102 protein-coding genes and 1 pseudogene (1 of these 103 cut by a window edge) are annotated in these 113,333 nt (G+C 68.9%); 58 read left to right on the top strand and 45 right to left on the bottom strand.

Going from position 1 to position 113,333, the window contains the following annotated elements:
* The first annotated feature begins 317 nt into the window (after window positions 1-317).
* The gene (gene hemB, locus BMZ45_RS14865; RefSeq protein ID WP_091637336.1) at window positions 318-1,310 is read left to right on the top strand and encodes a porphobilinogen synthase; all 993 of its coding nucleotides are present in this window, start codon (window positions 318-320) and stop codon (window positions 1,308-1,310) included.
* 87 nt (window positions 1,311-1,397) lie between these two features.
* On the opposite strand, the gene BMZ45_RS14870 is transcribed toward hemB, so the two are convergent.
* From BMZ45_RS14870 to BMZ45_RS14875, 3 genes are all read right to left on the bottom strand, one after another.
* A complete protein-coding gene (locus tag BMZ45_RS14870) occupies window positions 1,398-1,688 on the bottom strand; it encodes a hypothetical protein (protein ID WP_091637337.1) in 291 nt (96 codons plus the stop codon).
* 457 nt (window positions 1,689-2,145) lie between these two features.
* Entirely contained in the window at window positions 2,146-2,979 is an 834-nt protein-coding gene (locus tag BMZ45_RS21305) for a hypothetical protein (RefSeq protein ID WP_139215528.1), read from the bottom strand.
* Window positions 2,980-3,000: 21 nt separating this feature from the next.
* Window positions 3,001-3,915, bottom strand: coding sequence for a TolB family protein (locus BMZ45_RS14875; protein WP_217643212.1), 915 nt, complete (start codon window positions 3,913-3,915; stop codon window positions 3,001-3,003).
* Window positions 3,916-3,965: 50 nt separating this feature from the next.
* Between BMZ45_RS14875 and aroE the strand changes: the two genes are divergently transcribed.
* The 4 genes from aroE to BMZ45_RS14895 all read left to right on the top strand — a co-directional run bounded on the left by aroE (window position 3,966) and on the right by BMZ45_RS14895 (window position 5,897).
* On the top strand, window positions 3,966-4,811 hold the full coding sequence (gene aroE / locus BMZ45_RS14880) for a shikimate dehydrogenase (protein WP_091637338.1): 846 nt from the start codon (window positions 3,966-3,968) through the stop codon (window positions 4,809-4,811).
* Window positions 4,812-4,878: 67 nt separating this feature from the next.
* On the top strand, window positions 4,879-5,226 hold the full coding sequence (locus tag BMZ45_RS14885) for a hypothetical protein (protein WP_091637339.1): 348 nt from the start codon (window positions 4,879-4,881) through the stop codon (window positions 5,224-5,226).
* 33 nt (window positions 5,227-5,259) lie between these two features.
* Window positions 5,260-5,604, top strand: coding sequence for a DUF952 domain-containing protein (locus tag BMZ45_RS14890; protein WP_091637340.1), 345 nt, complete (start codon window positions 5,260-5,262; stop codon window positions 5,602-5,604).
* A gap of 5 nt (window positions 5,605-5,609) precedes the next feature.
* Window positions 5,610-5,897 carry a YkgJ family cysteine cluster protein gene (locus tag BMZ45_RS14895; RefSeq protein ID WP_175489133.1) on the top strand — a complete coding sequence of 96 codons (288 nt, stop codon included), beginning with the start codon at window positions 5,610-5,612 and terminating at the stop codon, window positions 5,895-5,897.
* A gap of 130 nt (window positions 5,898-6,027) precedes the next feature.
* Here BMZ45_RS14895 and BMZ45_RS14900 read toward each other — a convergent pair whose 3' ends face one another.
* The 7 genes from BMZ45_RS14900 to BMZ45_RS14930 form a co-directional block, all read right to left on the bottom strand.
* Window positions 6,028-7,377 (bottom strand): DUF58 domain-containing protein, encoded by a 1,350-nt coding sequence (locus BMZ45_RS14900; RefSeq protein ID WP_091637342.1) that lies wholly within the window; start codon window positions 7,375-7,377, stop codon window positions 6,028-6,030.
* Window positions 7,374-8,363, bottom strand: a complete 990-nt coding sequence (locus BMZ45_RS14905; RefSeq protein ID WP_091637343.1) for an AAA family ATPase — start codon at window positions 8,361-8,363, stop codon at window positions 7,374-7,376. The genes BMZ45_RS14900 and BMZ45_RS14905 overlap by 4 nt, the downstream gene beginning before the upstream one ends.
* Window positions 8,360-9,508 (bottom strand): DUF4350 domain-containing protein, encoded by a 1,149-nt coding sequence (locus BMZ45_RS14910; RefSeq protein ID WP_091637746.1) that lies wholly within the window; start codon window positions 9,506-9,508, stop codon window positions 8,360-8,362. Before BMZ45_RS14910 ends, BMZ45_RS14905 begins: the two co-directional genes overlap by 4 nt.
* Entirely contained in the window at window positions 9,505-11,226 is a 1,722-nt protein-coding gene (locus BMZ45_RS14915; RefSeq protein WP_091637344.1) for a hypothetical protein, read from the bottom strand. Before BMZ45_RS14915 ends, BMZ45_RS14910 begins: the two co-directional genes overlap by 4 nt.
* Window positions 11,223-12,260, bottom strand: a complete 1,038-nt coding sequence (locus tag BMZ45_RS14920; protein ID WP_091637345.1) for a stage II sporulation protein M — start codon at window positions 12,258-12,260, stop codon at window positions 11,223-11,225. Before BMZ45_RS14920 ends, BMZ45_RS14915 begins: the two co-directional genes overlap by 4 nt.
* Window positions 12,257-12,937, bottom strand: coding sequence for an RDD family protein (locus tag BMZ45_RS14925; RefSeq protein ID WP_091637346.1), 681 nt, complete (start codon window positions 12,935-12,937; stop codon window positions 12,257-12,259). Before BMZ45_RS14925 ends, BMZ45_RS14920 begins: the two co-directional genes overlap by 4 nt.
* Before the next feature lie 130 nt (window positions 12,938-13,067).
* Window positions 13,068-13,613: a gamma carbonic anhydrase family protein gene (locus BMZ45_RS14930; RefSeq protein WP_091637747.1), complete on the bottom strand. Its 546-nt coding sequence runs from the start codon at window positions 13,611-13,613 to the stop codon at window positions 13,068-13,070.
* 319 nt (window positions 13,614-13,932) lie between these two features.
* Between BMZ45_RS14930 and BMZ45_RS14935 the strand changes: the two genes are divergently transcribed.
* Together BMZ45_RS14935 and xth are read left to right on the top strand one after the other, a co-directional pair.
* A complete protein-coding gene (locus BMZ45_RS14935) occupies window positions 13,933-15,354 on the top strand; it encodes a coniferyl aldehyde dehydrogenase (protein ID WP_091637347.1) in 1,422 nt (473 codons plus the stop codon).
* A 64-nt stretch (window positions 15,355-15,418) separates the two neighbouring features.
* On the top strand, window positions 15,419-16,186 hold the full coding sequence (xth, locus tag BMZ45_RS14940) for an exodeoxyribonuclease III (RefSeq protein WP_091637348.1): 768 nt from the start codon (window positions 15,419-15,421) through the stop codon (window positions 16,184-16,186).
* A gap of 836 nt (window positions 16,187-17,022) precedes the next feature.
* Here xth and BMZ45_RS14945 read toward each other — a convergent pair.
* Together BMZ45_RS14945 and BMZ45_RS14950 are read right to left on the bottom strand one after the other, a co-directional pair.
* Window positions 17,023-17,295: a GlsB/YeaQ/YmgE family stress response membrane protein gene (locus BMZ45_RS14945; RefSeq protein ID WP_091637748.1), complete on the bottom strand. Its 273-nt coding sequence runs from the start codon at window positions 17,293-17,295 to the stop codon at window positions 17,023-17,025.
* 193 nt (window positions 17,296-17,488) lie between these two features.
* Complete coding sequence (locus tag BMZ45_RS14950) at window positions 17,489-18,850, bottom strand: AMP-binding protein (protein ID WP_091637349.1); 1,362 nt, start codon at window positions 18,848-18,850, stop codon at window positions 17,489-17,491.
* A 185-nt stretch (window positions 18,851-19,035) separates the two neighbouring features.
* Between BMZ45_RS14950 and BMZ45_RS14955 the strand changes: the two genes are divergently transcribed.
* The 9 genes from BMZ45_RS14955 (at window position 19,036) to BMZ45_RS14995 (ending at window position 25,846) form a co-directional block, all read left to right on the top strand.
* Window positions 19,036-19,644: a 4'-phosphopantetheinyl transferase family protein gene (locus BMZ45_RS14955; RefSeq protein WP_254776661.1), complete on the top strand. Its 609-nt coding sequence runs from the start codon at window positions 19,036-19,038 to the stop codon at window positions 19,642-19,644.
* Window positions 19,645-19,675: 31 nt separating this feature from the next.
* Complete coding sequence (gene rsmG / locus BMZ45_RS14960; RefSeq protein ID WP_091637350.1) at window positions 19,676-20,371, top strand: 16S rRNA (guanine(527)-N(7))-methyltransferase RsmG; 696 nt, start codon at window positions 19,676-19,678, stop codon at window positions 20,369-20,371.
* 102 nt (window positions 20,372-20,473) lie between these two features.
* On the top strand, window positions 20,474-21,289 hold the full coding sequence (locus BMZ45_RS14965) for a ParA family protein (RefSeq protein WP_091637351.1): 816 nt from the start codon (window positions 20,474-20,476) through the stop codon (window positions 21,287-21,289).
* Window positions 21,286-22,185 carry a ParB/RepB/Spo0J family partition protein gene (locus BMZ45_RS14970; RefSeq protein ID WP_091637352.1) on the top strand — a complete coding sequence of 300 codons (900 nt, stop codon included), beginning with the start codon at window positions 21,286-21,288 and terminating at the stop codon, window positions 22,183-22,185. Before BMZ45_RS14965 ends, BMZ45_RS14970 begins: the two co-directional genes overlap by 4 nt.
* Window positions 22,186-22,242: 57 nt before the next feature.
* Entirely contained in the window at window positions 22,243-22,965 is a 723-nt protein-coding gene (locus tag BMZ45_RS14975; RefSeq protein ID WP_091637353.1) for a suppressor of fused domain protein, read from the top strand.
* 82 nt (window positions 22,966-23,047) lie between these two features.
* Window positions 23,048-23,476, top strand: coding sequence for a hypothetical protein (locus tag BMZ45_RS14980; protein ID WP_091637354.1), 429 nt, complete (start codon window positions 23,048-23,050; stop codon window positions 23,474-23,476).
* A 206-nt stretch (window positions 23,477-23,682) separates the two neighbouring features.
* Window positions 23,683-24,648 (top strand): NAD-dependent epimerase/dehydratase family protein, encoded by a 966-nt coding sequence (locus tag BMZ45_RS14985; RefSeq protein WP_091637355.1) that lies wholly within the window; start codon window positions 23,683-23,685, stop codon window positions 24,646-24,648.
* Window positions 24,649-24,773: 125 nt separating this feature from the next.
* The gene (locus BMZ45_RS14990) at window positions 24,774-25,505 is read left to right on the top strand and encodes a glycosyltransferase family 2 protein (RefSeq protein WP_091637356.1); all 732 of its coding nucleotides are present in this window, start codon (window positions 24,774-24,776) and stop codon (window positions 25,503-25,505) included.
* Window positions 25,506-25,510: 5 nt separating this feature from the next.
* Window positions 25,511-25,846: a lipid-A-disaccharide synthase N-terminal domain-containing protein gene (locus BMZ45_RS14995; protein WP_057164393.1), complete on the top strand. Its 336-nt coding sequence runs from the start codon at window positions 25,511-25,513 to the stop codon at window positions 25,844-25,846.
* Between the two features lie 58 nt (window positions 25,847-25,904).
* On the opposite strand, the gene BMZ45_RS15000 is transcribed toward BMZ45_RS14995, so the two are convergent.
* Window positions 25,905-26,300, bottom strand: coding sequence for a GFA family protein (locus tag BMZ45_RS15000; RefSeq protein WP_091637357.1), 396 nt, complete (start codon window positions 26,298-26,300; stop codon window positions 25,905-25,907).
* A gap of 300 nt (window positions 26,301-26,600) precedes the next feature.
* Between BMZ45_RS15000 and rpmB the strand changes: the two genes are divergently transcribed.
* The 4 genes from rpmB (at window position 26,601) to BMZ45_RS15020 (ending at window position 31,368) form a co-directional block, all read left to right on the top strand.
* Entirely contained in the window at window positions 26,601-26,837 is a 237-nt protein-coding gene (gene rpmB / locus BMZ45_RS15005) for a 50S ribosomal protein L28 (RefSeq protein WP_056177711.1), read from the top strand.
* A gap of 11 nt (window positions 26,838-26,848) precedes the next feature.
* Window positions 26,849-27,013, top strand: a complete 165-nt coding sequence (rpmG, locus tag BMZ45_RS15010) for a 50S ribosomal protein L33 (protein WP_036168663.1) — start codon at window positions 26,849-26,851, stop codon at window positions 27,011-27,013.
* Between the two features lie 405 nt (window positions 27,014-27,418).
* The gene (locus tag BMZ45_RS15015; protein WP_091637358.1) at window positions 27,419-30,862 is read left to right on the top strand and encodes a hybrid sensor histidine kinase/response regulator; all 3,444 of its coding nucleotides are present in this window, start codon (window positions 27,419-27,421) and stop codon (window positions 30,860-30,862) included.
* A 26-nt stretch (window positions 30,863-30,888) separates the two neighbouring features.
* Window positions 30,889-31,368, top strand: a complete 480-nt coding sequence (locus BMZ45_RS15020) for a hypothetical protein (RefSeq protein ID WP_091637359.1) — start codon at window positions 30,889-30,891, stop codon at window positions 31,366-31,368.
* Between the two features lie 31 nt (window positions 31,369-31,399).
* Here BMZ45_RS15020 and BMZ45_RS15025 read toward each other — a convergent pair whose 3' ends face one another.
* The 3 genes from BMZ45_RS15025 to BMZ45_RS15030 are packed head-to-tail and all read right to left on the bottom strand — an operon-like array spanning window position 31,400 to window position 33,100.
* Window positions 31,400-31,873 (bottom strand): SRPBCC family protein, encoded by a 474-nt coding sequence (locus BMZ45_RS15025; RefSeq protein WP_175489088.1) that lies wholly within the window; start codon window positions 31,871-31,873, stop codon window positions 31,400-31,402.
* Between the two features lie 28 nt (window positions 31,874-31,901).
* Window positions 31,902-32,408 carry a hypothetical protein gene (locus tag BMZ45_RS21710; protein ID WP_175489089.1) on the bottom strand — a complete coding sequence of 169 codons (507 nt, stop codon included), beginning with the start codon at window positions 32,406-32,408 and terminating at the stop codon, window positions 31,902-31,904.
* Between the two features lie 23 nt (window positions 32,409-32,431).
* Window positions 32,432-33,100 (bottom strand): response regulator transcription factor, encoded by a 669-nt coding sequence (locus BMZ45_RS15030; RefSeq protein WP_091637361.1) that lies wholly within the window; start codon window positions 33,098-33,100, stop codon window positions 32,432-32,434.
* 89 nt (window positions 33,101-33,189) lie between these two features.
* On the opposite strand from BMZ45_RS15030, the gene BMZ45_RS15035 reads away from it, so the two are divergent.
* Window positions 33,190-33,552 carry an endonuclease domain-containing protein gene (locus BMZ45_RS15035; RefSeq protein WP_091637362.1) on the top strand — a complete coding sequence of 121 codons (363 nt, stop codon included), beginning with the start codon at window positions 33,190-33,192 and terminating at the stop codon, window positions 33,550-33,552.
* A gap of 164 nt (window positions 33,553-33,716) precedes the next feature.
* Here BMZ45_RS15035 and acs read toward each other — a convergent pair whose 3' ends face one another.
* Entirely contained in the window at window positions 33,717-35,669 is a 1,953-nt protein-coding gene (acs, locus tag BMZ45_RS15040) for an acetate--CoA ligase (RefSeq protein WP_091637363.1), read from the bottom strand.
* A 257-nt stretch (window positions 35,670-35,926) separates the two neighbouring features.
* Here acs and BMZ45_RS15045 point away from each other — a divergent pair, with 257 nt between their 5' ends.
* The 4 genes from BMZ45_RS15045 to BMZ45_RS15060 all read left to right on the top strand — a co-directional run bounded on the left by BMZ45_RS15045 (window position 35,927) and on the right by BMZ45_RS15060 (window position 39,947).
* On the top strand, window positions 35,927-37,327 hold the full coding sequence (locus tag BMZ45_RS15045) for a DcaP family trimeric outer membrane transporter (protein WP_091637364.1): 1,401 nt from the start codon (window positions 35,927-35,929) through the stop codon (window positions 37,325-37,327).
* A gap of 18 nt (window positions 37,328-37,345) precedes the next feature.
* The gene (locus BMZ45_RS15050) at window positions 37,346-39,010 is read left to right on the top strand and encodes an MFS transporter (protein ID WP_091637365.1); all 1,665 of its coding nucleotides are present in this window, start codon (window positions 37,346-37,348) and stop codon (window positions 39,008-39,010) included.
* Between the two features lie 198 nt (window positions 39,011-39,208).
* Window positions 39,209-39,547: a DUF2695 domain-containing protein gene (locus BMZ45_RS15055; RefSeq protein ID WP_091637366.1), complete on the top strand. Its 339-nt coding sequence runs from the start codon at window positions 39,209-39,211 to the stop codon at window positions 39,545-39,547.
* Window position 39,548: 1 nt separating this feature from the next.
* Entirely contained in the window at window positions 39,549-39,947 is a 399-nt protein-coding gene (locus BMZ45_RS15060) for a cupin domain-containing protein (protein ID WP_057160082.1), read from the top strand.
* Here the strand turns inward: BMZ45_RS15060 and BMZ45_RS15065 are convergent.
* Complete coding sequence (locus BMZ45_RS15065; protein ID WP_217643213.1) at window positions 39,944-41,044, bottom strand: arginase family protein; 1,101 nt, start codon at window positions 41,042-41,044, stop codon at window positions 39,944-39,946. The two genes, BMZ45_RS15060 and BMZ45_RS15065, sit on opposite strands and share 4 nt — an antisense overlap.
* A 79-nt stretch (window positions 41,045-41,123) precedes the next feature.
* Here BMZ45_RS15065 and BMZ45_RS15070 point away from each other — a divergent pair, with 79 nt between their 5' ends.
* Complete coding sequence (locus tag BMZ45_RS15070) at window positions 41,124-41,747, top strand: CGNR zinc finger domain-containing protein (RefSeq protein WP_091637367.1); 624 nt, start codon at window positions 41,124-41,126, stop codon at window positions 41,745-41,747.
* A 79-nt stretch (window positions 41,748-41,826) separates the two neighbouring features.
* On the top strand, window positions 41,827-42,342 hold the full coding sequence (locus tag BMZ45_RS15075) for a hypothetical protein (RefSeq protein WP_091637368.1): 516 nt from the start codon (window positions 41,827-41,829) through the stop codon (window positions 42,340-42,342).
* Window positions 42,343-42,360: 18 nt separating this feature from the next.
* On the opposite strand, the gene BMZ45_RS15080 is transcribed toward BMZ45_RS15075, so the two are convergent.
* From BMZ45_RS15080 to BMZ45_RS15095, 5 genes are all read right to left on the bottom strand, one after another.
* Window positions 42,361-42,708: an EF-hand domain-containing protein gene (locus BMZ45_RS15080; protein ID WP_091637369.1), complete on the bottom strand. Its 348-nt coding sequence runs from the start codon at window positions 42,706-42,708 to the stop codon at window positions 42,361-42,363.
* Window positions 42,709-42,898: 190 nt separating this feature from the next.
* Entirely contained in the window at window positions 42,899-43,072 is a 174-nt protein-coding gene (locus BMZ45_RS21715; RefSeq protein WP_175489090.1) for a hypothetical protein, read from the bottom strand.
* Window positions 43,069-43,662 (bottom strand): redoxin family protein, encoded by a 594-nt coding sequence (locus tag BMZ45_RS15085; RefSeq protein ID WP_175489091.1) that lies wholly within the window; start codon window positions 43,660-43,662, stop codon window positions 43,069-43,071. Before BMZ45_RS15085 ends, BMZ45_RS21715 begins: the two co-directional genes overlap by 4 nt.
* Before the next feature lie 209 nt (window positions 43,663-43,871).
* Window positions 43,872-45,077, bottom strand: a complete 1,206-nt coding sequence (locus tag BMZ45_RS15090) for a DesA family fatty acid desaturase (RefSeq protein ID WP_091637371.1) — start codon at window positions 45,075-45,077, stop codon at window positions 43,872-43,874.
* Between the two features lie 300 nt (window positions 45,078-45,377).
* Window positions 45,378-46,289: a CHAD domain-containing protein gene (locus BMZ45_RS15095; RefSeq protein ID WP_175489092.1), complete on the bottom strand. Its 912-nt coding sequence runs from the start codon at window positions 46,287-46,289 to the stop codon at window positions 45,378-45,380.
* A 60-nt stretch (window positions 46,290-46,349) separates the two neighbouring features.
* On the opposite strand from BMZ45_RS15095, the gene mutM reads away from it, so the two are divergent.
* From mutM to BMZ45_RS15110, 3 genes are all read left to right on the top strand, one after another.
* Entirely contained in the window at window positions 46,350-47,162 is an 813-nt protein-coding gene (gene mutM, locus BMZ45_RS15100; RefSeq protein WP_091637372.1) for a bifunctional DNA-formamidopyrimidine glycosylase/DNA-(apurinic or apyrimidinic site) lyase, read from the top strand.
* Between the two features lie 95 nt (window positions 47,163-47,257).
* Complete coding sequence (locus tag BMZ45_RS15105) at window positions 47,258-47,821, top strand: ECF-type sigma factor (RefSeq protein WP_091637373.1); 564 nt, start codon at window positions 47,258-47,260, stop codon at window positions 47,819-47,821.
* Between the two features lie 12 nt (window positions 47,822-47,833).
* Window positions 47,834-50,656, top strand: coding sequence for a serine/threonine-protein kinase (locus tag BMZ45_RS15110; protein ID WP_091637374.1), 2,823 nt, complete (start codon window positions 47,834-47,836; stop codon window positions 50,654-50,656).
* Window positions 50,657-51,150: 494 nt separating this feature from the next.
* On the opposite strand, the gene BMZ45_RS22025 is transcribed toward BMZ45_RS15110, so the two are convergent.
* The 4 genes from BMZ45_RS22025 to BMZ45_RS15130 form a co-directional block, all read right to left on the bottom strand.
* Window positions 51,151-56,148 (bottom strand): RHS repeat domain-containing protein, encoded by a 4,998-nt coding sequence (locus tag BMZ45_RS22025; RefSeq protein ID WP_254776663.1) that lies wholly within the window; start codon window positions 56,146-56,148, stop codon window positions 51,151-51,153.
* A 320-nt stretch (window positions 56,149-56,468) separates the two neighbouring features.
* A complete protein-coding gene (locus tag BMZ45_RS15120; protein ID WP_091637375.1) occupies window positions 56,469-57,089 on the bottom strand; it encodes a thymidine kinase in 621 nt (206 codons plus the stop codon).
* Window positions 57,090-57,339: 250 nt separating this feature from the next.
* On the bottom strand, window positions 57,340-58,101 hold the full coding sequence (locus BMZ45_RS15125) for a sel1 repeat family protein (protein ID WP_091637376.1): 762 nt from the start codon (window positions 58,099-58,101) through the stop codon (window positions 57,340-57,342).
* Window positions 58,102-58,425: 324 nt separating this feature from the next.
* Window positions 58,426-59,229, bottom strand: a complete 804-nt coding sequence (locus BMZ45_RS15130) for a sel1 repeat family protein (RefSeq protein WP_139215529.1) — start codon at window positions 59,227-59,229, stop codon at window positions 58,426-58,428.
* 131 nt (window positions 59,230-59,360) lie between these two features.
* Between BMZ45_RS15130 and BMZ45_RS15135 the strand changes: the two genes are divergently transcribed.
* From BMZ45_RS15135 to BMZ45_RS15155, 5 genes are all read left to right on the top strand, one after another.
* Entirely contained in the window at window positions 59,361-61,340 is a 1,980-nt protein-coding gene (locus tag BMZ45_RS15135; protein WP_091637378.1) for a UvrD-helicase domain-containing protein, read from the top strand.
* An 18-nt stretch (window positions 61,341-61,358) separates the two neighbouring features.
* Entirely contained in the window at window positions 61,359-61,871 is a 513-nt protein-coding gene (locus BMZ45_RS15140) for a GNAT family N-acetyltransferase (protein ID WP_091637379.1), read from the top strand.
* 71 nt (window positions 61,872-61,942) lie between these two features.
* Entirely contained in the window at window positions 61,943-62,407 is a 465-nt protein-coding gene (locus BMZ45_RS15145) for a RidA family protein (protein WP_091637380.1), read from the top strand.
* 97 nt (window positions 62,408-62,504) lie between these two features.
* Window positions 62,505-62,633, top strand: a complete 129-nt coding sequence (locus BMZ45_RS22135; protein ID WP_256374559.1) for a hypothetical protein — start codon at window positions 62,505-62,507, stop codon at window positions 62,631-62,633.
* Window positions 62,634-63,252: 619 nt separating this feature from the next.
* Window positions 63,253-64,194 carry a 5'-nucleotidase, lipoprotein e(P4) family gene (locus BMZ45_RS15155; protein ID WP_091637381.1) on the top strand — a complete coding sequence of 314 codons (942 nt, stop codon included), beginning with the start codon at window positions 63,253-63,255 and terminating at the stop codon, window positions 64,192-64,194.
* A 262-nt stretch (window positions 64,195-64,456) separates the two neighbouring features.
* Here BMZ45_RS15155 and BMZ45_RS15160 read toward each other — a convergent pair whose 3' ends face one another.
* From BMZ45_RS15160 to BMZ45_RS15175, 4 genes are read right to left on the bottom strand one after another with little or no spacing between them, the layout of a single operon-like run.
* Entirely contained in the window at window positions 64,457-65,470 is a 1,014-nt protein-coding gene (locus BMZ45_RS15160) for a Csu type fimbrial protein (protein ID WP_254776664.1), read from the bottom strand.
* Window positions 65,467-67,821: a fimbria/pilus outer membrane usher protein gene (locus tag BMZ45_RS15165; RefSeq protein WP_091637382.1), complete on the bottom strand. Its 2,355-nt coding sequence runs from the start codon at window positions 67,819-67,821 to the stop codon at window positions 65,467-65,469. The genes BMZ45_RS15160 and BMZ45_RS15165 overlap by 4 nt, the downstream gene beginning before the upstream one ends.
* A 4-nt stretch (window positions 67,822-67,825) precedes the next feature.
* On the bottom strand, window positions 67,826-68,578 hold the full coding sequence (locus BMZ45_RS15170) for a fimbrial biogenesis chaperone (protein WP_175489093.1): 753 nt from the start codon (window positions 68,576-68,578) through the stop codon (window positions 67,826-67,828).
* Window positions 68,579-68,591: 13 nt separating this feature from the next.
* Window positions 68,592-69,092 (bottom strand): Csu type fimbrial protein, encoded by a 501-nt coding sequence (locus BMZ45_RS15175; protein WP_091637383.1) that lies wholly within the window; start codon window positions 69,090-69,092, stop codon window positions 68,592-68,594.
* Window positions 69,093-69,415: 323 nt separating this feature from the next.
* Here BMZ45_RS15175 and BMZ45_RS15180 point away from each other — a divergent pair, with 323 nt between their 5' ends.
* Window positions 69,416-70,324: a hypothetical protein gene (locus BMZ45_RS15180; protein ID WP_091637384.1), complete on the top strand. Its 909-nt coding sequence runs from the start codon at window positions 69,416-69,418 to the stop codon at window positions 70,322-70,324.
* A 97-nt stretch (window positions 70,325-70,421) separates the two neighbouring features.
* Window positions 70,422-73,361, top strand: coding sequence for a glycerol-3-phosphate 1-O-acyltransferase PlsB (plsB, locus tag BMZ45_RS15185; RefSeq protein WP_254776666.1), 2,940 nt, complete (start codon window positions 70,422-70,424; stop codon window positions 73,359-73,361).
* 61 nt (window positions 73,362-73,422) lie between these two features.
* On the opposite strand, the gene BMZ45_RS15190 is transcribed toward plsB, so the two are convergent.
* Window positions 73,423-74,247 carry a DUF4198 domain-containing protein gene (locus BMZ45_RS15190; RefSeq protein ID WP_091637385.1) on the bottom strand — a complete coding sequence of 275 codons (825 nt, stop codon included), beginning with the start codon at window positions 74,245-74,247 and terminating at the stop codon, window positions 73,423-73,425.
* 107 nt (window positions 74,248-74,354) lie between these two features.
* On the opposite strand from BMZ45_RS15190, the gene BMZ45_RS15195 reads away from it, so the two are divergent.
* Complete coding sequence (locus BMZ45_RS15195) at window positions 74,355-75,614, top strand: hypothetical protein (RefSeq protein ID WP_091637386.1); 1,260 nt, start codon at window positions 74,355-74,357, stop codon at window positions 75,612-75,614.
* Window positions 75,615-75,645: 31 nt separating this feature from the next.
* Here BMZ45_RS15195 and BMZ45_RS15200 read toward each other — a convergent pair whose 3' ends face one another.
* The 4 genes from BMZ45_RS15200 to BMZ45_RS15215 form a co-directional block, all read right to left on the bottom strand.
* Window positions 75,646-76,260 (bottom strand): hypothetical protein, encoded by a 615-nt coding sequence (locus BMZ45_RS15200; RefSeq protein WP_091637387.1) that lies wholly within the window; start codon window positions 76,258-76,260, stop codon window positions 75,646-75,648.
* Complete coding sequence (locus tag BMZ45_RS15205) at window positions 76,257-76,889, bottom strand: hypothetical protein (protein ID WP_091637388.1); 633 nt, start codon at window positions 76,887-76,889, stop codon at window positions 76,257-76,259. Before BMZ45_RS15205 ends, BMZ45_RS15200 begins: the two co-directional genes overlap by 4 nt.
* Window positions 76,886-77,500 carry a hypothetical protein gene (locus tag BMZ45_RS15210; protein WP_091637389.1) on the bottom strand — a complete coding sequence of 205 codons (615 nt, stop codon included), beginning with the start codon at window positions 77,498-77,500 and terminating at the stop codon, window positions 76,886-76,888. Before BMZ45_RS15210 ends, BMZ45_RS15205 begins: the two co-directional genes overlap by 4 nt.
* A gap of 108 nt (window positions 77,501-77,608) precedes the next feature.
* Entirely contained in the window at window positions 77,609-77,815 is a 207-nt protein-coding gene (locus BMZ45_RS15215) for a YdcH family protein (RefSeq protein ID WP_056179808.1), read from the bottom strand.
* 238 nt (window positions 77,816-78,053) lie between these two features.
* On the opposite strand from BMZ45_RS15215, the gene BMZ45_RS15220 reads away from it, so the two are divergent.
* The 4 genes from BMZ45_RS15220 to BMZ45_RS15235 all read left to right on the top strand — a co-directional run bounded on the left by BMZ45_RS15220 (window position 78,054) and on the right by BMZ45_RS15235 (window position 81,791).
* The gene (locus BMZ45_RS15220; RefSeq protein WP_091637390.1) at window positions 78,054-78,386 is read left to right on the top strand and encodes a hypothetical protein; all 333 of its coding nucleotides are present in this window, start codon (window positions 78,054-78,056) and stop codon (window positions 78,384-78,386) included.
* A gap of 156 nt (window positions 78,387-78,542) precedes the next feature.
* Window positions 78,543-79,472 carry a tRNA 2-thiocytidine(32) synthetase TtcA gene (gene ttcA, locus BMZ45_RS15225; RefSeq protein WP_091637391.1) on the top strand — a complete coding sequence of 310 codons (930 nt, stop codon included), beginning with the start codon at window positions 78,543-78,545 and terminating at the stop codon, window positions 79,470-79,472.
* Between the two features lie 51 nt (window positions 79,473-79,523).
* Complete coding sequence (locus BMZ45_RS15230; RefSeq protein ID WP_056177633.1) at window positions 79,524-80,429, top strand: recombination-associated protein RdgC; 906 nt, start codon at window positions 79,524-79,526, stop codon at window positions 80,427-80,429.
* A 567-nt stretch (window positions 80,430-80,996) separates the two neighbouring features.
* Window positions 80,997-81,791, top strand: a complete 795-nt coding sequence (locus BMZ45_RS15235; protein ID WP_091637392.1) for a M48 family metallopeptidase — start codon at window positions 80,997-80,999, stop codon at window positions 81,789-81,791.
* Window positions 81,792-82,006: 215 nt separating this feature from the next.
* Here BMZ45_RS15235 and BMZ45_RS15240 read toward each other — a convergent pair whose 3' ends face one another.
* Together BMZ45_RS15240 and hemH are read right to left on the bottom strand one after the other, a co-directional pair.
* The gene (locus tag BMZ45_RS15240; RefSeq protein WP_091637756.1) at window positions 82,007-82,882 is read right to left on the bottom strand and encodes an alpha/beta fold hydrolase; all 876 of its coding nucleotides are present in this window, start codon (window positions 82,880-82,882) and stop codon (window positions 82,007-82,009) included.
* Window positions 82,883-82,911: 29 nt separating this feature from the next.
* A complete protein-coding gene (gene hemH / locus BMZ45_RS15245; RefSeq protein ID WP_091637393.1) occupies window positions 82,912-83,937 on the bottom strand; it encodes a ferrochelatase in 1,026 nt (341 codons plus the stop codon).
* A gap of 174 nt (window positions 83,938-84,111) precedes the next feature.
* Here hemH and BMZ45_RS15250 point away from each other — a divergent pair.
* The 5 genes and pseudogenes from BMZ45_RS15250 to BMZ45_RS15270 all read left to right on the top strand — a co-directional run.
* Window positions 84,112-84,807 (top strand): annotated as a pseudogene (locus tag BMZ45_RS15250) (lipid-binding SYLF domain-containing protein); the annotation flags it as partial.
* A gap of 246 nt (window positions 84,808-85,053) precedes the next feature.
* Complete coding sequence (gene tatA, locus BMZ45_RS15255; protein ID WP_056177630.1) at window positions 85,054-85,278, top strand: Sec-independent protein translocase subunit TatA; 225 nt, start codon at window positions 85,054-85,056, stop codon at window positions 85,276-85,278.
* Between the two features lie 52 nt (window positions 85,279-85,330).
* A complete protein-coding gene (gene tatB / locus BMZ45_RS15260) occupies window positions 85,331-85,723 on the top strand; it encodes a Sec-independent protein translocase protein TatB (protein ID WP_091637395.1) in 393 nt (130 codons plus the stop codon).
* Window positions 85,710-86,486, top strand: a complete 777-nt coding sequence (tatC, locus tag BMZ45_RS15265; protein WP_091637396.1) for a twin-arginine translocase subunit TatC — start codon at window positions 85,710-85,712, stop codon at window positions 86,484-86,486. Before tatB ends, tatC begins: the two co-directional genes overlap by 14 nt.
* A 349-nt stretch (window positions 86,487-86,835) precedes the next feature.
* Window positions 86,836-88,050, top strand: a complete 1,215-nt coding sequence (locus tag BMZ45_RS15270) for an MFS transporter (RefSeq protein WP_091637397.1) — start codon at window positions 86,836-86,838, stop codon at window positions 88,048-88,050.
* 68 nt (window positions 88,051-88,118) lie between these two features.
* Here BMZ45_RS15270 and BMZ45_RS15275 read toward each other — a convergent pair whose 3' ends face one another.
* From BMZ45_RS15275 to BMZ45_RS15285, 3 genes are all read right to left on the bottom strand, one after another.
* On the bottom strand, window positions 88,119-88,970 hold the full coding sequence (locus BMZ45_RS15275; RefSeq protein ID WP_091637398.1) for a BPSS1780 family membrane protein: 852 nt from the start codon (window positions 88,968-88,970) through the stop codon (window positions 88,119-88,121).
* 64 nt (window positions 88,971-89,034) lie between these two features.
* A complete protein-coding gene (locus BMZ45_RS15280; protein ID WP_091637399.1) occupies window positions 89,035-89,763 on the bottom strand; it encodes a glutamine amidotransferase in 729 nt (242 codons plus the stop codon).
* Window positions 89,760-91,577: a GspE/PulE family protein gene (locus BMZ45_RS15285; RefSeq protein ID WP_091637400.1), complete on the bottom strand. Its 1,818-nt coding sequence runs from the start codon at window positions 91,575-91,577 to the stop codon at window positions 89,760-89,762. Before BMZ45_RS15285 ends, BMZ45_RS15280 begins: the two co-directional genes overlap by 4 nt.
* Before the next feature lie 79 nt (window positions 91,578-91,656).
* Here BMZ45_RS15285 and glyQ point away from each other — a divergent pair, with 79 nt between their 5' ends.
* The 6 genes from glyQ to BMZ45_RS21720 all read left to right on the top strand — a co-directional run bounded on the left by glyQ (window position 91,657) and on the right by BMZ45_RS21720 (window position 103,620).
* Window positions 91,657-92,598, top strand: coding sequence for a glycine--tRNA ligase subunit alpha (gene glyQ, locus BMZ45_RS15290; protein WP_091637401.1), 942 nt, complete (start codon window positions 91,657-91,659; stop codon window positions 92,596-92,598).
* The gene (gene glyS, locus BMZ45_RS15295; RefSeq protein WP_091637402.1) at window positions 92,598-94,751 is read left to right on the top strand and encodes a glycine--tRNA ligase subunit beta; all 2,154 of its coding nucleotides are present in this window, start codon (window positions 92,598-92,600) and stop codon (window positions 94,749-94,751) included. Before glyQ ends, glyS begins: the two co-directional genes overlap by 1 nt.
* A gap of 274 nt (window positions 94,752-95,025) precedes the next feature.
* Window positions 95,026-97,026, top strand: coding sequence for an autotransporter assembly complex protein TamA (locus tag BMZ45_RS15300; protein ID WP_175489094.1), 2,001 nt, complete (start codon window positions 95,026-95,028; stop codon window positions 97,024-97,026).
* 42 nt (window positions 97,027-97,068) lie between these two features.
* On the top strand, window positions 97,069-100,932 hold the full coding sequence (locus tag BMZ45_RS15305) for a translocation/assembly module TamB domain-containing protein (RefSeq protein WP_091637403.1): 3,864 nt from the start codon (window positions 97,069-97,071) through the stop codon (window positions 100,930-100,932).
* Window positions 100,933-101,128: 196 nt separating this feature from the next.
* The gene (locus BMZ45_RS15310; protein WP_175489095.1) at window positions 101,129-103,330 is read left to right on the top strand and encodes a M66 family metalloprotease; all 2,202 of its coding nucleotides are present in this window, start codon (window positions 101,129-101,131) and stop codon (window positions 103,328-103,330) included.
* Window positions 103,331-103,413: 83 nt separating this feature from the next.
* Complete coding sequence (locus BMZ45_RS21720) at window positions 103,414-103,620, top strand: hypothetical protein (protein ID WP_175489096.1); 207 nt, start codon at window positions 103,414-103,416, stop codon at window positions 103,618-103,620.
* Here BMZ45_RS21720 and BMZ45_RS15320 read toward each other — a convergent pair.
* On the bottom strand, window positions 103,617-104,456 hold the full coding sequence (locus BMZ45_RS15320) for a nucleotidyltransferase domain-containing protein (RefSeq protein WP_091637404.1): 840 nt from the start codon (window positions 104,454-104,456) through the stop codon (window positions 103,617-103,619). The two genes, BMZ45_RS21720 and BMZ45_RS15320, sit on opposite strands and share 4 nt — an antisense overlap.
* A gap of 86 nt (window positions 104,457-104,542) precedes the next feature.
* Here BMZ45_RS15320 and BMZ45_RS15325 point away from each other — a divergent pair, with 86 nt between their 5' ends.
* Window positions 104,543-105,055: a GNAT family N-acetyltransferase gene (locus BMZ45_RS15325; protein WP_217643214.1), complete on the top strand. Its 513-nt coding sequence runs from the start codon at window positions 104,543-104,545 to the stop codon at window positions 105,053-105,055.
* Window positions 105,056-105,059: 4 nt separating this feature from the next.
* Here BMZ45_RS15325 and BMZ45_RS15330 read toward each other — a convergent pair whose 3' ends face one another.
* From BMZ45_RS15330 to BMZ45_RS15340, 3 genes are all read right to left on the bottom strand, one after another.
* Window positions 105,060-106,346 carry a sialidase family protein gene (locus tag BMZ45_RS15330; RefSeq protein ID WP_091637405.1) on the bottom strand — a complete coding sequence of 429 codons (1,287 nt, stop codon included), beginning with the start codon at window positions 106,344-106,346 and terminating at the stop codon, window positions 105,060-105,062.
* 124 nt (window positions 106,347-106,470) lie between these two features.
* Window positions 106,471-108,360, bottom strand: coding sequence for a tRNA uridine-5-carboxymethylaminomethyl(34) synthesis enzyme MnmG (mnmG, locus tag BMZ45_RS15335; protein ID WP_091637406.1), 1,890 nt, complete (start codon window positions 108,358-108,360; stop codon window positions 106,471-106,473).
* A 620-nt stretch (window positions 108,361-108,980) separates the two neighbouring features.
* Window positions 108,981-109,562, bottom strand: coding sequence for a hypothetical protein (locus tag BMZ45_RS15340; RefSeq protein ID WP_091637407.1), 582 nt, complete (start codon window positions 109,560-109,562; stop codon window positions 108,981-108,983).
* 223 nt (window positions 109,563-109,785) lie between these two features.
* Between BMZ45_RS15340 and BMZ45_RS15345 the strand changes: the two genes are divergently transcribed.
* The 4 genes from BMZ45_RS15345 to BMZ45_RS15360 form a co-directional block, all read left to right on the top strand.
* Window positions 109,786-110,757, top strand: a complete 972-nt coding sequence (locus tag BMZ45_RS15345; RefSeq protein WP_091637408.1) for a DMT family transporter — start codon at window positions 109,786-109,788, stop codon at window positions 110,755-110,757.
* Window positions 110,758-110,814: 57 nt separating this feature from the next.
* Complete coding sequence (locus BMZ45_RS15350; protein WP_091637409.1) at window positions 110,815-111,810, top strand: pyridoxal-phosphate dependent enzyme; 996 nt, start codon at window positions 110,815-110,817, stop codon at window positions 111,808-111,810.
* 201 nt (window positions 111,811-112,011) lie between these two features.
* Window positions 112,012-112,794: a hypothetical protein gene (locus BMZ45_RS15355; protein ID WP_091637410.1), complete on the top strand. Its 783-nt coding sequence runs from the start codon at window positions 112,012-112,014 to the stop codon at window positions 112,792-112,794.
* 29 nt (window positions 112,795-112,823) lie between these two features.
* A protein-coding gene (locus BMZ45_RS15360; RefSeq protein WP_091637411.1) for an MHYT domain-containing protein crosses the window boundary here: on the top strand, window positions 112,824-113,333 show its 5' portion. It continues 240 nt past the right edge of the window; 510 of the gene's 750 nt are visible here — the first part of the coding sequence; the start codon lies at window positions 112,824-112,826; the stop codon falls past the right edge of the window.

The following is a 113,333-nucleotide window of genomic DNA, read 5'->3' on the forward strand; positions in this document are numbered from 1 at the left end:
TGCCGACGATCGGCGGAACGGTCGGGGTGCAGCCGCTGCGGTATCGGGTGTATCCGGCGTAAGCCGCCTCTATCCCTTCTCTCCAGGCCGCTCCCACTCCCGCGTGCGGCGACCGAAGGAGTGCAGCGCGGAGGTGCCCGAAGGGCGGATGAGGGCAGCGGTCGAGGTCGGAGTTGCGCGCCTGCGGCGCCCCTCACCGCGCAAGCGCGAGAGGGGCTGAAAGCGCCATCCCGCCCTGCCGTTGCTCCGGTATGACAAAACGTCCCACCCGCCCCTCCAGCGCGCGACGCACGCGCGGCCGGGAGTAAACTAGGCCCATGAGCTATCCCTACGTACGCCCGCGGCGGATGCGCCGCGACGAGTTCTCGCGCCGCCTGATGCGCGAGACGGTCCTCACCGCGAACGACCTGATCTATCCGGTGTTCGTGCACGAATTGCAGGGCCGCGCCGCGGTCGCTTCGATGCCCGGCATCGAGCGGCTGTCGATCGACGAGCTGCTACGCGTGGCCGAACAGGCCAGCGAACTGCGCGTGCCGGCCCTGGCCCTGTTCCCGGTCACCGCGCCGGACGCCAAGTCGCTGACCGCCGAGGATGCCTGGCGCGACGACGGCCTGTGCCAGCGCGCGGTGCGTGCGCTCAAGCAGCGCTTCCCGGAACTGGGCGTGATCACCGACGTCGCCCTGGACCCTTACACCACTCATGGCCAGGACGGGCTGATCGACGACAGCGGTTACGTCATGAACGACGAGACCGTGGAGGCCCTGGTCAAGCAGGCGCTGTCGCATGCGGTCGCCGGCGCCGACGTGGTCGCGCCCAGCGACATGATGGACGGCCGCATCGGCCGGATCCGCGAAGCGCTGGAGCTCGAGGGCCACATCCACACCCGCATCATGGCCTACAGCGCCAAGTACGCGTCCAGCTTCTACGGCCCGTTCCGCGACGCCGTCGGCAGCGCGGGCGCGCTGGGCAAGGGCAACAAGTACACCTACCAGATGGACCCGGCCAACAGCGACGAAGCCATGCGCGAGATCGCGCTCGACCTCGACGAAGGCGCCGACATGATCATGGTCAAGCCGGGCATGCCCTACCTGGACATCGTGCGCCGCGCCAAGGACGAGTTCGGCGCGCCGACCTTCGTCTATCAGGTCAGCGGCGAGTACGCGATGCTGCGCGCGGCGATCCAGAACGGCTGGCTGGACGAGCGCGGCTGCGTGCTGGAAGCGCTGACCTCGATCAAGCGCGCCGGCGCCGACGGCATCCTCACCTACTTCGCGCTGGATGCGGCGCGCTGGTTGCGCGAGGCGAAGTAACCGGCGCGGACCGCGATGCGGTTCGCTGCGCTCACCGCGTCCTACGGTGACGGTCGCGAGGCTCGTCGAGCCTCGCGACCGCTTGCATCAGTACGCCCTGAACGTGCAGAACTGCACGATGGTGTTGCTGGGATCCAGATTGCTGAGTTGCGCTTCGCAACCCTCTCGCGTCGGTGCGCTGATATGCGAGAACATTTGGACGTAACCGCCGGTACTTCTGTTCCATTGCATCCAGGTTACCGTGGCTTCCCACACGCCTTCGTCGAGCACGACCGGCGGTTCCAGCGGCGGGCGCGGCCCGCCGACCTGCGTGGCATTGAGCGGCAAGGCAACGACCAACAACAACGAAGAAAGCAGCAGACTGACTTTGCGATCCATACGCATGGTGAATTCCTTTTTTTCGCTACGTCATGTAGCTCGCGCAGATAAGCAAGCCGCGTTGCGCGCTGTCACGGGCTTTCGGATGCCCGGCGACTCGGAACAGACCGACGGAATTTATCGATAATTCATCGAAACACTTTAAAAACAGGTGTTTCTAGCAATTGCTTGCAAACCCTTATCGATAACATTCGGATCGCCGATCTCGGAAAACTATGTCTGTCATGGCTTCGCAGGATGCGGTGAACTAATGGTGAACCGAACCACTGCATCGCACCAAAGTCAATATATCTGGTCGAGAGGCGCAGCGAATGCAACGCGGCCCTCTTCTCACCGCTAGCGGCGCGAATCGTTGATCTCGATCAAAGGCTTCCCGCGTCGACCGCATCCTGTCCGACTCAGCGATTGACATGCAATGTGCTGGCTACCGACATCACTCGAAACAGCTCGACGCTGCTTAGTTGTTCGCCTGCTCCATCTTCTGAACCGCTGCATTCATTGCTGAGTCCATGCGCAAAATATTGTCGGCGGCCTGTCGCCTAAAATCACCAACATCTCCATCCAGATCAAGCTCCTGTCGTATAGCCACCATTACAGGAGCTTGAACCTCTGCAATTCGCTTCAATATCGGCATCAGGCTCTTCGTCAACTCAAAGTGCATTGCCGTTTGTTGATCTCTCAATGTAAGACGTGCTTGCGAATGCTTATTTGCCTGTTCTTGGCTGAACTCAAAGGAGCGCTGCAGAGCCTCATACACAGCGGATTCTGTCCTAGCAGACTCCCTGAATTGCGTTATGGCAGTGAGTACCCGCCTGGATTCTTCGACATATCGAGCATACGCCTCGTCAGCGATAGCTATGTCGGCTTGAACATCGTGAATAGGCTGAACTATCCCAATCATCTCTAATAAAACTTCGCCGTAGGTTGTTACTAGCTCTCCCACCAAACGAGCCGTGCTCGCATTTGAGACCAACTGAAGCTTTGCTGCAACCACAAAGAAGTCCTGGAATCCTTCGGAAAAATTGCTCTTTGTCGGATCAATTTGAGACAAAGTCCCCATCTTGTGACTGGCCCTTACGAACTCCTCGACGGCCGTCAAATAGACTTCTCGGCGCAGTACTGCGTTGCGATCTTTTTGTTTCTCATTCGCATCATGGCCAAGCTGTCTAACTAAGCGACGAGTGTTGCTCCAATTGGAGAGCATCACGCCACCAAGAGTGATAACGGAAGCGATTACTCCTGACCAAATTACGTCAGGAACGGCTGCGATCCAGTCAAGTAGGGTTTCCATTCGGCTGACCTCCTAGGCCCTTCAGCGCACGGCACTCTCTATGCAACCGTCCTGTCCCGTCGCCGCCGGCGCCTTCATGCGATAGAGGTCCAGCTTGCCGGCCTTGGGCGATTTGGCGCTGCCGGTGACCAGCAGCTCGCCGGGCTTGTTCCAGTCGATCGCCGGGCCCAGGGTGGTGCCGTCCTCGCCGTTGAACGACAGCGCCAGCGGCGTGGCGGCGGCGTACTTCGCGCCGTCGCACTGGGCCAGGTAGAGCCGGATCGGCTGCTGCTCCGCGTCTTGCGAGCGCGCGAACACGATCGCGCGACCGTCGCCCAGCCAGGCCGCGTCGAATTCGTCGGCGGCGGTGTTCACGCCCGCCACCGGCTTGGGATCGACATAGGCCTTGCCGTTCCAGGTCGCGACGAACAGGTCGTGGCGGCCGGCGCCGCCGAAGCTGTTGCTGGCGAACAGCAGGTGACGGCCGTCGCGGCTGGGCGTGGGCGCCCATTCGTCGCCGCGACCGTTCACGCCCGCGCCCAGATGTTCGACCGGTCCGAAGCCGCCGTCGGCGAGCAGCGGCGCGCGGTACAGATCGTCGCCGCCGCGGCCGCCGGGGCGATTGGAGAAGAAGTACAGCCAGCGGCCGTCGGCGCTGAAGGCCGGGTCGAATTCCTTGGCGCCGGTGTTCACGGACAGCGGTGCCGGGTCCTGCCAGCGCCCCTGTTTCAGGCTGGCCTGCCACAGGTCCCAGCCGCCCGCGCCGCCGGGGCGGTCGGTGCTGCCCCAGACGATGCGCTTCCCGTCGGCGCTCACGCTAGCGCGCACCTCGGAGTGAGGGGTGGACACCACCCCCATGCCCTCGATGCCGAACTCCGACAGAAAGCCCGACGCGGGCATGGCCAGCAGCAGGCCGGAGAGTAGACTGAGGCCAGACCAGGCCGCGGCGCGCCGCATAGTGCGTCTCCCTTGAATATTCCCCATCAGCATCACCAACGAGGCTGCCCATGTCCATTCCACGTTTTGCGGTGATCGGCCACCCGGTGGCGCACTCGCTGTCGCCGCGGATCCACGCCGCATTCGGACGCCAGCTCGGGATCGCCTTGGAATACGTCGCCATCGACGCCGCGCCGGAGCAGTTCGACGCCTTGCTGGCCGAGTTCGCCGCCGAAGGCGGGCTGGGCGCCAACATCACCCTGCCGCACAAGACCCGTGCGGCCGGCATCTGCACCCATCTCAGCGAACGCGCGCGCCGTGCCGGCGCCGCCAACACCCTGATCCGCAGCGCCACCGGCTGGGAAGGCGACAACACCGACGGCGTCGGCCTGGTGCGCGACCTCACCGAGCGTCACGGCCTGGACCTGCGCGAACGCCGCACCCTGCTGATCGGCGCCGGCGGCGCCGCGCGCGGCGTGGCACCGGCCCTGCTCGACGCCGGCATCGGCGACCTCTACATCGTCAACCGCACCCCGGAGCGCGCCGACGCCCTGGCCGACGCGCTGGGCCAGCCCGGCCGCGTGCATCCGCGTTATCTCAAGGACGCGATGGCGCTGGGCGCGTTCGACCTGATCGTCAACGCGACCTCGGCCGCGCGCGATGCGGAGCTGCCCACGCTGTCGATGGGCCTGGTCACGCCGCGCACCGCGGCGGTGGACCTGAGCTACGGCGAAGTCGCGATCCCGTTCCTGGCCTGGGCCAAGGCGGCCGGCGCGCACGACCGCATCGACGGCCTGGGCATGCTGGTCGAACAGGCCGCGGAGAGCTTCGAGCGCTGGCATCGCGTGCGTCCGGAAACCGACGCCGTATACGCGGCCCTGCGCGAACGCGACGACGCCCTGGTCACCGCCGACTGATCCGCCGCGCACGGCGTGCGGCCGCGGCGCGGCCGTGTCGACGTGCGAGCACGCAACGGGAACGACCATGGATTCCAACGCTCTGTTCGCCATGCTGCTGGGCCCCGTGCTGTACGCCACGCCGCATCTGCTGGTGTGCACGGTCGGCCTGGTGCTGTGCCTGATGCGTCGCCCCGCGTTGGGCGCGGCCGGCACCTACGCCAGCGCGGGCTTCGGCTTGTTCATCTTCGGCTCGCTGCTGGGCTTGGGCGGCCATGCCTGGCTGTTGTGGATGCGCCAGAACGGCGATCCCTCGGCGGCCTCCATCGCGATGAGCATGGGCATGTTCAGTGCGTTCGCCACCTTGCTGCACACGATCGCGATGGGGCTGCTGATCGCCGCGATCCTGGTGCGGCGGCCGACGCGGGCGGCCTGAGCGCGGCCGAACACGCCGCATCCGATTGAAGCCATGTCGAACCCCAGCCACCACGACGCGACGCGTCCGCACACCGTCTACCACTTCGCCGATCCGGCCGATTGGGCGCGCGCGCAGGACACCGGCGCGTACCGCAATCCAGGCCTGCAGCGCGAAGGCTTCCTGCACTGCGCTACCGCCGCGCAACTGGCGGGCGTGATCGAACGCCATCAGCGCGGACGCGGCGCTTTGGTCCTCTTGCACCTCGATGCGTTCGCGCTCGGCGACGCCTTGCGCTACGACCTCAGCCCTCGCAGCGGCGAAGCTTATCCGCATGTCTACGGGCCGATCCCGCTGACGGCGGTGCGCGCGGCCGAACCGTTCCAGGCGCCGCAGTGAGCGCGCTGAGCTGCCGCAGCGGCTGCGCGGCCTGCTGCACCGCGCCCTCGATCGCCTCGCCCATTCCCGGCATGCCGCACGGCAAACCCGCCGGCATGCCCTGCGTGCAGTTGGACGATCAGCTGCGCTGCCGTTTGTTCGGCCGGCCCGAACGGCCCGCGTTCTGCGCCTCGCTGCGGCCGTCGGCCGACATGTGCGGCGCCAGTCGCAGCGAAGCGATGGCGCTGCTGTCGGCCCTGGAGCGTGCCACCCAGCCCGACGCGGCGTCGCCGCCTGCTGTGGGAGCGCCGTAAGTCGCGATCGAACTCCACCCGGATTCGACGATTCGCTTGCGCGTCTAGCTCCAATCGCGACTTGCGTCGCCCCACAGGTGCTGGCGACGCGAACGCGGAGTATGAGCGCGGCACCGAGGTGGCGCGGCCGTTACAACAAGCCGTCGCGCTTCACCGCCAGATACTTCTCCACCAGCGACGCGGCCAGCTGATCGCAGGACACGTCCAGCACCATCACGCCGTGGTTGCGCAGGGCGTCGTGGGCTGCGGCGCGCTGTTCCAGGTATTGCGCGGTGGCGCCGGCGCGGATCGCGTCGCGCAGGTCGTGGACCTCGTCGGACAATGCGGTGTCCAGCGAGTCCTCGCGCAACGACGCCACGCAGACCAGGTGGCGCTTGCGCAGCATCTGCACCGCGGTCAGCACGTCGTCCATGTCCTCGTCGCGCAGGTTGGTGACCAGCATCACCAGCGCACGCCGGCGCTGGCGCAGCGACAGCTCGGTGGCGGCGGCTAGGAAGTCGGTGGCTACGGGCTGCGGCTGCAGCGCGTAGCTCGCGCGCAGCAGGCTGTCGATCGCGCCCACGCCGCGGCGCGGCGGCACCCAGGCCGTGGCGCCGCCGCTGGCGAGCAGCCCGACCGCATCGCCCTGGCGCAAGGCCAGATAGGCCACCACCAGCGCGGCGTCGAGCACGTGGTCGAAGTGCGACAACTCGCCGTCGCGCGCGAGCAGGCGCCGGCCGGTGTCCAGCATCAACACCAGCTGCTGGTTGCGCTCGTCCTGGTACTCGCGCGAGATCAGCCGGCGCGCACGCGCGGTCGCCTTCCAGTCGATCTGGCGCAGGCTGTCGCCGACGCGGTACTCGCGCATCTGGTGAAAGTCGGTGCCTTCGCCGCGGCGGCGCTTGAGGTGCGCGCCGACCAGCCGCGAGGCCTGTTCGGCGCTGAACATCGCGAACTTGGCCAGCGGCGCGAAATTGGGGAACACCCGCACCGGCTGCGCGGCGCCGGCCACGCGCGAGTGCCACCACAGCCGCCACGGCGAATGCAGGCGCAGCTGCACGCCTTCGAAGGCGAAATCGCCGCGCGCGTTGGCGCGCAGGCGGTAATCGATGCTGCTGCTCTCGCCGCGACGCAGGGTCAGGCGGCGCGGCAGTCCCTGCATCGACCAACCGCCCGGGTGCAGGTCGAACACATCCAGCGGCTGCCGGCGCGCATCGGCGTCCAGGGTCAGGCTGACCTCGCGCTCCAGGCCGATCGGCCAGGTGTCGGGCATGCGCCGCTGCACGCGCGGGGTCGCCGCCAGGCTCACGCGCCAGGCATCGAACAAGGCGATCGCGGCCAACGCCGCACCGGCGATCCACCAGGCGCGCGTCGGCACCCAGCCGATGCTCGCGGCCAGGCCGAACGCGCCCCACAGCACCAGCAGCGCCAGCAAGGCCGGCGCCGGCCGCGGCAGACTGCGCGCGGGCGTGGCGGGGACCGGTGCGACGACGGCGCTCATTGCCGCGGCGCTTCGACCTTGGCCAGCAGGGCGTGCAGCACGTCGTCGGGCGACTGGCCCTCGATCTGCATTTCCGGCGCCAGCGCGATGCGGTGGCGCAGCGCCGGCTTGGCGATCTCGCGCACGTCGTCGGGGGTGGCGAAGTCGCGGCCCGACAGCACCGCCTGCGCGCGCGCCGCGCGCACCAGCGCCAGGCTGCCGCGCGGGCCCGCGCCGAGGGCGATGCCCGCCCATTCGCGGGTGGTCGCGGCGATGCGCACGGCGTAATCGATCACCGCGTCGTCGACCGTGATCAGGGAGGTGCCGTGCTGCATGGCCACGATCTCTTCCGGCCCGAGCACGCGCTGCACCTGCGACAGGTCGAAGTCCGAGGCGCTACGGCCCTGGCTGACCGCGGTCACCATGCGCTTCTCGTCGGCGCGGCTGGGATAGCCGATCAGCACCTTGAGCAGGAAACGGTCGAGCTGGGCTTCCGGCAGCGGGTAGGTGCCTTCCTGCTCGACCGGGTTCTGCGTGGCCAGGGTCAGGAACGGCGGCGCCAGTTCGAAACTGTGGCCTTCGATGGTGACCTGCAGCTCCTGCATCGCCTCCAGCAACGCCGACTGGGTCTTGGCCGGGGCGCGATTGATTTCGTCGGCGAGCAGCAGGTTGGTGAACACCGGGCCGCGGCGGATGTTGAAGCTCTCGGTCTTGGGATCGTAGACCGCGTGGCCGCTGATGTCGCTGGGCATCAGGTCGGGCGTGAACTGCACGCGCGCGTAGCCGCAATCCAGCGCCTTGGACAGGGCGCGCACCAGCAGGGTCTTGCCCAGGCCGGGCACGCCTTCGATCAGGGCGTGGCCGCCGGCGAGCAGGGCGATCAGGATCTGATCCAGCGCTTCGGCCTGGCCGATGAAGGCCTTGCCGACCTCGTCGCGCACGGCGGCGGCGCGTTGCGCCAGTTCGGTACCGGTGATCGGTGCGGGCACGTTCGCGGGCGTGGTCATAGCGAGTTTCTCAGTCGGATCAAAGTGGCGATGCGGGAACGGAACGCGGCGTGATCGCGCGCGACCGGCGTGGCCAGCGCTTCGCGGATTTCCGCGGGCGTCAGCTTGAAACGTTCGGCCAGCAGGGCCGCCTGCGGCTCGCCGTCGAGCGCGGCGGCCTGCGGATCGCGGCGGCGCAGACGCAGCAGGAAGGCAGTGCGCACGGCCGCGTGCAGCAGATGGCCGTAGCCGTAGCGGTAGGCGTGTTCGCCGCTGGCCAGCACGTGCTCGAGCAAGGAGCGGCGCTCGCTGGCAGGCGACGGCAGCGGCGGCCCGAAGCGCTGCGCGCGCCGCCACAGCCACAGCAACAGGGCCAGCAGCATCGGACCCCAGGCCATCCAGCTGCGGGTCAGCAGGGTCATCCACAACGAGGGGACGTCGGCGGCGTAGATCAGGTGCACGGTGCCGGCGCGGTAGTTCGGCGCCAGCAGCTGGCGCAATAGCGCGATGTGCGGCGCGTCCTTGATCGCTTCTTCGTGCTCCTGACCGGCGGCATTGACTGCGAAGTCGAGGTCGGCGAGCACGTCGACGCTGCCGCGCCCTTGCGGCAGGCGCGCGAACACGTAGCCGGTGTCCTCCGCGCCCCAGGCGCGCAGCGGCACCGCCGCGCGCTCCATCAACAGGAAGCGCCGGCCCCGGCAGAACTCGACGTGCGAATCCTGGCGCTCGACGTACATCGCCACGCAGTCGGTCTCGCGCTGCGGGAAGAACTTCACGCCCAGCTCGGTCAGCACCGGGATCGACGCGGCCGCGCTGAGTTCGCCCAACGGCGGCGTGCGCACGATCAGGTGGCCGCCGCCGTGGACCCAGGCCAGCAGGGCCTTGGCGTCCGATGCCGACAGCTGGCGCGGATCGCGCAGCAGCAGCACGGTGTCGCGCGCGCCCAGCGGATGCTGGTCCGCTTGCAGGCGCTGGCGCGAGACCGCCTTCACCCCGTCCTTCTTCAGGGCCAGCTTGAGCACGTACAGCGGATTGCTGGCGGCCTCGCCGGTGCGCGGCAGGTCGATCCACTCCTCGACCCGCTCGTGCGTGCGCCACCACCAATAGCCCAGCCCCGCAAGCAGCAGGACCACCAAGGCGGTCGCCAATCCGGTACGCAGATTCATGCCGCCCACCCGAAGCGTTGGCTGAGCGTGCGCAGCAAGGCGTCGAACTCGTCGAGCGCGGGCAGACGCTGCGCATAGGCCGCGTACTGCCAGGTGCGCACCGTGCTGGCGAAAACCTCGCGGTCCTCGGCCAACGGCATCTTGCGCGAGGCGCGCAGGCATTCGGCTTCGGTCGCGCCGGGCACCAGTACGACCTGGGCGCGCGCGACCATGGCCTCGACGCTGGCGCGATACAGCAAGGCCAGGGCGTCGCGCTGCCGGCCCGACTGCCACAGGCGGCGCGCGGCGGTGGGAATGTCGTCGGGCAGCGGTTCGACCTCGACCACCGCGCTGGTCTGCACCGGCTTGGGTTCGCGCTGCTCGGCGCGCGCGCTGTCGCGCAGCCAACGCAGCCAGCGCGGCGCGGTCACCACGATCAGCAACGCCAGCGTGCCCAGCAGCAGCCACAGGCCGTACTTGCCGAGCAGGGCCAGGACCACGCCCAGGCCTTCCAGCGCCGGCGGCGGCTTGAGTTCGGAGGGCTTGTCCGGCTTGCGCGATTTCCAGGTGCTGACCTTGCGCTTGGGCGCGACCGTCGGGTCCTGGTAGGCCTGTTCGACCGCCTTGCGCAGGCCGGCGTCCTCGGCGCGCGCATCGCCGAAGACCTCGCCCAGGGTCGGCGGCGCCTGCGCTTCCTTGGCCGCGATGGCCTTGTTCAAGGCCCGCTCGTCGTCCTCGGACGCCTCGACATCGTCCGGCCGCACCGGATCGCGCAGCGGCGCGCCGATCGAGGACGCGGTGTCCTCATCCTCGACGAATTCCTCCGTCGACGCGTCGGTGGCGTCTTCGACCACGGCCGCATCGTCCATCGCGTTGGCCTCGGCCGACGGCGCCGTCGGAGCGCTGGGCGCGGCCTGCTGCGCCGAAGCGTCCGGCAACACGCCCAAGCCGAAACACAGCGCCAGCAACAGCGGCGCGCTGGCGGCGCTCAGGCGCGCGCGCAGCCGCCGGAACACGATCTCGATGTCCCAGGCCTCGATCTCGGTGCGGCGGTTGAGATACAGGCCGAAACCGGCGCCGACGTAGAAGGGCTCGATCAGACAGGTCGCGGCCCAGGCCAGGATGTTGCCGGCCAGCTGCACCCAGGTCGCTTCCGCCAGCAGCGCCTGCCAGATGCCCTGGGCGGATTCGGACAGGTATTCGGCGGGAATGAACATCGCCGCGCCGGCCGCGATGCCCAGGTACAGCGCGCCCTCGAAATGGAAGCAGACCAGGGTCAGCAGCGCGGCCACGCCGTACACCGGCGCGCCCAGCGCGGTGCGGCGCTGGCGCGCCTCGGCGCCGCGTCCGCCTTCGAGCAGGTCCACCGGCAGGTACAGCGAACGCGCCGGACTGAGCCGGCGCCAGGTCAGATACGGCAGCGCCCAACGCGCGCCCCAGCGCAGCTGCGCGCGCACGGTCTGACCGGTGCTGGGCACGTCGCCGAACACCGCGCGCGACAGCACGTACAGCGGGATGCGGTCGAACACCGGCTTGATCCACCACATCAGCAGCGCGGCCAGCCACAACTTGTCCAGCGCCCAGCCTGCGGCGTTGACCGCGACGAACAGCGGCAGGGTGAGCAGCAGATAGGGCTTCCAGATCGCGGCGGCATGCCGGCGCGTGAGCGCGGTGCCGAGCTCGACCGCTTCCCAGGCCGTGCGCGGACGCAACGCGACGGTGAGCGATTCGATCTTCATGACTCGACCCGATCCTCGATCGCGAAATCCTGGTTGCGCCCGCCGAACCACAGCCAGCCGCCGACCACCACCCACAGCGCCGCGCCCACGGCGTACTTGATCGCGGCCGGGATGGTCGCGATCGAGGACCAGAACGCTTCCACGAACGCGGCGAACACCAGCATCGCCAACACGCCCACGCAGATCTTGGCGCCGCGCTTGCCGCCCTCGATCAGGGCGTCGATGCGCCGGCGCTGGCCGGGCGCCACCAGGTTCAGGCCCAGGCGCAGGCCGGCACCGCCGGAAATCCAGATCGCGGTGAGCTCGGGCGCCGAGTGCCCGGCGACGAAGCGCCAGAACGGATCGCCGTGGCCGACCGCCTGCAGGTGGCCGGCGACGCCGCCGATGATGACGCCGTTGCTGATCAGCACCACGATCGAGCCCAGGCCGAACAAGAAGCCGCTGGCGAAGGTGCGGAAGCCGACGCTGACGTTGTTGAGGATGTAGTAGCCGAACATCGCCAGATCCGTCTCGGCGCCGCGGCCGAGCTTCTGCAGCGGGCTGTTGGGGTCGTACATGTGCTCGAACTCGGCCAACTGCTCCGGCGGGAACAGGGCGCTGGCCAGTTCGGGCTGGATCTGGATCGCCACGAACATGGTGATCAGCGGCAGCCAGAACAGGGCCGCGGCCGCGGCCATGCAGCCGCGCTCGGCGCGCACCAGGCGCGGGAAGCCGGCGAACAGGAACTCCAGCGCGCGCCGCCAACGCGGACGCGGCGCGCGATAGAGCAGGCCGTGGCCGCGCTGCATCAGGTCCTGCAGACGGTCGGTGACCGACGCGCTGTAGCCGCGGCGGCGCGCCAGCGCGAGCTGCTGGCACAAGCGCCGATAACGCGCCGGCACTTCGTAATCGGGCAGGCCCTGCCAGCTGCGGCGCTCGGCGCGCGCCCGCTTGGCGCTGTCGCCGCGCGCGTCCAGCCACGCCTCCAACTGGTTCCATTCGGCCTGGTGGCGCTCGACGAAACGTTCCTGCTTGACCGCGGCAACCGGACTCATCGACGCCCCAGCAGCCAGTTGGCGATGCCGTATACGCGCGTTACCGCGGTATCGCCGCGCGCGCCGGTCAAAGGCTGGACCAGGTCGGCCAGCTCGATCTGGCGCGCCACGGCCAGGCGCGGCGCGCGTTCGGCGAACGCGACCATCGCCGCCTGTTCGTAAGGCAGCAGCGGCACCGCCGGCGCGCTCGCGACGCCGACCGGCGCGGCCGCCGCTTCGTGGCGGCGCGCCTCGTGCACGACCAGGGTGCCGGCGACCATGTCGCCCAGGCGCCGGCCGTAAGGATCGGCGTAGCTCGCGATCAGGCCGAAGGCGTAACCGAACGGCAGCATGTCCACCACCCGCAACAGATTGCGCACGAACGACTGCATCCAGCCCACCGGCGCGCCGTTCTCGGCGACCACGCGCAGGCCCAGCGCGCGCTTGCCCGGCGTGCGGCCGTTCCACATCGCCTCGAAGGCGACGTGGTAGAACCACAGCAGCACGAACATCAGCACCAGATAAAACCCCATGCCGCCCTTGCCGAGCAGGCCGAACGCCAGCGAGCCGACGAACAGCAAGGCCAGGCGGATGCAGAAATCGATGGTCCAGGCCAGTGCGCGCGGCACCGGTCCGGCCGCGGGCAGACGCAAGGCGACGCCTTCGGGCGTCACCACTTCGCGGTAGGTATCCAGCATCACAGCGGCACGGCGCCTGCGTGCGGCGTCGGCCGCGTCCGGGTGCGCGCGGCCTGTGTTCGGTGCAACTCGTCCATGCGGTTTCCGGCTTCTCCCCTGCGACGACTGTAAACGCGGCCCAGGGCCGTGCCTAGTCCGCGCTGGCCATGCCCAGGTAACGGTCCTTCAGACGCACATAGTGCTGGGCGCTGTATTGCAGCTGCTCGATCTCGCGCTCACTCAACTTGCGCACCAGGCGTGCCGGATTGCCCAGCCACAACTCGCCCTCGCCGACCGTCTTGCCGGGCGCGATCACCGCGCCCGCGCCGACGAAGCCGAAACGCTGCACGGTGGCGCCGTCGAGGATCTTGGCGCCCATGCCGATCAGGGCGAACTCCTCGATCCGGCAGGCGTGCACGATCGCGCCGTGGCCGATGGTCACGTCGTTGGCGATCAGCGTGGGCAGGCCGCCGGGGCGCGTGAACGGGCCCTCGTGGGTGACGTGGACGATGGTGCCGTCCTGGATGTTGGTGCGCGCGCCGATGCGGATGTAGTTCACGTCGCCGCGCACCACGCAGCCGGGCCAGATCGAAACGTCGTCGCCCAGGGCGACCTGGCCGATGACGGTGGCGGCGGGATCGACGTAGACGCGTTCGCCGAGTTCGGGGGTATGTTCTAGATAAGGACGCAGGCTCATGCCCGGATTGTAAGCCGCGCGCGCCGACGCCATGGGCACGGCTGGGCGCAGGCGCGGTCGTTTCGGCGCTTGCGCGCTACCGACTGCGCCTGCAGGCGAACACGCGGGCGTCGATGGCCGCGACGGTGCTGGCCGACCTCGCACGACGCCCACGCGCATTCGAGCGCGCATCCGCGCCGCCGCGCACACCCGGCCTTCGCCATCCCGGCACCGCGCCGGCCCCGGCACGCGAGGACGGCCGCGCCGCCCCCCTCGCCTGGCCTGTTCCGCCCCGCCACGGGCACCCCCTAGCGGCCCCGGCGCGACTACACTGCGGCGTATGGACATCACCGCCGACACCACCCCCAGCGAACTGGCCGCCACCCGCGAGCGTCTGCGCTCGGCCTGGCGCGCGCGCAAGCCCGACTACGCCCAGCGCCGCGCCGACCTGCTGCGCCTGCGCGACGCGTTTCGGGCCCGGGTGACGGAGATGGACGCGGCGATCCAGGCCGATTTCGGCCACCGCTCCAGCCACGAGAACCTGCTGTCGGAGGCCATGATCACCCTGGCCGAGATCGACCACGCGATCGGCCACCTGCGCCGCTGGATGCGCCCGCGCCGGGCCGCGGTGGGCTGGCGCTTCTGGCCCGCGCGCGCCGAGATCCGGCCCGAGCCGGTCGGCGTGGTCGGCATCCTGTCGCCATGGAACTACCCGGTGAACCTGGCCCTGGTGCCGCTGGTGTCGGCGATCGCGGCCGGCAACCACGTTTATCTGAAGCCGTCCGAGCACACCCCGCGCACCAGCGCCTACCTGCGCGAGCTGCTGGCCGAGGTGTTCCCGGCCGACCGGGTCGCGGTGGCGATGGGCGGCGCCGAAGTCGGCGCGGCGTTCTCGGCCCTGCCCTTCGACCACCTGCTGTTCACCGGCTCGACCGCGGTCGGCCGCAAGGTCATGGCCGCGGCCGCACCCAACCTGACCCCGGTCACCCTGGAACTGGGCGGCAAGGCGCCGGCGGTGGTCTGTGACGATTTCCCGATCGAACTGGCGGCCGCGCGCATCGCCAGCGGCAAATGGTTCAACGCCGGTCAGACCTGCATCGGCGTGGACTACGTGCTGGTCGACGCGGCCCGCCGCGACGCCCTGGTCGCGGCGCTGCAGGCCGAACTGCGCCAGCGCTACGGCCAACTGGATGCGCCGCAGGACTACACCCGCATCATCAACGACAGCCAGTACGCGCGCCTGCGCGGCTACGTCGACGACGCGCGCGCGCGCGGCCTGCAGGTGATCGAACCCTTCGCGATCGACCCGGACACCGCCGCGCGCGAACGCCTGTTCGCGCCCACCCTGGTGATCGAACCCGGCGCCGACGCCCAGGTCATGCAGCACGAGATCTTCGGCCCGATCCTGCCGGTGCTGTCCTACCGCGACCTGGACGAAGCGATCGCGCGCATCAACGCCCTGGACCGCCCGCTGGCGCTGTATCCGTTCGGCTTCGACCGCGCCCAGGTCGAGCGCATCCTCGACCAGACCCTGGCCGGCGGCGTCACCGTCAACGACACCCTGCTGCACTTCGGCGCCCACGATCTGCCTTTCGGCGGCATCGGCCCCAGCGGCATCGGTGCGATCCACGGGCGCAACGGCTTCGACACCTTCAGCAAGCTGCTGCCGGTGTTCCGCCAGCGCCGCATGGCCGCCAGCGACTGGCTCAAGCCGCCCTACACCGGAAAGATCGACCGCCTGATCCGCTTCCTGTCCAAGTGAGGCCAGGCCGGCGCGCAAGCCCGGCACAGGCCAAAACGCGGCGGCCGTGGTTACACTCGCGGCCATGAAAATCGTCAGCTGGAACGTCAACTCGCTCAACGTGCGCATGCCGCACCTGGAAACCTGGCTGGGCCTGCGCGCGCCGGACGTGGTCGCGCTGCAGGAAACCAAGCTGGAGGACCACCGCTTCCCCGACACCGAGCTGTCGGCGCTGGGCTACCGCAGCGTGTTCGCGGGCCAGAAGACCTATAACGGCGTCGCCATCCTGTCGCGCGAACCGGCACAAGACGTGCAGATCGGCGTGCCCGGCCTGGACGACGAGCAAAAGCGCGTGATCGCCGCCACCGTCGGCGGCGTGCGCATCGTCAACCTGTACGTGGTCAACGGCCAGGACGTGGGCACCGACAAGTACGCCTACAAACTGCGCTGGCTGGACGCGGTCCACGCCTGGCTGGCCGAGGAACTGCGCGCGCACCCGCAGCTGGTGGTACTGGGCGATTTCAACATCGCCCCCGACGAGCGCGACGTCTACGACCCGGCGGTGTGGAACGAAACCCACATCCTCACCTCCACCGCCGAACGCGACGCCCTGCAGCGCCTGTACGCGCTGGGCCTGCACGACAGCTACCGCATGCACCACGATGCCGCCGGCGAATTCAGCTGGTGGGACTACCGCCAGGCCGCCTTCCGCCGCAACCTCGGCCTGCGCATCGACCTGGCCCTGGTCTCCGACGCCCTGCGCGCCCGCTGCACCGGCGCCGGCATCGACCGCGAACCCCGCACCTGGGACCGCCCCAGCGACCACGCACCGGCCTGGGTGGAGTTGGGCTGAGCGAGGCGGAAATAGGCCTGGCGCCACGAGCAGCGAGCGAGACCGCCTCGCTCCTTCGACGTAGACGTAAGCGGGCCAAGCCCGCAGTCGAATCTCCGACCGCCACATCGGGTTAAAGCCCCGCGCAGCAAGATCAGGCAGACGCAGTTGCGATTGCCGTTGCCGTTGCCGTTGCCGTTGCCGTTGCCGTTGCCGCGGCATTGAAGTCCAAAAGCCCCGCACTCACACGACCAACCGTAGACCCGAAGGGCGGCGCGCAGGACGCGCGCCGTTTTTCGAATGGACAGGGACGTCCATTCGAAAAATCCCCGCGCCAGCCCCGAACCCGCAGGGGAGGTTTGGTCAAGCTAGCCCTTCTCTTTGGTTACTTTCTCTTGGGCTAGCAAGAGAAAGTGACCCGCATGCGCAGCAGGCGGAAGCCTTTGACCTTCGAGCCGAAGCGGACGAAGCAACAGCAAAAGCAAATCCTCCCCAACCCTCCTTTGACAAAGGAGGGAGCTAGGAGCAAGAGAAAGTGACCCGCATGCGCAGCAGGCGGAAGCCGTTGACCTTCGGGCCGAGCCGGCGAAGCAACAACAAAAGCAAATCCTCCCCAACCCGCCCGGCCAGCAGGCATAGCCTGCCGGCGCTCACCCGTGCACGAACCTGCGGTTCGTAAGCCGCACGGCTTCACCCTTTTCCAAAGGAGGGAGCTAAGAGCCAAAGAGCTAGGAGCAAGTGGTCGGGATCCAGTCGCGCGCGAACCTGCGGCTCGTAAGCCACACGGCTCCACGCCCACCCCGCCCATAAAAAAGCCCGGCGATGCCGGGCTTTTTTGTCGAGACCTCGCGAACCGCTTAACGCACCCGGCCGCGCCGGAACAAATTGACGATGCCCAACAACACGATCGCCCCCACCAGCGACAACAACAGCCCGTTGAGACTGAAATTGCCGTCGTTGATGTCGCCAGCGCCCAGCCCCAACAACCCGCCCAGCCAACCACCGAGGAACGCCCCGACGATGCCGACGATCACGTTGAGGAAAATGCCCTGCTGGCCGTCGGTTCTCATGATCATGCTTGCGAGCCAACCGATAACGCCGCCCACGACCAACCAAATAATGATGCCCATCATGATGCTGTCTCCTGTCCGTTCAGATGAAGCCCGATACGCATTCGCACCGACGAATACGCAGCCTCTGCCGCCTCGGGACGCCGCCAGTCTGGGCGCGGCTTCGTGATGGGGATGTCAGCGCAAACCCGGTAAAAACCGATGCGCGTCACGCCGCGTAGACACGCCGCCTGCGGATTCAGCGGACATTGACTCAGCCGGCGTTGCCCTGCAGCAGCTGCAGCAGGCGATCGCGCGGCAGCTTGCCGGTTTCGTTGCGCGGCAAGGCTTCCACGATGCGCAGCGGCCGCGGCAGGAACACCGGATCGATGCTGGCGCGCAGCGCCTGCAGGATGCCCGCTTCGTCCAGCGTCGGCGCGACCGCGAGCGCCGCGATCCGGCGCACCGCGCCTTCGCCGGCGTCGAGCTGGAACACCACGCCGTCCTCGACGCCGTCGATCGCGAGCAACTTGCGGGTGAGATCGCCCAGCGAGGCGCGCTTGCCGGCGATCTCCAGCAGATCCGCGCTGCGCCCGCGCAACACGAAACGGCCGTCGGCGCCGACCTCCATCAGATCGGCCAGCACCACCGCCTCGGGCAGATGCGGCGCATACACCGCGGTGCCGTCGGGTTGCGGCGACACCCGCACGCCCGGCAGCGGCGTCCAGGCCAGCTCGTGGGCGGTGCGACGGCGCGCGATCACGCAGGTTTCGGTGGAACCGAACACTTCGCGCACCTCGCAGCCGTAACGGGTTTCCGCGGCCAGGGCCAGGTCCTGCGCCAGCGGCGCGGTGGCCGAGACGATGCCGGCCAGCGGCGGCAGCGCGATGCCGGATTCGACCAGCGCGCGCAGATGCACGGGCGTGGTCACCAGCAACGGCGGCGCCGGCGCGTCGGCCAGGGCCTGGGCGACGTCGCTGGGGAAGAACGGCCGCGCCGCATGCACCGCGATCGGTCCCAGCAGCGGCAGCAGCACCGACATCTCCATGCCGTACATGTGCTGCGGCGGCACGGTCGCGACCAGCGGCGTGACCCGGTTCGGCGCCAGCAGGTCGGCCAGCGCGGCCAGGTTCTGCGCGGTGCTGGCGCGGAACGCGCGCCAGGTCTTGGGATTGGGTTTGGGTTGGCCGGTGCTGCCGGAGGTGAAACCGATCGCCACCAGCGCATCGTGGGCGATCGTCGGCGGCGCGCCCTCGGCCTGGGCCAGGGTCTCGGGCAGGCGCCAGTACTGCGGCGGCGACGGATCCAGGGCGATGTCGCCCAGGCAATAACTGTCGGCGTGCTGGGCGAGCGCGTCGGCGATCACCGCCGGCGCGCGCGAGGACGGCAGCAGCGTGGTCTGCCCGCGCAGCGCGGCCGCGCAGAACGCGACCAGGAAGCGGTAGCGGTCCTCGCACAGGTTGATCGCGTAGCGCGCCGTCGGCAGGGCCGCGGCCAGCGCGCGCACCTCGCGTTCGAAACGCGACTGCGCGATCGCATCCTCGTGCGCGTACGCGAGCAGGCGCGCCTGCGCCCCGGTCACCAAGGCGACGCGTTCGCCCCCCGGTACCGCATCGTGATCAACAACTGCTGACATCGTTCGCCATTCGTTACTCCGGCCGCGTGCGCGCACAAGCCGACGCCGACGGCATCGGCCGTCTCCCCTAAGCGCCGGCCTTGCGGCTGCGGCATCGATCGCGGCCAGCGCCGCGTCCCCTGCTTTAGCTTACGCTGGCGCGCCGGCGTTCCGCCAAACGCCTCGTTCATGTCCCTGAGCTCGCCATGACTTCGCCCGACCCGCCTTCCATGCCGCGCTGGACCTGGCAGCCGCATACGCCCGGTCGCGCCGCCGAGGCGCAGGCGCGCAACTGGCTGGCCGCGCAATTGGGCACCAGCGCGCAGGCGCTGCCGCTGACCCGCGACGACCGCCAGCGCCCCACCCTGCGGCCGCCCTACCAGGGCTGGGACTGCAACTGGAGCCACAGCGGCGACTGCCTGCTGATCGCCCTGACCGCGCAGGGCCGGGTCGGGGTGGACCTGGAACGGCTGCGCGCGCGGCCGCGCGCGCTGGCGGTGTCCGAACGCTACTTCACCGCCGCCGAGACCGCCTGGCTGGACGCCCAGGCCGAGCGCGACCGCGCCTTCCTGCGCCTGTGGTGCGCCAAGGAAGCGGTGCTCAAGGCGCACGGCCATGGGCTGTCCTTCGGCCTGCACCGGCTGCGCTTCGAGGAACAGGCCGGCAAGCTGCGCCTGGTCGACAGCGACCCCGAACTGGGCGCGCCGCAGGAATGGCGGCTGCAGGAACTGGCGCCCGCGCCGGGCTACGTGGGCGCGCTGGCCTGGCGCCCGCGGCCGGGATCGCCCGCCGATTCCGCCGGCGCTCCGCGCTGAGCCCGCCGCGCCATCGGCGATACTGTCGCCAATGAACGCACCCGTCCCCCTTCCGTCCGGGCTCCGTCGCGAGCTCGAATCCGGCCTGTCCGCCCTGGCCCTGGATCCGGCCCTGGCCACACCGCTGCTGGACTACCTGGCCCTGCTCGCGCGCTGGAACCGCACCTACAACCTCACCGCCGTGCGCGACCCGCAGGAGATGGTGACCAAGCACCTGCTCGACTCGCTGGCCATGCACCGCTACGTGGACGACATCGCACAGCGCGGCGGCGCCCTGGCCGACCTGGGCACCGGCGCCGGCCTGCCCGGCATCCCGCTGGCCATCGTCAAGCCGGGCCTGCGCGTGACCCTGGTCGAGAGCGCGGGCAAGAAGGCGCGCTTCATGCGCGAGGCCCTGCGCACCCTGGGGCTGAAGGACGCGCGCGTGGCCGAATCGCGGATCGAGGCCTTCGACGAACCCGGCGCCTACGACGCGATCACCGCGCGCGCGCTGGCGACCCTGCCGCTGATCCTGGAGCTGGGCGGTCACCTGCTCAAGCCCGAGGGCGTGCTGCTGGCGATGAAGGGCACCCACCCGATCGACGAAATCGCCGCGCTGCCCGCGGGCTGGAGCGTGCGCGCCTCGCATCCGCTGGCGGTGCCCGGGCTGGACGCCGAGCGCCATCTGGTCGTGGTGGCCCGGGCCGGGACCGGTCCCGGCCCGGGCGCGGACCCGATTCCGGCATGACGAAGCGCGAACGCGCCCCGTCCGGGCATAATCCCCAGTCCGACCGGCGCCCGGCGCCGAGCGGCCACTTTTCACAGCCCGTATAGCCAGGGGACGAGCCGCATGGCCCGCATCATCGCCGTCGCCAATCAGAAAGGCGGGGTCGGCAAGACCACCACCGCGGTCAACCTGGCCGCCGCGCTCGCGCGCGCGCCCAAGCGCGTGCTGCTGGTCGACCTGGACCCGCAGGGCAACGCCACGATGGGCAGCGGCATCGACAAGCGCACGATCGAGGACTCGATCTGCGACGTGATGCTGGGCGAGGCCGACGCCGCCTCGATCCTGCTGCGCACGCCGGAAGACTTCGACCTGCTGCCGGCCAACATCGAGCTGACCGCGGCCGAGATCCGCCTGATGGGCGAGGACGGGCGCGAGCAGCGCCTCAAGGCCGCGCTGGCGCCGATGCGCGCCAACTACGACTACATCCTGATCGACTGCCCGCCGGCGCTGTCGCTGCTCACGCTCAACGCGCTGACCGCGGCCGACTCGATCATCGTGCCGATGCAGTGCGAGTACTACGCGCTGGAAGGCATCAGCGCCCTGCTCGACACCATCAACGCGCTCAAGGCCAAGCTCAATCCGGAGCTGGAGATCGAAGGCGTGCTGCGCACCATGTTCGACGTGCGCAACAACCTGGCCAACGCGGTCTCGGCCGAGCTGACCAACCACTTCGGCGACCGCGTGTTCCGCACCATCGTGCCGCGCAACGTGCGCCTGGCCGAAGCGCCCAGCCACGGCCAGAGCATCGTCGGCTACGACAAGGCCAGCCGCGGCGGCATCGCCTATCTGGGCCTGGCCGGCGAAGTGCTGCGCCGCCAGCGCGAGCGCGAACAGGCCGCCAAGACGGCGCAACGCGACCACAAGGAGACCGTGGCATGAGCGCGGCGAAGAAGCGCGGCCTCGGCCGCGGGCTGGAAGCCCTGCTCGGCCCGAAGGCGGCCGCCGAGGCGCCGATCCTGGAAGCCACCGAAACCGACGTGATGCGCAAGCTGCCGGTGGACGCGCTGATCGCCGGCAAGTACCAGCCGCGCAAGACCTGGGACCACGACAAGCTGGCCGAGCTGGCCGAGTCGATCAAGGCCCAGGGCGTGATCCAGCCGATCGTGGTGCGCGACATCGGCGGCAAGCGCTACGAAATCATCGCCGGCGAACGCCGCTGGCGCGCGACCCAGCTGGCCGGGCTGACCGAAATCCCGGTGGTGATCCGCGAAGTCGACGACCGCACCGTGGTCGCGATGGCGCTGATCGAGAACATCCAGCGCGAGGACCTCAACCCGCTGGAAGAGGCCAACGCGCTGCAGCGCCTGATCGACGAATTCGACCTCACCCACGCCCAGGCCGCCGAAGCGGTGGGCCGTTCGCGGGTGGCGGTGTCCAACCTGTTGCGCCTGCTGGAATTGCCGGCCGAGATCCGCGTGCTGGTCGAAACCCGCGCCCTCGACATGGGCCATGCGCGCGCCCTGCTGACCCTGGCGCCGCAGGCCGCGATCGCGCTGGCGCGCCAGGCCGCCGAGCTGGGCTGGTCGGTGCGCGACGTCGAACACCGCGTGCAGCAGCTGGCCGCCGGCAAGGTCCCGACCACGGGCAAGCCCAAGCCGGCCAAGGCCAAGCCGCAGGCCGACATCGCCACGCTCGAGCGCGAGCTGTCGGAATCGCTCAACACCCAGGTCAACGTGCTGCATGGCCGCGGCGGCAAGGGCCGCCTGGTGATCCACTACAGCGATCTGGATTCGCTGGACGGCGTGCTGGAAAAGCTGCGCGGCAAGGTCGAATGACGGACGCGGAATGACGGACGCGCCACGGCGCGGACGGTGCCTCAGGGGGAGGCGGGGATGACGGACAAGAAGGCCGAGGTGGTCAGCCTCAGCGGTAGCCCGATCTACCACTACGATCAGGCGCCCGCGTGGGAGCCGGCCCAGGGCGAGATCTGCCTGGAGCAGATTTCCGACCACATCGAAGCCCACCTGGGCCCGATCGCCAGCGTGTTCCACGAGCTGGTCTCGGACCTGGTCCACATCGACGTGCATTTCCTGGCGGCCAGCGCCGACTATCCCTATACGCGGCTGGTGACCTCGGGCATGAGCGATCTGGCGATGGCGGTGCCCGAGGGCTCCGACGCGCCGCGCCATCTGGAACTGATCGCGACCCTGCCGGCGGATTGGCGGCTGGATCAGGCGTCGATGCAGGACGAGCGCTGGTACTGGCCGGTGCGGCTGCTGAAGATGCTCGCGCGCTTTCCGCACAAGCAGCGCACCTGGCTGGGTTGGGGCCACTCGATCGCCAACGGCGATCCGCCCGAGCCCTACGCCGCCAACACCCGCCTGGATTCGGCGATCCTGCTGCCCTCGGTCAGCGTGCCCGACGGCTTCCACCGCCTGCGCATCGACGCGGACAAGGAGATCCACTTCCTCGCCGTGGTGCCGATGTACCCGGAGGAGCGCGAGCTCAAGCTGCGCAAGGGCAGCGACGGCCTGCTGGACAAGTTCGCCGACCTCGACGACATCATCGACCCGAACCGGCGCAACGTCGCCAAAAAGCGCTTCGGCCTGTTCTGACGCGCAAGCGCGCTAAGCTCGGGCTTCACGACCGCCTCGTTCCACCGCTTTAATCAACCGTACCCCACCGAAGGAGATGCATATGAAACGGATAGCCCTCGCGGCCCTGCTGCTGGCCCCGTCCCTGGCGTTCGCCCAAGCCGGCGCGAACTGCCCCACCCTCAACAACGCCGACCTGGCCTGGACCCAGCGCCAGGGCGACGACTACACCCTGTGCTACCTGGAACTGCCGTCCGCGATCGCCGCCGGCAAGGGCCTGGGCGTGTACCTGGGCGCGCGCAGCTTCAAGCCCGAGAAGGACAACCGCGCCGAGAAGGGCACGGTCGGCAGCCAGCAGGTGGTCTGGTACAAGAAGGCCAGCGCCACGCGTCCGTTCTCGCGCGAGGCGATCATCGCGTTGCCGGGCGACAAGCCCAAGAGCAAGGTCCGGGTCTACGTCTGGATCGACGCGGCCAGCCAGGCCGAGCTCAACGAAGCCTTCGGCCTGGCCAAGCAGCTCGCGGTGAAGTGATCGCCGGCGGCGCGGCGGATTCCGGCGCAGGCGCGGAGTCTGCTGCGCTTCAGGCGCGGGCGGCCAAGCTGTCGCCCGCGCTCCGCCCAGGACGCGTGCGGCCGCCGATGCGCGCACGCGATTCCGACACGGGTTCGCGGACACTGTCGAAACGGTAACCTCCGCCCGCGCATGCTTTCCGCCTCCGAACCCGTCACCATCGCCCCATGACCATCCTCGTCACCGGCGCCGCCGGTTTCATCGGCAGCTACGTCTGCCGCGCCCTGCGCGCCCGCGGCCAGGCCGTGGTCGGGCTGGACAACTACAACGACTATTACGAGCCGCAGCTCAAGCGCGACCGCGTCGCCGCCCTGTGCGCGGACGTCGATATCCGCGCCCTCGACCTGGGCGACCGCGACGGCCTGGCCGCCTTGTTCGACGAGGTCGCGCCGACCCAGGTGATCCACCTGGCCGCGCAGGCCGGCGTGCGCTACTCGCTCACCCATCCGCACGCCTACGTCGACAGCAACCTGGTCGGCTTCGTGAACCTGCTGGAGCTGTGCCGCCACCGCGGCGTGCAGCACCTGGTCTACGCCAGCTCGTCCTCGGTCTACGGCGATTCGGCGGTGGCGCCGTTCTCGGAAGACCAGCGCGTGGACCGGCCGCGCTCGCTGTACGCGGCCACCAAGGCCGCCAACGAGCTGATGGCGCATACCTACGCCCACCTCTACGGCCTGCACGCCACCGGCCTGCGCTTCTTCACCGTCTACGGCCCCTGGGGCCGGCCCGACATGGCGCCGCTGCTGTTCTCGCGCGCGGTGCTGGCGGGCCGCCCGATCGAGGTCTTCAACCACGGCCGCATGCGCCGCGACTTCACCTGGATCGACGACATCGTCGCCGGCGTGCTCGGCGCGCTCGCGCATCCGGCCCAGGACGATCCGCCGCACCGGGTGTTCAACCTGGGCAACCACACCCCGGTCGAGCTGGAGCGTTTCATCGGCGTGATCGAAGCCGCGGCCGGCCAGCCCGCGGAAAAGGTCTACAAGCCGATGCAGCCGGGCGACATGGTCGAGACGATGGCCGATACTGCGCGCGCCAAGGCGGCGTTCGGGTTCGAGCCGACCACCTCGATCGAGACCGGGCTGCCGCAGGTGGTCGCCTGGTGTCGGGAGTATTTCGGCGCCAGGGCCTGAGCCCTCGCGGATCCGGGCATAACGCTTGCGATCCCGCGCAGGCGCCGTACGCTCTTTCCATCCCTCCGTGCGAGGGGCTACGCACCGCCAATCCCGGCTCCTCCGAGCCGCGACGAGTCCCTTAGATGACCGCAAGCCACACGCCCGAACTGTCCGTCGTCGTCCCCGTGTTCAACGAGCAGGACAACGTCGCCCCGCTGATCCACGAGATCACCGCCGCGCTGCGCGGCGTCGCCGACTTCGAGATCGTCTACGTCGACGACCGTTCGCGCGACGGCACCCTGGACGCGCTGCGCGCGCTGAAGGCGCAGGTGCCCGAGCTGCGCGTGGTCCACCACGTCACCCAGAGCGGCCAGAGCACCGCCATCCGCAACGGCGTCAAGGCCGCGCGCGGGCGCTGGATCGCGACCCTGGACGGCGACGGCCAAAACGATCCGGCCGACATCCCCAAGCTGCTGGCCAAGCGCGCCGAATCGGCGCCCGACATCAAGCTGTTCGCGGGCTGGCGGGTGAACCGCCAGGACTCGGGCAGCAAGCGCTGGGCCTCCAAGTGGGCCAACGCGATCCGCAGCCGCATGCTGCGCGACGACACCCCCGACACCGGCTGCGGCATCAAGCTGTTCGAGCGCGAGGCCTTCCTCGATCTGCCGCACTTCAACCACATGCACCGCTACCTGCCGGCGCTGATGCAGCGCGCGGGCTGGAAGACGGTGAGCGTGCCGGTCAACCATCGCGCGCGCTCCACCGGCGTGTCCAAGTACAACAATCTCAACCGCGCCCTGGTCGGCATCAGCGACCTGCGCGGCGTCGCCTGGTTGATCAAGCGCGGCAAGGTCACCGCCACCGAAGAGGTCTGAGCCGTATGGACTTCATGAATTCGCCGATCGAGTGGCTGGCCTGGACCGGCCTGCACATGTCGCCGTGGAAGCTGATCGGCCTGACCGGCGCCTTCATGTTCGGCGGCCGCTGGCTGGTGCAGTTCGTGGCCAGCAAGCGCCACGGCAAGCCGGTGATCCCGCGCGCGTTCTGGTACATGAGCCTGGTCGGCAGCGCGATGACCCTGAGCTACTTCGTGTTCTCGCAGAAGCAGGACTCGGTGGGCGTGATCCAGAACCTGTTCCCGGCCTTCACCGCCGCCTACAGCCTGTACCTGGACATCAAGCACCGCGGCTGGCACCGCGACCGCGCCGGACACTGAGCTCGGCGAGCCCCGCCGGCGCGGGGCGCTTACGGCTTACCACGCCCTCGCGCGCCCCTCAGTCGTAGTGCTCGATCTCGTCCGGCATCCGGACCCAGGCGTGCCGGCGGACCTCGTAGACCGAGTGGCGCGGCGGCGGAAACCGCGGATCGGCGAAGGCGCCCACCGCGACCGAGATCGAGTCCGGCATCGACTGCGGCTCCCAGTACACGGTCGAGCCGCAGGCGGGACAGAAGTGGAAGCGGGCCGTGGTGCCGCTGTCGCCGGTGCGCTCGAAACGCCCGGACTCGCCCTCCAGCCGCCGCACCCGCTCGCGCGGGTAGCGCGCCTGCACCGCGAACACGCTGCCGGTACGGCGCTGGCACTCCAGGCAGTGGCAGACCGAAATCCGCACCGGCTCGCCCTCGCAGGCCACGCGCAGCTGACCGCAGGAACAGGTGGCTAGACGGATCATGGGCGCCTCGGGTCGGTCTGGGAGGGGGCTACGGCCCAAAGATACCGCGACGGCCGGCCCGGACGTCCCTGCCCGGCGCCCAAGTGCTTGTCCAGGCTCGAATTTGCCGGCATAATGCGCGGCTCGCTGTGTCCGACCCACCCCTAGGGGCAGGTCCGAGCGGTTCCGGAAGCGCGATTCCGGCCGCCTCGATCGGCTGAGGTTTCCACCCGTATCGCGCGCTGTCCGCGGATTTCCGCGCCGACGGCGGGGCCGCCGCCTCCCTGGCCAAGGGAAGCATCCAACCCTTTCGAGGTGCACATGTCCCGCGTATGCCAAGTTACGGGCAAGCGAACGACGACCGGCAACAACGTCTCGCACGCCATGAACAAAACCCGCCGCCGCTTCCTCCCCAACCTGCACGAGCGCCGCTTCTGGGTCGCCAGTGAGAACCGTTGGGTCAAGCTGCGTGTTTCCGCCAACGCCATGCGCACCATCGACAAGAACGGCATCGACGCCGTTCTGGCCGATCTCCGCGCCCGCGGCGAAAAGATCTGAGGACCTGAATCATGGCTTCCAAGCGCGACAAGATCCGTCTGATCTCTTCGGCCAACACCGGTCACTTCTACACGACCGACAAGAACAAGAAGAACACCCCGAACAAGATGGAGGTCAAGAAGTACGACCCCGTCGTTCGCAAGCACGTGATTTATAAGGAAGGCAAGATCAAGTGATGTCTTGGCCCGTTCGCGCCTGACGCGAACGGTTTTGCCAGGACGTCATGCCCGCGAAAGCGGGTATCCAGCGCCTCGAAGAAGCCCGCCCGCAAGGCGGGTTTCTTTTTGTCCGCGATTTGAGTTCCTCGCAGCATTCAGGCCGGCGAACCCCCTCGCTGAAGTCGCTCGAGGTTCGGCCACGCCGAAGTAAAGCGGCGCCCGCTTTCGCGGGAATGACGACATAAAGCGGTACCACCGCCCCCGCTACAAGCCTTCGACGAACCGCCTCTTTTTAGCCCCTCTCCCGCTCGCGGGAGAGGGGTTGGGGTGAGGGCCGCGCCCAGCTACGACTTTCGTAGCCCCCCAGCCTGCCCCGCCCCCACCGCCGTACACTCGACTGTCCGAACGCAGAGGGGCCCTGCGGTGATCCCAGGCTGGATATTGCTGCTGGTGTCGGCCGGCTACGTCGGCCTGCTGTTCGCGGTCGCCTACTACGGCGACCAGCGCACCGCGCGCACCCCGAAGCTGCGCTGGCTGCGTCCGGCCGTGTACTCGCTGGCACTGGCGGTCTACTGCTCGTCCTGGACTTTCTACGGCGCGGTCGGCACCGCCGCGCGCACCGGCCTGGGCTTCCTGCCGATCTACCTGGGCCCGCTGCTGATGCTGGCCTTCGGCTGGCGCATCCTCGAACGCCTGGTGCTGATCTCCGGCGAGCACCGCATCGTCTCGATCGCCGACTTCCTGTCCTCACGCTACGGCCGCGCGCCCGGCCTGGCCGCGCTGGTGGCGGCGGTCGCGCTGACCGCCGCGGTGCCCTACGTCGCCCTGCAGTTCAAGGCCGTGGCGATGAGCGTGGAAGTGCTGGCCGGCGTGCCGGCCGACGCCAGCCTGCTCGCCGACCCGGCCTTCTACGTCGCGCTGATGCTGGCGGTATTCGCGATCCTGTTCGGCACGCGCCAGATCGACGCCACCGAACACCATCACGGCATGGTGCTGGCGGTGGCGCTGGAGTCGCTGGTCAAACTGGTCGCCTTCGTCGCCATCGGCGTGTTCGCGCTCGCCCATCTGCCCGGCGACGGCAACCTCGCCGCGCGCGTGGGTCAAGCCGCGCGCGTGGTCACCGCGCCCGGTCTGCCGCCGGGCTTCGTCGCCCAGACCCTGTTGGCCTTCGCCGCGATCCTGTGCCTGCCGCGCCAGTTCCACGTCGCCGTGGTCGAGTGCCAGGACCCCAACGATCTGCGTCCCGCGCGCTGGCTGTTCGGCGGCTACCTCGCCCTGATCAGCCTGCTGGTGGTGCCGATCACCCTGACCGGCCAGGCGGTGCTGGCGGGCAGCTCGGTATCGCCGGACACCTATGTGCTGGCCCTGCCGCTGGCGCTGAAGCAGGAAACCCTGGCGCTGATGGTCTACATCGGCGGCTTCTCGGCCGCCACCGGCATGGTGATCGTGGCCAGCGTCGCCCTGGCCACCATGGTCAGCAACGACCTGATCGTGCCGCTGCTGCTGCGCAGCGGCGCTTTGCGCGAAACCCAGGGCATTGACCGCCAGGTGCTGTGGGTGCGGCGCGCGACCATCCTGGTGCTGGCGATGATGGCCTACGCCTACCATCGCGCCTCGATCGGCGCCGACAGCCTGGCCCAGCACGGCCTGCTCGCGTTCGCGGCGGTCGCGCAGTTCGCGCCGGCCTTGATCGGCGGCCTGTACTGGCGCGGCGCCAGTCGCGCCGGCGCGTTCGCGGGCCTGCTCGCGGGCGCGTTGCTGTGGCTCTACACCCTGCTGCTGCCGGCGCTCGCGCGCGTGGGCTGGCTCGACACCGCCTGGATCGAACACGGGCCGCTGGGCGTGTCCTGGCTACGTCCGGAGCAGTTGTTCGGGCTCACCGGCTGGGACGCGCTCACCCACGGCACCTTCTGGTCGCTGCTGTTCAACATCGGCTTCTTCCTGTTCGTTTCGGTGCGTCAGCGCCCGCGCCTGCAGGACCAACTGCTGGCCGCGACCTATCTGGATCCTTATGTGCAGCGCCCCGCGCTGGGCCCGGGCGGCTGGGCCGGCAGCGTGCGCAGCGGCGAACTGCTGACCCTGGCCGAACGCATCGTCGGCGAGCGCCACGCACGCCGCGCGTTCGAGGAATACGCGCAGGCCCAGGGCCGCACCTGGCTGCCCGACCAGCCCGCCGATCGCGCGCTGGCGCAATTCACCGAACGCCTGCTGGCCTCGGCGATCGGCGCCGCCTCGGCGCGCCTGACCCTGACCAGCGCCTTGCGCGGTTCGGGCATGGAGCTGGGCGAGGTGGTGGCCCTGCTCGACGAGGCCAATCAGGAACTGCGCTTCAACCGCCAGGTGCTCTCGACCACGCTGGAGAACATCAGCCAGGGCGTGAGCGTGGTCGACCGCGACATGCGCCTGGTGGCCTGGAACGGCCGCTATCAGGAATTGTTCGACTACCCCGACGGCATGCTCTACGTCGGCCGACCGGTCAGCGACCTGATCCGCTGGAACGCCGAGCGCGGCGAGATGGGCACGGGCGACATCGATGCCCAGGTGCGGCGCCGCCTCGCCCACCTGCGCGCGGGCGCCTCGCACGTGTTCGAGCGCGTGCGCGCCAACGGCCAGGTGATCGAGATGGTCGGCCGCCCGCTGCTGGGCGGCGGCTACGTCACCAGCTACAGCGACGTCACCGACTACAAGCGCGCCGAGCAGGCCCTGCGCGAAGCCAACGAGAACCTGGAGCAGCGCGTCGAACAGCGCACCCAGGAAGCCGAGGCCGCGCAGCAATCCAAGACCCGCTTCCTGGCCGCGGTCAGTCACGACGTGCTGCAGCCCTTGAACGCCGCGCGCCTGTTCACCACCGCGCTGCGCGAAACCACCGACGCCGACGAGCAGAGCCGTCTGGCCGAACGCGTCGACGCCTCGCTGCGCGCGGCCGAGGACCTGCTCGACGGCCTGCTCGACATCTCGCGTCTGGACGCCGGCGCCTTGCGCCCGGAACCCACCGACTTCGATGCCGGCGAACTGTTGCGCGAACTGGCCGCGCAATACGCGCCCAGCGCAGCCGGCCGCGGCCTGCAGCTGCGCGTGCGCGTACCGCTGGAGGAAATGCCGGTGCGCAGCGACCGCCGCCTGCTGCGGCGCGCGCTGCAGAACTTCATCGCCAACGCCTTCCGCTACACCCGCGAGGGCGGTGTGCTGATGGCCGCGCGCGCGCGCCAGGGCGGCCAGGTCGAACTGCAGGTCTGGGACACCGGCCCCGGCATACCGGAACATCATCTGGAACAGATCTTCGACGAGTTCCGGCGCTTCGATCAGCCCGGCGTCGGCGGCGAGCGCGGCCTCGGCCTGGGCCTGTCGATCTGCCAGCGCATCGCACGCACCTTGGACCATCCCCTGCGCGTGCGCTCGCGCGTGGGTCGCGGCAGCGTGTTTTCGATCGCCGTGCCCTGCGGGCGCACCGCGCGCGCGCGCATCGTGGCGGCGCCGGCGATCGCCGATTCGCTGTCCGGCCTGCGCGTGCTCTGCGTCGACAACGACCTGGAGATCCTGGACGGCATGCGCACCCTGCTCGGCCGCTGGCAGGCCACGGCCTTGGTCGCGGCTACGGTCGACGAGGCCTTGGCCCTGATGGATCAGAAACCGGATGTCGCCCTGGTCGACTTCCATCTGCACGACCGTCTCGACGGCCTGGGCGTGGTCGACGCGCTGCGCGCGCGCGCCGGCCGCGCCCTGCCCGCGGCCCTGCTCACCGGCGACGGCAGCGACGCGCTCAAGCTGGCCGCGCGCGAACGCGGCTGCCGCGTGCTCACCAAGCCGATCAAACCGGCCTCGCTGCGCGCGTTCCTGGCCGCGCAGCGGCAGACCGTTTCGGTTTGAGGCGCATGCACGATCGGGCTATCGGCATGCGCTCAACCTTCCTCGCCTCCTTCCTGTTCGCGCTGTGCGCCGCTCCGACGGCGGTGGCGCAAACGCCCGCGACCGAACCCGCGGCCGTCGCCGCGACGACGGTCCAGACCCAGGGCATGTACCGCTCGCAGGCGCAGCCCGCCTGGCTGCCCGGCAGCCGCCAACCCCTGGCGACCGGGCCGACCCACTACCTCTACCTGCGCTTCTACCCCGACGGCCGGGTGATCTCGGTGTCCTCGACCGGCACGCCGGAACAGATCGCCGGCTGGTTCGACCACACCCACGACGGCGTATCCCAGGGCCGCTATCGGATCGAAGGCGATCGTCTGCATTTCTCGACCCGCTCCGGCGCCGGCAGCGTCGACTACGACGGCCGCATCGACGCCGACACCCTGCAGTTGAATTCGCACTCGCACATCAACGGCCGCGACAACACCCATACGCTGCGTTTCGTGGCGATGCCGGAGCAGCCCTGAGGCGCTTCGGTCGTCCGCCAAGGCCTGTCGTCTACGTCCGCACGGCGTCTTCGCAGTAGCGCCGCAAGGCAGGCAGTGCGATTTCCCAGTAGTAGTTGATGTGCCCATACACGGCGTAGTTGCCCAGGTTGCTCAAGGCCAGGTCCACGCGCGTGGCGCCGTCCGAGGCGGTCAGCTCGAAGCGCAGCACGACATGGTGCTCAAGCCGATCGGGAAATACGCGTCGCGACAGTGAGCTCCAGTGGGTGTATTGCAGCAGGCGCGGCGGCTCGAAGGCCTGGACCACCCCTCGATTTTCGAAACGCAGGCGGCCGTGTAGCAGGCCGCGGAAGATCACCGGACCGCCTGGCGTCCAGTCGGTCTGCACCGCGAACGCCTCGTCCGACATCCAGGCTTCGAGCGCATGCGCTTCGGTCAGGGCAGCCCAGACCGCGGCCTGCGGCGCCTGGATCAGGATGGATTTCTCGACAAGCTGGGGGTAGTCGCGTTCCGCTGCGACGCTCATGTGCGTGCCTGGATCGCGAACGAGTGCATCAACCATCATTCCAAGTGACCGCAAGCTCTGTAGGCGTGATCGATAAGGTCCGGCCCAGCGGGAACTGCGACCCCTCATCGCGCGTGAGGTCCAACTCGACCAGGTCGCGGCTCTCGGCTCGGACGCTGAACGCATGGCTCGCGAACGCGGTCACCATGCGCTCGGCGTCGGCAGGCGACCAATACGTCGATACCGCCGCGAACAATCGGCGCAAGGCGATCCGGTTGTCGGGACGTCGATCGGAGGGATAGCGGACCGTGACGTTCGCCGCCAGATCGACGCAACCCGCGTATTCCACGCTCAGCACGCTGCCATCGGCACTGCGCCAGGACACCATGTGTCCGTCCGCGCTCATGCGACCACCGGGATGGCGCGCCGCCCTCTCGGCCAACCGCTTGACCTGATAGTCCCGGTCGAAACCGCAATCGTCGTCGCCCGCATGCAGCAACGGGCTCGCGCTGAGCGCGAGCAGCGCACACAGCATCGATAGCTTGCGGGATCTCACACAGGCTCCGTTACGCATGGCGACTACTCGCCCTCTTCGGCCGGCAGCACGATCGCGCCCGGGTCCAAGGCCAGACGTCCGGCGATCAGCACCGCCTGAGTACGGTTGTTGGCGCCGAGCTTGCGCAGGATCGCGGTCACGTGCGCCTTCACGGTGGCTTCGGACACGCCCAGCTCGTAGCCGATCTGCTTGTTGAGCAGGCCCGCGCCCAGCATCTGCAGCACCCGGAATTGTTGCGGCGTCAGATCGCGCAGGCGCTGCGCGGCGTCGTGTTCGTCCTCGGCGGCGGCCGGCGCCGACAAGGCCGCGGCCGGCGCCCAGCGATCGCCGGCGAGTACGCTGGCGATCGCCTCGCCCAGGGTCGCCGCGTCGGCCGACTTGGGAATGAAACCGACCGCGCCGTGATCCAGCGCGCGCCGCATCACCGCCGGCTCCTCGCGCGCCGACACCACCACGATCGGCAACTGCGGATGCAATGCGCGCAGATGCACGAGGGCGCTGAATCCCTGCGCACCGGGCATGTTGAGATCCAGCAGCAGCAGGTCGGCGTCGGACTCCGCTTCGACCAGCGCATACAGCGCATCCACGCTGTCGGCCTCGCGCAGCGACGCATCGGGCAGCACCCGCGCCACCGCGCCACGCAGGGCTTCGCGGAACAGCGGGTGGTCGTCGGCGATCAGCAGGGTAGCCATGGCTGCGCTCCTGGGTAGGGTTTTTCCTGCATTGCGACGCGGCATACGCCGGCTGCCGTAGTAACCGTCGAAGACGGTTCAATGCCCGCATGCTGCCGTATCGATACCAATTGAAGCCCTGCGCTCGCCGCTTGCGCGGTGACATGACGGAAGCCGAACAGCGGCTTTGGCTGCGTTTGCGGCGCCGGCAGATCCAAGGCGTGCGGTTCTACAGACAGAAACCTTTGGCCTCTTACGTGGTGGATTTCTATGCTGCCGCGGTAAGGCTGGTTGTTGAGGTTGATGGTGGGCAGCACTTCGAGCGTGAAGCATGGGCTGCCGACCGCAGGCGCGAGGCCGTTTTGCGGACAATGGGACTGCGGGTGCTCCGTTTCGACAATCGCCAGGTGCTGCTGGAGACCGAGGCGGTCATGGCGACAATCTGGGAAGCGGTCGCTGAGCGGATTCGATGATCGCAGCTGACGCCGAAGCAAATCCCCCCTGCCCCCCTTTTTCAAAGGGGGGAACAGCAAGCGTGGCGAAGGTATGGGAGCGGGTGCCGCTGCACATGACGACGCACCAGATCCCCCCCTTTGAAAAAGGGGGGTTAGGGGGGATTTGCTGTGGCCCCTCCCCCTCACTTCCCCAACCTGTCGTTGACCAGGCTCTCCACCACCGACGGGTCGGCCAAGGTGCTGGTGTCGCCGAGCTGGTCCGGCGCGTTCTCGGCGATCTTGCGCAGGATGCGGCGCATGATCTTGCCCGAACGGGTCTTGGGGAGACCCGGCGCCCATTGCAGATGATCGGGGGTGGCGATCGGCCCGATTTCCTTGCGTACCCAAGCGACCAGTTCCTTGCGCAGCTCCTCGCTGGGCGCCTCGCCCGCGATCAGGGTCACGTAGGCGTAGATGCCCTGGCCCTTGAGGTCGTGCGGGAAACCGACCACCGCCGCCTCGGCGACCTTGGGATGCAGCACCAGCGCGCTCTCGACCTCGGCGGTGCCGATGCGGTGGCCGCTGACATTGATCACGTCGTCGACGCGTCCGGTGATCCAGTAGTAGCCATCGGCGTCGCGGCGGCAGCCGTCGCCGGTGAAATAGCTGCCGGGATAGGTCTTGAAGTAGGTCTCGATGAAGCGCGCGTGGTCGCCGTAGACGGTGCGCATCTGGCCGGGCCAGGAATCCAGCAGGACCAGGTTGCCCTCGGCCGCGCCTTCGAGCGCGGCGCCGTTGGCGTCGACCAGCGCCGGCTGCACGCCGAAGAAGGGCTTGGTCGCCGAGCCGGGCTTGAGATCGATCGCGCCGGCCAGGGGCGTGATCAGGATGCCGCCGGTTTCGGTCTGCCACCAGGTATCGACGATGGGGCAGCGCGAATCCCCGACCACCTCGTGGTACCAGCGCCAGGCCTCGGGATTGATCGGCTCGCCCACCGAACCCAGCAGGCGCAGCGACTTGCGCGAGGTGCGCGCGACCGGCTCGTCGCCGTCGCGCATCAGGGCACGGATCGCGGTCGGCGCGGTGTAGAAGATCGTGACCTGATGCTTGTCGATCACTTCCCAGAAGCGCGACACGTTCGGATAGTTCGGCACGCCCTCGAACACCAGCGCGGTCGCGCCGTTGGCGAGCGGGCCGTAGACGATGTAGCTGTGGCCGGTGACCCAGCCGACGTCGGCGGTGCACCAGTAGATGTCGTCCTCGCGCAGGTCGAACACCGCTTCGTGGGTGTAGCTGGCGTAGACCAAATAACCGCCGGTGGTGTGCAGCACGCCCTTGGGCTTGCCGGTGCTGCCGGAGGTGTAGAGGATGAACAGCGGATCTTCCGCGTTCATGCGCTCGGGCTCGCAGGTCTCGGGCTGGCCGTGCACCACCGCGTCGTACCACCGGTCACGCGGCATCTGCATGTCGACCGCGGCGCCGGTGTGGCGCACCACCAGCACGGTTTCGACCGTGTTGGTGCCAGGCAGTTTCAAGGCGGCGTCGACGTTGGCCTTGAGCGGGATCTTCTTGCCGCCGCGCAGGCCCTCGTCGGCGGTGATGATGAGCTTGCTGCTGCAGTCGGCGACGCGGTCGGCGATCGAGTTGGGCGCGAAGCCGCCGAACACCACCGAGTGGATCGCGCCGACGCGCGCGCAGGCCAGCATCGCGACCACGGCCTCCGGGATCATCGGCAGGTAGATGGTGATGCGATCGCCCTTGCGCACGCCCAGCGCGCGCAAGGCGTTGGCGAGGCGGCAGACCCGCGCGTGCAGCTCGCGGTAGGTCACGTGTTCGGCCGGCAGGTTCGGATCGTCGTGCTCGAACAGCAGCGCGGTCTTGTCGCCGCGCGTGGCCAGATGGCGGTCCAGGCAATTGACGCTGGCGTTGAGCTCGCCGTCCTCGTACCAGCGGATGCGGAAATCGTCGAGCGCGTAGTTGACGTCCTTGATCTTGGTCGGCGGCGTGTACCAGTCCAGACGCTGCGCGACCCGGGCCCAGAACGCCTCGGGCTGCTGCACCGATTCGGCGTACAGGCGCTCGTAGTCTTCCCGCGTGATCCGCGCCTGGGCGGCGAAGTCCGCGACAACGGGATAGACGGTGGCGGGTTGGTTCATGGGGCGCTCCGGCGGTTGGACGTGGGACGGGTCAGTGTGGACGGGGTGTGGGCCGACTAAGGTTCGCGCGCAGGCGCGGGCGAACCTCCAGTGTGCCGCATCCACCACGATAGCCGCCGTGACCGTGGTTTAGACCATGGTCGTATGTGCCATCTGAACACGGCTTTTTACGACCAATGGCGAATGGCCCCTCCCCGGCCCGGCGCGCAGGCTGGCCGCAGTCGCGCGTCCTGCGCGACATTCCTCGGGAGGGAATCATGTCCATTCGCATCGCATCGCCGGCGGGGAGCGCGATCCGGCGGCGCCCGCTGGCCGCGGCATTGCTGGTCGCACTGACATTGCCCGGTATGGCCTACGCCCAGACGGCGAAGGAAAAGGAGCTGGAGGCGCGCGTCGCCCAGCTCGAAGCCATGGTCCAGCAGTTGGTCTCGCAACAGCAACAGCAACAAAGCCAGATCGCCGAGGTCAAGACCGCCCAGGCCACCGCGCCGACGGCGCCGGCCGCGGCGCCCGGCAAGCCCGCGCTGCAGACCGCGGCGATCACGCCCGGCGCCAATCCGGGCACGCGTTTCAGCTACGGCGGCTTCATCAAGCTCGACGCATCGGTCACCCAGACCAACGACGGCGACATCGCCGACGGCTCGGTCGGACGCCTGTTCTACGTGCCCAAGGCGATTCCGGTCGGCGGCGGCCGCACCCGCGAGGGCGGCAGCGACACCGACATGGGCGCGAACTTCTCGCGCTTCTGGTTCGCGGCCGACACCGACCTGGACAGCGGCGACAAGCTCAAGGCGTATCTGGAATTCGATCTGTTCGGCGGCGGCACCACCGCCTTCACCGGCAACGAGATCGCCACCAACACCTACGCGCTCACCCTGCGCCAGGCCTATGTGACCTGGAACAACTGGATGGCCGGCCAGGCCTGGTCCAACTTCCAGGACACCGCGGCGCTGCCGGACACGGTCGACTTCCTCGGCCCCACCGAGGGCACGGTGTTCGTGCGCCAGGCCCAGCTGCGCTACACCAAGGGCCCGTGGTCGTTCTCGATCGAAAACCCGGAAACCGTGTACACGCCGTTCCGCGGCAACATGGCCCAGGTCGCCGGCGACGACGGCACCATGCCGGATGTCACCGCGCGCTACACCGCCAAGGGCGACTGGGGCCACTTCGGCATCGGCCTGCTCGCGCGCCAGCTCAAGTACCAGAATGGCCCGGCCAACGACAGCAGCACCGGCTACGGCGCCAGCGTCTCGGGCAAGTTCAACCTCGGCAAGGGCGACGACCTGCGCTACATGGTCACCGCCGGCAGCGGCATCGGCCGCTACGTCGGTCTGGCGCTCAACAACGACGCGGTGCTCGACGCCAACGGCGATCTGGAGAACATCGACCTGATCAGCGGCTTCGTCGGCTGGCGCCACGTGTTCAGCCCGAAACTGCGCAGCAACGTGTTCTATTCGCGCGCCGAGTATGACAACGAGACCGCGCTGACCGGCCTGGGCATCACCAAGTCGGCGCAGTCGGCGCATATCAACCTGATCTATTCTCCCTTGCCCAAGCTCGACGTCGGCGCGGAGCTGATCTGGGGCAAGCGCGAACTCGAGAACGGCGACTCCGGCGAACTCAACCGCCTGCAGACGCACGTCAAGTACAGCTTCTAACCTCTAGGGGAACGCATCATGTCCAGCGTCACCGCTACCGCATCGCCCGGCTCCGGCGAACTCACCAAGGGCCACCGAAAAGTAATTTTCGCGTCCAGCCTGGGCACCGTATTCGAGTGGTACGACTTCTATCTGTACGGTTCGCTCGCCGTCATCATCGGCAAGCAGTTCTTCGGCGGTCTCAACGACACCAGCCAGTTCATCTTCGCCTTGCTGGCCTTCGCCGCCGGCTTCGCGGTGCGTCCGTTCGGCGCGCTGGTGTTCGGCCGCCTCGGCGACATGATCGGGCGCAAGTACACCTTCCTGGTCACCATCGTGATCATGGGCCTGGCGACCTTCCTGGTCGGCATCCTGCCCAGCTACGCGACCATGGGCATCGCCGCGCCTATCATCCTGATCACGCTGCGCCTGGCCCAAGGCCTGGCGCTGGGCGGCGAGTACGGCGGCGCGGCGACCTACGTGGCCGAGCATGCGCCCAACGGCAAGCGCGGCCTGTACACCAGCTTCATCCAGACCACCGCGACCCTGGGCTTGTTCCTGTCGCTGCTGGTGATCTGGAGCTGCCGCAACTACCTGGGCAAGGAAGCGTTCGAAGAATGGGGCTGGCGCATTCCGTTCCTGGTCTCGGTGGTGCTGCTGGGCGTGTCGGTGTGGATCCGCATGCAACTGGCCGAATCGCCGCTTTTCCAGCAGATGAAAGCCGAGGGCAAGACCTCCAAGGCGCCGATCACCGAGAGCTTCTTCTCCAAGAACGGCAAGATCGCCCTGCTCGCCCTGCTCGGCGCCACCGCCGGCCAGGCCGTGGTCTGGTACGGCGGCCAGTTCTACTCGCTGTTCTTCCTGACCAAGACCCTGGGCCTGGATCCGAACCGCGCCGACATCCTGATCGCGATCGCGTTGGCGCTGGCCACCGGCGGCTTCATCTTCTTCGGCTGGCTGTCGGACAAGATCGGACGCAAGAAGATCGTGCTCGCGGGTTGTTTGATCGCCGCCGTCACCTACTTCCCGGTGTTCAAAGCCCTGACCCACAACGTCAATCCGGCGTTGGAGTCGGCGGTGGCGAAGTCGCCGGTCACGGTGACCGCGGATCCGGACCGCTGCGCGTTCCAGTTCGACCCGGTCGGCAAGGCGACCTTCAAGCAGTCCTGCGACATCATCAAGGCGGCGCTGGCCAAGAAGGGCATCCCCTACATCAATGCCCCGGCCGCGGCCGGCAGCGTGGCCACTGTGTCGATCGGCGGCGCCAACCTGAGCAGCTTCGAAGGCGAGGCGCTGGGCAAGGACGAGTTCAAGGCCCAGTCCGAAGCGTTCGGCAAGCAGTTGGCCGAAGCGCTCAAGACCGCCGGCTATCCGGAGAAGGCCGATCCGGCCCAGGTCAACACCCCGGTCGTAGTCGCCCTGCTGACCTTCCTGGTGCTGCTGGTGACCATGGTCTACGGACCGATCGCCGCCTGGCTGGTCGAGCTGTTCCCGACCCGCATCCGCTACACCTCGATGTCGCTGCCCTACCACATCGGCAACGGCTGGTTCGGCGGCTTCCTGCCGTTCACCGCCTTCGCCATCGTGGCGGCCACCGGCAACATCTACAGCGGCCTGTGGTATCCGATCATCGTCGCCTCGATGACGGTGGTGATCGGCGCGCTGTTCCTGCCCGAAACCAAGAACGTCGATATCCGCGACTGAGGTCGCCCCCGAACGACCCCACGTCGTATGCGGTAAGGACAACGCCGGCGCAAGCCGGCGTTGTCCTTTGCGGCGCCGCCATCGACGGTCCGTCCGTTCGCGCCGCACCGTTCCGCCGCGTCGCGGCTTGGCGCATATGCGCCGCGCGCTTATGCTCCTGGTCCATCGATGCTTACGGTGATCGGCGGCCCTTGACGCATGAGCGACCGTGACAAATCCGCACGCAAGGCCCAGCTCAAGGCCTGGAAACAGGCGCAGCGTCAGCGCGCCCAAGCCGAGTTCCCGTTGCCGGACGCGCGCCTGCGTCTGTTCTTCGACGGGGTCGAACGCCTGCGCGCGCGACACGGTTGTTTCCACGACACGCGGCATGCGATGCAATGCATCGATGCGATGGCGCTGAGCGACGAGGAGGCGAATGCCCTGCTCGATTGGTGCCAGGCTTACGGCGGCCACTGCGATTGCGAGATCGCGGCCAATACCCACTCACACTGGCTGGCGTCGCGCGACCGCGCGGCCGCGGCCGATACCGGAGCCTGACATGAAACCGGCGATCCGCCCTTACGACCCGTCCACCGAGTTCTACATCTCCGAGCAGTGCCACATCGTCGAGTTGTCCAACAGCGCCGACGACGCCGAGGTGTCGATCGCGCGCGCGCGGGTCGCGCCAGGCGTGACCACGCGCTGGCATCGCCTGCGCGGCACCACCGAGCGCTATGTGATCGCCGAGGGCCACGGGCGCGCCGAGATCGGCGACCTGCCGCCGCAGGAGGTCGGACCGGGCGACGTGGTGCTGATTCCACCCGACTGCCGCCAACGCATCGCCAACCTGGGCCACGGCGATCTGGTGTTCCTGGCGGTCTGTTCGCCGCGCTTCCGGCCCGAGGCCTACGAGGACATCGACGAAGCGCCGCTGCCCTGCAGCTTCGACGACGCCTAGCGTCGCTTGCCGCGCGGCGCGCGGTCGGCCTTGATCGTGAAACGCCCGCTGTCCGCGAACGCGGCCTCGATGGTGCGCGCCAGGCGCGCGCCGTAGCGGCCGTCGGGATCGAGGTCGGGGTCGTAGATGGTCAGCTCCAGTCCCACCGCTTTCGGGCTGGCCAGCAACGGCGCCAGCAAGGCGCGCAATTGCTCGAAACTCAGGCCGCGCTCGTTGGGCGAATCCACCGCCGGCATCACCCGCGCATCCAGCACGTCGGCGTCGACGTGGATCCAGTAGCCCTGGGTGTCGGCCGCCTCCAGGCGGGCGCGCGCCTCGGCGCCGGCCGCGTGCGCGTCGCGGCGGATGGTGTCGACGCCGAGGGTGTGGATGCCGGACGCGTCGTAGGACTCGGTCGCCGCGAACTCGCTGTCCGCCGACGTGCGCGATAGGCCCAGCTGGACCACGTCGGACTCGCGCAGATAGGGCGAGCGACCGTCGATATCGGTCAGCGCCGCCGGCCCGTGCCCGGTCGCCAGGCCCAGGTCCAGGCCGGCGGCGGTGTAGATGCCCCGGTAGCGACTGCGGTCGCGCGCGTAGGAATAGTCGTCGTGCGCATCGACGAAGGCCAGGCCGTAACGGCCGAGGCGCTTGAGCGCCAGGCTGGAGCCCAGCAGCACGCTGCAGTCGCCGCCCAGCACCAGCACGAACTCGTCGCGGCCCAGCAAGGGTTGCAGGCGATCGGCCAGCGTGCGCGAGTACGCGCCCAGCGCGGTGCCGTTGCGGAAGCCGACCGCGTGGTCGGGATCGGGCGAGTACGCGGGCGCGTCGACGCGGCCGCCCTCGCGCGCGCCCAGGCGCGCGACCAGGCCGGTGTCGCGCAGGGCCGCGGCGAGTTTGCGCGCGCCGGGTTCGACGCCCGGCGCGGGTGGACGCAGGCCGAGATTGCTGGGCGCGTCGATGACGACGATGCGGGTCATGGGTGCGGCCTTGGCGCTGGGGTTCGAGGCAGCGTCGGCGGAGGCGGTGGGCGCGCAGGCGCCGGCGGCCACGCCCATGCTGACGGCAAGCAGAGCGGTGTCGAGGCAGCGGCGCGCGAGGCGCAGAGTCCGGCCCATGACGCATAACCTTTAAAATATGTTTTGACGGTTATATGCGCGCAAGCATAACCTGTCAATATCGCTTAGCAGGTTACGCATGCGCATCGAACACCACGCGTTCAAGCCCGCCGACCTGGTCGCCGGCCACCTCGCGCTCGACCTGGTCAATACCGTCACCGCGCGCGACACGCAGCCGCGCGACTGGCTGGACGACTACGACGCGCTGCTGCGCTGGGCGCGTCAATCCGGTCGCTACGCGCGCACCGACCTGGCGCAACTGGAAGACCTGAGCCAGGCCGAACCGGCCAAGGCGGCGGCCGCGCTAGGTCGCTGCAAGACCCTGCGCGAGGCCCTGTGCGCGATCCTGTACGCGCTTTCGCAAGATGCCGCGCCTCCCGCCGAGGATTTGGCGGTGCTGGACAAGGCGCGCCTGGCCGCGTCGGCGGCGGCCCGCCTGGTCGCGCGCCAGGGCCGCCTGCAGGCGGAGTGGTCGGTCGAGCGCTCGGGTCCGGACCTGATCGCGCACACGGTGGTCGCGCACGCGATCGATCTGCTCAAGGACGCCCAGCTCGACCGCCTGCGCATCTGCGACGGCCACGACTGCGGCTGGGTCTTCATCGACACGTCCAAGAACGGGCGCCGGCGCTGGTGCGATATGGCCACCTGCGGCAACGTGGCCAAGGCGCGCCGGCATCAACAACGCGGCGCGACCGCGCGCTGAACGGCGCAACGCGAGGCGCATGCGCGTCGACGCCGCGCGTCGATGCCGGTGCTAGGGTGCTCGGATTCCGGAGTACGCCATGGCCCCGATCCGCACCGCCCCGCTGTCCATCGCGATCCTGCTGAGCCTGTGCCCGACCGCGGCGGCCGTCGCCGCCGACGACATCGACTTCGTACGCGGCTGCTGGGCCACGCGCGCGAGCCCAGGCGGTCCGATCGACGGCTTCCTGCGCCTGCTGCCCGATCGCGAGACCGAAGGCGTGCTCAGCGGCCATGCGATGAGCGCTTACGGCGACCCTCCGGTGTCGCGCCTGGACCTGATGTTCGCGCGCGACGGCAGCACGCTGGGCCTGCGCCGGCCGATTCCGGGCTATCAGGCCCTGGACGCGCGCCCGCTCGATCACTACGCACGCGTGCCGCAGGTCGGCGCCGCGCTGCTAACCGGCCCGGGCCAGCTCGCCGCATACGCGCAGGACGGCGCCAAGGAATGGATCGTGGTCAAAGCCCGCGACGAGCGCCTGTCGATCCAACGCGTCGGCGGCGATGGGCGCGTGGTCGAGACCTACTTCGACGGCGAACGCGACGGCTGCGATTGAGCCGCGCGGGCGGCGGAGCTATTGCGGCGGCGACGCCAGCTCGCGCGCGTCCAACGAGCCGTCGCGGTTGCGGTCCTGCTTGCGGAAGGTCTCGGCGAGCTGGGCGCGGTGCTGTTCACGGGTGAGCGCGCTACCGCCGCGACGCCCGGGCGGGAACTCGTCGGGATCGAGCACGCCGTTGCGGTTCTTGTCCATCGCGTCGAAGCCGTAGCTCAGCCAGTCCTGGTACTCGACCAGCGCGATCTTGCCGTCGCCGTCGCTGTCCATGCGCGACAGGTAATCGCTGGTGGAACGCACCTGGGCCGCGGCCAGGGCCGGCAGCAACACGAACAGACAGGGCGCGAGGGCGATGAGCGGACGACGCATGCGCGGAAACCGGAGCGAGACTGTTGCGCAGCCTGACCTGCGCGCGCGACGCAGACAAGTCCAAACGCGCGCGGCATGGGACGCGATTCAGCCAGCGGCATGCGCCCCTAAGGACGTACGGCCGGCCACGAGGGCCGGCCGTACGTGGGCGACAACAGGGAATCGCCCGGGGGGAGCTGGATCGAATCGCTTACGGCAGCACGCAGCAGCCGCCGGTACGGTAGCCGCCGTACTTGCAGCCGGGCTTGGTCGGGCAGCCGGTGTTGGGATCGGTACCGAACGCCTGCGCGGCACCGAAGCCCAGCGTGCCGACGATCGCGATCGCGAACACGACCGCCTGCAGACGCTTGTTCAAGTTCTTCATCGTTCTCTCCATTGCGATGATCCAACCGCTACATGCCGTTCCGTGGCGCGCAACGCGGTCAGGATGGTGGGCACCTGCTCCTTGGTATCTAGTTTTCCGACGTGCGAATAGACGACGCGGCCGTCGCGGTCGACCACGACCAGCAGCGGCACCAGATTCACTTTGAACAGCGCGCGGATCTTCGGCGTCGACAGGGCGACCGGAAAGCCGAAGCCGCGTGCGCGCAGATAAGCGTTCAGGCCCGGCGCATCCGGGCGCGCGACGCCCAGCATCTGCACCTGGGCGGGATCGTGTCGCTGCAGGTCGCGCGCGATGTCGAGGATCGCCGGCACCGAGGCCTCGCAGACCGGGCAGCTGGGATCGAAGAAATACAGCACCTGGCGCTCGCCCGCGGCGCGGCCGAGCACGACGGAAGCACCGGAAAGCGTGGCGGCCTCGGCGCTGGGCAGCCAGGTGCCGACCTGCGGCCGGACGCCTTCGTCGATCAGTGCGGCGTAGTCGCGGCGCAGCTGGCGGTTCTGCACGCCCAGCACCACGACCAGGGCGCAGGCCAGCGCCAAGGCGACATAGGCATAGCTCTCCCTGCGCATACACGCACCTCCCTGTGGCTGTCGCCTGCGTATCGCGCGCATGCCGCGCCGATCGCGTCCTTGCATCGAAGCTAACACCGCCCGCGCGAACGCCGCAACCGAATGCGCAACAGTGAGACTTCGGTGTGAAGACGCGACGGCGCGCGGCGCGCAAACAAAAGCCCGCGCATCGCTGCGCGGGCTTCAGGGCGTGCTGCGGCGCGGCAGGATCAGGCGCGCGCGGGCGCCAGCGCGTAACCCTTGAGGCGTGCGGAGAACGCCTGCAGGGCCTGGATGCCGCTGGCCTCGGCCTCGGCGCACCAGGCGTGCAGCTTCTGCAGCGTCGCCTGAGCGTCGTGCGAGCGATCGTCGAGCACCTGCGCCAAGCGCTGGCGGAAATCGGCCAGGGTGGCCATGCGCGGACGCTCGGCGACCCAGTTCTGCAGACGCTCGCGCGCATCGCCGTCGAGCCAGCGGCCGCCGTCGGCCAGGCCCTTGCGCAGCTTGCGCGGCAGCGCGCGCATGCGGTCGCCGGCGTTGCCGGCTTCCTCGCGCAGCGCCGGCAGGGTGACGCTGCGGTAGTAGTCGGTCATGGCCTGGAAGCGGATCGCGAGCAGAGCCTTGAGGGTTTCGGCGTCCGGCATGGCGATGTTCGGGCGCACATCCAGCGACGGCGCCACTCGCAGCACCTTGGCCAGGCGCAGCTTTTCCAAACCGCGGATCGCGAACCAGCCGATGTCGAACTCCCACTTGCGCAGGGCGAACTTGGCCGAGCTCGGGAAGGCGTGATGGTTGTTGTGCAGTTCTTCACCGCCGATCCAGAAACCCCAGGGGGTCAGGTTGGTCGCGGTGTCGGTGGTCTCGAAGTTGCGGTAGCCCCACCAGTGGCCGAGGCCGTTGACCACGCCGGCGGCCCAGAACGGAATCCACAGCATCTGCAGCGCCCAGATCGCCACGCCGGCGAAGCCGAACAGGGCGAAGCTGATCAGCAACAACAGGGTCGGGCCCTTGGTCGCGTGCGGGGTGTAGAGCTTGCGTTCGATCCAGTCGTCCGGGCAGCCCTTGCCGTACTTCTCGATGTCCTCGCGCTCGCCGCGCGCCGCGCGATAGAGCTCGACGCCGCGCCACATCACCGTGTCGATGCCCTTGAATTGCGGGCTATGCGGGTCTTCCTCGGTCTCGCACTTGGCGTGGTGCTTGCGATGGATCGCGGCCCACTCCTTGGTGATCATCGAGGTGGTCAGCCAGGTCCAGAAGCGGAACAGGTGGGCCAACGCCGGATGGAAGTCGACCGAGCGATGCGCCATCGAGCGGTGCAGGTACAGCGTCACCGACATGATGGTGAGCTGGGTGACCACCAGGAAATAGACGGCGAGTTCCCAGAAGCTGGCCTGGATCAGGCCGCCGGCAAGGAAATCGAGCAGGGAAGAGAGCATGGATGGAACTCCGGGGCGTATCTGAAAAACCGACGACCGGCCCGCATGCGGGCCGGAGGGGAGGCAGCCGAAAGGCACGCTCCCGCGCGGGATGATGCCACCCCGGCCATACCGTTCGCGCCGGTACGGGCTGGTTCTGTGATGGGGGTCGCCGGGTCTGGGGGCAAGACGGGACCGGACGGCAGCAGGCGCTGGTTTCAGCCGGCGTAGGGGATCGCGGCGGTGCACGGGCGGCTGGGCGCCGCGCCCTCCTCATACAGAACATCGGTCATTTTCGGCGATTCGATTGCGAAACCGTCGTCATGTTCGATCAGCGTCCGTGCTTGCCGATTTCGGGGCCATGGGCTGCGACGGCGCGCTGGCCGCGCTCCCGCGGCCGCCCGACTCCATCAGCGCCGCCTCGATCCGCCGCCGCGCACGCGCCTGCTGGTCGCGGCCGTAGCGCCGCAGCGCCTTGCGGTCGTCCGGCGCGAACGGCGAATCGCGGCCGCAATGGTCCAGCAGCAGGGCCAGGTCCTGGGCCACGCCGAGGCGCTCGGCGATGCGCCGGTCCAGATCGGGCGCGCGCACCTTGAGCCCGGCGGTTTTCAAGGCCCGCCGCTGCTGCGACAGCCGGCGCGCGCGACGGCGCCAGCGGTGCCAGGCCTCGTCGTCGCCCTCGGCGCGGGCGCGCGCGCCGGCGCGCTCCATGCGCGCGCGGCTGGCGGCGACCGCCCGCTGCAGGTCCTCGGCCTGCAATCGCGGCCAATCCAGGGCGGCGGCGCCGGCGCGCAGCACCGCCAGCAGAGCGCGGCGACCGGCCAGGCCGGGGTCCGCGACCAGGACCCGACGCGCGTGTTCGGCGCGCGCGCTCGCGGCCACCCGGCGTGCGCGGCGCAGCAGGCGCAGGGCCTCGGGGTCGGGGCTGCGCGCGGCCAGCCGGTCCAGGGTCTCGACCAGCGCATGGGCGTCGCGCAGCGTCGACAGGCCGCGGTTGAGACGGCGCAATTCGCGGTCGACCAGACCCATGCCCGGCCCCAAGGCGCGATCGCCCAGGGCCAGGACCGCGCGCGCTCGGCGCAGGCTCTTGCGCGCCTGATGCACGCCTTCGTGCAACCGACCGCCGCGCCGCGCGAGCTGGACCGCGGCGGCGTCGAGCTCGCCCAGCGCGTAATCGCGCACCGCGAGCGGCAGGTTCGCGACGGCGGCGCTGTCTGCGGCGGGATCGGGCACGCGACCTCCGATGACGACCGCGACGCTGGCGGTCCGGCGCGACGATAGTACGCTTGCGCCATGCCCGAACTGCCCGAAGTCGAAACCACCCGCCGCGGCCTGGCGCCGCATCTGGAAGGCCGCGAAGTGGTCGCCGCGATCCTGCGCCGGCCCGACCTGCGTTGGCCGATCCCGCACGAGATCGAAACCGACCTGCCCGGCCAGCGCATCGCCGCGGTGCGCCGGCGCGCCAAGTACCTGCTGCTGGACACCGCGATCGGCAGCGCGCTGCTGCACCTGGGCATGTCCGGCAGCCTGCGCGTGCTGCCGTCGGACACGCCGGTGCGCGCGCACGACCACGTCGATCTGCTGCTGGATTCCGACCGCGTGCTGCGCTTCAACGACCCGCGCCGCTTCGGCTGCCTGCTCTGGCAGCGCCCGGGCGAGACCCATGAACTGCTGCGCGCGCTCGGCCCGGAGCCCTTGTCGGACGACTTCCACGGCGACTACCTGTTCGAGCTCAGCCGCGGCCGCAAGGCGCCGGTGAAGACCTTCCTGATGGACCAGAGCGTGGTGGTCGGGGTCGGCAACATCTACGTCGCCGAAGCCCTGTTCGCGGCCGGGGTGTCGCCGCTGCGCGCGGCCGGCAAGGTCTCGCGCGAGCGCTACGGCGAGCTGGCCGGCGCCATCAAGACCATCCTGGGCTACGCGATCCAGCGCGGCGGCACCACCCTGCGCGATTTCATCAGCCCCGACGGCGCGCCGGGCTACTTCGAACAGGAACTGGCCGCCTACGGCCGCGGCGGCGAGCCCTGCCCGCGCTGCGGCCGGCCCCTGAAACAGGCCTCGGTCGGCCAGCGCACGACGGTCTGGTGCGGGCACTGCCAGCGTTGACCTGGCACAGCCTTCTAGGCAATTTTGATGCCAACCGGCGAATGCGCCGGCCTAAGATGAACACGTTATAGTCGCGCCTTGCCCCGGGGAACACGATGGCCGAAAGCGCTGACATCACCCTACTGCTGGACGCCGCGCGCGAAGGCGATCGCGGGGCGCTGGACCGCGTCCTGGCGACCCTGTACCAGGAACTGCACACCATGGCGCGGCGCCAACTCGCCGGCCAGCACGGGCAGACCCTGGACGCGACCGCGCTGGTGCACGAGGCCTACCTCAAGCTGGTCGGACGCCGCGAGGCCCAGTTCGACGACCGCGCCCACTTCTTCGCCTACGCCGCCTCGGCCATGCGCAGCGTGGTCGTGGACTACGCCCGCCAGCGCCTGGCGCAAAAGCGCGGCGGCGACCTGCACCGGGTCACCGAACTGCCCGACGACGTCGAAGGCGGGCTGCGCCTGGACGAGGAAACCCTGGGCCTGGACACCGCGCTGACCAAGCTGGCCGCGGTCGATCAACGCCTGGCCCAGGTGGTGGAGCTGCGCTACTTCGCCGGGCTGTCGGAACTGGAGATCGCCGCGTTGCTGCAGCGTTCCGAACGCAGCATCCGCCGCGACTGGCAGAAAGCCCGCCTGTTCCTGCTGGCGTCGCTCAAAGACAGCTGAGCGCCGCCGCCCGTGGACGCCGAGCGTTGGCAACGGCTGTCCCCCCTGCTCGACGCGCTGTTCGAGCTCGAACCGCAGGCGCGCGCGACGCGTCTGCGCGAGCTGCGCGATGAAGACCCGGCCCTCGCCGACGAACTGCAGACCCTGATCGCGCTGGAGGAAGGTCACGAAGACTTCCTCGCCGAACCCTTGGTGGCCGCCCTGTCCGGCGCGCGCGCCGGCAGCACCGTCGGCCCCTACCGACTGGAAAGCCTGCTCGGCGAAGGCGGCATGGGCCAGGTCTGGCTGGCCTCGCGCGCCGACGGCCTGTATCAACGCCGGGTCGCGCTGAAACTGCTGCGCCCCGGCCTGGCCGACACCAACCTGCGCATCCGCTTCACCCGCGAACGCCAGATCCTGGCGCGCCTCGCCCATCCGCACATCGCGCGCCTGCTCGACGCCGGCATCAGCACCGACGGCCTGCCGTATCTGGCGCTGGAATACGTCGAAGGCGAACCGATCACCGACTACTGCCGCAACCAGTCCACGCCCCTGGACAAGCGGCTGCACATGTTCCAGCAGATCTGCGACGCGGTCAGCCACGCCCACGCCAATCTGATCGTCCACCGCGACCTCAAGCCGTCCAACATCATGGTCACGCCGGGCGGCGACGTGCGTCTGCTCGACTTCGGTATCGCCAAGCTGCTCGACAGCGAAGCGCCGCTGCCCGAGCAGACCCGCACCGGCGTTCGCGCCTTCACCCTGCATTACGCCGCACCGGAACAGGTGCGCGGCGAACCGGTCACCACCATGACCGACGTGTACTCGCTCGGCGTGGTGCTGTACGAACTGCTGACCGAGACCAAGCCGTATCGCCTGAAGCGTCAAACCGACGCCGAGTGGGAAGAAGCGATCCTCGCCGCCGATCCGCTGCGCCCCTCGCAGACCGTGCTGCGCAACGCCGAAAGCACCGGCGAGGAAGGCCCGCCGCCGGACAGTGCGGCGCTGCGCCGGCACGCGCGTCAGCTCGCCGGCGATCTCGACAACATCGTGCTCAAGACGCTGTCCAAGCGTCCCGAGCAACGCTATCCCTCGGTGGAAGCGCTGGCGCTGGATCTGCAACGCTTCGAAGCCGGACGCCCGGTGCAGGCGCGCGCGCAGAGCCTGGGCTACCGCTTCAACAAATACGTGCAGCGCCACCGTTGGGCGCTGGCCACCGCGACCCTGGTGACCGTGGTGCTGGGCGCGGCGCTGGCGATCGTGGCCTGGCAGGCGCGCCAGGCGGTGCGCGAAGCCAGCCGCGCGCAGGCGATGCAGGATTTCATGGTCGGCCTGTTCGAGAACGCGCGCGGCACGCCCGAAGGCGAGGCGCTGGACCTGCGCGGCCTGCTCGACGCCTCGGTCGCGCGCGGCAACCGCGAACTCGCGCGGCAACCGCGCGCGCGCGCCGAACTGCTGGGCGTGGTCGCGCGCCTGCGCACCGGGCTGGGCGATTACAACGAAGCCAAGACCCTGCTGGATCGCCAGGCCAACATCATCGAGCTCACCGACGACATCCCGGCCAGCCTGCGCCTGGAATCGCTGACCCAGCGCGGCCAGGTGCTGCGCCTGCTCGGCGAATCGCGTGCCTGCATCGAACTGATGCAGCCCTGGCTGGACAACGCGCGCCGCGAACAGGCGCAACTGCCGACCCAGGCCAGCGAGTTCTATTCCCAGCTCGGCCGTTGCCGGCGCATCAACGGCGAGCGCCAAGGCGCGCGCCAGCTGTTCGAGCGCTCGCTCGCGCTGCGTCGCGAAGTCCTGCACAACGGCGTAGGCGAAGTCGAAAACCTGATGGACCTGGCCGGCCTGCAGGCCGACATCGGCGAGACCCGCGCCGCGCTGGAAGGCTTCGAGCGCGCGCGCACCCAACTGCGCCAGAGCGGCGGCGAAAAGCATCCGCTGCTGGTCGAGATCGGCTGGAACATCGCCGCGCGTCAACGCGACCTGGGCATGACCGACGCCTCCGAACGCGAAGCCGCCAACGCGCTGGCGATCGCGCTGGAGGTCAACGGCAGCCAGCACCCGACCACGCTGTCCGCGCGCCGCCAGCTGGCCGCGATCCACGTCGACCAGGGCCGCTTCGCCCTGGCCGAGGACGAATTCCGCGAGATCCGCGACCTGCTGACCTCGCGCCTGGGCGCCGACCACACCGACCTCAGCGCCACCTACAACAGCCTGGGCGTGATCGCCTGGGAACGCGGCCGCCTGCCCGAAGCGGTGTCCGCCCTGCGCCGCGCCATCGAAATCGCGCGCAAGCACGGCGACACCGGCCGCCTCGCCGGCACCTTGTTCAACCTGGCGATGGTGCTGCACGAACAGGGCCGCAACGGCGAAGCCCTGGCCCTGCTCACCGAATCGCGCCGCCTGCGCGACGCACGCTACGGCGTCGACCACCCGCTGCTGGGCGACACCGACCGCCTCGAAGGCGAGGTCCTGCTCTCATTGAGCGAACGCGACCGCGGCCTGGCCATGCTCGGCGAAGCCGTGCGCCAGACCCGCAGCGGCTACGGCAGCGCCCACTCGCATACCCGTCGCGCCGAACTCAGCCTGGCCAACGCCCAGGCCCTGGCCGGCGACGCTGAAGCGCTCGCGCAACTGGACGCGCTATCGGCCCTGCCGAACTCCGACGCCGAACTGCGCAAGATCGGCTGGCTGGCGCAGGCCTATGCAGCGCGCGTGCGTTGCATCGGCCCGGCCCGCGCGCAAGCGCGCGAACGCCTCGACGTGCTGCATCGCACTTTGGCGACGCAGCGGCCGGACGGCAGCGTGATCGGGCGGGAGATCGATGGGATCAGGGCGAACTGCGGGGACTAGTCATCGCACATCCCGCGGAATGCGCGCGGCTTGCGATTGAAAACAGTCTGATCCGAGTTCGCGCTGGCGTTTGGCTAGAGCCTGATCGCAGTCAGGTCCTCTTACCGGCTGGCCGCCAGACCGAGGCGCGGCTAGCAGTCAGAACTGCACTCTGACCCGTGTTCCCTGTCGACGATAGTGAGCGCCGCTTCTTAGCCAAGCAGCCGTTAAGACTTGTCTTGCCGGCTGGAATAGGTAACGCCTTCAGTACTCAATTCACCCCTTCCTGCGCAACGACCTAACTTCTTCCGCTACGTCTTCCAACAATTGAAGGAATTCAGAATAGGAGAAAGACAAAGGCCTAATTGGCTCAATGAGGTCATGCAAGAAATCTACCTCTAGTTCGCCGTCGCCTCGCTCGCTCTTGATACGGCAAACTATTTGACCGTCATAGCGAATCTCAGCAGCAAGATGCTCGAAATCGACGGGGCTGACGAAGTCAACGCTAAATGCGCTCATTTTTTTGGCAACCTCGGGTCAAGAAATGTATTAAACGAACCGTCCTTATTGAACCTTACACCAGCCCCGTTTGCGCCAACTCTGTACTCGAAACCGCCGCCTCTTAGCTCAGACCTGACGGTTTTCGGACTAGTAAGAATATCTCGAATCACGGTCAGCGCATGCGCATTCTTCTCTGCCACCGTACCAACAGGCTCTTTGAAGAAGCCAGACCGCTGCGCGTGCTGGGTCAGTTTTCTTGCTGCGACGCTCACCCCGTCTCTATATTCAGCATTTCCAGCTCTCAACAGTCCTCTGATCAGATTCGCCTGAAATCTCGCAGCGGCAGTACTCGCAGCACGACTTGGAATAAGAATCTCGCCAGGAAATGAACTGGATTGCAGCGCCCCACTTCCCGATGGATCGAAGTAATAGGGATCGCATGCACAGAGGAACATCGCAAGGACTTCAGGGGTATTGCGCTGATAGAACTTCACTGGATCTGCTGAATCAACAACCTGCCGACCATCAGGATCGACGTACTTAAATGGGTGGTTGGAACCATACCAGTAGCGGTTGAAGTTCCCCCCCGTTCCCGAGCTTGCTGACACGGGGTCGACGGATAGAAACCTACCCAACGTCGGATCGTAATACCGCTGCTGCATATACGTCAGCCCGGTCGCGCCATCCATCACGTGGCCGGTGTAGCCGATGCCGTTGACCGTCTTGTTGATCGGGCTGCCATAGGGCTCGTAGTTCGTACGCTCGATCACCGCGCCGCTGGTGTTTGTGGTCGCCACCGGGCTGCCTAGCGCGTCGGTGTGGTGGTACTTGGTCGCGATGACCGTGTTGCTCGGCCAGTTGTGGTCGATGGTCGCGATCAGGCTGCCGCCCAGGTAGACGTTCTCGTGGGTGGTCTGCGCGCCGGCGGTGGTTTGCGTGTAGCCGAACAGGTACTGCCCGGGCTGGCTGTACTGGAACAGGCGCACCGTGCCGTCGGCCTGCATGGTCTGCACGCGACGGCCCAGGCCGTCGTAGGCGTAGCTCTCTTTGCCCGTCACGGCACGCAGGCGGTTGCCGTAACTGAACTCGTAGCCCTGCCCGTTCTTGTTGTTGAGATTGCCCTGGACGTCGTAGCCCAGGCCGGTGACGGTGGCGCCGCCGGCGTTGCGGACGTTGGTCAGGCGGTTGTTGGTGTCGTACCAGTAGGTGTGCTCGCGCACGCCCGGATGGCTGACGCTGCGCAGGTTGTCGATCGGGTCGTAGGCGTAGTTGATGTAGTGCGTGCTGCCGCCGAACATCGCCGAGCCGGCCGCTGTTAGGCGGTCCAGGTCGTCATAGCTCAGGTAACGGTTGAAGTTGGCGCCCTGGGCGTTGTCGGTGATCTGTGTGGGGTTGCCGTTCTGGTCGTAGGTGTAGGAGAAGCCTGAGATGCCGCCATCATCGACTGTCCACGGCAGCTGACGCCCGTTCTGCCACATCGCGTGGAGCAGGCCGTTGCCGTAGGTGAACTGCTTGATCGCCCCGTTGGGGTAGTAGCTGACGCCGCTGGCGTAGGTGCCGGTGGTGGTGCTGCCCGTCACGGTGGCCACCTGGGTGGCCTGCCCTAAAGCATTGGGCGCGTAGCCCACGGCCAGGCCCGTCGGATACGTCTGCACCGACAAATTGCCATTGCGGTCGTAGCCGTAGCCCAGCGACCAGGCGTACCAGCCGGGCTGGCTGATGCTGTCGCCCTGGCCGTCGAGCAGGCGCCGCTTGTTGTAGTGGTAGGCGTTCACCCACGGCCAGGTGGCGTTGTGGCCGTTGTAGGTGGTGATGGTGGCCGGCAGGCCGTCCTTGGTGTAAGTCCAGGTCTGGTTACCCAACCCGTCGGGGAAACTGAGCTGGGTGAGACGGTTGCGCGCGTCGTAATTGCGGGTGACGGTGCGACCGCCGTTGTAGGCCGCCACATGGTCGCAGTCGACGGTGCTCAAACCCGACAGGCCTGCGGCCGACCAGTTTAGGTTGTCGGCGTTGTCGTAGCCCATGACGGTCGAGCCGGTTTCGGGCTCGTCGGTACGGCACAGACGATTGAGGCCGTCGTAGTAGTACTTGCGCAGCGCCTGCACGGGCTGGCCGGCGTAGGTGCCCGAGCGCAGCACCGACCTGGGCCGCAGGAAGTAGACGGGATCGCGATCGATAACGGTGGTGACGCCGGCCGGCTGGATGATCTCGATCGGATAGTCGGTGGTCGGCTCGTCCCAGGCCGCGTAGCGCGTACGGGTTTGGTGCCCGCGCGGGTTGGTGACGACGATGTCGCCACCCGTCGGATAGGCGGTGGTCGTGGTGAGCTTGCCCAGCTCCGAGTCCTGCTCGACCTTGGTTACTCGGCCCAGCGCGTCGTAGCTGGTCCAGGTGCCGGTGTTGAGGTTCCAGTTGCCGTCCGCGTACGGGTTGCGCGGATAGGAGGCGAAGGTCTGCCGCCCGTCGTGATCGAAGGCGTTGCGGACGATCCGGTAGGTGCCGTTGGAGTCGGCGATATCGCGCTCGTACTGCAGGATTGGGCGCCACAGGGCATCGAACAGGGTCAGCTTTTCGTAGTTGCCCTGCACCACCATCTGCCGCCAGTGGCCGGCGGGAACACCCATTTCTTCCTGGTTGACCTGCTGGAACGAGAACAGCTTGTCGTTCCAGGCCACGGTGTCGTCGGTGGGATAGACGATCCGCGACAGCCGGCCCATAAGGTCGTACTGGTAGCTGGTCTTGTAGCCGTTCTCGTCGGTGACCCAGTCGATCCAGCCGCTGTCGTTGACTACCGCCGACTGCGTGCTGCCCAAGGGCGATTCGGACGTAGCCGGATGCTGGACGCTCTGCGGAATGCCGCGCTTCCAGTTCGACAGGGTGGTGACGTTGTTATTGGCGTCTTTGACCGTGGCGACGGTGCCGTCGGGGTTGTAGGTCAGGGTCTGCTTGCGGATGCCGAACGTATAGAAATCCGTGGGCAAGGCGGTGACGGGGTCATACGTGGCCGAGGTAGGAATCGTGCTGCCGCTGGATACCGAGGCGATCTGGCCTAGCACCCACTTTGACAGGTTGTCGTGGAATGTCGTGGCGTCGGTGCGCGCATAGCCTTGACCGATGTTGCTCGAGCGCGTCACCGTCTTCGGGCGAGCGAACTCATCGAATGCATTGACTGCGTTGCTGTAGCTCACGCCATCCTGGCTGATGGTGGTGCGGGTAACAGGCTGGATCCGCGCCCCCATTCTTTCCTGGGTCAGGCTCAAACCGATTTTCGACGAGAAGACCTGCGTTGCCAGCTCATCGTCGGGAACATAGTCGTTCAAGGTCGTACGCAGCGTCACGCCGGCCGCGTCGAGTTCCCTGGTCTCGATCAGGTAGCCTTCGTTCTTCTCATAGGCAACGCCGAAGCGTTGGCGCAACTTTCTGCCGTCCGGCAACGTCGTTGTATTCCACTTCGATGTCAGTCCCGGGCAATCCGGCGATGCGGGGACGCATCGGTTTCCGATGCACTGAGGCGTTTCAGGTGTTCGCCCGCAGAAGCCGAGCGGCCAGACCCTTCCGTACTCGTACTGCGTGACCAGCGCAGAAACACCTGGGCCAGACACGGTCGAGTTAGTCAGGGAGAAGTTCTCGAAATAGTTGGGCACCAACAGCCTGTCATGCCCCGTTTCACCGCTGCCCAAGGTGGTCGGCGCGCTGGCGACCCGCACGAAGGTCTTGTAGGAGGAGATGGCCGTTGCGTAGCTGTCGGATTGGCCGTCTTTGATAGCCTGATTATAGATATCAGGATCCGTCAGGGTCATTTCCTGCACATGAGTGCTGGAGGTGCCTGTGGAGTTGCGAACAATGTCCAATGTGCAGCGGAACGGCACATGGACCCGATAGTGCCGGTTCAAGTCGAAAACGAACTTGCCTTGGGCACCACTGGGGTGCGTGACCACGTACTCATAGTGGCCGTTTCCCATCGTCGACGAATCGCAGGTGGCCTTGAAGTCGTTGACTTCCAGCATGTCCGGATCGTCGTAATTGGCGCGCAACTCGCCCGAGCTGCCATAGCTCCAGCGCGAGCCATCGGGCTGCGTGACCTGATACAGGCCAACGCCGACATAGGTATAAGCCCAGGACTTCCCGGCAGCGGTGGCCGTTACGATCTTGTCCCCTTGATAGGCGAGGGAAATCGCGCGGCCGTCACTGCTGGTTATGCCCGTAAGCTTGTCTCCGGAGTATGCGTAGTTAACCCAGTTTCCGAACCTGTCTTCGATACGCGTCGCGAGCAGATAGACACGCTTACGCGGCAGGACATACTCAAACCCGTTAGCCTTGCGAAGACTGCGCATTGAGCGTTCCACCGCCCAATCGAACCGATACTTCACGCCATCCGGCGTCAGAAGCATGAAGCCCTCTCCCGCGTAGCCGTTCTGTATCGCAGACAGGCAACTCAGGCGCCCCAGGTCACGGGTGGTCCATGGATAAACGACACCATCGGCAGGGGCTTTGTAAGTGCTTGGCACCCACTTGAGCAGGTTCTGCTCCCCTCTGCCCGGGAGATACAGGTGATAGCCGCTCCACACCTCATCGGACGTGAAGTTCGTATGGTTGATGTACGGCTCGGACGGGATCGAGCACCGCGAGAACCGCTGAGGCGACGTAGGGTTTGCAACGGTCCAACCCCAAGCGCTGGCGAATGTGCCCTCGATGTAGGGAACTTCGACCTCCCAGTTGCCGAAGCCTCCGAGGTAATTGCGGCCAAACCGGTCTTCAACGACGAGGCGACGCCCCAACCGAACCGGTAGCGAATTGTTCCCGGGGAGATCGATGTCGACCGTACGGAAGTACGTGGAGCCGTCGTAGCCGCTGATGTTCTCCCCGAACATACCCGAACTCAGTGCGGATACCTGCTGCGAAGACTTGATCGCCTGGTCGTACTCCTGCCATGGCGCAGCTTCCTGTGCCATGACCATAGAACCGGCGGCGCACAAGAATAGCGCTAGGACACCGCGCAGTAGGAACGACATGGCGCGATTTCCAATGGCAATAGACGGCGCGACAGAGTGAAACGAAACGGCGGCGGCAGCGACCGCGCCTATCCGGTCAGAACGGCATTGCATATCGTGGATACTCTCGCCGAGCAGACCGGCGTGGACTCTTGCGCTTGAACTCAAGCCGGCGCGACCGGCTCCCCTAACGATAGTGTGAAGGCTAGAACAGAGCGCTCGCAAACATTGAGACGACGCGAGCGAACGAGCGCGCGCTTCGAGTGGCGAAGTTACGCAAATCGCGTGGAAAATAGGCCTTACAGATATGCCGCCGGCCTTTCATGCGGCGGCGCAGAGCACTACAACGGCAACGACGCCTGCAACGGCTCGATCGTCCCCTCGCCGCGCATCACCCGCTTGTACTCGGCGCGCGAGACCGAGATGTAGCGGTCGTTGCCGCCGATCTCCACCTGTGGGCCGTCCAGCACCGCGCGGCCGCGTTCGTCCACGCGCACGGTCATGGTGGCCTTCTTGCCGCTGTGGCAGATGGTCTTGATCTCGGTCAGTTCGTCGGCCCAGGCCAGCAGGTACTGGCTGCCTTCGAACAGTTCGCCGCGGAAATCGGTGCGCAGGCCGTAGCACAGCACCGGGATGCGCAGCTGGTCGACCACTTCGCTGAGCTGCCAGACCTGCGAGCGGGTCATGAACTGGGCTTCGTCGACCAGCACACAGTGCAACGCGCCGTGGGCGGCGATGTCGGCGCGGATCAGCGCTTCCAGGTCCTGGTCGTGGCCGAAGCCGATGCCGTCGGCCTTCAGGCCGATGCGCGAGGCCACGGTGCCGCTGCCGGCGCGGTCGTCCAGGCGCGGGGTCAGGATCGCCACGCGCATGCCGCGTTCGCGGTAGTTATGCGCGGACTGCAGCAGGGTGGTGGTCTTACCGGCGTTCATCGCCGAGTAGTAGAAATAGAGCTTGGCCATGCGCCTAGTGTAGGCATCCGTGGCGCAAGTTCCGAGATTGCGCGGTGGGGCGGCGGCGTGCTTGTGGGAGGGCTGTGTTGGGTGCTCCTCGCTATCGGCGGGCGGTGAGCGGGTGGAGCAAATCCCCCCTAGCCCCCCTTTTTCAAAGGGGGGAACCGAGAGCAAGGGAGAGGTGACGCAGGGGTCGATCGCGGCCGTGCCTTTCCCCCTGGAAAAGCCGGGGTCAGGGAGACTGGCTCTTAACGAGCCCTCAATCCGCCGGCGCCTCGACCTTCTTGACCTCGCCGACCTCGACCTGGCCGGTCAGGGTGCGCAGCAGCAGGCCCTGGTCTTTCCAGTAGGCGTCGGTGCGGGTGCGGTGCGGGCCGTAGAACTCGCCGGGGCTGACCCCGCGCATGGCCTGGGTCGAGACCGCGCTGCCGCCTCCGCCGGCCCAGATGTCGGGCCGGCCCAGACTCACCTCCAGGCGCGCGCTCTGGGCGCCGACGCGGCTGCCGGTCTGATTGCGGGCGAAGTGGCGGATGTGCGAGTTGATCCGTGGCAGCGCGGTCGCGTCGCCATATCGGGCGTAGTAGCCCTCGCCCTGCACGGCGACGGCCACCTGCTGCTCCGGCGTCAGCGATTCCCAGATCTTTTCGCGCATCGCCAGCAGTTCGGGATTGTCGCCGCGTTCGGCCGCCAGGTCGGCCCAGACGTAGGCCAGTACGCGGTCGGCCGGCGCGCCCTCGCCGAACCAGTACATCATGCTCAGGAAGTGCTGCGAATATTTGTCGGCGTAACGCGCGGCGTGACGGAACTGCTTGATCGCCTCGGCGTAGCGGCCGTTGTCGTAAGCCCAGATGCCGTGCCAGCGATGCAGTTCGTTCGGATGCCCGGCCGATTGCAGGATCGCGGCCTGATAGATGTCCAGATTGGTGGCGCGCTCGCGCTGCTGCGCGACGGGCGCGGCCGATGCGGCCGACGCCGCCAGCGACAGGAGGCAGCACAGCAACGGCAGCGACCGGGTGTTCATCTACGGCTCCTTGCGGGCGACGGCCCACGGCGCGGCGACGGCGGGCGGATGGCGATCTGGCTGGAGTGTATCGCCGCCTGCGCGGCTGACGTTCCGACGGATTGCGCACCTTGCGCTCAAGCGGTTCGGCCGCGGACGCGGCCAGCGCGCACACCGGCAATGGCCATCGACTGCCGTGCATCTCGCCATGGCGGCGCCTCCGGCGCGGCACGGACGCGGTTGCGTTCGTGTCGCCCGGTTTAGCACGGGTACCGGGGCGGAACCATGCCCGGCATCGGCTTTTCGCCGCGCCGCCGACCCGCGGTCGGCGCGGCGACCTGCGGTTTACGGCGTGGGCTTGGGCGCCGGTTCCTCGGGCACGTCCGGCACCGGCGCGTCGACCTGCGGACGGGTCTCCGGAATGCGCGAATCGACCTTGGGCGGCTGGCCTTCGCGCACCACTTCGACGTCGCCGACGTCGACGCGGCCGATCGCCGGCTTCATCCACACGTTGTCCTGCCAGGCCCAGTACTTCTTGGCGTCCCAGTAGCGCTCGTCGTAGAACTTCGAACCCGGGATCGACTGTTCGCCGGCCGGGCCGGGCACCAGGATCTGCAGGTTGCCGGTGAAGCCGGTGCGGCTGCCGGTGATGTTGCGGCGGCCGGTGCGTAGCTGGAACTCGTAGCGCGGTTTGGCCGCTTCGTCGCCGAAGCGCGCGTACACGGCTTGGCCTTCGCTGGTCGCGCGTTCGCGTTCGGCCGCGCTCAGCGCGTTCCAATAGCGTTCGCGCAGGCCCAGGAAACCGGCGTAGCCGCGCTCGGCCGCCAGATCCATCCAGGCATAGGCCAGCGCGCGGTCCTGCGGCGCGCCTTCGCCGTTCCAGTACATCTCGGCGACCATGCCCTGCGAGGGCTTGTCGGCGAAGAAGCTGGCGCGACGGAAATAGCGCAGCGCGTCGTCGAAACGCTTCTCCTTGTACGCCTCCATGCCGAGCATGCGGTACTTCAGATCGGGGTGGTGGGTCAGGAAGCCCGCGGTGATGAGCAGCGGGTCCTCGACCGGGTCCGGCGGCGGCGCGGCCTTCTTCTCGGCCGCGATGGCCCCCAGGGACAGCGGCAGCAGGGCCAACAGCAGCATCGTCTTACGCATCACGTCAATTCCTTCTTACGGTCTGGGGGTCCAGGAGGGTCCTAGGGAAACCAGGGTAGCCGGTCTCGACTGCCCAAGCGGGTAAACTCATGGGCTAGATAGACCGGCCCACCGGCCGAAAGATGACAACGATGCACGGCCTCAATCCCCCCCAACGCGCCGCCGTCCTGCACACCGACGGCCCCCTGCTCGTGCTCGCCGGCGCGGGCAGCGGCAAAACGCGCGTGATCGTCGAGAAGATCGCCCACCTGATCGCGTCCGGCCGGATGCCGGCCAAGCGCATCGCGGCGATCACCTTCACCAACAAGGCCGCCAAGGAAATGAAGGAGCGCGTCGCCAAGCGCATCAAGGGCGACGCCGCGGAAGGCCTGACCATCTGCACCTTCCACGCCCTGGGCCTGCGCTTCCTGCAGATCGACCACGCCAAGGCCGGGCTGCGGCGCGGCTTCAGCGTGTTCGACAGCGACGACTCCGCCGCCCAGATCAAGGATCTGATCCCGCCGGGCAGCAAGCCCGACGTGCTGGACAACATGCGCAACCTGATCTCGCGCGCCAAGAATGCCGGCCTTTCGCCCGAGGAAGCGCTGAACCTGGCCGCCAGCCCGCGCGAGATGGAAGCCGCACTGCTGTACCAGCGCTACCAGCAGCGCCTGAGCACCTTCAACGCGGTCGACTTCGACGATCTGATCCGCCTGCCGGTGCAGATGCTGGAAGCCGACGAGGAACTGCAGCTGGCCTGGCGCGAGCGCATCGGCTACCTGCTGGTGGACGAGTGCCAGGACACCAACGACGCCCAATATCGCCTGCTCAAGTGCCTGGCCGGCACGCGCGGCCTGTTCACCTGCGTGGGCGACGACGACCAGTCGATCTACGCCTGGCGTGGCGCCAATCCCGACAACCTGCTGGAGCTGGGCAAGGACTACCCGACCCTGGAGATCGTCAAGCTGGAGCAGAACTACCGCTGCAGCAACCGCGTGCTGCGCGCGGCCAACACCCTGATCGCGAACAATCCGCACGAGCACCCCAAGACGCTGTGGAGCGACCAGGCCGACGGCGAGCGGATCCGGGTCTGGGAGTGCCGCGACAGCGCCCACGAGGCCGAGAAGGTCGCCAGCGAAATCCACTTCCTGGCCCAGAAGCACAGCGCGCCCTGGAGCGATTTCTGCATCCTGTTCCGCGGCAACCACCAAAGCCGCGCGCTGGAAAAAGCGCTACAGCTGCTGCGCGTGCCCTACCACCTCAGCGGCGGCACCGCGTTTCTGGAGCGCCACGAGGTCAAGGATGCGCTGTCCTGGCTACGCCTGATCGCCAATCCCGACGACGATGCCGCGTTCCTGCGCGCGGTCACCTCGCCCAAGCGCGAAGTCGGCGCGACCACGCTGGCCAAGCTCGCCGAGCTGGCGCAGCAGGCGCACATGCCGATGTCGCGCGCGGCCGAATCGGTGGGCGCGCTCAAGCAGCTGCCGCCGCGCGCGGCCAATGCGCTGGACGGCTTCGTCAACATCGTGCGTTCGCTGCGCGGCGAAGCCCAGCGCATCAGCCCGGCCGAACTGGTGCGCGTGCTGGGCGAACGCAGCGGCTTGCTGGCCGCGATCCGCGCCCAGTGCAAGGACGAGGCCAGCTTCCAGCGCCGCAAGCAGAACCTGGAAGAACTATCGGACTGGTTCGACGGCGGCAAGGGCGCCGGCCCGGGCGAACTGGCCGCGCAGCTGGCGCTGCTGTCGCACGCCGACAAGGGCGAGGCCGGCAACCAGGTGCGCCTGATGAGCCTGCACGGCGCCAAGGGCCTGGAATTCCGCTACGTATTCATCGTCGGCGTCGAGGAAGGCAACCTGCCGCACGAGGCCAGCATCGAGGAAGGCCGCCTGGACGAGGAGCGCCGCCTGATGTACGTGGGCATCACCCGCGCCAAGGAAGCCTTGTACTTGTCGCACTCGCGCGAGACCCAGCGCTGGGGCGACCGCATCCGCCTGCAGCCCAGTCGCTTCATCGAAGAACTGCCGGTGGGGGAACTGCAGCGCGACGGCGCCGACCCGGTCGCCGACGCGGCGCGCAAGCAGGAGCGCGCCAGCGCCGGCTTCGCCGCGATCAAGGCCTTGCTGGAAGGCTGAGCCGCAGCGAGCGCACTCATGACCTCGGACGATCACCGCACGCTGCGCATCCGCGACCTCGCACCCGGCGACCATGCCGCGGTGCTGGCCCTGAACCTGGAATCGGAAGCGCTGCTGAGCCCGATGGACGGCGCGCGCCTGCTCGAGCTGCTGCGGGAAACGGCCTACCACCGCGTGCTGGTCGACGACGGCGATCGCGTGCTCGCCTTCCTGCTCGCGTTCCGCGAAGGCTGCGGCTACGACAGCCCGAATTACCGTTGGTTCCAGGCTCACTACCCACGTTTCCTGTACATCGACCGGATCGCCGTGTCGTCGACGCAGCAGGGACGCGGCCTGGGCGCGGTGCTGTATCGCGACCTGTTCGCATTCGCGCGCGCCGGCGCGGCCGGCGCGGTCGCCTGCGAGTTCTACAGCCAGCCCTTGAACGAAGGCTCCAGCCGCTTCCACGCCAAATTCGGCTTCGGCGAAGTCGGCACCCAGTGGGTGGCCGAGGGCCGCAAGCAGGTCTCGCTGCAGATCGCCGCGCTCTAGCCGCGCCCGGGATTGCGCACGCGCGGCGGTTGCGGGATGGTGCGAATTCCTGCCCAGGTTCGGACACGACCATGCCTGTTTCCACCGCCTTGTCGCGTAGCGTCTTCATCGCCGCCCTGCTCGCCGCCGGCACGGCCTGGAGCGGCGAGCGCCCCGAGTTCCTGAAGTCCCCCGACCCCGCCGCCGCCAGCCTGCCGTTCTCCGAAGCGGTGCGCAGCGGCGACCTGCTGTTCCTGTCCGGCCAGATCGGCACCGCCGCCGGCAAGAACGAACTCGTCCCCGGCGGCATCGCCGCTGAATCCGACCGCACCCTGCAACGCATCCAGGAAGTCCTGGAACGCCACGGCGCCTCGATGCGCGACGTGATCAAGTGCACCGTGTTCCTGGCCGACATCAAGGAATGGCCGGCCTTCAACGAGGTCTACCGCCGCCACTTCCAGGCCCCGTTCCCGGCGCGCAGCGCATTGGCCGCGTCCGGCTTGGCGATGAATGCCCGCGTCGAAGTGGAATGCATCGCGCAAGCACCCAAGCGCTGACGTTGCGCTGCTAGTTAGCCAACAACTCACGCGCACACAAACAGCCCCGCCACAACCGCAATCGGTGTTGGTGTTGGTGTTGGTGTTGGTGTTGGTGTTGGTGTTGGTGTTGGTGTTGGTGTTGGTGCTGGTGCTGGTGCTGGTGCTGGTGCTGGTGCTGGTGTTGGTGTTGGTGTTGGTGTTGGTGTTGGTGTTGGTGTTGGTGTTGGTGTTGGTGTGGCATTGAAGTCCAAAAGCAAGCACTCACCCGACCAATCGTAGACCCGAAGGGCGGCGCGCAGGACGCGCGCCGTTTTTCGAATGGACAGGGACGTCCATTCGAAAAATCCCCGCGCAAGCCCCGAACCCGCAGGGGAGGTTTGGTCCCGCTAGCCCTTCTCTTTGGTTACTTTCTCTTGGGCTAGCAAGAGAAAGTGACCCGCATGCGCAGCAGGCGGAAGCCTTTGATCTTCGGCCAGAAAAGACGAAAGCAAAGCAACAGCAAATCCTCCCCAACCCTCCTTTTGCAAAGGAGGGAGCTAGAAGCAACGGCAAGTGGCGCGCATGCGCAGCAGGCGGAAGCCTCTAACCTTCGTCCCGAAGAGACGAGAGCAAAACCAAAGCAAATCCTCCCCAACCCGCCCGGCCAGCAGGCACAGCCTGCTGGCGTTCACCCGTGTACGAACCTGCGGTTCGTAAGCCGCACGGCTTCACCCTTTTCCAAAGGAGTGAGCCAGAAGCAAGAGAAGTGAGCATTTCCGATGGAGGAAGCCAACGCCCAAAGAACAAGAGCGGCCAACCGCCCCACGCATGGCCCACCCCACACCTCGGCTACACTTCAGCCCTTTCCAAGCCCCGGATCGCGCATGCACACCCGCGCCCTTACCCTCTCCGTCCTCGCCTGCGCCCTTGCCCTGAGCGCCTGCAAGCGCACCGAACCCGCCGCCGAATCCGCCAAACCGGCCGAGCCCGCAGCGGCCGCCGCCCCGGCTAACGTCACCGCCAGCGCCACGCCCGCGACGCCGGCCGGCCCCGGCGCCGACGACAACCTCAACGCCGTGCTCTGGGTGCAGACCTCGGCCGAATACCGCGCCGCCACCGAAACCGTCTACCGCGCCGCCGCCGACAAACTCGAGCTCGCGCTGAAGCAGAAGAACTGGGACGCCCTGGTGCCCGACGAGCGCGGCAACGCCGCCACCGGCCTGGCACCGGCCGTGGTCATGGACGTGGACGAGACCGTGCTGGACAACTCGCCCTACCAGGCGCGCCTGGTCCGCGACGGCAAGCAGTACGACGAAGTCAGCTGGGATGCCTGGGTCGCCGAGAAGAAGGCCAAACCGCTGCCGGGCGTGGTCGACTTCGCCAAGGCCGCCAACGCCAAGGGCGTGACCGTGCTGTACCTGTCCAACCGCGCCGAGCACCTGCAGGCCGCGACCCTGGCCAACCTGCGCGCGGTCGGCATGCCGGTGAAGGACGACAGCGTCTTCCTGGGCCTGGGCACCTTCGTCGAAGGCTGTGAGCAGAACGGCAGCGAAAAGAACTGCCGGCGCAAGCTGGCCGGGCAGAAGTACCGCGTGCTGATGCAGTTCGGCGATCAGCTCGGCGACTTCGTGCAGGTCGTGGCCAACACCCCGGACGGCCGCAATCGGCTGCTCGAGCAGTACCACGACTGGTTCGGCGAACGCTGGTGGATGCTGCCCAACCCGACCTACGGTTCCTGGGAGCCGGCGCTGTTCAACAACGCCTGGGACCAGCCCACCGAGGCACGCCGGGCCAGCAAGCGCGCGGCGCTGAACGTCGCGCCCTGAGCCCTCTCGCCGGCTTTGGCGCATCGCAGCATCATAGGAACCATAAAAATCAATATCTTACCTGACTTAATTTCAGGTATTGCATTAACTTGACGGGCGACGTAGTCTGCTCGCGTCCGGCCTCGGCCGGAGCCATGCCACAACTCGAAATCCCGGCTTCGGCCGGTTTAAAGGAGGCCCAGCGCCTCCTTTTTTTATCCGCGACGAGATGAGAAAGCGGCACCCGCCGGTCGCGCCGCATCGCCGTGTTACGAAGCCGCGATCAGTACGTCACCGTCACCGTGATGGTGTCGCTGTAACTGCCGATGGCTGGCGCCTGTACGCCGACCCGGCCGTAGACCGACAGCGACTGCGCGGCGCCGGTCCCGGTGCCGGCCAAGGTGTCGCTGCCCAGGGTATTGCCCCAGCGCAAGCTGCGCGGGCTGTTGCGATACAGCTCGTAAACGACGAACTGACCGGCACCGTTACGCATGCGCCGGGTCGTGCCGCTGGCGTAGAGGCCGTTGTCGAGGCCGATCTGCCAGGCGGTGCGGCCGCTGCAGACCAGGCCGATCGAGGTGGTCTGGTCGACGTTGGAGGCGATCGGCCCCGGCACGTTGCCGAAGGCGAGGTTGGGCACCGGCTTGGGGGTGAGCGTACAGCTGTTGGGCACCGAGCCGTTGACGGTGAAGGGGAATTGGCTAGGCGTGCCGGCATCGCCGCCGGAGGTGCATGAGGCCGGCATCGCGGGGGTGCCAAGCAATTGCTCGGCGGAGCGGAACTCGATCAAGGTGTCGGCACCACCGGTGAAGCGGTTGACGTAGGTGCCGGCGTTGAGTCCTGTCTGGGCAGGGATGCGGCCGTACAAGGTCGTGTTGATCGTCTGGCTGCCGCCGAGCACGGGCACCGCATAGCTGAATTGCAGCAGCAATGGATTGGGCACCGTGGCATTGCCGCGCGCGCCCCAGATCGCGCTGCGGGCGGCGTCGGTATAGAGCTGCATCTGCATCGGATCGTTGAAGGTGTTGATGACGCGGCGCGGGTTGAGGGTGCCGCCGCCATCGGTGCCGCTGAAGATGCTCACGCACATGTTGACCTTGGCGTTGGCGAGCAGGGACAAGCCGAAGGTCGAGCAGGTGACGCTCAAGGTCGCGGTGGCATCGCTGATCGCTCCGCTGGTCGCCGGAAAATTCAGCGTCGTCATGGTGGCGGTGCAGGTGGTCGCCGCGGATGCGGGACGCGCTGGCAGCCAGAGCATCAGCGCCAGGCATAGCGCGACGGCATGCAGACGATTCACCGCGGCGCCTCGGTCCGGCAGACCAGCGGCCCGATGCGCGGCACGCCGTCGCCGAGCGGATACGCGAAGCGCACGCTGCAGGTGCCGTCGGCGGTGTCGACGCGCAGCGTGTTGAGTTCCTGCAAGGTATCCAAGTAGGTTTCGCCGTCGTAGCCGACGACCGCGCTCGCGCCCGAATCCAGATGCACGCGGCTGCCGACCGGCAACGCCTGGCCGCGCGCGTCCTGCAGCACCAGCACGGCGGCGTGCACTTGCTCGATGCCGAAGCGCACCAGGGTGCCTGAGCGGTCCGGCGGCGTGGCCTGGACCTCGACCCTGTCGAGGCGCAGATCGGCGGGCAGTTCCATCGGATCGATGCCGATGCGGTTGCGCTGCCAGGCATTGAGCGGCGTCACCAGCAGCATGCCGTCGCGATCGGTGCGGCCGATCGGGCGGTTCTCGAGCAACACCGGCACGTCGGCGCGGCCGGTGGAGACCACCGCGAACGCATCGCTGACATTGCGCGCGGCGAAGACGTGACCGCCCATCCAGACCAGCGAGCCGCTGGCGCTGGCATAGCCGTAGTCGTTGTCGCCCTGGCGGGCGAGGCCGAGGCTGTAACGTCCGAACGAGCTCAGCCAGCCGGCTTCGGCCAGGCCGCCCTCTTCGCCGTCGCCGCCGCGCGCCTGCAGGCGCCAGCCGAAGCCGCCGTCACCGGGCACCGGCCGGCTCAGGTCGAACACGGCTTGGTCGCGATCGCGGTTGCGTTGCAGCGAGGCGCTGACTTGCAGGCGGCGATCGTCGCGGCCGTAGTCCAGGTTCATCGAGTAACCCAGGTAGACGTTGCGATCCTCGGCGCGATCCAGGTTCTGGTTGTAGGACAGGCTCAGCGCCGCGCCGCCCTTGAAGGTGCGGGTCCAGGTGGCGCTGCCGTAGCGGGCTGGCGTTTCGTCGCGATGAGTTTCGTCGCGATAAACCAGGCGCACGTAGCTCAACCCCAGGCTCCCCAGGCGGGTGTCGTTCCAACTGGCCACCGCGCGTTCGCTGACCCGCGCCGGGCGCGCGCCGTAGCGCGAGGCGACGTCGCGGTACTCGCCCTGCGTGCGCTGGGTGTCGGCGGCGAGGTTGAAGCGGCCGTTGCTCCAGTTGTAGGCGGCGGCGTACAGCCAACCGGAATCGCTGCGGTCCTGGCCGTACGCGAGCGTCGCGCCGAACACGCCGGCGCGCCCCATCAACCAGATCGCGCCGAGTCCGCCGTTGACCACGCTGTCGCCGCCTTCGGCGTGCGCTTCCAGGGTGAATTCGTCGCTGACGCCGTAGCGCAGGTCGGCGCTGCCGAGCAACTCGCTGCCGTACGAGAACGAACGCAACGCGTAGTCCTCCCGTGCCAGGCCCAGGCTCAGCGACCAATCCGACAAGCCCTTGGCGAGCAGCTGTTGCGCGGCGTAGAACGGAAAGTCGAGCTGACGGGTGCGGCCGAAAGCGTCGGTAACCACCAGTTGCGCATTGCCTGCACCGGTGATGCCCGGAACGGTCGCGAGCTGGAACGGCCCCGGCGGCAGCTCGCCGCTGTACTGGCGAATGCCGTTGACGTACAGGTCCACCGCCGACGGCACCGCGACCTCGCCGAGGAAGGTCGGTAGCGGCGTGGTGATGCGATACGGCTGCAGGCCGAAATCGCGACCGATGCGCACGCCGCCCAGGCGCAGGGGCCGGGTCCAGTCGAGTTGGCCGCTGATTACGTCGCCGACGGTCACGCTCACCATCGAGGCCGGTGCCGACCAGCGCCAGCTGCTGTCCAGGCGCACCGAATCGGTCCGCCGCCGCTCGCCTTCGCCGCGATGGCTGCGCGTCACCGCGGTCTGGCTGAAGACGCCGGCGCCCAGACCGAAAGCGCGCAGTTCGGCGAAGGCGCTGATGCTGTCGCCGCGGTCGTCGCGGCTGGCATAGACGTCGTAGTTGAGCAGCACGCCGGGCGATGCGGTGGCGGTGGGAACATCGACGCCCGGTGCGTTCAGGCGCGTGGTCGCCAAGGACAGCAACGACAGCGGCGCGTCGATCGCCACGCGTTGCAGCGACGCGTCGTAGCGCACGGCGACGCCGACCAAACTGTCCGGTGCCAGCGATTCGCCGTCCGCGCGGCCTTCGAGGACGAAGCCGATCTGGCGCAGGGTCGCGACGCTGGCGAACAAATGGCCGTCGCGCAGCTCGAACGGCTGCGGCGCGCCGTAGGCGATCTGATTGAGGCTGACTTCCAGATAGAGCTGGAGCGGAGCGGCGGCGGTACCGATCTCGTCGGCCTGGGACGCGGTCAACGGCGGCAGTTCCGCCGCATGGCCCGCCGACGACGCCAGGAGCAAGCCGGCGGACATGGCTTCAGCGAGCCGGCGAGTCCAGCGCCAGGGTTCGCTCGATCGGTTCGCCATTGACTCTCGCCTTGAGCGTGCCGGGACCGCGCAGCAAGTCGGCCGATCCCGTCAGCGACCAACGCATGCCTTGGCCGGCCAGGGCATAACCGAGCAGGCCCGGCGCGATCGCATGGCGGCCTCCTTGCGCGTCGACGAAGCTCAGGTCGGCCAGTTGCGCGTGCTGGCTGCCCCGGTTGTGCACGGTCAGGCGCGCCTGCGCGCCGTCGAACTCCAGTTGCGCGCGCAGGTCCGGCGCGATGGTCGCGTCCCCGGTCGGAGCGAGGAACACCGGCACCGAATAGCGCAGTACGAACTGCAGGCCGGCCGGACGGTCCCGATCGCCGGGCGGCAGCTCGTCGACGATCAGCCGATAGGCTTCCTCGGCCGCGGGCGGCGCGCCGAGCCGGATCACGCGCACCAACTGACGCGCGCCCGGCGCCAGCGCGAGCATCGGCGGACTGGCCGCCAGCGCGCGCGTCGGCTCGAAACGTTCCTCGCCGTTTTCTTGGATCCAGTGGAACACCCGGATCTGGGCCCGCAGCGGTCGGTCGCCGGTGTTGCTGAGCCACAGGCCGTCGGCGCTTTTGCCGGCCGGCAGGGTCAGCGACGTCGGCGTGACCTGAAGCCCGGCCGCCAGCGCCGGCGCCAACGCGAGCACGCCCGACAGGGCCGCCCCGGCGAGAGCGGCGCGGACGGCATGCGCGAGCCGGCGGCCGCTCACTCCCCCGCTCCGCTCAGTAGGTCACCGTGGCGGTTACCACGTCATTGTAAGTAGCACTGGGAAAGTTGGCGCTCGGCGTCCTGCCGTACACCGGCAGGTTCTGGGCCGCGCCCGTGCCACTGCCTGCGAGGACGTTGCCGCCGCCACCGATGGTGCTGCCCCAGACATCGCCCGCGCCGCGCGCGGCGGCGCGATAGAGCTGATAGGGAACCTGGTTGGTGCCGTCGCTCATCGCCCGCGAGTTGACGTCGGCGCCGTTCTGGCCGTTGTCCAGCGCGATCGTGTAGGCCGTGCCGGGCGTGCAGTTCACGCTCAGCTGGCCCTGCTGGTCGACGTTGGTGGCGGACGAGGCGACCGAACCGAAATTGACGTCGGTGGCGGCGACGGTGTGGATGTCGCAGACGCTGGTGATCGTGATGGTGACGTCGAACTGGGTGGAGTCGTTGGCGGCGTGGGCGGGCGCAATGCCGGCGACGAGGAGGGCTACAAGCAGATGGCTCGTGGAAAGACGCATAGATCGGTGCTCCTTGCGCTGATCGCGTGCTGACGACCCGGCGTCTTGCCGGATCTGGCCTGTTTAATGACGCATAAAACGTGCCATAGCGGCAAGGTAGCCGGACATGAACCCTCACACGGTGATCGCGGTCACGAATACGCGCCGAGACCTATTCAGCCTGATTCTTGCGGGACATCGCAGTTTTACCGCCGCGCTGAAAATCAGGACTGGCAGACGCACTGTGTCAGCCATGGCGCTTTCCGAGCGCACCCCGGATGACGGCTTGTGTCGGCCGGGGTGCGCGGCCAAGATGCCAGTCCGCGACTGGGGAGCCGCCACCGATGTTCACCGTTCGACGCGCCCTGGCCGCGTTGCTGCTGACCGTGGTCGCCTGCGGCGGCTGCGATCGCACGCCGTCGACCGACCACGACGCGCCGCCCAAGCTGCCGGCCGAGGCGGTGCAGCAACTGGTGCGCGACCTGCGCCGCAACGACCTGGCCGGCTACGCGCGCCACGCCGTGCCGCCGACCCTGCACGATCGACTGGAGACCGCCTGGCGCGAGGGCCGCACCACCTGGCCGCTGACCGAGCTGCCGCTGGAGGATCGCCTGCCCGGCTTCCTGCAGGCCCTGGCCGCGCCCGGCGCGGAGAAGAAGCTGCAGGCCGTCTACCAGCGCCAGTTCGCCGGCGCGCACGCGGAACTGCGCTCGGCCGCCGCCACCCTGGGCCTGTTCGCGACCCAGTACGTGCGCAGCGAAGGCGACTACAGCACCGAGGAACGCGACCACTACGCTCAGCTGATCGGGGCGATCAGCGCCTGGGGCCAGCGCGCGCCGCTGGGCGATCCCAAGCGCGCGCGCGTCGCGATCCCTCAGCTCGCCGCCGCCGCGCGCCAGACCGGCCTCACCGGCACCGACGCGCTGCGCCTGACCGGCATGGACCGCAGCCTGGAACGGCTGGGCCCGTTCTTCGGCCGCTTCAAGCAGGTGCTGATCGGCTACGGACTGGACATCGACGCCAGCCTGGATCGGGTCGAGGCGACCCTGGCCGAACAAACCGGCGACAAAGCGCGCGTGCGCATCCGCTACACCATGGCCGGCCAGCCGATCGACGCCTACGTGCGCGTCGAACGCCACCAGGGGCGCTGGTACCTCAGCGACGTGCTGCGCCACGCCGAGGCCGAAGCCGTTCGCACCGCCAGCGCGCGCGGCGCCCGGCCGCCCGCGCCCGTCGCCAAGACCGCGCCCTAGTCGCGCGCGCCCGGCGCGCATTCGCCGCGCCCGCGTTGCGCGCCACGCCATCGCGCCGACCCAAGCAGCCCCAATCCGAATGGGCATAATGGCGCCGATGCCGAAACAAACGCCCCTGCCTTTCCCCAACGCCGAACCGGCCCGTCCGGACGGCGCCACGCCCAGCGCGACCACTGCCGACGGCGCCGCCCGCGAGCCCGGAGCCGATCAAGCGATCGCGCACCAAGCCAACGAAGCCGACATGTTCGCGGCCGAAGCTGGCACATTGAGCGACGTAGCTGCGGACGCCTCGGTGTCCAGCGCCGCGCACGAGCCCGCGCCGGTCGCCAGCGACCCATCGTCAGTGGCCGAGCCGGCCCCGGCGATCGAGCCCGCGTCCGCCGACCGCGACGCCGCCGAGCACGACCCGGACCAGCCCGAACTGCCGATCCCGCCGCCGCCTCCGCCGCCGGTCGAGGCGCGCGCGTTACCGCCGGCGCGCCGGCCCTGGTGGGCCAAGCTGCTGGGCCGCCTGATGGCGCCGTGGGTGCAGCTGACCATCGAGCCCAAGTCGCCGTCCGAGCATGTGGCCGAGGAATGGAACGGCCGCCCGGTCTGCTACGTGCTCGAGGACTATGGCCTGTCCAATGCGCTGATCCTGGAGCGCGCCTGCCGCGAGAGCGGCCTGCCCTCGCCGCTGCAACCGCTGCCGGGCGATCCGCTCGGCCGCAAGCGCGCCTATGTCGCGCTGTCGCGCCGCAATGCCGGCGGCACGCTCGCGCCGCTGCAATCCCTGGGCGAATCGCTGGGCGCGGCCACGCCGCAGCCGCCGCCGGCCAAGACCCACTCCGGCTCGCTCGCGCGTCTGCTGGACGCGCACCGCGACGATCCGGAGCTGGACGTGCAGCTGGTGCCGGTGTCGATCTTCGTCGGTCGCGCGCCCGATCGCAGCACGGGCTGGTTCTCGGTGCTGTTCTCGGAAAACTGGACCCTGGTCGGCCGCTTCCGCCGCCTGCTCGCCATCCTGCTCAACGGCCGCCACACCCTGGTGCGGTTTTCGCCGCCGGTCTCGCTGCGCGGCATCGTCGGCGAAGGCCTGCCGGCCGAACGCACGGTGCGCAAGCTCTCGCGCGTGCTGCGCACCCACTTCCGCCGCATCCGCGCCGCGGTCATCGGCCCGGATCTGTCGACCCGCCGCCTGCTGGTCGATCAGGTGCTCGCGTCCGAACCGGTCAAGGACGCGATCGCCGACCAGGCGCGTCGCGACAACAGCTCGCCGGTCGACGCCTGGAAGAAGGCGCACGCGATCGCCTACGAGATCGCGGCCGACTATTCGCATCCGGTGGTGCGCTCGGCCAGCTTCCTGCTCACTCCGGTCTGGAACCGCATCTACCGCGGCGTGCTGGTCCATCACCTGGACAAACTCAAGCAGGAAGCGCCCGGCTTCGAAGTGGTCTACGTGCCCTGCCACCGCAGCCACATGGACTACCTGCTGCTGAGCTACCTGCTCTACACCAAGGGCATCGTGCCGCCGCACATCGCCGCCGGCGCCAACCTCAACCTGCCCGTGGTCGGCACCATCCTGCGCAAGGGCGGCGCGTTCTTCCTGCGTCGCAGCATCCGCGGCAGCGCGCTGTATTCGGCGGTGTTCTCCGAGTACGTGGCGCAACTGGTCGCGGGCGGCTATTCGATCGAGTACTTCATCGAGGGCGGGCGCTCGCGCACCGGCCGGCTGCTGCCGCCCAAGGGCGGCATGATCGTGATGACCGTGCGCGGCTTCCTGCGCCAGCCCACCCGGCCGGTGCTGTTCCAGCCGGTCTACATCGGCTACGAGAAGCTGATGGAGGGCAACAGCTACCTCGACGAGCTGTCCGGCAAGCCCAAGGAAAAGGAATCGATCTGGCAGCTGCTGTGGGGCATTCCCAAGGTGCTGCGCTCCAACTACGGCCAGGTGGTGGTGAACTTCGGCGAGCCGATCCGGCTCAACGACGTGCTCGCCGAGCACGCGCCGGAATGGGACGGCCGACCGGTCGGCGAGGACGACAAACCGCAGTGGCTGTCGGACACCGTCGCCGCGCTGGCCGAACGCATCCAGGTCAACGTCAACCGCGCCGCCGACGTCAATCCGATCAACCTGCTGGCGCTGGCCCTGCTGTCCACGCCCAAGCACGCCATGGGCGAGGCCGACCTGCTGGCCCAGATCGCGCTGTCCAAGACCCTGCTGGCCGAGCTGCCGTACTCCGACCGCGTCACCGTCACCCCGCACACGCCGCAGGAAATCGTCGCCCACGGCGAAGAGATCAACGTGCTCGAGCGCATCGCCCATCCGCTGGGCGACGTGCTGGGCGTGGACGGCGAAGACAAAGCGGTGCTGCTGAGCTACTTCCGCAACAATGTGCTGCACCTGTTCACCGGCGCGTCGTGGATCGCGTGCTGCTTCCAGCACAACCGCCGCATGAGCTTGGCCGGCGTGCTGCGCCTGGGCCGCAGCGTGTATCCGTTCCTGCAGGCCGAGCTGTTCCTGCCCTGGACCGAGGATGAATTCGCCCAGCGCCTGACGCTGACGGTCGAGGTGTTCATCCGCGAAGGCCTGCTCGAACGCGTAAGCGAGGACGACGGCGGCATCCTGGCGCGCAACGCCGGCCAGACCGACGAAGTGTTCCGTCTGCGCGCGATCGGCCATTCGCTGCAACAGGCGTTCGAGCGCTACTACATCGCGATTTCGGTGCTGGTGAAGAACGGCCCGGGCACGATGTCGGCGGGCGAACTGGAAAGCCAGTGCCAGCTCGCCGCGCAGCGCCTGTCGCTGCTGTATGCGCCGGCCGCGCCGGAGTTCTTCGACAAGACCCTGTTCCGCGGCTTCATCCAGAAGCTGCGCGAGCTCAAGCTGGTCTGGCCCGACAGCAACGGCAAGCTCGCCTTCGATGCGCGCCTGGACGCCTGGGCCAAGGACGCCAAGGTCATCCTCGGCCGCGAGCTGCGCCACACCATCGAGAAGATCAGCCCGGAGATGGCCAAGCCGGCCGAAGCGCCGGCGTCGCCCGCGACCGCGGAGTAAGACCGGGGACACGGGGGCGGTCGGCGACGATCGAATTGCGATCGTCGCCGATGCCGCGCCATCAGGGATGGGCCGACTTCGTCTCGGGCAGGCCGACTTCCAGCGTCAGCGAGGCGTTGTGGCTCTCCCACAAGGTCGGATCGATCTTCTCGTGGAGGGTCACGAACAGCAGGTACAGGCCCGCCTGGCTGGGACGGAACGCGATCTCGCCGGCGGCGTCGGCGCGCAGGTTGCTGTCGCGCACGTTTTCCACGTCGTACAGATCGCCGTCGCGGTGGGCGACGTAGTGCTCGTTGTCCGCCACCACCACCATGCGCGCGTTCGGCACCGGCTTGCCGTCGCGCAGCACGCGCAGGCGCAGCTCGCCGCCCAGCATGAGACGGTTGGGCGACGACAAGGGCACGATCTCCACGCCGGCGTTCGACGGACGCTGCGTGTACGCGGGTTCGCCCTTGGCGAGATAGGTGTCCGCGCTGCTGAAGTACTTCAGAGACGTGGCCGCGCCCTGTTTGCGCGCGATGTCGTCGGAGAAATAGAGTTTGCCGTCCGCGGTTTCCACGGCCTTGTAGGTCGGCCCCGGACGCACTCCGGTGCTGATCCGGTAGGTGCCGTCGCGCGCCAGGGTCGGCTCCAGATAGACCGCGCCGCGGGTTTTCGCACTGGCCTTGATCGCCGCCTGCGTACCGTCCGGCGCGGTGATCGAGAAGTTCGGCGAGTCCATCGCGAAGTCGGCCTGGAACGGAAACTCCGTGAAGGCCGATTCCACCTGCACGCGCGGGTTGAGTACGTTGAACTGGTTGGGCTTGAGGAAGGGCACGTGCGCGGCCGCGGAGGCCGTGATCAGGCACAAGGCCAGGCCACCGAGGGCGGTCTTCAATCGGGTCATGGGAGGTCCGGAATGGGGAGGAGTCGCGCCGAGGATTCTAGACGCTGGTCGACGCAAGCCGCAGGCGTGCTTGCTAGGATGCGGCGTCGCCCGCAAGGAAGGATCCGATGAGCGTTTCCGCCGCCAGCCCGGTCGCCGAGCGAGCGCCCGTGCAACGCACCTGGCTGGAAATCCCGCTGCTGTCCGCGCGCCTGCTATGGCGGCACTGGCCTGCGCTGGCGTTCTGGTTCTTTGCCCAACGGGTCTGCTACGACCTGCTGATGGCCCTGGCGGTGAAGCTGGGCGAGCGTTCGGTGCTGATGTCCTTCGCCGCGCTGTCGGTACTGATCGTGACCCAGCTGGTCGGCACCATCTTCATGTTCCAGTCGCTACGCCCGTCGCTGCCGATGCTGACCCACGGAGCGGTCACGCCGGACACCAAGGCGGTGCGCAAGCAATGGATCACCGCGCTGGCGATCGCGCTGCTGCCGTTCTTCGCCTACTACGTGGGTTGGGGATTGCTGGAAGGCCTGCGCCGCTACTTCACCACCGCCTATATCTTCAGCGTATGGGAGCGCGAGGACCTGCGCCACGTGCTCAGTCTGAAGGGCTTGTGGATCGCGCTCGCCGTCGCCTGGGCGGTGCGCTGGTTCAGCCAGCGCCGCGTCAAGGCCACCGGCCATGCCGCGTGGAACGTACTGGCGACGGTGTGCGAGGCCTACTGGGTGTTCGTGGGCGTGGCCGCGATCGGCCAGGCGATCCAGACCGGCAAGGACTGGTGGCACGAACGCGCGGTGTATGTGGCGGTGGGCGAATGGTGGGAAAGCCCGACCGCGCTGTTCCAACTGTTGGCGCCGATCAAGCGCGCCTTGGCGCCGCTGTGGGATTTCCTGACCACCGCCGCCGGCGCGGTGGCGCTGCCGCTGATCTGGCTGGCGATCACCGCGATCGTGTACGGCATCGACCTGCGCAAAGCCCAGCGCCTGGACCAGGCGGATGCGCCGCTGGAGCGCGCGGTCGCGCGCTTCAAGTCCATGCATTTCACCTTGCGCATGCTCGCCGACAAGGCCAGCGCGGGCTGGACCAGCAAGGGCGTGCCGGTGGTCAACAGCCTGCGCCTGGTGCTGCGCGCCGGGCTGCCGGCGCTGCTGACGCTGTGCGTGTGCTGGCAGCTGCTGGCGTATCTGGATTCGTGGTCCTGGCGCTGGATGCAGCAGCTGGTCGGCCCCAAGGACCCGGCCTGGCAAAGTGTCGAGGGCCAGATCTACGCGGTGTTCCTCAACACGCCGCTGTCGTTCCGCACCTCGCTGCTGACCGACGTGCTGCGCGTGGTGCTGCTGGCGGCGACCTTCGACCGCGCGATCGCGCGCTTGCCGCGCGCGGGCTGAGACGATCGCTCACCGACTTCGCGCCGTGCCCCTACAACGAAAAATCGAGATAGCGCCCGTCGGCTTTCTTGGTGTTCTTGAACTCGATGCGCGCGCGCAGCGCGTCCGGGCGCTGACCGCGCGGCAGCACGAATGCGTGCTGGAACGCGAACGGCCGCGCCGGCACCGCGATCACGCGCTTGAACGCGTCGTCGTAACCGCTGCCGCAGGTCTCCGGCAGGCGCGGGCCGGACAGGCGCGGCAGCGCGGCGCCGCCGGTGTCCCAGCGCCGCCCCTGGACATCCACGATCGCGCCGCGGCACAGGTCGAGATCGCTGATCTTGGTGTCGGGATCGGGGATCACTTCGTAGCGCAGCAGCAGCAGCTCGGCGTCCTTGCGCAGCGGGCCGCGCAGGCGCGGATCGCCGGCGATCATCGACTCGGCGGAAATCAACTTCCAGCGCGCGCCGGCGAAGGCGGTCCAATCGCCCTTGGCCGCGGTCACCGCCACGCTGGGATTGCGTTCGCGATACTGCCGCAGCGCATCGCGATAGGGCAGCCACAGCGCCAGCGCGCCCAGCACGGCCGTGCCGAGCAGCCAACCCGCGTTGCTTCGCCACCAGCCGGTCGCGGGGGCGGCGTTCGTCGTCGTCGGTGTCGCATTCACAGGCGCAGATCCAATACGGGTTTGGCGTCGGCGATCAGCTTGCTGGCGGCGGCTTTGTCCAGGCCCAGATCGACATCCACCAGGCTGTCGCCGCCGATCGGCAGCGAGTTGCCCCAGTACAACTGCAGGTGCGCGCCCTCGATCCGGTCCGGCGGCAGTTCGAAGAACCACGCGCCTTCCTCGGCCAGGCCCGGCGCCAGTTCGCGCTCGCTGAGGTTGAAGCCCTTGAGCTTGGGACGTTCCTTGTTGGAAGCGACGTAGACCAATCCGTCGCGGGTGCGGATCTGCGCGGTCAGGTAACCCGGTCGCTGCAGCGCCTCGACCTTGGCCAGCACCGACAGCCACACGCCGGGGCTGCGCAGGGTGCGGTCCTCGGAATCGCCGTAGTCGCCCTTGAGCAGATAGGCATGGGCGACCTTGAGCCGGCCGACCTCGACCGCGAAATTGCGCCCGACCGCGCGCGCGGCCGGCGCCGATTGCAGCAGGGGCGCATCGCGCTGTTCGTAGTCGGACTGGCCCTTGCGCAGCGCGACCACCGCCACCAGCGCCAGCACGACCCACAGCGCGTCGCGCCAACGCCAACGCGGCAGGCGCCGGCGCGGCGCGGCGGCGGGCTGCGACGCGCTCACGGCGCCACCAGCCGGTCGCGCAGGTCCTGCACGGGCAGATCGAGTTTGGCCAGCGGATCGCCCTGCACCCACGCGCCCTCGTCGTTGAGATAGGCCTTGGCCTTGTAGTCGCGGGCGAACAGGCCGAAGGTCTGGCGCGGCGCGTAGACGTAGTCGGGCGGCAGCTTCCAGACCAGATCCACGCGCTGAGTCAGACGCGGATGCAGATCGGCGACCACGCCGTGATCGTCGGCCATCAGCAGATTGTCGGCCCGCACCGGCTCGCGCTGGGCCGATACCAGGATCAGGTCCTCACGCGGATAACCGAAGCCGCCGAAGCTGCGCCCGGTGCGGTTCTCGATGTCGGCCTGCAACACCAGATAGAGCTGGTTCGGTTCGACCTGCCCGCCGGGCCGATAGCGCGCCACCCATGCGCGCAGCGGCGTCACCGCCATCGCCCCGGATTGCGCGCGTTCGCCGGCCGAGTACTTCGGCAGCGGCCTGGTCTGGCTCTTGGCCTGCTTGAATCCGCCCAGTGCGAAAGTGGCCACCAGCGCCACCGCGGCGAGGGCGGCGGTGGCTTGCCACCACGGGTTGCGCGCCGCGCCGATCAGTTCGTCCTTGTTCGCCATGCTGGAGCCCGTTGCGAGTGCACGCACCGTAGCACAGGGCCCGCATTGCGCTGCAGCCACGCACGTCACCAAATGCGCGACACACGACGGCGGATTCCCGCGCGGCGCTCAGGCCGGTTCGTCGGGGATCAACGCGCTTTCCAGACGCGCGATGCAGTCCTTCAGCCACAGCTTGCGCTTCTTCAAGCGCTTGACCGTGAGTTCGTCGGCGTCGGTGTCCTGGGCCAGGCGGTCGATGGCCGCGTCCAGGTCGCGATGTTCCAGCCGTAGCTCGGCCAGCTTGCGCGCTATTTCGGCGGGATCATCGCTTTCGATCATGCGCTGAGCTTAACGCGCGACGATGGCGTCGCCATATCTCCTTGCGCCATCGCTTTCGGTGCCGACGTCGAGGCGCCGTAGCGCATGCATAAAACCGCTGCGGCCAAGTCGGCTCGAGAGGCGCGGGCCGGCATCTGTCCGGCGCCTGAATAGTAAAAATTTCGTTCATATTTAGTTAGAAGATCGTTTGCCTATCCTGCAGCCGCGGATCGCCCGCACACCAAGGAGAGGTCTGATGGATCGGTTTTCGAATCGCCTGGTTCTGATATCCGCTTTCGCGTTACTCGCCTGCACCTCGCCGCTGGCCGCGGCCAAGAACGTGGTCATCCAGGGCGAGCGCGGCACCCGCTGGTGTTGCCCGGACGGCAAGAAAGGCCCCGATTGCAAGCAGTTCCCGGCCAGCGTTCCGCTGGGCGCCGACTGCAAGCTCAATATCGTGATCGCCCCCGACCCCAGCATCACCCCGGCCCAGGCGCCCGCGCGCGACAGCCACGAGCTGACGCTGAAGCCGGTGGCGGAGGAGAACCCAGCCCCGGTTCGCGGCAAGGAAGCGCCCGCGCGCAAATGACCGCTCCCGCCGACCGCCTCGCAGAACGGGCGGCGGCTTTCGGCGGCAGGCGTCGCTTTTGCCGCCACGACGGCGCGGTCCACCGCGCCGTTCGTTTGTGCGCGGACCGGTCGCGGCCCGGGCTCGGATCGCAGCCGCCCCATGGCTGCCCGTAGAATGGACGGTCTGATGAGCACCGTCCTGCCCCTAGCCGAACCCCAGCGCCACGTCCGCGCCGACCAGCGTCGCGGCCACGAACATCAGCGCCTGGCCAAACGTCTGCGTCACCAGGTCGGCCGCGCGATCGCCGATTTCGGCATGATCGAGGACGGCGACAAGGTCATGGTCTGCCTGTCCGGCGGCAAGGACAGCTACACCCTGCTGGACATCCTGTTGCAGCTGCGCAAGAAGGCGCCGGTCCGTTTCGAGCTGGTCGCGGTGAACCTGGACCAGAAGCAACCCGACTTCCCCGAGCACGTGCTGCCGGCCTACCTGGAATCGGTGGGCGTGCCCTACAAGATCCTCGAGCAGGACACCTACTCGGTGGTGACCCGGGTGGTGCCCGAGGGCAAGACCATGTGCTCGTTGTGCTCGCGCCTGCGGCGCGGCGCGCTGTACAGCTACGCCGAACAGGAAGGCTTCACCAAGATCGCGCTGGGCCACCACCGCGACGACCTGGTCGCGACCTTCTTCCTCAATCTGTTCTTCCACGCCAAGCTCAGCGGCATGCCGCCCAAGCTGTTGTCCGACGACGGCAAGCACGTGGTGATCCGGCCGCTGGCCTACGTGCGCGAGGACGACATCGCGCAATACGCGGCGGCGCGCGAGTTTCCGATCATCCCTTGCAATCTGTGCGGCTCGCAGGAGAACCTGCAACGCAAGCAGGTCAAGAAAATGATGGACGCCTGGGAACGCGACACCCCGGGCCGGATCGAGACCATCGCCCGTGCCCTGGGCGATATCCGCCCGTCGCAACTGTCCGATCCCAAGTCGTTCGATTTCCTCGCCCTGGGCCGTCTCGGCCAGTCGCCGCTACCGGACGCGCACGCGTGGCTGGCCGGCGAACCGCACGAACAGGAAGCGGGTACCGAGCCTGCGGCCATGTAAGACCCGGCCGCGGTTCCGCCCCGTTCCCCTTCCTCACTTTTCGGGACTTCGATGTTCTTTCGCAATCTGACGCTGTTCCGCTTTCCGACCACCACCAAACTCGACGAACTCGAAGCCGGCCTGGAGGAGTGCAAACTCAAGCCGGTCGGCCCGCTGGAGCTGTCCTCGCGCGGCTTCATCTCGCCCTTCGGCCGCGACGCCGAGGCCATGTCCAATCGCATCCAGGATGCGATCTGGGTCAGCGTCGGCGGCGAGGACCGGCTGCTGCCGGGCTCGGTGGTCAACGACATGCTGGCCAAGAAGCTGGCCGAGATCGAGCAGAAGGAAGGCCGCAAGCCGGGCAGCCGCACCCGTAAGCGGCTCAAGGACGAGTTGATCGTCGACCTGCTGCCGCGCGCCTTCATCAAGCCCAGCCGCACCGACGCCCTGCTCGATCTGGAGCACGGCATCGTCGTGGTCGACACCTCCAGCCGCAAGAGCGGCGAGAACGTGGTCAGCGAGATCCGGCGCGCGCTCGGCAGCTTCCCGGCCCTGCCCTTGAACGCCGAAGTCGCGCCGCGCTCGATCCTGACCGGCTGGCTCGCAGGCGAACCCCTGCCCGAAGGCCTGACCCTGGGCGAGGAATGCGAGCTACGCGATCCGATGGAACAGGGCGCGGTGGTCAAATGCCAGCGCATGGAGCTGCAGGGCGACGAGATCAACAAGCACCTGGAGACCGGCAAGCAGGTCACGCGCCTGGCGCTGAACCTGGACGACCACGTGTCCTTCGTGCTCGGCGAGGATCTGGTGATCCGCAAGTTCAAGCTGCTCGACGGCGCGGTGGATACGCTGGAGAACACCGAGCGCGACGACCTGCGCGCCGAACTCGATGCGCGCTTCGCGCTGATGAGCGGCGAGGTCAAGCGCTTGTTCAATGTGCTGGAGCCGGCGTTGAAGTTGAGCAAGGCTGAGGCTTGATGGGCTGAGCCTGTGGCGAGGCCGGCCCGCGCGCTGAACTTCAACCGCGGGCGCTGCCCTCATCCGCCCTACGGGCACCTTCTCCCGCCAGCGGGAGAAGGGACTCCCATCGCGCTTACGCCTCTTATTCGCGCCTGCGCTTTAGCCCCTCTCCCGCTCGCGGGAGAGGGGTTGGGGTGAGGGCCGGCTCGCGCGCTGAACTTCAACCGCAAGCGCCGCCCTCATCCGCCCTACGGGCACCTTCTCCCGCCAGCGGGAGAAGGGACTGCAAACCTCCCTTCGCGCCTACACCTCTCATCGCGCCTACGCGTTAACCCCTCTCCCGCTCGCGGGAGAGGGGTTGGGGTGAGGGCCGGCTCGCGGGCTGAACGTCAACCGCATGCGCTGCCCTCATCCGCCCTACGGGCACCTTCTCCCGCCAGCGGGAGAAGGGACTGCACACCTCTCATCGCGCCTACGCTTTAGCCCCTCTCCCGCTCGCGGGAGAGGGGTTGGGGTGAGGGCCGCACCCCGCCCCGCAACCGTCATCCCCGCGCGTTATCCTCTTCGCATGGCGGACCTCCACCCATGACCAGCCTGCTGCGCCTGCTCACCGGCCAGTCGCGACCGGTCGCGCGCGGCGTCGAGCGCGAAACCATCACCGTCGTGCTCGACGACGGCCGTAGCGTCGACGTGCTGCGCGTGCGCGATCCGCGCGCGCGCCGGCTCAAGCTCAGCGTCGACGAACGCGGCGCGCGCCTGACCCTGCCGATGCGGGCCAGCGATCGCGCGGGCGAGCGCTTCGTGCGCGAGCACGGCGCCTGGCTGGCCACGCAACTGGCCAGCACCCGCAGCGAACACGCCGCGCTGCAGCCGCACGTGGATACGCCACTGCCTTTGCGCGGCGAGCTGCGAGCGCTGCGCTGGAGCGTCGGCCGCTACCTGCGCATCGCTGAGGATGCCGACGGGGCCATCGCCATCGTCGCGCCCGAGGCGGTCGCACCCGCCGCGCTGCGACGCGCGCTGCGCGATTTCTACGAAGCCCAGGCCCGCGCCGACATCGGCCGCTGGCTGCCGAAGTACCTGCACGACCTGCCACGCGCGCCCGCGCGCATCCGCCTGCGGGTGATGTCCTCGCAATGGGGCTCGCTATCGCCCGACGGCGCGCTGTCGCTGGATCTGGCCCTGGTGCTGGCGCCGCCGGCCGCGTTCGAATACGTGCTGGTGCACGAGCTTTGCCATCTGATCCACGCCGACCATTCGCGCGCATTCTGGCGCGAGGTCGAAGCGCGCTGCCCGCACTGGCGCGATCAGCGTGAGTATTTTCGCGCCGAGGGCCGTCCCCTGAAGGCGGCCCTGAACGCGCTGTGCGGCAAGACCTGATCGCCCCAGCACCGGGGTAGGAGCAGCGCAAGCCGCGACCGCGCAGCGGCGGCTACGACGCAGACCGCGGCTCGCGCCACGCCCATTCCATATCGCGCAGCCTCGCTCTCTGTGGGAGCGGCGTAAGCCGCGATCGCATGCTCGCGTAACTTCGGACCGGATCGCGGGCGGCCGAAATCGCGGCTTACGCCGCTCCCACAGGAAGCAGGCGGCGCCTACAGCGGCCGGGTCAGAAAATCGCCGATCGCCGCCGCGACCGCGTCGGGGTCTTCCATATGCAGATGATGCCCACCGGGCACCGCCGCGCTTTCGCCGTGGCGCAGCCGCGCGATGCGCGCGTTGCGCAGGTCGGCGTTGAAGTACTGGAACGCCGGCTCGACATAGATGACCCGGGTCGGGCACTCGATGGACGCGATCACGTCGCCGACCTGGGCTTCGGTCATGCGCACCGCGGTGGCCAAGGTCAGGCGCGGATCGCTGCGCCAGACATAGCCGCCGGCCGCGTCGTCGGCGTAGCGGCCCGCGGGCACCGGCGCGATGCCGCGCTCCACCAGCAAGCGCGCCACCGGCTCGCTGAGGCCGTTGGCCTGCATGCGCGCGCGCACCGCGGTGGCGATGTCGCCGAACACGCGCAATTGCTTGCCCGACAAGGCGGCCTGATCGGCGAAGGCCTCGCGCAGGCGCGCGGCGGTGCGGGTTTCGACTTCCGACAAACCGCCCAGGGCCTCGATCAACTGCAGGCGTTCGATCCGCTGCGGCGCCGCGGCGGCCATCAGGCTCGCGGTCGCGCCGCCCATGGAATGACCGAGCAGGGCGAAACGCTCCCAGCCCAGCGCGTCGGCGACCGCAAACGCAGCGCGCGCGGCGGCGACCAGGGTGTATTCGGCGGCCGGCGGCAGGTGCGCGCTGACGCCGTGACCGGGCAGGTCCGGCGCGACCAGGTCGAAGCCGGCCAGATGCGGCGCCAAGGGCACGAAGCTGGCGGCGTTGTCCAGCCAGCCGTGCAAGGCCAGCAGACGCGGCCCGCCGTGCACGCTGTTGCGCAGGCCGCCGAGCCGACCGAACGGCGTGTCGACCACGAACTCGCGCAACGCCGGCGCGGCCGCCGTGCCGTCGCCGCTCACGTCCAGCGCTCCAGTTGCTCGCGCGCGATCGCCGCCAGCGCGGCCGCGTGCGCGGGGCTGTCGTTGAGGCAGGGGACGTAGCGCAGTTCGCCGCCGCGGCGGGCGAAGTCCTCGGCCAGCATCATCGCCACTTCTTCCAGGGTTTCCAGGCAGTCGACCGCGAAACCCGGCGCGACCACGTCGACCCGGCGCAGGCCGCGCGCGGCCAGGGCTTCGAGCGTGTTGGCGGTGGCCGGCTCCAGCCAGCGCTCGCGGCCGAAGCGCGACTGGTAACTCAGCGTCCAGGCCTCGTCGGCCAGGCCCAGCGCCTGCGCGATCGCGCGCGCGCTGGACTCGCATTGCTGCGGATAGGGGTCGCCGTCGTCGGCCAGGCGCTGCGGCAGGCCATGGAAGGAAAACAGCAGGTGCTCGCCCGCGCCGTTGGCCTCGCGATAGTCGCGCACCGAGGCGGCCACCGCGGCGACCCAGTCGGGGCTGCGGTAGTAGTCGTCGACCATGCGCGTGGTCGGGCCTTCGCCGCGCGCGATCACGTCGGCCACCGAGGCCGAGGTCGAAGTCGAGTACTGCGGGTACAGCGGCAGCACCAGCAAACGGCGCACGCCCTCGGCGCGCAGCTGCTGCAGGCGGCGGCGCAGCGAGGGTTCGCCGTAGCGCATCGCATCGAGCACGCGCGCCTGCGGCAGTTCGCGCTGCAGCGCGCGCGCCAGGCGCCGGGTGTACACGGCCAGCGGCGAACCGCCGTCCTCGCCGGGGATCCAGATGCTGGCGTACTTGTGCGCGACCCGCGACGAGCGCAGCGGCAGGATCGCGAAGTGCAGCAAGGGACACCACAGCCAGCGGGTCAGGCTGACCACGCGGCGATCGTGCAGGAATTCGGCCAGATAGCGGCGCACCGCGGCCGCGGTCGGCGCCTGCGGCGTACCGAGATTGACCAGCAGCACGGCGGTGTCGGGCGCGGCTCCGGAGGCGGAGCCGGCATGGGTATCGGTGGTCGCGGGGGCGATGCTGGCGTTGGCGGGCATGCCTATAGGATGACAGCACCGGCGCGGCCGGGCAGCATGCGCGGGTCGCGTCGCGCGCTCGCGACGGTTCCGTGGCGATTCATCGCCGCGTCACTAGCCTGAACCCTGGCGCGCTCGCGCGGTCGAACGCTGCGTCAGTCCGCCTTCCCCGCATTCCCCCGCCGGAGTCCGTCCATGTCCCGTCCGTCGCGTCTCGCCGTCCTCCTGCTCAGCCTGAGCTTCGCCGCATCCGCCGTCGCCGGCCCCGATGAGGACGCCCGTGCGCGCAACGCGGTGCGTGTGCTCGGTGACATCCAGCAGATTCCGGAGTCGGCGATTCCCGACAAGCTGTTCGACGAGGCGCGCGCGATCGTGGTCGTGCCCGACACGCTCAAGGTCGGCCTGGTGGTGGGCGGCCGTCGCGGCCACGGCCTGGTCTCGGTCAAGAATCCCGACGGCACCTGGTCCAACCCCAGCTTCGTCAAGCTCACCGGCGGCAGCGTCGGCTTCCAAGCCGGCGTGCAGTCCTCGGACATCGTGCTGGTGTTCCGCGGCGAGCGCGGTCTGGACTCGATCGTCAACGGCAAGGTCACCCTGGGCGCCGATGCCGGCGTCGCCGCCGGCCCGGTCGGCCGCAGCGCCGCGGCCGCCACCGACGGCCAGCTCAAGGCCGAAATCTGGTCCTGGTCGCGCGCACGCGGCCTGTTCGCGGGCGTGGCCCTGGACGGCGCCGTGCTGCAGATCGACGACCAGGCCAACCAGGTCGTGTACGGCAACGGCACCACGCCGCGCATGATCTTCGAAGGCCGTTCGGCGCAGGCGCCGTCGGAGGCGGTGATCGACTTCCGCGACCGCCTGGAGGAGGCCAGCGCGACCGCGCGCGCCAATCGCCAGGAAGAGCCGCGCCCGGCCACCGGCGCCACCGTCTACCCCTCTACCCCGGCCTCCGCCGCGCCGGCCGCGCCCGTGGCTCAGCCGGCCGCGCCCACCGAGCCGGTCAACGAGCAGAACCAGACCAAGGTCGAGCCGCTGCCTTAAGCGCCGCGACGGCCCGTTCAGCCCCACCATGCCTGCGGTCACGGGTTCCGTAACAAGGCTTGCGGTATCCTGAGCGTCCCAACTCTGGCGGAATCACACATGGGCGGTTTGAGTCTTTGGCACTGGCTGATCGTGCTGGTGATCGTGGTGCTGGTGTTCGGCACCAAGCGCCTGAAGAACGTGGGCCAGGACCTCGGTGAAGCGGTGAAGGGCTTCAAGAAGGGCGTGCAGGACGAAGACAAGCCGGCCGCGCAGCTCCCCGACGAAACCCGGCGCGACGACGCCAACGCGCAGACGCGCAACGACGAACAAACTCCGCGCTGATACGCCTTAGCGTTCCCCACGGCGGTCTTGAGGGCGTTCCCGGCGCGCGGTCATGTTCGACATCGGCTTTTCCGAAATCTTCGTCATCGCGGTCGTGGCCCTGCTGGTGCTGGGCCCCGAGCGACTGCCCAAGGCCGCGCGCTTCGCCGGTCTGTGGGTGAGGCGCGCGCGCGCGCAGTGGTATTCGGTGAAGTCCGAGCTGGAGAACGAGCTGGCCGACGAGGAACTGCGCCGCAGCCTGCGCCAGACCCAGGCCGATTTGCGCGAGGCCCAGGAAAGCCTGCGCAACCAGATCCACGACAGCCGTGACACCGTCCAGCGCGAACTGCGCGAGGCCGAACGCAGCGTCGAGTCCTTGAACGAGGCGCCGGCGTCGGAACCGACCGCCGAGCCCACCGCGCTCCCCGCCGCCACCGCGACGACCCAAGACGATGAGCGACGCTGACCCGCGCGCGGCCGCTTCGGCCGAGGACGAGGCCGCCGCCGAGCCGCGCCTGCTCGATCATCTGATCGAACTGCGCGCGCGCCTGCTGCGCGCGGTGGTCGGCTTGCTGATCGTGTTCCTGGCGCTGATGCCGTTCGCCTCGGACATCTTCTCGCTGCTGGCCGGCCCGCTGCTGGGCAAGCTGCCGGAATCGGGCAAGCTGATCGCCGCCGATCCGGCCGGCGGTTTCTTCGTGCCGGTCAAGCTGGCGTTCTTCACCGCCCTGTTCGCGACCGTGCCCTGGCTGCTCTATCAGGCCTGGGCCTTCGTCGCGCCGGGCCTGTACAAGCGCGAGAAGCGCCTGGCCCTGCCCTTGCTGGCCTCGGCGGTCACGCTGTTCTACGCCGGCTGCGCCTTCGCCTATTTCCTGGTGCTGCCGGCGGTGTTCGGCTTCCTGGTCAAGTTCACCCCGTCCGTGGTCGCGATGACGCCGGACATCGGCAAGTACCTGGACTTCGTGCTGGTGATCTTCCTGGCCTTCGGCGCCAGCTTCGAGCTGCCGGTGGCGCTGGTGATCCTGGTCCTGCTGGGCTGGGTCACGCCGCAGCAGTTGCGCGAGGCGCGCGGCTACGCGGTGGTCGGCATCTTCGTGATCGCCGCCGTGATCACCCCGCCGGACGTGGTCTCGCAGCTGATGCTGGCGATCCCGATGTGCGTGCTCTATGAGCTGGGCATCGTCGCCGCCAGCTGGATCAAACCGCGCGAGCCGGAAGCCACGGGCTGACCGGACTCGCGGCGCCGGTCGTCGCGACCGGTCGTGGTGGTGGCGCGGTCGCGGCTTGCGCCGCTCCTACCCCAGAGCGAAGCCCCCCTGTAGGAGCGGCGCAAGCCGCGACCGCGCCACCGCACTCCCGCCGAACCAGCGCTTCCCGACGCAAATCCGAGCGTAGCGGTCCCGCACTCGCGCCTTGTTTCAAATCCGCCAGATTCGGCAAAGAGCCTGCGCACCGCGCGTTCGCAGGCCCGCGCGCCTGCTCCGCACCCGCCGACGGGACGCTGCGATGCACGCGCGCCGCTGACGCGTTTGCTGCGATGCACAATAATGCCCAGTCTCCTTCTTTTCGGACCCCGCCATGGCCGATGCCGGCATACCGACGTCCCAGCCACTGTCGCCGCGCCAGATCGGTCTGATCCTGTTCGCGCTGGCGATGGGCGGCTTCGCCATCGGCACCAGCGAGTTCGTGGTGATGGGCCTGATGCCCGACATCGCGCGCGGCCTGGCGGTGACCGAGCCGCAGGTCGGCCATGTGATCAGCGCCTATGCGCTGGGCGTGGTGGTGGGCGCGCCGCTGCTGGCGATCCTGGGCGCGCGCCTGAGCAGACGTTCGCTGCTGCTGGCGCTGATGGCGTTCTATGCGTTGGGCAACGTCGCCAGCGCGTTGGCGCCGAACTATCCGACCATGCTGCTGTTCCGCTTCATCGCCGGCCTGCCGCACGGCGCCTACTTCGGCGTCGCCGCGCTGGTGGCCGCGGCGATCAGCCCGCCCGAGCAACGCGGCGTCGCGGTCAGCCGGCCGCTGCTGGGCCTGGCGATCGCGCTGCTGATCGGCAATCCCTTCGCGACCTGGCTGGGCCAGGTGCTGGATTGGCGCTATGCCTTCGGCCTGGTCACCGCGATCGCGGCGCTGACCGTGGTGCTGGTGGCGCGCTGGCTGCCGCCGGATCCGGCCGAGCCGCGTCAGGACCCGATCCGCGAACTGCGCGATTTCAATCGCGCGCCGGTGTGGCTGACCCTGGGCATAGGCGCGATCGGATTCGCCGGCATGTTCTGCGTGTTCGGCTATCTGGCGCCGACCCTGATCCACGTCACCGGCGTGCCCGAGTCGTGGACGCCGTTCGCGCTGATCGCGTTCGGCATCGGCGGCATCCTGGGCAATCTCGCCGGCGGTTGGCTGTTCGACCGCCTGCAGTTCCGCGCCGCGGCGGCGGTGCTGCTGTGGTCGACCTTGCTGCTGCTGATCTTCCCGATCGCCGCGCAGTCGGTGTGGGCGGTGCTGCCGGCGGTGGTCGCGGTCGGCACCATGGGCGCGCTGGCGCCGGTGCTGCAGGCGCATCTGATGGACGTGGCGGCCGATGCCCAGACCCTGGCCGCGGCCTCCAATCACTCCGCCTTCAACGCCGCCAACGCGCTAGGCCCCTGGCTGGGCGGCATGGCGATCACGGCCGGCTACGGTTGGACCTCGACCGGCTACATCGGCGCCGCGACCGCGGTGGCGGGCTTGCTGATCTATCTGTGGGCGCGCCGCGATCTGCGGCGCGCGGCGCCGTTGGAGTCGCCGGCGTGTTGATATTCGGTCGCGACGCGGCCGCTTAGCCGCGCCTCGGATGCCAGGATCGGAGCGTTGGCGGCCCGGCCTCAGGCTTCGATATGGCCGTCGCTGCCGGTGCCGGCCGACGCCGCCGGCAGGGGCGCTTCGCCGAGCAGACCGCGCCAAGCGTAGTACACCACGCCGCCCATCAGCGGCAGCATCACCGACATCAGCAGCAGCTGAGCGACGAACATCGCCGGCATCTGTCCGATCGCCAGCGCCAGCACGTACATCAGCAGATTGCAGGCCAGGCTCATCGCGAACACAGCGATGAACAGCAGCAGGGTCATCATCAGCAGCGCGCCGAGGTTGCGCATGCAGGCGCGGAAGCTGACCGCCATCGCCGCGAACGCGCCGCGCTCGGTGAACATCACATCGGGGATCGCGAGGAAAGTGAACAAGCCCGCGACCAGGCCGACCACCAGCGCGACCAACAGCCAGCCCATCATCCGGCCCGCCGGCAGCTTCTGGGCGAGCTCGGGGTCGGGGTTGGTCTTCATCTGCTCCATCACTTGCGCGATGTGTTCCAGCTGCGCCGGACCGATCATCACCACCAGCAGCACCACCAGCACGGCCAGCGCGATCAGCTGCGGCAGCAGCATCGCCAGCAGACGGCCGCCGCGGCCTTCGCGCAGACCTTGCAGCAGGTGACCGGGCGCTGGGCTGCGGCCCTGGTCGACCTCGCGCGCAGCGTAGATCACACCGCCGAACAGGATCGGGCCCAGCACCGCCAGCACCAGGCTCATCCAGACCTGGCCGGTGAACGAGGCCAGCGCCGACAGCCCGCCCCAAATCAGGCCGAGTATGCTCAGTGCCACCGGCGCCTTGCGCAGCAGGGCGAAACCGCCGAGCACCCATTCCGCTCCGGCCGAGAGCGGTACCTTGCGAATCTGCGTCATTCGGATCTGTTCCCCGGCCCTAGGGCCTGTAGTTGCCGCATGCGTTCGTATCGCCGGGACCGCTTCAGCGGCCGTGCAAGCCGCGCGCGTGATGCACGAACCGGCGCAGCACGCGGCGCGCGTGCGGCGTGGCGGTGATGTTGCCGGCGATGGTCTTCGGGCAATGCCCTTCGCGCTGCAGCGCGACCTTGCGCGCCTGCACGTAGCCGCGCATGTGGGTGGCGCTGAATTCGGGATGGAACTGCACGCCCCAGGCGCGATCGCCCCAGCGGAACGCGTGGCAGGCGTCGTGCACCGAGCGCGCCAGCACGGTCGCGCCGTCGGGCGCGCGCAGCACGGTCTGCAGATGCGTGGCCTGGGCCTCGAAACGCGCGGGCAGGCCGCCGAACAGCGGATCCTCGCTGGCCTGCGCATGCAGCTCCAGCGCGATCGTGCCCATCTCGCGGCCTTGCGGGTGATCGCCGACTTCGCCGCCCAGCGCATGCGCGAGCAGCTGGTGGCCGTAGCAGATGCCCAGCAGCGGCATGCCGGCGTGCGCGGCGTCGCGCAGCCAGGCCGCGCTGCGCTCGCTCCACTCGGCGCGGTCGGTGACCATGGCGCCGGAGCCGGTGACGATGGTGCCGGCGAAGCCCTCGCGCGTGGGCAGCGCCTCGCCGGCCTCGACGTTGACCGTCACCGCCTCGTCGCGCTCCAGACCCGCGGCCACGCGGATCCAATGCGGAAAGCCGCGGTGGCGGCGCATCGTGGCGACCGGCTGACCGGTCTCGAGGATCAAGAAGGGGGCGCTGTTCATTCCTGCGGGGGCAATACCGATACGACTTCGGGAATTGTAGTCAATCCCAAGGCCACCTTTTCGGCCGCGGCCACCCGCAGCGAACGCACGCCCTCGGCGGCGGCGGCGCGGTTGAACGCGGCCAGGTCCAGATCGGGCCGGATCATCCGGCGCAGGGCGGGCGTGATCGGCAGCAGTTCGTACAGGCCGACCCGGCCCAGGTAGCCGGTGCGGCGGCATTCCAGGCAGCCGACCGGGGCCTGCGCGCCGGCGCCGGAGGGCGGCGCCTGGCCGAGGCCCAGCAGGGTCTGCCATTCGGCCTCGCCCAGGGGGCTGGGCCGCTTGCAGTGCGGGCACAGGGTGCGCACCAGGCGCTGCGCGAGCACGCCGTTGAGCGTGGACGCGACCAGGTAATGCGGCACGCCCAAGTCGAGCAGGCGGGTGATCGCCGAGGCGGCGTCGTTGGTGTGCAGGGTCGACAACACCAGGTGGCCGGTCAGCGCGGCCTGCACCGCCATCTGCGCGGTCTCCAGGTCGCGGATCTCGCCGATCATGATGATGTCGGGATCCTGGCGCAGCAGGGTGCGCACGCCGCTGGCGAAGTCCAGGTCGATCGACGGCTGCACCTGCATCTGGTTGAACTCGGGCGCGATCATTTCGATCGGGTCCTCGACGCTGCAGACGTTCACGTCCGGCGTCGCCAGCTGCTTGAGGGTGGAATACAGGGTGGTGGTCTTGCCCGAGCCGGTCGGCCCGGTGACCAGCACGATGCCGTGCGGGCGCTGCACCAGGTCGTTCCAGCCGGCCGATTCCTGGGCGCTGAAACCCAGTTGGTCGATCGACTTGAGCGCGGTGTCGGGATCGAACAAACGCGCCACGCACTTCTCGCCGAACGCGGTGGGCATGGTCGACAGACGCATTTCGACCTCGCGCCCGCCCGGCGAGCGCGTCTTGATGCGGCCGTCCTGCGGGCGCCGGCGCTCGGCCAGGTCCATGCGGCCCAGCACCTTGATGCGGCTGACCACCGCGTTCATCACCGGCGGCGGCATCTCGAACACCTTGTGCATCACGCCGTCGATGCGGAACCGCACCCGGCCGATGTCGCGGCGCGGTTCCAGATGGATGTCGGACGCGCGCTGCTCGTTGGCGTACTGCAGCAGCCAATCGACGATGTGGACGATGTGGTGGTCGTCGGCGCCGACCTCGCCGACCCGGCCCAGCTCGACCAGCTGCTCGAAGCTGGGCATGCCGGTGTTCTGTTCGCGATTGCCGTCGCGGGCGCCGCGCACCGAGCGCGTCACCCCGAAGAACTCCATGGTGTAGCGGTGCAGGTCCAGCGGATTGACCACCGCCAGCTCGATCTCGCGCCGGGTCAGGTGGCGCACGTCGGGCAGCCAGTCCAGGTCGTTGGGCTCGCTGGTGGCGATCAGCACGCGGTCGGCGCTCACCGCCAGCGGCAGAATCCGGTGCCGGCGCGCATACGCATGCGAGACCACCGCGGTCGCGGCCGGCACGTCCACGCGGGTCGGGTCGATGCGCAGGTAGCGCAGGCCGGTGACCTGGGCCAGCCACTCGCTCAGCCGCTCCAGGCCCAGATCGGTGCCCGGGGTCTGGCCGGAGGCGAGCTTGAGGTTGGCGATCAGGACCAGCGGGTGGACGTCGCTGGCGTGGCGGGCGCCGGCCGGCAGCTGCACGCGCTTGACGTCGTCCGGGCCGATCAGGCCGTCCTCGGCCAGGGCCGCGGCCACGCGTTCCAGGCTCAACCGGCCCGGCGGCAGACGCGGCGCGCCGCGACCGGGCGCGGCCGTGGATTCGGAACCTTGCCGATATTCCACCGGGTACCGCTCCTGCCTGCTCAGACATCATGGGGGCGGCCGCTATACTAGCGCGCCCCGTGCAGGGCACTCTTTGAACATGTCTGCGAAATCGCCAGCGACAGGGACGAACGCACCCACGTTCCAGCAGCTCATCCAGCGCCTGAACGCCTATTGGGCCGATCAGGGCTGCGTGCTGATCCAGCCTCTCGACCTGGAAGTCGGTGCCGGCACCTTCCATCCGGCCACGTTCCTGCGCGCGCTGGGCCCGGAGCCGTGGAATGCGGCCTACGTGCAGCCCTGCCGCCGTCCCACCGACGGCCGCTACGGCGAAAACCCCAACCGCCTGCAGCGCTACTACCAGTACCAGGTGGCGATGAAGCCCAGCCCCGACAACATCGTCGAGCTGTACTTCGATTCGCTCAAGGCGCTGGGCGTGGATCCGCTGGTGCACGACCTGCGCCTGGTCGAGGACAACTGGGAATCGCCGACGCTGGGCGCCTGGGGCCTGGGCTGGGAAGTCTGGCTCAACGGCATGGAAGTGACCCAGTTCACGTATTTCCAGCAGGCCGGCGGCCTGGAGTGCCGGCCGGTGCTGGGCGAGATCACCTACGGTCTCGAGCGCCTGTGCATGTATTTGCAGAACGTCGACAACGTGTTCGACCTGGTGTGGACCTACGGGCCGGATGGCACGCCGGTGACCTACCGCGACGTCTATCACCAGAACGAAGTCGAACAAAGCGCCTACAACTTCGAGCATGCCGACGTGGCCGAACTGTTCCACCGCTTCGACGCCTGCGAGCGCGAGGCGCTGAAGCTGATCGAACTCGGCCTGCCGCTGCCGGCCTACGACCAGGTCTGCAAGGCCAGCCATTCCTTCAACCTGCTCGATGCGCGCCGCGCGATCAGCGTGACCGAACGCCAGCGCTACATCCTGCGCGTGCGCCGCATCGCTCAGGGCGTGGCCGAGGCCTATCACGCGCAACGCGAGAAGCTGGGCTTCCCCGGCTTGAAGCGCGCCGATGCGCAGGAGGCCGCGTGATGTCCGACGCCACCTCCCTGCAGCCGCTGCTGATCGAGCTGGGCACCGAGGAACTGCCGGTCAAGGCCCTGCCCGGTCTGGCCCAGGCCTTCTTCGACGGCGTCATCGACGGCCTGGCCAAGCGCGGCATCGCCTTCGACCGCGACGGCGCCAAACCGCTGTACACCCCGCGCCGCCTGGCCGTGCTGCTGCCCGGCGTCGCCGTCGAGCAGCCCGAGCAGAAGTCGGAAGTGCTGGGCCCCTATCTCAACATCGCCCTCGACGCCGACGGCCAGCCGACCAAGGCCCTGCAGGGCTTCGCCGCCAAGGCTGGCATCGACTGGACGCAGCTGGAGAAGACCAGCGACAACAAGGGCGAGCGTTTCGTCCACCGCGCCACCAAGCCCGGCGCGCAGACCCGCGACCTGCTGCAGGACGTGATCCGCGACGCGCTCATCGCCATGCCGATTCCCAAGCCGATGCGCTGGGGCGATCACGACTACGGCTTCGCGCGTCCCGCGCATTGGCTGGTCGTGCTGCTGGGCAAGGACGTGGTCGAGGCCGAAGTGCTGGGCGTGCGCAGCGACCGCATGAGCCGCGGCCACCGCTTCATGCACGACAAGCCGGTGTGGTTCAGCACCCCGACCGACTATGTCGAGTTCCTGCGCGGCGCCAAGGTGCTGGTCGATCCGGACGAGCGCCGCGAGCGCATCGTGCTGGAAGTGCAGAGCGCCGCTCATGCCCACGGCGGCAGCGCGCGCATCGACGACGGTATCCTGGAAGAGGTCAACGGCCTGACCGAATGGCCCAAGGCGATCGCCTGCGGCTTCGAGGCCGAGTTCCTGGCGGTGCCGCAGGAAGCGCTGATCGCGACCATGGAAGCGAACCAGAAGTTCTTCCCGGTGCTGGACGCGAGCGGCAAGCTCAGCGAGCGCTTCGTCGGCATCGCCAACATCGAAAGCCGCGACGAGTCGGAAGTGCGCAAGGGCTACGAGCGGGTGATCCGTCCGCGCTTCGCCGACGCCAAGTTCTTCTTCGTCGAGGACATGAAGCAAGGCCTGGCCTCGATGAACGAAGGCCTGAAGACGGTCAAGTACCAGGACAAGCTGGGCACCGTCGCCGACAAGGTCGCGCGCGTGGCCGCGCTGGCCGAAGCGGTGGCCGAGGCTGCGGGCGTGGATCCCCAGCTCGCGCGCCGCGCGGCGGAACTGTCCAAGGCCGACTTGCAGTCGCGCCTGGTCAACGAGTTCCCGGAGCTGCAGGGCATCGCCGGTCGCTACTACGCCGCGGTCGAGAACCAACCGCTGGAACTGGCCGCCGCGCTCGACGAAGCCTACATGCCGCGCTACGCCGGCGACGCGATCGCGCCGTCCAAGCTGGGCCAGGTGCTGGCGATCGCCGAGCGCCTGGACACGCTGGCCGGCGGCTTCGCCGCGGGCCTCAAGCCGACCGGCAACAAGGACCCGTTCGCGCTGCGGCGCAATGCCTTGGCGCTGGCACGCACGCTGATCGAGGGCGTGCTCGACCTGGACCTGCTGCGCTCGCTGGACAGCGGCCACAACGCCGCGGCCGAAGCGATCGCGCGCAACGAGCTGCTGAGCAAGGACGACGGCAAGCGCAGCGGCGCGCCCAAAAGCGACGCGCGCAGCGCCGCCGAACAGATCGCCGAGCTGCAGGACTTCGTCTACGACCGTCTGCGCGGCTACTACGCCGACCAGGGCGTGCCCGCGCAGCAATTCGAAGCGGTGTCGGCGCTGCGCCTGGGTTCGCTGGTCGATCTCGACCGTCGCCTCAAGGCCATCGCCGAATTCGCCAAGCTGCCCGAAGCCGAAGCCCTGGCCGCGGCCAACAAGCGCATCCGCAACATCCTCAAGAAGGTCGAAGGCGAGCTGCCGACCGCGATCGATCCGGCGCTGTTCGCCGAGAACGCCGAACGCGAGCTGGCCGAAGCGGTGGACGCCGCCGTCGCCGACACCGATCCGCTGCTCGCGCAGCGCGACTACGTCGCCGTGCTCGGCCGCCTCGCGCGCCTGCGCCCGCAGGTGGACGCGTTCTTCGATGGCGTGATGGTCAACGTCGACGATCCGGCCGTGCGCAACAATCGCCTGGCCCTGCTCAAGCGTCTGTCGGACCGCCTCGGCAGCGTCGCGGCGATCGAGCATCTGTCGATCTGAATCGCAACCGCGCTGAGCCACGCGCCGCGCTGCTGCCCCCTTGGAAAAAGGTGGCAGCGGGCGCGTAGCCCGCGCAGGGGATTCGCTGTTGCTGGTGCTCTGACGCTTAGAAGCAAATCCCCCCTCGCCCCCTTTTCCAAAGGGGGAAGCAAAATGCAAAGGGGTGTAGGTATGCATTCGATACGCCTGCACATTGCATCACGCGCGCTTAACACGATGCTCGGCCGCCACGCGCGCGCAAGCAATGCCCGTCTTCGTTGGTTATCCTGCCCGCATGCCCCCGTTCCCCCGCCTCGCCCTCGCCGCCGCCCTGACCCTTGGTGCCGCCGGCGTGGCCCAGGCCGCCACCGTGACCTCGGTGGAGATCCACGGGCTGGACGAGCCCATGACGATCAACGTCCGCACCTCGCTGTCGCTGGTGGACGCGATCGGCAAGGACGTGTCGGGCCGGCGCCTGGGCTATCTGTTGCGCGAGGCCGAGAACGAGACCCGCGAAGCGCTGGAGCCGTTCGGTTACTACTCGCCCACCATCAAGGTCGAGGACACCCGCACCGGCGGCAACGCACGCGGTCCGGGCGCAACGCCCGCGGCCGACGCCACTGCCGCGCCCGCCGCGTCGGCGGAGGCCGGCGCCGCCAACGCGGAACCGGCACAGGCCGACTCCGCGGTCGCCACACCCAGTGAGGCGCTCGCGCGCGCCGAGCGTGCCAATGCCAGCGCGACCACGCCCGACCCCAACGATCCCAATGCGCCCGCGCCGCGCTCCAACGCCAAGGTCGTGGTGGTCATCACGGTCGACAAGGGCGAGCCGGTGCGCGTGCGTCGCTCCGACGTGGCCATCCTCGGCGCCGGCAGCGAGGACCGTTATCTCAAGGAAGACCTGGCCGCGTTCAAGCCCGACGTAGGCGACGTGTTCAATCACGCGATCTATGAGGCGGCCAAGACCAAGATCACCCGCCGCCTGGCCGAGCGCGGTTATTTCGACGCCGACTTCACCTCGCGCCGGGTCGAGGTCACGCGCGCCGAGCGCGCCGCCGATATCGACCTGGTCTGGAGCAGCGGCGACCGCTACGACATGGGCCCGATCACGTTCGAGCAGACGCCCAAGCGCATCATCCGCGACAGCCTGCTCGACAAACTGGTGTACTGGGAACAGGGCAGCTACTACCACCAGGGCAAGCTCGACCGCTTCCGCGAATCGCTGGCGCGGCTGGATTATTTCGCCAGCATCGACATCGAACCGCAGCCGGAAAACGCGGTCGACGGCGAAGTGCCGGTCAAGGTCACCCTGACCCCGGCCAAGCGCAGCATCTACACCGCCGGCCTGAGCTTCGGCACCGACAGCGGCGCCGGCGTGCGCATGGGCGTGGAGCGCCGCTACGTCAACGATCGCGGCCACAAGGCGCTGGCCCAGGTCGACTGGGCCGAGAAGCGCAAGACCGCGACCCTGCAGTACCGCATCCCGGCCTTCACTTGGCTGGACGGCTGGTACACCGTCAGCGCCCAGCTCGCCGACGAACAGACCGACTACATCGACTCGCGCCGGATCGAGATCGTCGCCAGCCGCAGCGGTCAGATCGATCGCCACTGGAACGCGACCGCGTCCGTGCACGTGCTGCGCGAACGCTGGGCCTATGCGATCGACGACGACGACGACGCCAGCACCCCGGTCGACTATCGCAGCGCCACCTTCACCTATCCCTCGCTGCGCGCCGAATACGTCAATGCCGACGACCGCATCTATCCGCGCAACGCCTTCGGCGCGACCGTGATGCTGCGCGGTGGCGTCGAGGGCGCCGGCTCCGACGCCAGCTTCGCCCAGGCCCACGCCAGCGCGCGCTGGTACCGCGGCATGGGCGCGCGCAGCCGCCTGATCGCGCGCGGCGAGCTCGGCCACACCTTCACCGACGCCCTGATCGACATGCCGCCCAGCCTGCGCTTCTTCGCCGGCGGCGACCGCAGCATCCGCGGCTATGCCTGGCGCGAAGTCGGCCCGCGCATTCCCGGCAACGACGGCAAGCAGTACGCGCTGGGCGCGAAGAACGTCGCCACCGGCAGCATCGAGTTCGAGCAGTACTTCAACGACAGCTGGGGCGCGGCGGTGTTCGTCGACAGCGGCAGCGCGTTCGACGGCACGCCCGATTGGCACACCGGTGTCGGCGTCGGCCTGCGCTGGCGGTCGCCGGTGGGGCCGCTGCGCGTGGACATCGCGCGCGGCCTCAACGATCCGGATTCGGGCTTCCAGCTTTATCTCAACATCGGCGCCGATCTCTGACGCGCCGCGCGATCCACGCCCCAGGACAGACCGCACACGGACATGAGCGACACGCCTAAGACCGCCGCAGAACTGCTCGCCGAGCGCCGCCAGCGCCGACGCGCGGCCGCGCGCCGCTGGGCCTGGCGCAGCAGCTTCGTCGCCGGCGCGCTGACCCTGCTGATCGCGTTCGCGGCGTACTGGCTGCTGGCCACGGTCGGCGGCCGCGACGTGCTGTTGAACCAGATCAAGGCGCGTCTGCCCGCCAACGCCAGCTTCACCTGGCGCGACGCCGACGGCCCGGCCTCGGGCCCGCTGACCTTGCGCGGCGTGCATTTCAGTTACGAGGGCATCGACTTCCGCGCCGAGCGCGTCTACGTCGACACCGCGATCCGTCCGCTGCTGGGCCGCAAGCTGCGCCTGGACGCGCTGCAGGTCGAGGATGCGACCCTGGACGTGCCCAAGAGCAAGGAGCCTTTCAAGCTGCCGAGCTGGCCCGATGTGCTGCCCGACATCGCGCCGCCGCTGTCGCTGCAGGCCGACGACGTGCGCGTGGACCGCATGAAGGTCAGCCAGGCCGGCGAGCACATCATCGACATCCGCCGCCTGCGCGGCGGCCTGGATGCGCAGAGCGGCCAGCTCAAAGTGGAGAAGCTCGCGATCGACAGCGACCGCGCGCGCATCACCCTGCACGGCGAGTACGTGCCGCGCGACGACTACCGCACCGACCTGGTCGCCACCGCGGTGCTGCCGGCGCGCGCCGGCCGCACGCCGCCGCGCCTGGGCCTGGTCGCGAAGGGCGACCTGTCGCGCATGAACGTCGCGATCTCCGGTTACGCGCCCGGCCCGGTGCGCGCCACCGCGACCTTGCGCGGCAAGGACGATCCGCGCTGGCAGGTGCGCGCCAAGGCCGATGCGCTCGACCTCGGCCTGCTGCTGTCGGCCGACGCCGAACCCAGCGAAACGCCGCTGGCGGCGCAGTTCGACATGCACGGCGTCGGCGGCGCGGCCGAGCTCAGCGGCAGCTTCGCGCAAGGCGATCTGCGCGCCGAAATCCTGCCGTCCAAGGTCAGGTTGGAAGAACAGGTACTGGACGTGCAGCCGCTGGCCCTGCGCATCTTCGACGGCACCGCAACCCTGCGCGGCCACGCCGACTTCACCGACGCCGAGAACGGCCGTTTCAAGTTCGCGGTCAACGCGCGCGGACTGCGCTGGGGCGGCACCGCGCCCGCGCCCACCGCGAAAACGCCGGTGGCGCCCGCCGCCGCGACCACGCCGGCGATCGTCGCCGACGCCGACCTCGGTTTTGCCGGCACGGTCAAAGCCTGGGCCGCGATCGGCAACGCGCGCATCGAACGCGACAAACAAGTCGCAACGGTGCGCTTCGATGGCCTAGGCAACGAGCAGGGCATGAAGCTCAAGGCGCTGCAGGCGCAGATGCCGACCGGCCGCCTCGACGGCAAGGGCGACGTGGCCTGGGCGCCCAAGCTGGGCTGGAACTTCGACGCCACCCTGGCCGGCTTCGATCCTGGCTATTTCGCGCCCGACTGGAAGGGCGCGGTCAACGGCAAGCTGGTCACGCGCGGCGACACGCGCGGCGACGGCGGCCTGGAGATCGCGGTCGACGCCAGCCAACTCGGCGGCCGCCTGCGCGATCGTCCGCTGCAGGGCCGTGGCCGTTTCCTCATGCACGGCGCCGCCACCGGCAAGAGCGACGACGCCTTTGAAGGCGAGGTCGCGTTGTCGCTGGGCGGCAGCCGCATCGACGCCAAGGGCAAGCTCGCCAATACCCTGGACGTGGACGCCAAGTTCTCGCCGCTGCAACTCAACGACCTGCTGCCCGACACCGCCGGCAGCCTGCGCGGCACGCTCAAGCTCAGCGGCGCGCGCACCGCGCCCAACATCGACGCCGACCTCAGCGGCAGCGGCCTGAAGTACGGCGACTACCGCGCCGAGACCCTGCTAGCCAAGGGCCGGCTGCCTTGGACCGGGCGCGGCGGCGCGATCGAAGTACGCGCGAGCGGACTGGACGCCGGCCTGCCGATGGACACGATCGCGATCGACGCGCGCGGCGCGGTCGAGTCGCTGCAGCTGCAGGGCAATGCACGCGGCGAGATCGGCACGCTGGAGCTGTCCGGCCACGCCGACAAGCGCGGCGCGACCTGGCAGGGCGCGTTGGCGACGCTGCAACTGGCGCCGAGCAAGGGCGCTTCCTGGCGCCTGCAACAAGCCGCGCAGTTCCGTTGGGACGGCAGGAATGGTGCGCTCAGCAACGCCTGCCTGGCCTCCAGCGGCGGCGGCTCGCTGTGCGCGAATGCCGACTGGCCGCGACGCGGACTGGACGTCAAAGGCCAGGGCCTGCCGCTGACGCTGGCGCAACCCTATCTGCCCGAGCGCGCCGACAAGCGGCCGTGGGTGCTGCGCGGCGAGATCGCGATCGACGGCGAGTTGCGCCCGGTGGGCAACGCCTGGCGCGGCCAGGCCACGGTGACGTCGGCCGGCGGCGGCATGAAGTTCAGCGAACGCGCACGCCGCGAACCGGTGCGCTACAGCAACCTCAGCCTGCGCGCGACGTTCGACCCGCGCCGCATCGAGGCCGACCTGGACGCGGTGGTCAACGACGACGGCCGCCTCGACGCGCGCATCGCCACCGGCTGGGACGCCTACTCGCCGCTGGAAGGCGACATCGCGCTCAACACCGACGAGCTGACCTGGGTCGAGCTGTTCTCGCCCGACATCGTCGAACCCAAGGGCAAGCTCGACGGTCGTATCGGCCTGAGCGGCACCCGCGACGCACCGCGCCTGAGCGGACAGGCGCGCCTGAGCGAGTTCAGCACCGAACTGCCGGCGCTGGCGATCGCGCTGCAGAACGGCGACGTGCGCCTGGACGCGCAAGCCGACGGCACCGCGCGCATCGTCGGCAGCGTGCGCTCGGGCGAGGGCACGCTCAACATCGACGGCAGCCTGGGTTGGCAGGGCGACGACACCCCGCTGGTGCTGAACCTGCGCGGCAAGAACGTATTGATGTCGGACACGCGCGATCTGCGCGCGGTCGCCGACCCCGATCTGACCGTGCGCTACGCCGCCAAGCAGCCGCTGCAGGTCACCGGCACGGTCGCGATTCCGTCGGCGCGCATCGATCTGGAGCGATTGGACCAGGGCGTGTCAGCCTCGCCGGACGTGGTCGTGCTCGACCCCGCGGATCCGGAAGACACCGGCGATTCGCCGCTGGATCTGGACCTGACCCTCGCCCTGGGCAAGGACGTCAAGCTCAACGGCTTCGGCCTGGACGGCAGCCTGGAAGGCCAGATGCGCGTGCGCGCGCGTCCCGGCCGCGAGATGACCGCGAGCGGCCGCCTCGATGTCGACGGCCGCTACCGCGCCTACGGCCAGAAGTTGCAGATCACCCGCGGCCACTTGGCGTGGTCGAACGGGCCGGTGTCCGATCCCATCCTCGACGTGCGCGCCGAACGTGAAGTCGGCGAAGTCACCGCCGGCGTCGACATCAGCGGTCGCGCCAGCGCGCCGCAGGTGAACGTGTGGTCGAACCCGGCCAGCTCGCAGTCCGAAGCGCTGGCGTATCTCGCGCTAGGCCGCCCGCTGTCCAGCGCCAGCGGCGACGAGAGCCGCCAGCTCAACGCCGCCAGCGCCGCGCTCTCGGCCGGCGGCAGCCTGCTGGCCTCGCAGCTGGGCGCCAAGATCGGCCTGGACGACGCCGGCGTGATGGAAAGCCGCGCGCTCGGCGGCTCGGTGCTGGGCGTGGGCAAATACCTGTCGCCGCGTCTGTACGTGGGCTACGGCGTGTCCCTGCTCGGCACCGGCCAGGTGCTGACGCTGAAGTATCTGCTGCGCAAGGGTTTCGACATCGAGATCGAATCCAGCACGATCGAGAACCGCGCTTCGATCAACTGGCGCAAGGAAAAGTAAGCCGCACGCCAGAAAACTTTCGTTTCGGCGCGCCGAAGGATTCAACGCGCTGGCGTCGAGCCGGCTTGCGCTCGATTCGCGAACTGCATCACAGCGCAACCGTGGCAGCGAGCGCCGCCGCCATCGCTTTCGCGTGCCCGCAGGGCCCAAGATTTGCGCGCGGCGCGACGGCCGCGCTTCAACGATCCGGGACCCCATGCGCACTCATCGACTCGCCGCCGCTTTGACGGCCACGCTATGCCTGATCGCCTGCACGCCCGGCGCGCAACAGGAAGGCGCTACTCCCGAGGAAACGGCCGCGACTGGCGCCGGTGCGGCCACCGGTATGTCGATGGCGACGCCCACCGCGCCGCAAGCGGTGCCCTTCGCCACGCCCTTGGAGATCGTGCAGCTGCACCTGGCGCAGACCCACGTCATGCCCGAGGCGGGCCTGCAATGGACCCTGGCCAACGCCAAGGAAGAACTGCATGCGGTCGGCAATCGCGAAGCGCTGGTCCTGGTCAAGCTGGCGGCGGACAACGCCGTCAATCCGAGAATCGAAGCCTGGCGCGGCGGCCAGCAGCTGGGCTCGATCGCGCTGAGCGGCGCGACGCCGCCGACCGAAGCCGCGGGCCCGGCCCACCCGTACGGCGCGCTCAGCGCCACGCTGCCGGCGTCCTGGCTGGCACCGGGCCTGCAATTGCGCGCAAGCGCCGACAATTACAGCACCGGCGCGTTCCGCTCGCCGTCGATCGGTGCCGACAGCCCGGTCACCCTGCGCGTGCTGCCCTTCTATCTGTTCGGCGCCAACGAACTCAATTCGATCCCGCTCAGCACCACCGCGGTGCCCAATGCGGCCACGGTCGACGAGCTCTACGCCAAGTGGCCGGTCGCCAGCGTGGTTGCGCAAAACCATCCGGCGCGGCTCGCGCAATGGCCGATCCTGGTGGTCGGGCCCTCCGGCGGCCGGCCGGCCTACGTCGCTCACAACACCAACGAGGAACAAGCCGGGTATGAGTTGATGGGCGCGGTGCTCGACGTGCTGGGCGGCCTGCTCGACGCCAACGGCGAAGGCAATGGTCCGGTGCAGTACTACGCACCCTTGATCATGTTCGATGCCAACCGCGTGTACCGCAGCCCCGGCGGCGGCCTGGGCACGGTCGGCGGAGATACCGGCGTCGGCGATCACAACTACCGCGGGATCTTCGTGCACGAGCAGGGCCACGCCATGGGCCTGCCGCATCAGGACGACGGCTACAAGGGCGGCCGCTATCCGTATCTGGCCGGCAGCCTCAATGGATCGGCCTGGGGCTACGACAGCACGCGCAAGCAGTTCCTGGCGCCGTTCGTGCCGACCACCGCGTCGCGCTACAGCACCTGCCGCGGCGACACCTTCGCCGGCACGCCGCGCCAGCTCGACGCTCAAGGGCGCTGCATCAAGCAAGACCCGATGCAGAGCGGCTCCGGAGACGAGGCGGCCGGCTATCGCTTCGCCACCTTCTCCGACTACAGCACCGCCATGATGCAACGGCATTTCGAGGGCGTCGCGCGCAACGACGATCAGGGTCGGCGCGTGTACGACGGCGGCAGCATCGTCGCCGATGCCGCCTTCGCCGGCGGCTACAAGCGTTGGGACAGCCTGGATCGGCGTTGGGTCAACGTCGACCGGACCACCACCGACAAGGGCCTGTACGGCCTGGACGGCGGGCTGCCGTTGCGGCGCGACGTGCCGGTGCACGCCATCGCGATTTCTTACAGCCTGGCCGGCACGCCGCAGGTCTCGCAGATCTATCCGGTGCTGAGCCACCGCGGCAACCTGCTGCGTACGATCGACCCCACCGATGCGGCGCAGCGCGCCAGCATCGTGCCCAACACCGGTCCGGTCCCCTGGTATTGCCACGCCAGCGGCTGCGACTACAGCCTGCGCCTGACCTACGTCGACGGCAACGTGCGCCACGTATTGCTGCAAGGCGGCTTTCGCTCCTGGTGGGGCCCGATGACGGCGCCGCCCGCGAACGCGAGCAATCCCAAGGACGGCGCGAGCTTCCGCACCTGGGTGATCAATGTTCCCGGCGAAGTGATGCTGCGCAAGATCGAACTGCTCGACACGCCGCGTGCCTGGGAAGGCCTGTCGGCCAACCCGACCGTGCTCGTCTCCCGCGAGCACATCGAATTGGGCGACACGCCGCACGCCACCGGCGGCGTACCGGCCGCGCCAGGCGTGCCCGTCGCGATGCGCGCGCAAACCGCGGGCGCGCGCGGCGACGACGGCGCCTGCACCGAACTGGCGACGATCGCCGCGCCGCGTTCGGCATTGCCGGCGCCGCTGTGCGCCAGCGCGCGGCCGGACGGGGCCGCTCCGCCGCAGCCGCCTCGGTTCGATATGCGCCAGACCCTGCCTCGCATGCTGCGGCGCTGATCTCGCGCGGCGCGCAGGATGCCCGGCCCGGACGGGGTTGGGCGTCCTGCCTATACTGGGGCCGCGCCCCGGCGAGAACCGACGTGACCGCCATTCTGCGCAACAGCCACGCCTGCTACGCCTATCTGATGGTGAGCGATGCCGACGCTTATCGCGCGGACATCGAAGCCCGGGCACCCGGCGTCTGCGGACCGTTAGACGACAAACCCTGGGGCATGCGCGAGTTCGGTCTGCGCACGATCGACGGCCACCGGATCATGATTGGACAGCTTATCGCGCCTCCGGCCTAAGTGTGGCCTCGGTCCGCGGCGATGGCGCTACGAAAGAACGCATCCAGACGCGCACTGCTACCGCGCCCTGCCGCCAACACGGGCGCCGCGGCTTCCATCCGCTGCAGCTGGGTCTCCAGGAAGTCGCTGATCTCGGGCACGCGCGGGCCGTGCTCGACCTCCTTGCTTATGCGCTTCTTCGCCAGCAGGGTATCGATGGCAGCGCGCAGCGCACCGTGCGGCAGCAGGCGGTCCAGTAATGTCTCGAAGGCCATCGGCGGCGGGCCCTCGATCTGCTCGATCCACAGACAGGCCAGCACCGGTCGCAGCACGTAGAGATATTTCTTGGTGCGGATGCGCTCGCCCTGGTGATGGGCACGGAAGGTACCGCGCGCCATTTGGTGATAGTGGTGCCAGGCCGCCAGCGGCGAGTAGTACTCGTCGGCGATCGCCCGTAGCTGGGTCGCCAAGGCCTGGTCCTGCCGATAGACGACCGGCGAGCGCAGCCACTCCAGCAAGGTCGGATTCGATTTCGACAGCAAGCGCAGCGCCTTGCGCAGGTCCCAGCCGCTGACGTCGAGCTCGTCGTCGATCGGCAGTTCGATCACGTCGCGCTGCGGCTCGCCCGGCCCGGTGCGTTCGTTGACGCTGAGGTACCAGTCGCGCCGATGCGCATAGACGAAGCGCGCGTCGTAGTCGCTGTCGGGCGAGGAGAAGCCCCAGCCGCGACTGCCGGATTCGCAAGCGAATACGATGCGCACATCGTGGTCGCGCTCGATGCCGTCCAGCGCGGCGAGCACCGCGGCGCGTTGTTCCGGCGCGATCGGATGGATGTCGGAATCGGGGACGTCGGTCATCGAATTGCGGGCCGCCTGCACTGGCATCAAGCTTAGTCCAGCGGCGACACTTCCGACATCGGACTAGGAATCGAGGACCGCAACGCGTGACCACCGTGATCGAAACGCAACGCCTGACGCTGGACGAACTGGCGCCGCCGGATGCGGACTTCATCGTCGAACTGCTCAACGACCCGGCCTTCCTGGCCAACATCGGCGATCGCGGCGTGCGCGATCACGCCGATGCCTTGCGCTACATCGCCAACGGGCCGGCCGCCAGTTACGCCAAGCACGGCTTCGGCCTGTGGCTGGTGCGCGACAAGGCCAGCGGCGAGCGCCTGGGCCTGAGCGGGCTGCTGCAACGCGACACCCTGCCCGATGCCGACATCGGCTACGCCTTCCTGCCCCAGTACCGCGGCCAGGGCTACGCGGTCGAGGCCTGCACGGCGGTGATCGCGCATGCGCGCGAACCGTTGCGGCTGCCGCGCGTGCTGGCGATCGTCTCGCCGGGCAACGAAGCCTCCACGCGCGTGCTGGAGAAGATCGGCCTGCGCTACCAGCGCCGGACGCGGCTGAGCGAAGACGCAGAAGAACTGCTGCTGTACTCCACCGAGGCCTGAGCGCTCAGCGCGCGACGATGCGCGCGCCCTGCAAACGCGGGCGGCCGTCGACCACGTCGGTCCACACCGCGTAGGCCGTGGCGTCGGACAGGGCCAGCTGCGGGAAACCGGTGGCGCGGCCGCGTCCCTGCAGGCGCGCGAGCTCCAGGCGCTGCGGTTCGCCGGACAGGTCGGCGGCGTAGCGCGCGAGCTGCACGGACTGGCCCTGCGCGTCTTCGCGCAGCCACAGCACCCACACCGCGTCCGCGGCCATGGCGACATCGACGCGGCCCTGCACCTGCGCGCCCTGGTCGAGCACGCGCGGAGCGGCATAGGAATCGCCGGCGTCCTCGCTGCGCGCGAGCTTGAGCGTGGGCGTGTCGCCGGCCGCGGTGTACCAGGCCACCACCGCGCGCGATCCGCGCGCCGCCACCGCCGGGCCGTTGACCGGGCAGGCCGGCATGGTCCAACGGTCGGGATGGACCGTGCGCGCCGCGCCCCAGCCGCCGGGCCCGCGCCGCAGCGCCGCGATGTCGCGCAGCTCCTCGACCGAACGGTCGCGATAAACCAGCAAGGCACCGCGTTCGGTGAGCGCGACATCGGTCTGACAGCAATCGCAGGTCCTGCGGTCCAGTTCGACCTCGTCGCTGCGCCGCAGCTCGGCGTCGACGATCGCGCTGCGCAGGCTCATCGTGCCGCCATGGGCCTCGTGGCCGGCATGCGCGTCGGTGGACGCGGTCGCGTTGTGACGGCCGTCCAGCCAGGCGATGCCGAGGCGATCGTCGGCGGCCGGCCACAGCGACACGAAGCCGTGCTCGGTCGAAGTGCCGTCGTTGTTGACCAGCACGGGCTCGGACCAGGTCGCGCCGTCATCGGCCGAACGCGCCAGGGCGACGTCGTAGGCATAGGGCGCGCTCGCGGACTTGCGCAGCCAATGCGCCCACAAAGCGCCGTCGGCAGTGGCCATGACGTGCGGCGTGTCGGCCCAGTTGACGAACCAGTCGGCGCCGGCGGCGACCTGCACCGGCGCCGACCAGGTCGCACGACCGGCGTCGCGCGACTGCGCCAGCCACAGGCGATGCTCGCCGCCTTGCGATTCGATCCACGACAGCAGCACGCGGCCGTCGGCGCTGGCGACCAAATCGGGCTGCGCGGCGACGGTGTCGATGGGCAACGCCCAGGCGCTGGCGCTCAAACTCACGGCCGGCGCCGATGCGGACGCCTCGGTCGCGGCCGGTGGCGGCGCAGCATTGCGGCCGCAGGCGGTGGCGGCCAGGACCAGAGCGATCGCGAGCGTCGGGCGGAGTGTCATGCCGAAAGGGTAATCCAGGCCGCGGTCGCGATGGCGACCGCGGTGGCGTGGCGATGGGATTGGCCTTCGCTTCACCGCATCCTGCGGGTGAGGAACGACGCGGCGGCGATGGCGCGTCTTCGCCTCAGGCCACGCGCGCGCGTCGCGCGCGGGTCAGGTGCACCAGCAGCAGCGAGATCGCGGCCGGGGTCATGCCCGGGATGCGCTGAGCCTGGCCGACGGTTTGCGGGCGCACACGCTCCAGCTTCTGCTGCACCTCGGCGGACAGGCCGTGCACGCCGGCGTAATCGAAGCCGTCGGGTATCGCGGTGTCTTCGTTGCGCTGCTGGCGCGCGATCTCTTCGCGCTGGCGCTCCAGATAGCCGGCGTACTTCACGCCGATCTCGACCTGCTCGGCCACCGCGGCATCGTCGACGGCGGGACCCAGCGAGGGCACGCCCATCAGTTGCGCGTAGTCCAGCTCGGGACGTTTGATCAGGTCCAGCGCACTGGTCTCGCGAGTGAGCTCGATGCCCAGCGTCTGCGCCACTTCGCGGCCCAGGGCGTTGCCCGGCGCGGCCCAGACCGCGGCCAGGCGCGCGCTCTCGCGCTCGATCGCCTCGCGCTTGCGCGCGAACGCGGCCCAGCGCGCGTCGTCGACCAGGCCCAGTTCGCGGCCGGTTTCGGTGAGGCGCAGGTCGGCATTGTCCTCGCGCAGTTGCAGCCGGTACTCGGCGCGCGAGGTGAACATGCGATAGGGCTCGCTGGTGCCGTGGGTGATCAGGTCGTCGACCAGCACGCCCAGGTAGGCCTGGTCGCGGCGCGGGCTCCAGCCGTCCAGGCCGTGCGCGTGGCGCGCGGCGTTGGCGCCGGCCAGCAGGCCCTGCGCGGCGGCCTCCTCGTAACCGGTGGTGCCGTTGATCTGGCCGGCGAAGTACAGGCCGGCCACCGCCTTGGTCTCCAGCGTGGTCTTGAGGCCGCGCGGATCGAAGTAGTCGTACTCGATCGCGTAGCCGGCGCGGGTGATGTGGGCCCGCTCGAAGCCGCGGATCGAGCGCACCAGCGCCAGCTGCACGTCGAACGGCAGCGAGGTCGAGATGCCGTTGGGGTAGATCTCGGCCACGTCCAGGCCTTCGGGCTCGACGAAGATCTGGTGGCTGGCCTTCTCGGCGAAGCGCACCACCTTGTCCTCGATCGAGGGGCAGTAGCGCGGGCCGGTGCCCTCGATCTGGCCGGTGTACAGCGGCGAGCGGTCGAGCGCGCCGCGGATGAGGTCGTGGGTGCGCTCGGAGGTGTGGGTGATCCAGCACGAGACCTGACGCGGATGGTCGTCGCGACTGCCGAGGAAGGACATCACCGGGCGCGGATCGTCGCCGGGCTGTTCCTCCATCACCGAGTAGTCGAGGCTGCGCCCGTCGATGCGCGGCGGCGTGCCGGTCTTGAGCCGGTCGACCACGAACGGGCCTTCGCGCAGGCGCGCGGCCAGCGCGGTCGCGGGCGGGTCGCCGGCGCGGCCGGCGGCGTAGGTGGTCTGGCCGACATGGACCTTGCCGGCCAGGAAGGTGCCGGCGGTCAGCACCACCGCGCGCGCCTGGAAGCGCAGCCCGGTCTGGGTGAGCACGCCGCTGACGCGGCCGTCGGCAAACTCGATGTCGTCGACTGCGGCCTGGAACAGCGTGAGCTTGGGTTGGGCTTCGACCGCGCGCCGGATGAAACTGCGATACAGGCTGCGATCGGCCTGGCAGCGCGTCGCCCGCACGGCCGGGCCCTTGCTGGCGTTGAGGCGCCGCCACTGGATGCCGGCGGCATCGGCGGCGCGCGCCATGATGCCGCCCAGGGCGTCGATTTCCTTGACCAGATGGCCCTTGCCGATGCCGCCGATGGCGGGGTTGCAGCTCATCGCGCCGACGGTCTCGACCGAATGGGTGAGCAGCAGGGTGCGCGCACCGGCGCGCGCCGAGGCCAGCGCGGCTTCGGTGCCGGCGTGGCCGCCGCCGACCACGATCACATCGTATTGGTAGAAAGAATCGGTCATCGCAGGGTCCGGCGCCGCGGGGCGGCGGGCGGAATTTTAGGGCATGCCGGCGCGCGGCGCCCGGGCATGGAAACTTGGCACGGTTCCTGCGTCATTACTCTTGCACCCAGCGGGGCAGGCGCTAGACGCCGGTCGGAATTGGAACAGGGGCTGGCCAAGCGCTCGCGGGGGAAGCAGGGGGCCGAATGTCGGGGGACATTCGGCCCCTTATTTTTTTGCCGATTCTGATGCGCGCTACGCGCGATCCATCGATCTGAGGCCGGTCTGGCGCGTGTTACGCGCGGGACGCCGAGTCTTGCGCGTCGCCTCGTAGAGGGCGCCGACGCCCGACGGGGACGGAACAGGGGGGATCCGTGATTCCTCGCCGGGCGCCGACATAGTCAGGCTGTCTTACCGACTACGTCCAAATGCGACGCAACCGGTCAATACCCGTAGATTGCGGTCAGTCCGGCCCCGATGCAAGACCCTGGGATGTGACCGGAAACTCGCTTGGCGAAACCCGCGCGCATGGAAGGCCGCGCTTGTGAACGGCCACGCGCCGGAACGACGCGCCTGGCGGCGAGAGGGTCGGTACGGGTCCGCGCGAGGCGGCGCTGCTGCCAGCGCCGCCCGCAGGCCGATTACTGCTCGTGCGTGGCCGGCCGGCTGTCGCGGCTCTCGACCGCGCGGCGGAAGGTCTGCTGCATCGGCGAACCGCTGTCGCGGCGCGGCGGCGGGTTGTTGTAGACCCGCGGCATCGGCTGCGAGGGCACGTGGGTCGGCGGCCGGCCGCCATCGGCGTGCTGGCGGCGGATGCCGTCCAGGTTGCGCCAGGGCGAGCGGTCGTTGTCCGGACGGCCCGGCGGCGGCGGATTGGTCGGCGGCTGGCCCGGATTGACCACCACCGGCGGACGCGGGCGATGCGGGCGGTGATAGCCCGGATAGCCGTAGCCCGGATAACCGGGGTAGTAGCCCGGATAGCCGTAACCGTAGCCCGGGCGGTAGCCGTAGCTGTACGGATACGGATAACCGCCGTAGCGGTAGCCGAAGCGGTAGGCCTCGCCGTACGGGTAATAGCCGCCGTAGGAACCGTAGTAGCGGTATTCGGTGCTCGGCTGACCGTAGTAATAGTCGCCGCGCGCGCCGTCGCGATACACGTAATCGGGATAGCAGCCGGCCAGCAGGACGGCGGCTATGACGGGCAGGATCAGTTTACGAATCATGGCTGGAACCCCCCAGGGTGTGCCGCCAGCTTCTGCCCGAGGCATTGAACTCGGGCTTAACTCGGCGGGTGGCCGGAAACCCCATCCTGACCGGTTCAGGTCCGCGCTACCAGTGTCGCCGCCCCAGCCGACCGACCGCGCAATTGCCGGGCCGGCGCGCCGGTGCCAGCATGCCGGTCCGCGGTGCGCGCAAGGCGCCCCGCTCCCCCGTTCGCGAGCCCCCATGACCCTGCACCGCACCTCCGGCCAATGGCGGCTGGGCCTGTTGCTGACCCTGCTTACCGCGGCCTGCTGGGCGACCTTGCCGATCGCGCTGAAGATCGTGCTGGAGGCGCTGGACCCGATCACCCTGACCTGGTTCCGGTTCCTGGTCGCGGCCGGGGTGACCGGCGCCTGGCTGGGCCTGCGCGGGCGTCTGGGCGGCTACCGCGCCCTGGGCCGGCGCGGCTGGGCCCTGCTGGGGGTGGCCGCGCTGATGCTGGTCGGCAACTACGTGCTGTACCTGCTGGGCGTGCAGTACACCTCGCCGGCCAATGCCCAGTTGCTGATCCAGCTGGCGCCGCTGCTGATGACCCTGGGCGGGATTTGGGTGTTCGGCGAACGCTTCCGCGCCGCCCAGTGGCTGGGCCTGGCCCTGCTACTGATTGGTCTGGGACTGTTCTTCCGCGATCAGCTGGTGCATGCCTGGGCCCAGGAAGCGGCCAGCGCCAGCGCCGCGCACAGCGGCGACTACGTGCTGGGCTCGGCCTTCGTGATCGCCGGCGCGGTGGTGTGGGCGGCGTATGCCTTGCTGCAGAAGCAACTGCTGATGAAGCTGGGCTCGATGCAGATCCTGCTCTTCATCTATGTCGCTGCCAGCGTGCTGCTGCTGCCGTTCGCGCGCCCGGCCACGCTGTTCGCGCTGGACGGCTTCCACTGGGCCATGCTGGCTTACTGCGCGCTCAACACCGTCGGCGCCTACGGCGCCTTCGCCGAGGCGCTGGCGCATTGGGAGGCCTCGCGGGTGTCGGCGATCCTGGCGACCACGCCGTTGCTGTGCATCGTGGCGGTGACCGTGGTGCATGCGTTCTGGCCGCAGATGCTGGCGCCGGAACGGATCTCCAGCCTGGGCTGGGTCGGCGCGGCCCTGGTGGTGGCCGGCTCGGCCGCGGTCAGCCTGCTCGGGCGGCGCGCGCCCGACCGCGAAGACGCATGAACGCCGCCGCCGCGCCGGCATGGAGCGCGGCGGGGCGGGTGCGCTAGTCTCGCGACGATGAGCGAACTTCCCCCGAGTCACACTTCCGCGCCCGCCACCGGCCTGCCCGGTTTCCGCGACGTGCTGGCCGCGGCCGCGCGCATCGCCCCGCACGCCCACACCACGCCGGTGCTGCGCTCGCGTTCGATCGATGTCCTGGCCGGCTGCGAGCTCTACTTCAAGGCCGAGCACCTGCAGCGCATCGGCGCCTTCAAATTCCGCGGCGCCTGCAATGCGGTGTGGTCGCTGTCGGAGGCCGAAGCCGCGCGCGGCGTGGTCACCCATTCCTCCGGCAACCACGGCGCCGCCCTGGCGCTGGCCGCGCGCACCCGCGGCATCGCCTGCCACGTGGTCGTGCCGGAGGGCGCGGTGGCGGCCAAGCTGGCCGCGATCGAAGCCTACGGCGCCACCTTGCACCGTTGCGCGCCGACCATCGAGGCGCGCGAGGCCAAGTGCGCGCAGGTGCAGGCCGAGACCGGCGCCGAACTGGTCCATCCCTACACCGACGCGCGCGTGATCGCCGGCCAAGGCACGGCCGCTTTGGAATTGTTGGCGGCGACGCCCGCGCTGGACGCCCTGATCGCGCCGGTCGGCGGCGGCGGCCTGGCCAGCGGTACCGCGATCGCGAGCGCGGCGGTGTCGCCGGCCACGCGCCTGTTCGTGGCCGAACCGGCCGGCGCGGCCGAGACCGCCGCTTCGCTGCAAGCGGGTAAACGCATTACGCAGTTCATACCGGACACGATCTGCGACGGATTGCGAGGCACGTTGGGCGCGCCTAACTTCGCGCTTTTGCAGCGCTATGCTGTCGAGGCCCTGGTGGTCGACGACGCCGACACCGTGGCCGCGATGCGCTTGTTCCTGCAACGCTCAAAACAAGTGCTGGAACCCTCCGCTGCGGTCGCAATGGCCGCGGTATTCGCTAATCGTTCGCGTTTCGCCGGAAAAAAAGTCGGCGTGATCCTGTCCGGCGGCAACGTCGATCCCGATGCCTTGGCGACTTTGTTCGCGCGCTGAATACATCGGCGGTAGAAAGCGCCGCATCGACGGCGATGCTGCATGTTTTATTTGTGACACCACTATCATTTTTTTGCGTATGCGACTGGCACGCTGAGCTACGCAGCGCACCCCACGGCGTTGATTCACTTACGCCGGTGCGCGACGAGATCCGACCATTTCGTTCAAGCACTGAACAACGTTTAGCCGAAGGGGTGGCTGATGGTGGATGTCGAGTTTCGGGTGGTCGCAGACCGCCGCGACGGGCTGTTGCTGGCCCTGGGCCAGACCGTGATCGCGGCGGGGTTCACCCTGTTGCGTCAGCGCATGGTCAACAGCGAGGAAGGCGTGGTGCTGACCATGGTGGTGCGCGGCCCGGAGAACGGGCTGCTGATGCTCGAAGAGCGTCTGGGCACCCACCACCTGGTCAATAGTTTCGAAGCCTCGCCGGTCGACGCCAGCGTCGCCAACACCGTCAGCGCGCCGGCACCGGCCGCGCCCAAGGCCAACGGCGGATCGACGCCCCGGCCGGCGAGCGCGTCCGACGACGCCGCCACCGCGATGGACACGCGCCGGGTCGAATCCCTGCTGCCGCAGTTGGCGCGCGATTACCCCAACATCTTCATCCAGCTGCTGGCGCTGGAACACGACCTGCCGCCGTCGCAGCGCGAAGCGACCCTGCGCTACGTCGGCCAGCGCGTGGGCACCTGGGTCTACAAGCGCGACTACTCGCTGGGCGGCCACCTCGCCCTGGCCGACGCGGTGCGCCACATCGCCCTGCCGGCGATGCGCCAGCTGGTCCAGGCCGAACTCCACGAGGACACCCTGCGGGTCAAAAACAGTCCCTTCTGCCATCGCGGCGAACATGGCGCTTCCTGCCATTTCCTGCGCGGCATGCTCGGCGGCTTGCTCGGCGGACCCCACGGCACCGAAGGGGTGCGCGTCGTCGAAAGCCATTGTCGCAACACCGGCGCGGAGACTTGCTGCTTCGAGTTCCACGCCTGAGTCAGGCCAACCACCACGGGGGACTACCAATGCCGCACGATCACGCCATTCAATGCATCCACGACCCGCTGCTGGTCGTGCTCTCTTACCTGGTTTCGGTGCTGGGCTCGTTCACCGCCCTGCAGCTCGCGATCGCGATCCCGGCCGCGCGCGGCGCCGCGCGTTGGCGCGCGATCTTCGCCGCCGGCGCGGCGATGGGCGGCGGCGCGATCTGGGCGATGCACTTCATCGCCATGCTGGCCTGCCAGATGCAAATCCCGGTGACCTACGACCTGACCATCACCATCGCTTCGGCGGTGATCGCGATCGTCTCGTGCATGGCCGGCCTGGCGATCGCCAGCGCGGGCGTGTTCGGCTGGGGCAAGCTGGTGATCGCCGGCGTGTTCATGGGCCTGGGCGTGACCGGCATGCACTACAGCGGCATGGCGGCGATGCGCATGCCGGCCGACATCCACTACGACGGCACCCTGGTGTCGGCCTCGGCGGCGATCGCGATCGTGGCTTCGATCGTGGCCCTGTGGCTGGCCTTCAACCTGCGC

Source organism: Lysobacter sp. cf310 (assembly GCF_900114355.1).
In the GTDB taxonomy this organism is placed as follows: Bacteria; Pseudomonadota; Gammaproteobacteria; order Xanthomonadales; family Xanthomonadaceae; genus Lysobacter.

Coding starts and splice junctions, on each gene's coding strand:
- hemB (WP_091637336.1), top strand. CDS start 318: ATGAGCTATCCCTACGTACGCCCGCGGCGGATGCGCCGCGACGAGTTC.
- BMZ45_RS14870 (WP_091637337.1), bottom strand. CDS start 1,688: ATGGATCGCAAAGTCAGTCTGCTGCTTTCTTCGTTGTTGTTGGTCGTT.
- BMZ45_RS21305 (WP_139215528.1), bottom strand. CDS start 2,979: ATGGAAACCCTACTTGACTGGATCGCAGCCGTTCCTGACGTAATTTGG.
- BMZ45_RS14875 (WP_217643212.1), bottom strand. CDS start 3,915: ATGCGGCGCGCCGCGGCCTGGTCTGGCCTCAGTCTACTCTCCGGCCTG.
- aroE (WP_091637338.1), top strand. CDS start 3,966: ATGTCCATTCCACGTTTTGCGGTGATCGGCCACCCGGTGGCGCACTCG.
- BMZ45_RS14885 (WP_091637339.1), top strand. CDS start 4,879: ATGGATTCCAACGCTCTGTTCGCCATGCTGCTGGGCCCCGTGCTGTAC.
- BMZ45_RS14890 (WP_091637340.1), top strand. CDS start 5,260: ATGTCGAACCCCAGCCACCACGACGCGACGCGTCCGCACACCGTCTAC.
- BMZ45_RS14900 (WP_091637342.1), bottom strand. CDS start 7,377: ATGAGCGCCGTCGTCGCACCGGTCCCCGCCACGCCCGCGCGCAGTCTG.
- BMZ45_RS14905 (WP_091637343.1), bottom strand. CDS start 8,363: ATGACCACGCCCGCGAACGTGCCCGCACCGATCACCGGTACCGAACTG.
- BMZ45_RS14910 (WP_091637746.1), bottom strand. CDS start 9,508: ATGAATCTGCGTACCGGATTGGCGACCGCCTTGGTGGTCCTGCTGCTT.
- BMZ45_RS14915 (WP_091637344.1), bottom strand. CDS start 11,226: ATGAAGATCGAATCGCTCACCGTCGCGTTGCGTCCGCGCACGGCCTGG.
- BMZ45_RS14920 (WP_091637345.1), bottom strand. CDS start 12,260: ATGAGTCCGGTTGCCGCGGTCAAGCAGGAACGTTTCGTCGAGCGCCAC.
- BMZ45_RS14925 (WP_091637346.1), bottom strand. CDS start 12,937: ATGCTGGATACCTACCGCGAAGTGGTGACGCCCGAAGGCGTCGCCTTG.
- BMZ45_RS14930 (WP_091637747.1), bottom strand. CDS start 13,613: ATGAGCCTGCGTCCTTATCTAGAACATACCCCCGAACTCGGCGAACGC.
- BMZ45_RS14935 (WP_091637347.1), top strand. CDS start 13,933: ATGGACATCACCGCCGACACCACCCCCAGCGAACTGGCCGCCACCCGC.
- xth (WP_091637348.1), top strand. CDS start 15,419: ATGAAAATCGTCAGCTGGAACGTCAACTCGCTCAACGTGCGCATGCCG.
- BMZ45_RS14945 (WP_091637748.1), bottom strand. CDS start 17,295: ATGGGCATCATTATTTGGTTGGTCGTGGGCGGCGTTATCGGTTGGCTC.
- BMZ45_RS14950 (WP_091637349.1), bottom strand. CDS start 18,850: ATGTCAGCAGTTGTTGATCACGATGCGGTACCGGGGGGCGAACGCGTC.
- BMZ45_RS14955 (WP_254776661.1), top strand. CDS start 19,036: ATGACTTCGCCCGACCCGCCTTCCATGCCGCGCTGGACCTGGCAGCCG.
- rsmG (WP_091637350.1), top strand. CDS start 19,676: ATGAACGCACCCGTCCCCCTTCCGTCCGGGCTCCGTCGCGAGCTCGAA.
- BMZ45_RS14965 (WP_091637351.1), top strand. CDS start 20,474: ATGGCCCGCATCATCGCCGTCGCCAATCAGAAAGGCGGGGTCGGCAAG.
- BMZ45_RS14970 (WP_091637352.1), top strand. CDS start 21,286: ATGAGCGCGGCGAAGAAGCGCGGCCTCGGCCGCGGGCTGGAAGCCCTG.
- BMZ45_RS14975 (WP_091637353.1), top strand. CDS start 22,243: ATGACGGACAAGAAGGCCGAGGTGGTCAGCCTCAGCGGTAGCCCGATC.
- BMZ45_RS14980 (WP_091637354.1), top strand. CDS start 23,048: ATGAAACGGATAGCCCTCGCGGCCCTGCTGCTGGCCCCGTCCCTGGCG.
- BMZ45_RS14985 (WP_091637355.1), top strand. CDS start 23,683: ATGACCATCCTCGTCACCGGCGCCGCCGGTTTCATCGGCAGCTACGTC.
- BMZ45_RS14990 (WP_091637356.1), top strand. CDS start 24,774: ATGACCGCAAGCCACACGCCCGAACTGTCCGTCGTCGTCCCCGTGTTC.
- BMZ45_RS14995 (WP_057164393.1), top strand. CDS start 25,511: ATGGACTTCATGAATTCGCCGATCGAGTGGCTGGCCTGGACCGGCCTG.
- BMZ45_RS15000 (WP_091637357.1), bottom strand. CDS start 26,300: ATGATCCGTCTAGCCACCTGTTCCTGCGGTCAGCTGCGCGTGGCCTGC.
- rpmB (WP_056177711.1), top strand. CDS start 26,601: ATGTCCCGCGTATGCCAAGTTACGGGCAAGCGAACGACGACCGGCAAC.
- rpmG (WP_036168663.1), top strand. CDS start 26,849: ATGGCTTCCAAGCGCGACAAGATCCGTCTGATCTCTTCGGCCAACACC.
- BMZ45_RS15020 (WP_091637359.1), top strand. CDS start 30,889: ATGCGCTCAACCTTCCTCGCCTCCTTCCTGTTCGCGCTGTGCGCCGCT.
- BMZ45_RS15025 (WP_175489088.1), bottom strand. CDS start 31,873: ATGAGCGTCGCAGCGGAACGCGACTACCCCCAGCTTGTCGAGAAATCC.
- BMZ45_RS15030 (WP_091637361.1), bottom strand. CDS start 33,100: ATGGCTACCCTGCTGATCGCCGACGACCACCCGCTGTTCCGCGAAGCC.
- BMZ45_RS15035 (WP_091637362.1), top strand. CDS start 33,190: ATGCTGCCGTATCGATACCAATTGAAGCCCTGCGCTCGCCGCTTGCGC.
- acs (WP_091637363.1), bottom strand. CDS start 35,669: ATGAACCAACCCGCCACCGTCTATCCCGTTGTCGCGGACTTCGCCGCC.
- BMZ45_RS15045 (WP_091637364.1), top strand. CDS start 35,927: ATGTCCATTCGCATCGCATCGCCGGCGGGGAGCGCGATCCGGCGGCGC.
- BMZ45_RS15050 (WP_091637365.1), top strand. CDS start 37,346: ATGTCCAGCGTCACCGCTACCGCATCGCCCGGCTCCGGCGAACTCACC.
- BMZ45_RS15055 (WP_091637366.1), top strand. CDS start 39,209: ATGAGCGACCGTGACAAATCCGCACGCAAGGCCCAGCTCAAGGCCTGG.
- BMZ45_RS15060 (WP_057160082.1), top strand. CDS start 39,549: ATGAAACCGGCGATCCGCCCTTACGACCCGTCCACCGAGTTCTACATC.
- BMZ45_RS15065 (WP_217643213.1), bottom strand. CDS start 41,044: ATGGGCCGGACTCTGCGCCTCGCGCGCCGCTGCCTCGACACCGCTCTG.
- BMZ45_RS15070 (WP_091637367.1), top strand. CDS start 41,124: ATGCGCATCGAACACCACGCGTTCAAGCCCGCCGACCTGGTCGCCGGC.
- BMZ45_RS15075 (WP_091637368.1), top strand. CDS start 41,827: ATGGCCCCGATCCGCACCGCCCCGCTGTCCATCGCGATCCTGCTGAGC.
- BMZ45_RS15080 (WP_091637369.1), bottom strand. CDS start 42,708: ATGCGTCGTCCGCTCATCGCCCTCGCGCCCTGTCTGTTCGTGTTGCTG.
- BMZ45_RS21715 (WP_175489090.1), bottom strand. CDS start 43,072: ATGAAGAACTTGAACAAGCGTCTGCAGGCGGTCGTGTTCGCGATCGCG.
- BMZ45_RS15085 (WP_175489091.1), bottom strand. CDS start 43,662: ATGCGCAGGGAGAGCTATGCCTATGTCGCCTTGGCGCTGGCCTGCGCC.
- BMZ45_RS15090 (WP_091637371.1), bottom strand. CDS start 45,077: ATGCTCTCTTCCCTGCTCGATTTCCTTGCCGGCGGCCTGATCCAGGCC.
- mutM (WP_091637372.1), top strand. CDS start 46,350: ATGCCCGAACTGCCCGAAGTCGAAACCACCCGCCGCGGCCTGGCGCCG.
- BMZ45_RS15105 (WP_091637373.1), top strand. CDS start 47,258: ATGGCCGAAAGCGCTGACATCACCCTACTGCTGGACGCCGCGCGCGAA.
- BMZ45_RS22025 (WP_254776663.1), bottom strand. CDS start 56,148: ATGTCGTTCCTACTGCGCGGTGTCCTAGCGCTATTCTTGTGCGCCGCC.
- BMZ45_RS15120 (WP_091637375.1), bottom strand. CDS start 57,089: ATGGCCAAGCTCTATTTCTACTACTCGGCGATGAACGCCGGTAAGACC.
- BMZ45_RS15125 (WP_091637376.1), bottom strand. CDS start 58,101: ATGAACACCCGGTCGCTGCCGTTGCTGTGCTGCCTCCTGTCGCTGGCG.
- BMZ45_RS15130 (WP_139215529.1), bottom strand. CDS start 59,229: ATGCGTAAGACGATGCTGCTGTTGGCCCTGCTGCCGCTGTCCCTGGGG.
- BMZ45_RS15135 (WP_091637378.1), top strand. CDS start 59,361: ATGCACGGCCTCAATCCCCCCCAACGCGCCGCCGTCCTGCACACCGAC.
- BMZ45_RS15140 (WP_091637379.1), top strand. CDS start 61,359: ATGACCTCGGACGATCACCGCACGCTGCGCATCCGCGACCTCGCACCC.
- BMZ45_RS15145 (WP_091637380.1), top strand. CDS start 61,943: ATGCCTGTTTCCACCGCCTTGTCGCGTAGCGTCTTCATCGCCGCCCTG.
- BMZ45_RS15155 (WP_091637381.1), top strand. CDS start 63,253: ATGCACACCCGCGCCCTTACCCTCTCCGTCCTCGCCTGCGCCCTTGCC.
- BMZ45_RS15165 (WP_091637382.1), bottom strand. CDS start 67,821: ATGTCCGCCGGCTTGCTCCTGGCGTCGTCGGCGGGCCATGCGGCGGAA.
- BMZ45_RS15175 (WP_091637383.1), bottom strand. CDS start 69,092: ATGCGTCTTTCCACGAGCCATCTGCTTGTAGCCCTCCTCGTCGCCGGC.
- BMZ45_RS15180 (WP_091637384.1), top strand. CDS start 69,416: ATGTTCACCGTTCGACGCGCCCTGGCCGCGTTGCTGCTGACCGTGGTC.
- plsB (WP_254776666.1), top strand. CDS start 70,422: ATGCCGAAACAAACGCCCCTGCCTTTCCCCAACGCCGAACCGGCCCGT.
- BMZ45_RS15190 (WP_091637385.1), bottom strand. CDS start 74,247: ATGACCCGATTGAAGACCGCCCTCGGTGGCCTGGCCTTGTGCCTGATC.
- BMZ45_RS15195 (WP_091637386.1), top strand. CDS start 74,355: ATGAGCGTTTCCGCCGCCAGCCCGGTCGCCGAGCGAGCGCCCGTGCAA.
- BMZ45_RS15210 (WP_091637389.1), bottom strand. CDS start 77,500: ATGGCGAACAAGGACGAACTGATCGGCGCGGCGCGCAACCCGTGGTGG.
- BMZ45_RS15220 (WP_091637390.1), top strand. CDS start 78,054: ATGGATCGGTTTTCGAATCGCCTGGTTCTGATATCCGCTTTCGCGTTA.
- ttcA (WP_091637391.1), top strand. CDS start 78,543: ATGGACGGTCTGATGAGCACCGTCCTGCCCCTAGCCGAACCCCAGCGC.
- BMZ45_RS15230 (WP_056177633.1), top strand. CDS start 79,524: ATGTTCTTTCGCAATCTGACGCTGTTCCGCTTTCCGACCACCACCAAA.
- BMZ45_RS15235 (WP_091637392.1), top strand. CDS start 80,997: ATGACCAGCCTGCTGCGCCTGCTCACCGGCCAGTCGCGACCGGTCGCG.
- hemH (WP_091637393.1), bottom strand. CDS start 83,937: ATGCCCGCCAACGCCAGCATCGCCCCCGCGACCACCGATACCCATGCC.
- tatA (WP_056177630.1), top strand. CDS start 85,054: ATGGGCGGTTTGAGTCTTTGGCACTGGCTGATCGTGCTGGTGATCGTG.
- tatB (WP_091637395.1), top strand. CDS start 85,331: ATGTTCGACATCGGCTTTTCCGAAATCTTCGTCATCGCGGTCGTGGCC.
- tatC (WP_091637396.1), top strand. CDS start 85,710: ATGAGCGACGCTGACCCGCGCGCGGCCGCTTCGGCCGAGGACGAGGCC.
- BMZ45_RS15270 (WP_091637397.1), top strand. CDS start 86,836: ATGGCCGATGCCGGCATACCGACGTCCCAGCCACTGTCGCCGCGCCAG.
- BMZ45_RS15275 (WP_091637398.1), bottom strand. CDS start 88,970: ATGACGCAGATTCGCAAGGTACCGCTCTCGGCCGGAGCGGAATGGGTG.
- BMZ45_RS15280 (WP_091637399.1), bottom strand. CDS start 89,763: ATGAACAGCGCCCCCTTCTTGATCCTCGAGACCGGTCAGCCGGTCGCC.
- glyQ (WP_091637401.1), top strand. CDS start 91,657: ATGTCTGCGAAATCGCCAGCGACAGGGACGAACGCACCCACGTTCCAG.
- glyS (WP_091637402.1), top strand. CDS start 92,598: ATGTCCGACGCCACCTCCCTGCAGCCGCTGCTGATCGAGCTGGGCACC.
- BMZ45_RS15300 (WP_175489094.1), top strand. CDS start 95,026: ATGCCCCCGTTCCCCCGCCTCGCCCTCGCCGCCGCCCTGACCCTTGGT.
- BMZ45_RS15305 (WP_091637403.1), top strand. CDS start 97,069: ATGAGCGACACGCCTAAGACCGCCGCAGAACTGCTCGCCGAGCGCCGC.
- BMZ45_RS15310 (WP_175489095.1), top strand. CDS start 101,129: ATGCGCACTCATCGACTCGCCGCCGCTTTGACGGCCACGCTATGCCTG.
- BMZ45_RS15320 (WP_091637404.1), bottom strand. CDS start 104,456: ATGACCGACGTCCCCGATTCCGACATCCATCCGATCGCGCCGGAACAA.
- BMZ45_RS15330 (WP_091637405.1), bottom strand. CDS start 106,346: ATGACACTCCGCCCGACGCTCGCGATCGCTCTGGTCCTGGCCGCCACC.
- mnmG (WP_091637406.1), bottom strand. CDS start 108,360: ATGACCGATTCTTTCTACCAATACGATGTGATCGTGGTCGGCGGCGGC.
- BMZ45_RS15340 (WP_091637407.1), bottom strand. CDS start 109,562: ATGATTCGTAAACTGATCCTGCCCGTCATAGCCGCCGTCCTGCTGGCC.
- BMZ45_RS15345 (WP_091637408.1), top strand. CDS start 109,786: ATGACCCTGCACCGCACCTCCGGCCAATGGCGGCTGGGCCTGTTGCTG.
- BMZ45_RS15350 (WP_091637409.1), top strand. CDS start 110,815: ATGAGCGAACTTCCCCCGAGTCACACTTCCGCGCCCGCCACCGGCCTG.
- BMZ45_RS15355 (WP_091637410.1), top strand. CDS start 112,012: ATGGTGGATGTCGAGTTTCGGGTGGTCGCAGACCGCCGCGACGGGCTG.